96 protein-coding genes and 3 tRNA genes (1 of these 99 running past the window's edge) are annotated in these 115,343 nt (G+C 44.7%); 39 read left to right on the top strand and 60 right to left on the bottom strand.

All coding sequences use genetic code 11. From position 1 onward, the window contains the following. Positions 1-682: the start of a M14 family metallopeptidase gene (locus ACYVE4_RS25545; protein ID WP_461043115.1), read on the bottom strand. Its footprint begins 1,040 nt before the window's first position; only the first 682 of its 1,722 coding nucleotides appear in the window; the start codon lies at positions 680-682; its stop codon lies off the left edge, out of view. Between the two features lie 83 nt (positions 683-765). After that, positions 766-2,337 (bottom strand): amidase, encoded by a 1,572-nt coding sequence (locus ACYVE4_RS25540; RefSeq protein ID WP_461043114.1) that lies wholly within the window; start codon positions 2,335-2,337, stop codon positions 766-768. Between the two features lie 145 nt (positions 2,338-2,482). On the opposite strand from ACYVE4_RS25540, the gene ACYVE4_RS25535 reads away from it, so the two are divergent. After that, positions 2,483-4,075: a serine hydrolase domain-containing protein gene (locus ACYVE4_RS25535; protein ID WP_461043112.1), complete on the top strand. Its 1,593-nt coding sequence runs from the start codon at positions 2,483-2,485 to the stop codon at positions 4,073-4,075. A gap of 91 nt (positions 4,076-4,166) precedes the next feature. On the opposite strand, the gene ACYVE4_RS25530 is transcribed toward ACYVE4_RS25535, so the two are convergent. The 6 genes from ACYVE4_RS25530 to ACYVE4_RS25505 form a co-directional block, all read right to left on the bottom strand. Next, positions 4,167-6,410, bottom strand: coding sequence for a xanthine dehydrogenase family protein molybdopterin-binding subunit (locus tag ACYVE4_RS25530; protein WP_461043111.1), 2,244 nt, complete (start codon positions 6,408-6,410; stop codon positions 4,167-4,169). Next, the gene (locus ACYVE4_RS25525; RefSeq protein ID WP_461043110.1) at positions 6,407-7,432 is read right to left on the bottom strand and encodes an FAD binding domain-containing protein; all 1,026 of its coding nucleotides are present in this window, start codon (positions 7,430-7,432) and stop codon (positions 6,407-6,409) included. The genes ACYVE4_RS25530 and ACYVE4_RS25525 overlap by 4 nt, the downstream gene beginning before the upstream one ends. Then, complete coding sequence (locus ACYVE4_RS25520; protein ID WP_461043109.1) at positions 7,429-7,971, bottom strand: (2Fe-2S)-binding protein; 543 nt, start codon at positions 7,969-7,971, stop codon at positions 7,429-7,431. Before ACYVE4_RS25520 ends, ACYVE4_RS25525 begins: the two co-directional genes overlap by 4 nt. A 209-nt stretch (positions 7,972-8,180) precedes the next feature. Next, the gene (locus ACYVE4_RS25515) at positions 8,181-9,215 is read right to left on the bottom strand and encodes a sialidase family protein (RefSeq protein WP_461043334.1); all 1,035 of its coding nucleotides are present in this window, start codon (positions 9,213-9,215) and stop codon (positions 8,181-8,183) included. Positions 9,216-9,352: 137 nt separating this feature from the next. After that, positions 9,353-10,072, bottom strand: coding sequence for a LytR/AlgR family response regulator transcription factor (locus tag ACYVE4_RS25510; protein WP_461043108.1), 720 nt, complete (start codon positions 10,070-10,072; stop codon positions 9,353-9,355). Positions 10,073-10,380: 308 nt separating this feature from the next. After that, positions 10,381-11,448, bottom strand: a complete 1,068-nt coding sequence (locus tag ACYVE4_RS25505; RefSeq protein WP_461043107.1) for a sensor histidine kinase — start codon at positions 11,446-11,448, stop codon at positions 10,381-10,383. 214 nt (positions 11,449-11,662) lie between these two features. Here ACYVE4_RS25505 and ACYVE4_RS25500 point away from each other — a divergent pair, with 214 nt between their 5' ends. Both ACYVE4_RS25500 and ACYVE4_RS25495 read left to right on the top strand, forming a co-directional pair. Next, entirely contained in the window at positions 11,663-12,298 is a 636-nt protein-coding gene (locus ACYVE4_RS25500) for a dioxygenase family protein (RefSeq protein WP_461043106.1), read from the top strand. Positions 12,299-12,507: 209 nt separating this feature from the next. Beyond that, a complete protein-coding gene (locus ACYVE4_RS25495; protein ID WP_461043105.1) occupies positions 12,508-14,886 on the top strand; it encodes a TonB-dependent receptor domain-containing protein in 2,379 nt (792 codons plus the stop codon). A gap of 2 nt (positions 14,887-14,888) precedes the next feature. On the opposite strand, the gene ACYVE4_RS25490 is transcribed toward ACYVE4_RS25495, so the two are convergent. From ACYVE4_RS25490 to ACYVE4_RS25475, 4 genes are all read right to left on the bottom strand, one after another. Further along, a complete protein-coding gene (locus ACYVE4_RS25490) occupies positions 14,889-15,329 on the bottom strand; it encodes a hypothetical protein (RefSeq protein ID WP_461043104.1) in 441 nt (146 codons plus the stop codon). 165 nt (positions 15,330-15,494) lie between these two features. Continuing rightward, positions 15,495-16,832: a Gfo/Idh/MocA family protein gene (locus ACYVE4_RS25485; RefSeq protein ID WP_461043103.1), complete on the bottom strand. Its 1,338-nt coding sequence runs from the start codon at positions 16,830-16,832 to the stop codon at positions 15,495-15,497. A 96-nt stretch (positions 16,833-16,928) separates the two neighbouring features. Then, positions 16,929-17,792, bottom strand: coding sequence for a sugar phosphate isomerase/epimerase family protein (locus tag ACYVE4_RS25480; RefSeq protein WP_461043102.1), 864 nt, complete (start codon positions 17,790-17,792; stop codon positions 16,929-16,931). A 72-nt stretch (positions 17,793-17,864) separates the two neighbouring features. Continuing rightward, the gene (locus ACYVE4_RS25475) at positions 17,865-18,560 is read right to left on the bottom strand and encodes a phosphonatase-like hydrolase (RefSeq protein WP_461043101.1); all 696 of its coding nucleotides are present in this window, start codon (positions 18,558-18,560) and stop codon (positions 17,865-17,867) included. A 107-nt stretch (positions 18,561-18,667) separates the two neighbouring features. Between ACYVE4_RS25475 and ACYVE4_RS25470 the strand changes: the two genes are divergently transcribed. The 3 genes from ACYVE4_RS25470 to ACYVE4_RS25460 all read left to right on the top strand — a co-directional run bounded on the left by ACYVE4_RS25470 (position 18,668) and on the right by ACYVE4_RS25460 (position 22,940). Then, a complete protein-coding gene (locus ACYVE4_RS25470) occupies positions 18,668-19,672 on the top strand; it encodes a metallophosphoesterase family protein (RefSeq protein WP_461043100.1) in 1,005 nt (334 codons plus the stop codon). Between the two features lie 279 nt (positions 19,673-19,951). Continuing rightward, the gene (locus tag ACYVE4_RS25465) at positions 19,952-20,446 is read left to right on the top strand and encodes a hypothetical protein (protein WP_461043099.1); all 495 of its coding nucleotides are present in this window, start codon (positions 19,952-19,954) and stop codon (positions 20,444-20,446) included. Positions 20,447-20,609: 163 nt separating this feature from the next. After that, on the top strand, positions 20,610-22,940 hold the full coding sequence (locus ACYVE4_RS25460) for a T9SS type A sorting domain-containing protein (RefSeq protein WP_461043098.1): 2,331 nt from the start codon (positions 20,610-20,612) through the stop codon (positions 22,938-22,940). Between the two features lie 36 nt (positions 22,941-22,976). Here ACYVE4_RS25460 and ACYVE4_RS25455 read toward each other — a convergent pair whose 3' ends face one another. Beyond that, on the bottom strand, positions 22,977-23,573 hold the full coding sequence (locus tag ACYVE4_RS25455) for an NAD(P)H-dependent oxidoreductase (RefSeq protein ID WP_461043097.1): 597 nt from the start codon (positions 23,571-23,573) through the stop codon (positions 22,977-22,979). 140 nt (positions 23,574-23,713) lie between these two features. On the opposite strand from ACYVE4_RS25455, the gene ACYVE4_RS25450 reads away from it, so the two are divergent. Next, entirely contained in the window at positions 23,714-24,037 is a 324-nt protein-coding gene (locus ACYVE4_RS25450; RefSeq protein WP_461043096.1) for a hypothetical protein, read from the top strand. A gap of 1 nt (position 24,038) precedes the next feature. Here the strand turns inward: ACYVE4_RS25450 and ACYVE4_RS25445 are convergent, their stop codons facing one another. Further along, on the bottom strand, positions 24,039-25,157 hold the full coding sequence (locus ACYVE4_RS25445) for a trans-sulfuration enzyme family protein (RefSeq protein ID WP_461043094.1): 1,119 nt from the start codon (positions 25,155-25,157) through the stop codon (positions 24,039-24,041). Between the two features lie 144 nt (positions 25,158-25,301). Here ACYVE4_RS25445 and ACYVE4_RS25440 point away from each other — a divergent pair, with 144 nt between their 5' ends. Both ACYVE4_RS25440 and ACYVE4_RS25435 read left to right on the top strand, forming a co-directional pair. Then, positions 25,302-26,939, top strand: a complete 1,638-nt coding sequence (locus tag ACYVE4_RS25440) for a DUF1800 domain-containing protein (RefSeq protein WP_461043093.1) — start codon at positions 25,302-25,304, stop codon at positions 26,937-26,939. A 298-nt stretch (positions 26,940-27,237) separates the two neighbouring features. Further along, positions 27,238-28,743 (top strand): DUF1501 domain-containing protein, encoded by a 1,506-nt coding sequence (locus tag ACYVE4_RS25435; RefSeq protein WP_461043092.1) that lies wholly within the window; start codon positions 27,238-27,240, stop codon positions 28,741-28,743. Between the two features lie 145 nt (positions 28,744-28,888). On the opposite strand, the gene ACYVE4_RS25430 is transcribed toward ACYVE4_RS25435, so the two are convergent. After that, positions 28,889-30,205, bottom strand: a complete 1,317-nt coding sequence (locus tag ACYVE4_RS25430; protein ID WP_461043332.1) for a PQQ-dependent sugar dehydrogenase — start codon at positions 30,203-30,205, stop codon at positions 28,889-28,891. Positions 30,206-30,370: 165 nt separating this feature from the next. On the opposite strand from ACYVE4_RS25430, the gene ACYVE4_RS25425 reads away from it, so the two are divergent. Next, on the top strand, positions 30,371-32,998 hold the full coding sequence (locus ACYVE4_RS25425; RefSeq protein ID WP_461043091.1) for a PQQ-dependent sugar dehydrogenase: 2,628 nt from the start codon (positions 30,371-30,373) through the stop codon (positions 32,996-32,998). A 62-nt stretch (positions 32,999-33,060) separates the two neighbouring features. Then, positions 33,061-34,506, top strand: coding sequence for an RNA polymerase sigma factor (locus tag ACYVE4_RS25420; protein WP_461043090.1), 1,446 nt, complete (start codon positions 33,061-33,063; stop codon positions 34,504-34,506). A gap of 36 nt (positions 34,507-34,542) precedes the next feature. On the opposite strand, the gene ACYVE4_RS25415 is transcribed toward ACYVE4_RS25420, so the two are convergent. The 3 genes from ACYVE4_RS25415 to ACYVE4_RS25405 all read right to left on the bottom strand — a co-directional run bounded on the left by ACYVE4_RS25415 (position 34,543) and on the right by ACYVE4_RS25405 (position 37,785). After that, positions 34,543-35,403, bottom strand: coding sequence for a phosphotransferase family protein (locus ACYVE4_RS25415; RefSeq protein ID WP_461043089.1), 861 nt, complete (start codon positions 35,401-35,403; stop codon positions 34,543-34,545). Between the two features lie 67 nt (positions 35,404-35,470). Continuing rightward, positions 35,471-37,183, bottom strand: coding sequence for a GMC oxidoreductase (locus tag ACYVE4_RS25410; RefSeq protein WP_461043087.1), 1,713 nt, complete (start codon positions 37,181-37,183; stop codon positions 35,471-35,473). Between the two features lie 86 nt (positions 37,184-37,269). Then, on the bottom strand, positions 37,270-37,785 hold the full coding sequence (locus tag ACYVE4_RS25405) for a gluconate 2-dehydrogenase subunit 3 family protein (RefSeq protein WP_461043331.1): 516 nt from the start codon (positions 37,783-37,785) through the stop codon (positions 37,270-37,272). 520 nt (positions 37,786-38,305) lie between these two features. Between ACYVE4_RS25405 and ACYVE4_RS25400 the strand changes: the two genes are divergently transcribed. From ACYVE4_RS25400 to ACYVE4_RS25385, 4 genes are all read left to right on the top strand, one after another. Then, a complete protein-coding gene (locus ACYVE4_RS25400; RefSeq protein WP_461043086.1) occupies positions 38,306-39,760 on the top strand; it encodes a S41 family peptidase in 1,455 nt (484 codons plus the stop codon). Positions 39,761-40,066: 306 nt separating this feature from the next. Further along, positions 40,067-41,137: a Kelch repeat-containing protein gene (locus ACYVE4_RS25395; protein WP_461043085.1), complete on the top strand. Its 1,071-nt coding sequence runs from the start codon at positions 40,067-40,069 to the stop codon at positions 41,135-41,137. Further along, on the top strand, positions 41,137-41,499 hold the full coding sequence (locus tag ACYVE4_RS25390; RefSeq protein WP_461043084.1) for a DUF4907 domain-containing protein: 363 nt from the start codon (positions 41,137-41,139) through the stop codon (positions 41,497-41,499). The genes ACYVE4_RS25395 and ACYVE4_RS25390 overlap by 1 nt, the downstream gene beginning before the upstream one ends. Before the next feature lie 11 nt (positions 41,500-41,510). Beyond that, positions 41,511-42,818, top strand: coding sequence for a DUF4270 family protein (locus tag ACYVE4_RS25385; RefSeq protein WP_461043083.1), 1,308 nt, complete (start codon positions 41,511-41,513; stop codon positions 42,816-42,818). Positions 42,819-42,906: 88 nt separating this feature from the next. Here ACYVE4_RS25385 and ACYVE4_RS25380 read toward each other — a convergent pair whose 3' ends face one another. Next, on the bottom strand, positions 42,907-45,402 hold the full coding sequence (locus ACYVE4_RS25380; protein WP_461043082.1) for a glycoside hydrolase family 95 protein: 2,496 nt from the start codon (positions 45,400-45,402) through the stop codon (positions 42,907-42,909). Between the two features lie 282 nt (positions 45,403-45,684). On the opposite strand from ACYVE4_RS25380, the gene ACYVE4_RS25375 reads away from it, so the two are divergent. From ACYVE4_RS25375 to ACYVE4_RS25360, 4 genes are all read left to right on the top strand, one after another. Continuing rightward, positions 45,685-45,939 (top strand): hypothetical protein, encoded by a 255-nt coding sequence (locus ACYVE4_RS25375; RefSeq protein WP_461043081.1) that lies wholly within the window; start codon positions 45,685-45,687, stop codon positions 45,937-45,939. 30 nt (positions 45,940-45,969) lie between these two features. Beyond that, positions 45,970-46,380, top strand: coding sequence for a hypothetical protein (locus ACYVE4_RS25370; RefSeq protein WP_461043080.1), 411 nt, complete (start codon positions 45,970-45,972; stop codon positions 46,378-46,380). 158 nt (positions 46,381-46,538) lie between these two features. Beyond that, the gene (locus ACYVE4_RS25365) at positions 46,539-47,951 is read left to right on the top strand and encodes a CotH kinase family protein (RefSeq protein WP_461043079.1); all 1,413 of its coding nucleotides are present in this window, start codon (positions 46,539-46,541) and stop codon (positions 47,949-47,951) included. Between the two features lie 301 nt (positions 47,952-48,252). Continuing rightward, complete coding sequence (locus ACYVE4_RS25360; protein WP_461043078.1) at positions 48,253-50,622, top strand: gliding motility-associated C-terminal domain-containing protein; 2,370 nt, start codon at positions 48,253-48,255, stop codon at positions 50,620-50,622. Positions 50,623-50,674: 52 nt separating this feature from the next. Here ACYVE4_RS25360 and ACYVE4_RS25355 read toward each other — a convergent pair whose 3' ends face one another. The 4 genes from ACYVE4_RS25355 to ACYVE4_RS25340 all read right to left on the bottom strand — a co-directional run bounded on the left by ACYVE4_RS25355 (position 50,675) and on the right by ACYVE4_RS25340 (position 55,493). Next, positions 50,675-51,481, bottom strand: a complete 807-nt coding sequence (locus ACYVE4_RS25355; protein ID WP_461043077.1) for a carboxypeptidase-like regulatory domain-containing protein — start codon at positions 51,479-51,481, stop codon at positions 50,675-50,677. A gap of 203 nt (positions 51,482-51,684) precedes the next feature. Next, positions 51,685-52,233, bottom strand: coding sequence for a YceI family protein (locus tag ACYVE4_RS25350; protein WP_461043076.1), 549 nt, complete (start codon positions 52,231-52,233; stop codon positions 51,685-51,687). A 132-nt stretch (positions 52,234-52,365) separates the two neighbouring features. After that, positions 52,366-53,892 carry a M20/M25/M40 family metallo-hydrolase gene (locus ACYVE4_RS25345; protein ID WP_461043075.1) on the bottom strand — a complete coding sequence of 509 codons (1,527 nt, stop codon included), beginning with the start codon at positions 53,890-53,892 and terminating at the stop codon, positions 52,366-52,368. Positions 53,893-53,939: 47 nt separating this feature from the next. Continuing rightward, complete coding sequence (locus tag ACYVE4_RS25340; protein WP_461043074.1) at positions 53,940-55,493, bottom strand: serine hydrolase; 1,554 nt, start codon at positions 55,491-55,493, stop codon at positions 53,940-53,942. Positions 55,494-55,569: 76 nt separating this feature from the next. On the opposite strand from ACYVE4_RS25340, the gene ACYVE4_RS25335 reads away from it, so the two are divergent. Further along, the gene (locus tag ACYVE4_RS25335) at positions 55,570-57,072 is read left to right on the top strand and encodes a M28 family peptidase (RefSeq protein WP_461043073.1); all 1,503 of its coding nucleotides are present in this window, start codon (positions 55,570-55,572) and stop codon (positions 57,070-57,072) included. A gap of 83 nt (positions 57,073-57,155) precedes the next feature. Here the strand turns inward: ACYVE4_RS25335 and ACYVE4_RS25330 are convergent, their stop codons facing one another. The 3 genes from ACYVE4_RS25330 to ACYVE4_RS25320 all read right to left on the bottom strand — a co-directional run bounded on the left by ACYVE4_RS25330 (position 57,156) and on the right by ACYVE4_RS25320 (position 60,491). Beyond that, complete coding sequence (locus ACYVE4_RS25330; RefSeq protein ID WP_461043072.1) at positions 57,156-57,833, bottom strand: response regulator transcription factor; 678 nt, start codon at positions 57,831-57,833, stop codon at positions 57,156-57,158. Between the two features lie 227 nt (positions 57,834-58,060). Then, a complete protein-coding gene (locus tag ACYVE4_RS25325; RefSeq protein WP_461043071.1) occupies positions 58,061-59,440 on the bottom strand; it encodes a hypothetical protein in 1,380 nt (459 codons plus the stop codon). Positions 59,441-59,639: 199 nt separating this feature from the next. After that, positions 59,640-60,491 carry a CvfB family protein gene (locus ACYVE4_RS25320; RefSeq protein ID WP_461043070.1) on the bottom strand — a complete coding sequence of 284 codons (852 nt, stop codon included), beginning with the start codon at positions 60,489-60,491 and terminating at the stop codon, positions 59,640-59,642. Positions 60,492-60,655: 164 nt separating this feature from the next. On the opposite strand from ACYVE4_RS25320, the gene ACYVE4_RS25315 reads away from it, so the two are divergent. The 3 genes from ACYVE4_RS25315 (at position 60,656) to ACYVE4_RS25305 (ending at position 63,472) form a co-directional block, all read left to right on the top strand. Then, on the top strand, positions 60,656-61,468 hold the full coding sequence (locus ACYVE4_RS25315; protein WP_461043069.1) for an MlaE family ABC transporter permease: 813 nt from the start codon (positions 60,656-60,658) through the stop codon (positions 61,466-61,468). A gap of 96 nt (positions 61,469-61,564) precedes the next feature. Then, entirely contained in the window at positions 61,565-62,320 is a 756-nt protein-coding gene (locus ACYVE4_RS25310) for an ABC transporter ATP-binding protein (RefSeq protein ID WP_461043068.1), read from the top strand. Between the two features lie 120 nt (positions 62,321-62,440). Beyond that, positions 62,441-63,472: an MlaD family protein gene (locus ACYVE4_RS25305; protein ID WP_461043067.1), complete on the top strand. Its 1,032-nt coding sequence runs from the start codon at positions 62,441-62,443 to the stop codon at positions 63,470-63,472. A gap of 124 nt (positions 63,473-63,596) precedes the next feature. Here the strand turns inward: ACYVE4_RS25305 and ACYVE4_RS25300 are convergent, their stop codons facing one another. Continuing rightward, entirely contained in the window at positions 63,597-65,369 is a 1,773-nt protein-coding gene (locus tag ACYVE4_RS25300; protein ID WP_461043066.1) for an ABC transporter ATP-binding protein, read from the bottom strand. A gap of 183 nt (positions 65,370-65,552) precedes the next feature. On the opposite strand from ACYVE4_RS25300, the gene ACYVE4_RS25295 reads away from it, so the two are divergent. Further along, a complete protein-coding gene (locus tag ACYVE4_RS25295; protein ID WP_461043065.1) occupies positions 65,553-66,092 on the top strand; it encodes a hypothetical protein in 540 nt (179 codons plus the stop codon). A gap of 67 nt (positions 66,093-66,159) precedes the next feature. Here the strand turns inward: ACYVE4_RS25295 and acs are convergent, their stop codons facing one another. The 5 genes from acs to pdxH form a co-directional block, all read right to left on the bottom strand. Next, positions 66,160-68,055, bottom strand: a complete 1,896-nt coding sequence (gene acs, locus ACYVE4_RS25290) for an acetate--CoA ligase (protein WP_461043064.1) — start codon at positions 68,053-68,055, stop codon at positions 66,160-66,162. 112 nt (positions 68,056-68,167) lie between these two features. Next, on the bottom strand, positions 68,168-69,118 hold the full coding sequence (locus ACYVE4_RS25285) for an SGNH/GDSL hydrolase family protein (RefSeq protein ID WP_461043063.1): 951 nt from the start codon (positions 69,116-69,118) through the stop codon (positions 68,168-68,170). 7 nt (positions 69,119-69,125) lie between these two features. Next, positions 69,126-69,341 (bottom strand): DUF6814 family protein, encoded by a 216-nt coding sequence (locus ACYVE4_RS25280; RefSeq protein WP_461043062.1) that lies wholly within the window; start codon positions 69,339-69,341, stop codon positions 69,126-69,128. Between the two features lie 60 nt (positions 69,342-69,401). Next, entirely contained in the window at positions 69,402-70,976 is a 1,575-nt protein-coding gene (locus ACYVE4_RS25275; protein WP_461043061.1) for an MFS transporter, read from the bottom strand. Positions 70,977-71,123: 147 nt separating this feature from the next. Next, on the bottom strand, positions 71,124-71,765 hold the full coding sequence (gene pdxH, locus ACYVE4_RS25270; RefSeq protein ID WP_461043059.1) for a pyridoxamine 5'-phosphate oxidase: 642 nt from the start codon (positions 71,763-71,765) through the stop codon (positions 71,124-71,126). A gap of 94 nt (positions 71,766-71,859) precedes the next feature. Here pdxH and ACYVE4_RS25265 point away from each other — a divergent pair, with 94 nt between their 5' ends. The 4 genes from ACYVE4_RS25265 (at position 71,860) to ACYVE4_RS25250 (ending at position 76,126) form a co-directional block, all read left to right on the top strand. Beyond that, entirely contained in the window at positions 71,860-74,199 is a 2,340-nt protein-coding gene (locus ACYVE4_RS25265) for a DUF349 domain-containing protein (RefSeq protein ID WP_461043058.1), read from the top strand. A gap of 115 nt (positions 74,200-74,314) precedes the next feature. After that, positions 74,315-74,398, top strand: a tRNA-Thr gene (locus ACYVE4_RS25260). A gap of 650 nt (positions 74,399-75,048) precedes the next feature. Continuing rightward, positions 75,049-75,294, top strand: a complete 246-nt coding sequence (locus tag ACYVE4_RS25255; RefSeq protein ID WP_461043330.1) for an erythromycin esterase family protein — start codon at positions 75,049-75,051, stop codon at positions 75,292-75,294. Positions 75,295-75,541: 247 nt separating this feature from the next. Next, positions 75,542-76,126, top strand: a complete 585-nt coding sequence (locus ACYVE4_RS25250; protein ID WP_461043057.1) for an outer membrane beta-barrel protein — start codon at positions 75,542-75,544, stop codon at positions 76,124-76,126. Between the two features lie 422 nt (positions 76,127-76,548). On the opposite strand, the gene ACYVE4_RS25245 is transcribed toward ACYVE4_RS25250, so the two are convergent. Continuing rightward, the gene (locus tag ACYVE4_RS25245) at positions 76,549-76,926 is read right to left on the bottom strand and encodes a DUF4369 domain-containing protein (RefSeq protein WP_461043056.1); all 378 of its coding nucleotides are present in this window, start codon (positions 76,924-76,926) and stop codon (positions 76,549-76,551) included. A 575-nt stretch (positions 76,927-77,501) separates the two neighbouring features. Here ACYVE4_RS25245 and ACYVE4_RS25240 point away from each other — a divergent pair. Next, the gene (locus ACYVE4_RS25240; protein WP_461043055.1) at positions 77,502-77,789 is read left to right on the top strand and encodes a hypothetical protein; all 288 of its coding nucleotides are present in this window, start codon (positions 77,502-77,504) and stop codon (positions 77,787-77,789) included. A 414-nt stretch (positions 77,790-78,203) separates the two neighbouring features. Here the strand turns inward: ACYVE4_RS25240 and ACYVE4_RS25235 are convergent, their stop codons facing one another. Together ACYVE4_RS25235 and ACYVE4_RS25230 are read right to left on the bottom strand one after the other, a co-directional pair. After that, the gene (locus tag ACYVE4_RS25235) at positions 78,204-79,088 is read right to left on the bottom strand and encodes a DUF4249 domain-containing protein (protein ID WP_461043054.1); all 885 of its coding nucleotides are present in this window, start codon (positions 79,086-79,088) and stop codon (positions 78,204-78,206) included. 1,105 nt (positions 79,089-80,193) lie between these two features. Continuing rightward, the gene (locus tag ACYVE4_RS25230) at positions 80,194-80,406 is read right to left on the bottom strand and encodes a hypothetical protein (protein ID WP_461043052.1); all 213 of its coding nucleotides are present in this window, start codon (positions 80,404-80,406) and stop codon (positions 80,194-80,196) included. A gap of 302 nt (positions 80,407-80,708) precedes the next feature. Here ACYVE4_RS25230 and ACYVE4_RS25225 point away from each other — a divergent pair, with 302 nt between their 5' ends. The 3 genes from ACYVE4_RS25225 to ACYVE4_RS25215 all read left to right on the top strand — a co-directional run bounded on the left by ACYVE4_RS25225 (position 80,709) and on the right by ACYVE4_RS25215 (position 82,978). Then, a complete protein-coding gene (locus tag ACYVE4_RS25225; protein ID WP_461043051.1) occupies positions 80,709-80,870 on the top strand; it encodes a hypothetical protein in 162 nt (53 codons plus the stop codon). Between the two features lie 1,524 nt (positions 80,871-82,394). Next, a complete protein-coding gene (locus ACYVE4_RS25220; protein WP_461043050.1) occupies positions 82,395-82,577 on the top strand; it encodes a hypothetical protein in 183 nt (60 codons plus the stop codon). Between the two features lie 227 nt (positions 82,578-82,804). Then, on the top strand, positions 82,805-82,978 hold the full coding sequence (locus tag ACYVE4_RS25215; RefSeq protein ID WP_461043049.1) for a hypothetical protein: 174 nt from the start codon (positions 82,805-82,807) through the stop codon (positions 82,976-82,978). A 342-nt stretch (positions 82,979-83,320) separates the two neighbouring features. On the opposite strand, the gene ACYVE4_RS25210 is transcribed toward ACYVE4_RS25215, so the two are convergent. The 7 genes from ACYVE4_RS25210 to ACYVE4_RS25180 all read right to left on the bottom strand — a co-directional run bounded on the left by ACYVE4_RS25210 (position 83,321) and on the right by ACYVE4_RS25180 (position 92,944). After that, a complete protein-coding gene (locus ACYVE4_RS25210) occupies positions 83,321-83,992 on the bottom strand; it encodes a hypothetical protein (protein WP_461043047.1) in 672 nt (223 codons plus the stop codon). A gap of 244 nt (positions 83,993-84,236) precedes the next feature. Further along, positions 84,237-85,013 (bottom strand): LytR/AlgR family response regulator transcription factor, encoded by a 777-nt coding sequence (locus ACYVE4_RS25205; protein WP_461043046.1) that lies wholly within the window; start codon positions 85,011-85,013, stop codon positions 84,237-84,239. Next, entirely contained in the window at positions 85,010-86,161 is a 1,152-nt protein-coding gene (locus ACYVE4_RS25200) for a sensor histidine kinase (RefSeq protein ID WP_461043045.1), read from the bottom strand. Before ACYVE4_RS25200 ends, ACYVE4_RS25205 begins: the two co-directional genes overlap by 4 nt. A gap of 366 nt (positions 86,162-86,527) precedes the next feature. Beyond that, positions 86,528-89,638: an efflux RND transporter permease subunit gene (locus ACYVE4_RS25195; protein WP_461043044.1), complete on the bottom strand. Its 3,111-nt coding sequence runs from the start codon at positions 89,636-89,638 to the stop codon at positions 86,528-86,530. 64 nt (positions 89,639-89,702) lie between these two features. After that, on the bottom strand, positions 89,703-90,782 hold the full coding sequence (locus ACYVE4_RS25190; RefSeq protein WP_461043043.1) for an efflux RND transporter periplasmic adaptor subunit: 1,080 nt from the start codon (positions 90,780-90,782) through the stop codon (positions 89,703-89,705). Positions 90,783-90,859: 77 nt separating this feature from the next. After that, entirely contained in the window at positions 90,860-92,128 is a 1,269-nt protein-coding gene (locus ACYVE4_RS25185; RefSeq protein WP_461043042.1) for a TolC family protein, read from the bottom strand. 117 nt (positions 92,129-92,245) lie between these two features. Continuing rightward, entirely contained in the window at positions 92,246-92,944 is a 699-nt protein-coding gene (locus ACYVE4_RS25180; RefSeq protein WP_461043041.1) for a response regulator transcription factor, read from the bottom strand. Between the two features lie 770 nt (positions 92,945-93,714). On the opposite strand from ACYVE4_RS25180, the gene ACYVE4_RS25175 reads away from it, so the two are divergent. Both ACYVE4_RS25175 and ACYVE4_RS25170 read left to right on the top strand, forming a co-directional pair. Then, positions 93,715-94,608 (top strand): dienelactone hydrolase family protein, encoded by an 894-nt coding sequence (locus ACYVE4_RS25175; protein WP_461043040.1) that lies wholly within the window; start codon positions 93,715-93,717, stop codon positions 94,606-94,608. A 35-nt stretch (positions 94,609-94,643) separates the two neighbouring features. Then, positions 94,644-94,772: a hypothetical protein gene (locus ACYVE4_RS25170; protein WP_461043039.1), complete on the top strand. Its 129-nt coding sequence runs from the start codon at positions 94,644-94,646 to the stop codon at positions 94,770-94,772. Between the two features lie 720 nt (positions 94,773-95,492). Here ACYVE4_RS25170 and ACYVE4_RS25165 read toward each other — a convergent pair. Then, positions 95,493-97,118: an ArnT family glycosyltransferase gene (locus tag ACYVE4_RS25165; protein ID WP_461043038.1), complete on the bottom strand. Its 1,626-nt coding sequence runs from the start codon at positions 97,116-97,118 to the stop codon at positions 95,493-95,495. Between the two features lie 943 nt (positions 97,119-98,061). Here ACYVE4_RS25165 and ACYVE4_RS25160 point away from each other — a divergent pair. After that, positions 98,062-98,535: a hypothetical protein gene (locus tag ACYVE4_RS25160; protein WP_461043037.1), complete on the top strand. Its 474-nt coding sequence runs from the start codon at positions 98,062-98,064 to the stop codon at positions 98,533-98,535. 70 nt (positions 98,536-98,605) lie between these two features. Then, entirely contained in the window at positions 98,606-98,920 is a 315-nt protein-coding gene (locus ACYVE4_RS25155) for a hypothetical protein (protein WP_461043036.1), read from the top strand. A 41-nt stretch (positions 98,921-98,961) separates the two neighbouring features. On the opposite strand, the gene ACYVE4_RS25150 is transcribed toward ACYVE4_RS25155, so the two are convergent. Continuing rightward, the gene (locus tag ACYVE4_RS25150) at positions 98,962-99,996 is read right to left on the bottom strand and encodes a S1C family serine protease (RefSeq protein WP_461043035.1); all 1,035 of its coding nucleotides are present in this window, start codon (positions 99,994-99,996) and stop codon (positions 98,962-98,964) included. A 411-nt stretch (positions 99,997-100,407) separates the two neighbouring features. On the opposite strand from ACYVE4_RS25150, the gene ACYVE4_RS25145 reads away from it, so the two are divergent. Further along, complete coding sequence (locus ACYVE4_RS25145; RefSeq protein WP_461043034.1) at positions 100,408-100,815, top strand: DUF4332 domain-containing protein; 408 nt, start codon at positions 100,408-100,410, stop codon at positions 100,813-100,815. Positions 100,816-100,997: 182 nt separating this feature from the next. Here the strand turns inward: ACYVE4_RS25145 and cdaA are convergent, their stop codons facing one another. From cdaA to ACYVE4_RS25110, 7 genes are all read right to left on the bottom strand, one after another. After that, positions 100,998-101,807 carry a diadenylate cyclase CdaA gene (gene cdaA / locus ACYVE4_RS25140; protein WP_461043033.1) on the bottom strand — a complete coding sequence of 270 codons (810 nt, stop codon included), beginning with the start codon at positions 101,805-101,807 and terminating at the stop codon, positions 100,998-101,000. Positions 101,808-101,964: 157 nt separating this feature from the next. Beyond that, positions 101,965-102,918, bottom strand: a complete 954-nt coding sequence (locus ACYVE4_RS25135) for a ribonuclease Z (RefSeq protein WP_461043329.1) — start codon at positions 102,916-102,918, stop codon at positions 101,965-101,967. Between the two features lie 31 nt (positions 102,919-102,949). Continuing rightward, entirely contained in the window at positions 102,950-103,357 is a 408-nt protein-coding gene (locus ACYVE4_RS25130; protein ID WP_461043328.1) for an STAS domain-containing protein, read from the bottom strand. Between the two features lie 74 nt (positions 103,358-103,431). Next, the gene (locus ACYVE4_RS25125) at positions 103,432-104,376 is read right to left on the bottom strand and encodes a phosphoribosylaminoimidazolesuccinocarboxamide synthase (RefSeq protein WP_461043032.1); all 945 of its coding nucleotides are present in this window, start codon (positions 104,374-104,376) and stop codon (positions 103,432-103,434) included. 112 nt (positions 104,377-104,488) lie between these two features. Further along, positions 104,489-105,664: an acetyl-CoA C-acyltransferase gene (locus tag ACYVE4_RS25120; protein ID WP_461043031.1), complete on the bottom strand. Its 1,176-nt coding sequence runs from the start codon at positions 105,662-105,664 to the stop codon at positions 104,489-104,491. 62 nt (positions 105,665-105,726) lie between these two features. Next, positions 105,727-106,422, bottom strand: a complete 696-nt coding sequence (locus ACYVE4_RS25115; protein WP_461043030.1) for a tetratricopeptide repeat protein — start codon at positions 106,420-106,422, stop codon at positions 105,727-105,729. Positions 106,423-106,473: 51 nt separating this feature from the next. Further along, the gene (locus ACYVE4_RS25110) at positions 106,474-107,436 is read right to left on the bottom strand and encodes a vWA domain-containing protein (protein WP_461043029.1); all 963 of its coding nucleotides are present in this window, start codon (positions 107,434-107,436) and stop codon (positions 106,474-106,476) included. Positions 107,437-107,603: 167 nt separating this feature from the next. Between ACYVE4_RS25110 and ACYVE4_RS25105 the strand changes: the two genes are divergently transcribed. Next, positions 107,604-107,690 (top strand) — tRNA-Ser (locus ACYVE4_RS25105). 56 nt (positions 107,691-107,746) lie between these two features. Further along, positions 107,747-107,820, top strand: a tRNA-Pro gene (locus ACYVE4_RS25100). A gap of 368 nt (positions 107,821-108,188) precedes the next feature. Here ACYVE4_RS25100 and ACYVE4_RS25095 read toward each other — a convergent pair. The 9 genes from ACYVE4_RS25095 to ACYVE4_RS25055 all read right to left on the bottom strand — a co-directional run bounded on the left by ACYVE4_RS25095 (position 108,189) and on the right by ACYVE4_RS25055 (position 115,244). Next, positions 108,189-108,479 carry a hypothetical protein gene (locus ACYVE4_RS25095; protein WP_461043028.1) on the bottom strand — a complete coding sequence of 97 codons (291 nt, stop codon included), beginning with the start codon at positions 108,477-108,479 and terminating at the stop codon, positions 108,189-108,191. A gap of 244 nt (positions 108,480-108,723) precedes the next feature. Next, positions 108,724-111,744, bottom strand: coding sequence for a hypothetical protein (locus tag ACYVE4_RS25090; protein WP_461043027.1), 3,021 nt, complete (start codon positions 111,742-111,744; stop codon positions 108,724-108,726). Between the two features lie 168 nt (positions 111,745-111,912). Then, entirely contained in the window at positions 111,913-112,068 is a 156-nt protein-coding gene (locus tag ACYVE4_RS25085; RefSeq protein ID WP_461043026.1) for a hypothetical protein, read from the bottom strand. A 632-nt stretch (positions 112,069-112,700) separates the two neighbouring features. Beyond that, on the bottom strand, positions 112,701-112,988 hold the full coding sequence (locus ACYVE4_RS25080; protein WP_461043025.1) for a hypothetical protein: 288 nt from the start codon (positions 112,986-112,988) through the stop codon (positions 112,701-112,703). A 197-nt stretch (positions 112,989-113,185) separates the two neighbouring features. After that, positions 113,186-113,500, bottom strand: coding sequence for a hypothetical protein (locus tag ACYVE4_RS25075; protein ID WP_461043024.1), 315 nt, complete (start codon positions 113,498-113,500; stop codon positions 113,186-113,188). Between the two features lie 233 nt (positions 113,501-113,733). Further along, positions 113,734-114,006, bottom strand: a complete 273-nt coding sequence (locus ACYVE4_RS25070; protein WP_461043023.1) for a hypothetical protein — start codon at positions 114,004-114,006, stop codon at positions 113,734-113,736. Between the two features lie 2 nt (positions 114,007-114,008). Beyond that, positions 114,009-114,293 (bottom strand): hypothetical protein, encoded by a 285-nt coding sequence (locus tag ACYVE4_RS25065; RefSeq protein WP_461043022.1) that lies wholly within the window; start codon positions 114,291-114,293, stop codon positions 114,009-114,011. Then, positions 114,283-114,474 (bottom strand): hypothetical protein, encoded by a 192-nt coding sequence (locus ACYVE4_RS25060; RefSeq protein ID WP_461043021.1) that lies wholly within the window; start codon positions 114,472-114,474, stop codon positions 114,283-114,285. Before ACYVE4_RS25060 ends, ACYVE4_RS25065 begins: the two co-directional genes overlap by 11 nt. Before the next feature lie 461 nt (positions 114,475-114,935). Continuing rightward, complete coding sequence (locus ACYVE4_RS25055) at positions 114,936-115,244, bottom strand: hypothetical protein (RefSeq protein ID WP_461043020.1); 309 nt, start codon at positions 115,242-115,244, stop codon at positions 114,936-114,938. Positions 115,245-115,343 lie beyond the last annotated feature (99 nt).

The following is a 115,343-nucleotide window of genomic DNA, read 5'->3' as shown; positions in this document are numbered from 1 at the left end:
TTTGGGTCATATAACCCGACACCATTGGATGTAGCTTATCTTTCTGGGTGGCGAAATATGTCAACACATGCTGGTAATCAGCGCCATCACTAGTATGGTTATCAATAAATACCTGCGGTTTTAGCGACTGATACATCGTCAGAAACGCCTTTGTATTTTCGGCTTCGGCCTTAATGAAATCGCGGTTCAGGTTTAAGTTGCGCACATTTCCCCGAAATCCATACGACTCCGGTCCATTTTGATTGACTCGCGAAACACCCCGATTCAGGCAGCCATCTACATTAAATACCGGAACGATAGCAATCAAAACGTTTTTTGGTAATTTATTGGCTTTCAGCAAGTCGCGCGCCATCATCATGCAGGCATCAATTCCTTCGGGTTCACCGGGATGAATACCGTTATTAATTAATAGCGTAACCCGATTTGGCCGAGATGTAAACTGCTTATCGGCAGCCAACAGAAACAGATGCAAGGGCTTACCAATATCTGTCTTGCCAATTTCAATCAGTTTAGCCTGCTCATACTGTTTATCTAGTTGCTGATACCAGCTGATAATTTGCGCGTAAGTTGCTGTCTGATTCGTATCGCGCTCAAAAGGTGTCAGATTTGCAGGTTTCGTTTGGCCAAATACGGATAAACTTACTGTAAGCGAGAGAAGTAACGTCGTAAAAATCTTGTTCATAAAAGTTTAATTCTACACCAAAAATCGCACTTTTTATCCTTCCAACGAAGGAGGAATCTCAAACTCAAATCCTTCTTATGTTCTCATGATTTCCGTTTCTTTTTCGGCAAAACGGGCGTGCTTGCGGGTGGACGACGGTGGTGGGTTGCCTGCTCGTAGGCATAACATAATTTAATAAGCGTCGGCTCACTAAACGGTCGTCCGAAGAATTGCATTCCAGCCGGTAAGTCATTGTACGTGAAGCCCATCGGCACTGAAAATGCAGGAAAACCCGTTGGTGGAGACAGCGCATTATTGTTCGTTCCCGATGGCGTATTTAGATCACCAATGAGCCGAGGTGGATAACTGAACGTTGGATAGACCAGCACATCGACACCCGTTGAATCCATTGCCCGAAGCAATAATGTTCTTAATCGCTCACGCAAGGCCATGTTCTTGCCCCAACCTTTGTGTGCTTCGGGAGCCAGCGTATCCTTGTCCGAATCCAGCAGCGTTTTTTCGATACTTGGATGGAATTGTCTCGATTTTATAATGGATGTCAGTGATTTATGGGGAGCACCCGATCCTAAATTAGCTAGATATAGATTAAAATCCCGGCGTAACTGTGGAATCGTATCGAATGATTTGTTGATGGTGTCTAATTCCGGGACGCGTACCGAATCGATTACAGTAGCCCCAGCTGCCCGAAGTTCGTCCAGTGCCTTATTGAACAGAGCGTACACCTGTGGGTCTGAATTTTTCGTCGTGATAAGTTGACGGAAAACCCCAATTTTTGTTCCTTTCAGTCCGTCTTTATCCAGAAATTCACGGTAGGTTTTCGGGATTTTTCCTTCACTACGTCGGGTTACAGTATCGGCTTTGTCGTAGCCAGCAATCACATCGAGTACACGTACCGCATCTTCTACCGTTCGACAAATCGGCCCTCCCGTATCATTCGTCATCGCTAATGGCGCAATCCCGTCGCGACTAACTAGTCCCAATGTTGGTCGAAATCCAACTAAACTCTGGTGTGACGAAGGGCCACGAATCGAACTTCCGGTATCCGTTCCAAGGCCAATGGTTCCAAAATCGGCGGCTACGGCAGCAGCCGTTCCTCCACTCGATCCGGCCGTCGTTCGTCGGGTATCGTAGGGATTACGCGAATAGCCCGGCAAGATCGAACTCACAGAAACATTACCTGATGTCGCGAATTCAGCCAGATTTGACTTGGCAATAATAATCGCTCCGGCTTCGCGAATTCGCTTCACCACAAAGGCATCTTTCGGCGGAATCGACTTTTTCATGGCCAGTGTTCCATTCGTCGTGGGCATATCGAACGTATTGTAATTATCTTTCACAATCACCGGAATTCCATGTAGCGGCCCCACAAATTTTCCTGTTGATTTATACAGCGAATCGAGCCGACGCGCTTCGGCTAACGCTTTGGGATTCACCATAATGATTGTGTTAATAAACGGCCCCTGTTTATCATAAGCCTCTATCCGATCGAGGTAAAGCTGCACAAGTTGAACCGCTGAGAGCTTACCCTTCTGCATAGCCGTATGGAGTTGTTCGATCGTGGCTTCGCGGAGTTGTTTTGGCTTAAAGGATTGGGCGCTGGCGAATAGACTAAAAAATAGAAATAAGAAACCAAGAGAATGTAATCGTTTCAACATAGCTTTGATGAGTGTAGTTGGCAGTCTAAAAGGTAGGCAGAATAAATGAATAGGCAATAGTAAGTTTCACCCTGCTTTGGCCTTTTGAGACTACCCTATCGTTGACAACGTCTATCAATCAGTTTGTTACCCCTTACGCAAAACCATGAACCTTAATCGTAGAGATTTCCTCCAACAACTTGGATTCGGCGCAGCTGGCCTATTGATCTCCAGCAACTTACCAACAACAAGCTGGGCACTGCCTACAAAAACCGGAAAACTTCCCCGTAGTCTGCCGGAAGCACAGGGCGTAGCACCGGGTGGCTTGCTGGATTTTGTGAATACCATCGAAAAAGAAAAACTCAACGTTCACAGTGTAATGGTGCTCCGACACGGACAGGTCGTGGCTGAGGGTTGGTGGGCGCCGTATGCTCCTCAGTATAAGCATACGTTGTATTCGCTCAGCAAAAGCTTTACGTCGACCGCCGTTGGGATGGCCGTTGCGGAGAAGCGGCTAACCGTTGAGGATAAAGTCGTTAAGTTTTTCCCGGACGATTTACCCGAAACAGTCAGTCCAAATCTGGCGGCTATGCGTGTGAAAGATTTGCTGACGATGTCGACAGGCCATGATAAGGATACAACGGGATCGTTGCGAAACGGACCAAATCCAAACTGGGTAAAAGCCTTCCTGGCGCAACCCGTTGATCATGAGCCCGGAACATTTTTCGTGTACAACAGCGGAGCGACGTATATGCTCTCAGCGATTGTTCAGAAACTGACAGGCCAAACTGTACTGGAATATCTAAAACCACGTTTGTTTGGACCGCTTGGTATCGAAGGAGAAGATTGGGAAGTTTCGCCACAGGGCATCAATACAGGCGGTTGGGGATTGCGCGTGAAAACCGAAGACATAGCCAAATTCGGGCAACTGTACCTGCAAAAAGGTATGTGGAATGGCAAGCGACTGATTCAGGAATCCTGGATTGCGGATGCAACTAAGAAAGAAGTTCAATCGAAAGGCGGTAAAGGAGACGAGAGTGTCAATGACTGGATTCAGGGCTATGGTTACCAATTCTGGCGGTGTCGGAATGATGCGTATCGGGGCGACGGTGCCTTTGGTCAGTATTGTATTGTGCTGCCGAAAGAAGATGCGGTTATCGCCATAACGTCTGAAACAGGTAATATGCAGGGAGTCCTGGACGCTATCTGGAATCATATTCTGCCAGCCCTTCGCGGTACCAATCTGGCCTCGGCCAAAACGCAGCAGCCTGCTCTTACGAAAAAACTAGCTTCGATAACCTTACTGCCAGCGACTACAGAATCCGCGAATTCGGTTGCCAGTCAGATCAGTGGTAAAAATTATGCTATTGCCGATAATTCGCTGCACGTAAAAGATGTATCGTTGACCTTCGGCAAGGATGGTTGTATCTTCAAATTGCAGGATGATAAAGGAAGCCATCAGGTACTGTGCGGTGTGAACCGATGGGCCGAAAGCACGACTACGTTTGCCGTAGCCCCGTTGATGCTAACCCCAACACCCGTACCCGGCAGCGATGTTCGAAAAGTTGCTGGAAGTGGCAGCTGGCAAGATGCGAATACATTCGTGATGGTCTGGCGATTTATCGAAACGGCTCACTATGATACAGTTACCTGTAAGTTCGGTGCCGAAGGGGTACAGGTTGAGTTTCAGAGCAGTCTGAATATTCTGGCCAAAACCAAAGACAAACGACCTGTCCTGGAAGGGAAAGCAGTGGCTTAAATTGTGTGACTAAAACCCCTGAATCCCCTAAAGTGGACTTTGCTCCTAAATAGAGAAAGTCCACTTTAGGGGATTCAAGGGTTTTAGTCTATTACAGCAACTTATCCAGCGTAATTGGCAAGTCTCTCATGCGCCTTCCGGTTGCATGAAATATAGCGTTGGCAATGGCAGCAGGCATTCCCACAATACCAATTTCTCCTACCCCTTTTACGCCTAACGGATTCACAATACTGTCGTGTTCTTCTACGAAAATAACGTCGAGATCGTGAATGTCGGCGTTGACGGATACGTGGTATTCAGCCAGATTATGGTTCATAAATCGTCCGAAATTGTGATCCAGAACGCTTTCTTCATGGAGCGCTTTGCTGATGCCCCATACCATACCGCCCAAAATCTGGCTACGTGCCGTTTTAGGATTCAGGATACGCCCAGCCGCAACAGCGCTGACGGCTCGCGTTACTTTCACAGTGCCCAACTCTTCATCAACCATCACCTCCACAAATACAGCTGAATGTACGCTTCGGGTGTAATCTTTCTGTTTCAACAAATTAGCAAACGCGCCCGATGTTTCCCGAACCGCTTTGCCGCCATTCAGATTGACAAGCGTCAGTAGTGAAACGGCAACAGACGGATCTTTTTTCAGTCGCAAATGCTTATCAGCAAATTCAATATCTTCCCATTTGGCACTTTTAAATGGCGAACCCGGCAGTTTCTTCGCCAATTTCAATAACGACTTTCCAACTTCCTGACAAGCAGCCTGCACCGCTGAACCGACCGTAGCGGCCGTCCAGGAACCTCCTGAAATAGGGGCAATGGGAAAGTCCGTATCGCCGAGTTTGAACATCACATCTTCTACCGGTATACCGAGCGTATCGGCGGCAATTTGGGTCATTATCGTGTAAGTCCCAGTACCGATATCAGCCGTAGCGCTACTTACTCGCAATTTGCCATTCACCAATAAAGCGGCTTCTGCACGGGCACCCATCATATTCGAGTCCCAGATACCGGTAGCCATTCCCCAGCCAATCAGGTTGTGATCTTTTTTCATCGACCGAGGTTCAAAATTACGTTTCGACCAGCCGAAGCGTTCAGCACCCTGTCGGAAACACTCCCGCAGTTCCTTGCTGGAGTAAGGCCGATTCTCGTTATGGTCGATATCAGTGTAATTTTTAAGTCGTAATTCCAACGGGTCCATTCTGACTTCATACGCTAGTTCGTCCAGGGCAATTTCCAGGGCAGACATACCCGTTACGCCACCTGGCGCCCGCATATCTAGTGGACTATAAACATCTAATGGCACTAGTTTATAGTCCATTTTAACGTTTTCTGGCGGATATAGCATCCCACCCCAATTAACGACAACTTCCGTATAATCTTCAAATTGCGAGGTTTCCCCTACAGCATCATGGTACAGAGCATTCATCGTGCCATCGGGTAATGCACTCAATGCCACATTCTGAACCGTTGCAGGTCGATGACCAAACGTAAACATCTGCTGACGAGTGAGTGTTACGCGCACAGATCGCTTCAGTTCAAGAGCTGCCATCGTCGCCATAAACAGCTGATATTGTGGCCGTAACCCTGACCCAAAACCACCTCCCATATACGGTGATACGACCCGCAGATTTTTAAACGGAATATTGAATACCTGCGAAACGTACAGAATGCTATTCGTTACGCCCTGTGTTTTATCGTAAATCGTCAGTTTAGGTTTCTTTTTACTATCCGTTCCGTAGCAAACAGTGCTAGCAAACAACTCCATCGGATTATGGTGTTCAGCCGCGTGTACATAACGGCCGGCTATTTTTGCCGGGGTTTCCTGATAGGCTACCTCAAAGTTACCCCGTGGTTTTGGTGGCGGTGGCTTCAAGATGCTGGCAATACCGGATTTAGGCTCACGAGCTTCATGGAGATTTGCCTCCAGACTCGTTTCGTGCGTATCTTCTTTGTAATCAACCTGAATCAGCGATGCGGCATAGCGCGCTACTTCAAAAGTTTCGGCCACGACTAAAGCAATCGGCTGGCCGCTATACTTGATTTTGTTATCGTAAAAAGGTCGAAAAGGCGAACCAGGCGGGGCGTCCTGGTCTTTATAACTCATGTCGAACCAGGCTAGTTTCGGGCGATTTTCGTGGGTAAAAACCTGTAGTACACCATCCAGACTTAGTGCTTCACTGGCGTCGATACGGATAATTTTCCCCTTGGCAATCGTACTCGATACGACGTATCCGTAGGCTAGATCAGGTACGCTGAATTCGGCGGCATACTTGGCTTTTCCGGTTACTTTCTCTTTGCCGTCGACGCGATTGATGGGTTTTCCAATGGCTTGTGTCATGCGGTTGGTTCGAGTTTAGCGGCTTGTCCCAGTGCCCGTACAATGGCCCGTTTAGCCAGTTCTATTTTAAATGTGTTGTGTCCATACCCCTGAGCGCCAGCCAATAGGATCTCAGCAGCCGCCTGAAAATTCTCCCTGGTAGCCGGTTTACCAACCAACACAGCTTCGGCTTCAGGCTTTCGCCATGGTTTGTGAGCGACTCCGCCAAGCGCAATCCGAGCGTCTGTAATCGTTTCGTTTTCCATCTCTAGCCCAACCGCAACCGAAACCAGTGCAAACGCATACGACGCTCGATCACGGAGTTTTAGGTACATGTGATATGTAGGAAAACCCTTTTCAGGCAAATCGATAGCCGTAATCAGTTCGTCGGGTTCGAGGGTATTGTCAATATGAGGAGTGTTGCCGGGGAGTTTATGAAAATCAGCGAATGGAATCGTTCGATCTCCATTTTTACCTGTCACACGCACCACAGCTCCCAAAGCTGCCAGCGCCACGCACATATCGGATGGATGGGTGGCAATACACTGTGGTTCAGTTAACTCGCCAGATTGGTTTTGTTCTCTTGTTCCCAGAATTGCATGAATCCGGTTAAAGCCATTGATCGCCGAGCAGCCTGAACCAGGTTCACGTTTATTACAAGGCGTGGCCAGATCGTAGAAATAATAACAGCGCGTTCGCTGCATCAGATTTCCGCCATCAGTAGCCATGTTGCGGAGTTGTGGGGATGCGCCTGCCAAAATTGCCTGCGAGAGCAAGGGATAGCGTTTAATTACTCGCTCATCATAAGCCGTATCGGCATTGGTAACCAGAGCCCCCAAACGTAGCCCCCCATCCATAATATCGGAAATTGTGGTCATCGGCAATCGCGTAATGTCGATTAATCGCGTGGGCCGCTCCACGTTTTCCTTCATCAGATCAATCAGGTTAGTGCCGCCAGCAATGAATTTGGCCATCGGTTCAGCCGCTCGTTCGCGAACTGCGTTATCAACGGCATCTGCGCGGGTGTAGGTAAAGCTATTCATACCGTTTGCTGATTTATGACTGCCTCAATCGCGTCTACAATATTGGTGTATGCCCCACACCGGCAGATATTTCCGCTCATTAACTCCCGAATATCAGCCGTCGTTTTCGCGTGTCCTTCCTTCATCAGTCCAACTGCTGAACAAATTTGACCAGGTGTGCAGTAACCACACTGAAAGGCGTCGTGGTCAATAAATGCTTTTTGCAACGGGTGCAATTCTTCTTCATCCGAATCAGCATTCTGCTGGCCCAACCCTTCAATTGTTGTGATTTGTTTACCTTCCTGCATAATCGCTATTGTTAAACAGGAATTGATTCGCTTTCCGTCGACGAGCACAGTACAGGCTCCGCATTGGCCATGATCGCAGCCTTTTTTCGTGCCGGTCAGATCCATGTACTCGCGTAGGGCATCGAGTAAACTGGTCCAGGGAGCAAGTTGTAACTGGGTATCAGAGCCATTCACCGTAAGGGTCACGGAATGGACTGGAGGCAGTGAGGGAGGCCGCTTTTCGAGCGGTGGCGCTTCGATTGTAAGATTCATAACGTTCCAGCAGTAAAGTCTACTGCCAGAACTACTTAGAATCAGAGATGTTTTAAGAAAGTTAACTAGAGGTCTTATGCATAATGACTATCAGCCAGGCGACGAACTCCCCATGTCGGTGTCCGCACAGAAACCTGTACGTCAGCCAGCGATATCCTCCGTTTCCGAGGTCTGTGAGGACACAGACCTCGGAAACGGTCTTGCTCGTTTTACACCTTCTTCGGGTCGATAACCACGTGTCGGACACGCTGACGTTTCCAGGTGTAGGTAATATGAACTAGACCATCGGCCGATTGAATGACGGCCGGATACGAGTATTCGCCCGGTTCGTTTTCGAGAACGGCCAGGGTTTTCCAGGTTTTTCCATCTGCGGAAATAGCCACATCAAGCGGAGTACGTGGACCATTCTTGCCGTTTTGGGTCGATGTTGGGTTATAGACCAATACTTGCCGACCATCTTTTAAGGTTACCGCATCCGTTCCTGAATTAGGATTAGGAAGCGACGTTTTTTCTAGCGCCGACCAGGTTTTGCCGTTATCCTTCGACCAGCTTTCCAGAATAAATCCGACTTTTTGAGCTCGGCAAAGTATCTGCAACTGACCGTCTTTGTGAAACAAAATGCTTGGCTGAATAGCGCCATCATTGACACCATCGTTGATAGCCGCCGTTTTTTGCCAGGTTTTCCCCCAATCACTGGTTTGCTCGAAATGTACCCGCCAGTTATGGTCTTCCGAACTGGTTGGGCATAACAATACCCCATTCGACAAAAGAACGGGCTTATTTTTGATTGGCCCTAAAATTCCATCCGGCAGTCGCTCCGCTTCCGACCATGTTTTGCCATTATCCTTTGATCGCTTCAGCAAACCCCACCAGGTCGACGGGCTGGGACCGACTTTGTAAAATAAGATCAACTCACCATTCGGCACCTGAAACAAAACTGGATTCCAACAGGGCAATCGCTTACCATCTGGCTGCACACCCGTTGCCACTTCAACAGGCGTTGACCAGCCCGTTTTGGTCAATTGACTCACCCAAATCCCTACATCTGGATGGCGTTCCCGTGTACCTCCAAACCAGGAAGCAACGATTCCCTGTGGCGTTTCGGCTAAGGTCGATGCGTGGCATTCTGGAAACGGGGCCTTCTCATAAATCCATTCTTTTTTCAGAATTGCCGGATAATCCGACTGCGCGAAAAGAGCGTGACACGTTAGGAGAGCAATGAGAATAAACTGCGTGATTTTCATAAAAAACAGGTACGACAAGTAGAACGAGAACCAATACGAAGATGTCAGGATTGACAATGAATCCTGCAAATCAAAAGCTTTTTGCCAGTAAAGAGGCATTAATTCGCTGATTACTTGTATTACTTAATAAACCCCGTTTAAGACCGCCTATCGACTACTATTTTTTCTACTTCTTCTTTATAAATACGACCCAATGGAATCTGATTGTCACCCAGCAATACCCGATTTCGTTCAATTCGGGTAATCCGCGAAACGGCAACGATAAACGACTTATGGACACGCATGAATCGGCTCGCTGGAAAAATATCGTGCATGGATTTTATTGATCCTTTGATAACGATTTTTCCGGTGGCGGTATGAATAATTGCGTAATCTTTCAGCCCCTGAATATGCGTTACATCGTCGAAAGCCAGTTTGATCCGCTGTATGCCACTCTTCACAAAAACAGATTCGGGTGCAGTTTCGGCAAGACTATTTTCCAGCCTGGAATTTTGCTCTTTGAGGGCTAAAAAGTCACGAATTTTTTCGATAGCCTGCAAAAATCGCGGATAAGCAATTGGCTTCAACAGGAAGTCGATTACGCCCAGTTCAAACCCCTCGAATGCGTAGTTGCGGTAGGCCGTTGTGAAAACCGTTATAGGCGGGTGCGAAAGTGACTTCAAAAAATCAATGCCGTTCATACCGGGCATCTCAATGTCCAGAAATAGTACATCGGCTTCGTGGTTTTCCAGATAGTGTAAGGCTTCGCGGGCATTGCCAAACGGCTGAACCGATTGAATAAAATCCAGTCGGCTGAGATAACCCTGTATCACTTCGCGAGCCAGCGACTCGTCGTCAATGACTACACATTTCAACATGCTCAAAAACTCAGAAAATAATCTAGTTGCTTGTGACGGATGTGTCAGCAATATAAAGCGGTTATTTTAATTCACAATCCGGTTCAGCGTATAGCTCAAATAGTAGTCACCGACCCGCAAAACGGGAAGCTTGTCGATTCAGCGTTCCCAACAGCTGATACGTTCTAACTCTCCGTGTCTGTCTCCTCACAGGCACCTATGCGTCAGCCAACGATATCCTCCGGTAAGGGTTCTGTGAGGACACAGACCTTGGAAATGGACATAGACACGGTGACTTCGACGCTTAGTTAATTAGGGTGGGGTAACTCTTACTCAGCAAATTGAATCGACAACGCTGCTCGATACGTATCCGATCGATCTTCGGTCTGGAGTGTATAGCGTCCGGGGTACAGCAATTCCAGGCGTTTGCGAAGGTTTGCCAGACCAATGCCACCTTTCTGATTTTTACTTTGCGTGGCGGGTTTATTGTTTTCGACGGTCATTTCCACGGTGGTCGGATTTAGGGTTAGCGTACTGTGCAGCCAGGATTTATCGGCTTGTTTACTAATGCCATGCTTAAACGCATTTTCGACCAGAGGCAATAGCAATAAAGGAGCTATCTCCTGTCCATTTGGCTTTCCATTGATTTGCAAAGCAATCTCCGAATGATCTCCGCAGCGGAGCCTTTCCAGTTCGATGTAGTTCTGTAAATAGCTGATCTCCTTTTCGAGCGGCACCCGATCGTCGTCGCTATCGTAGAGCATATATTCCATCATTTCCGACAATTTCAAGACCATATCCGGAGCCAAATCCGATTTTTTGAGCGTCAGGGCGTACAGATTATTTAGAATATTGAACAGAAAATGCGGGTTTACCTGCGAGCGCAGGAAGTTCACTTCGGCCTGTAATTGTTCAACGGCAATCTTTTGCAACATGCGCTGCTGCTGATACCAGTCGATGCTCAGTTTCAGCGGAACCATCAGGCCCAGATACCACAACGTACTGAAGAAATTATACGACAGCGTTTCAATCCAGTTCTGGCTTCGAAAGGGGTTAATGACAAAACCATAAATGATATAATCGTAGAAAGCCTGTACAAGTAGATAGCCCAATATCGACAAAAGCACTAGGCCAAAGTATCGCCAATAGCGACCGGTCAGCAGGTATTTGGGAAGGAAATAATGTATGTTAAGATACGCGATAGCAATCAGTAACACCACTCTGACAATCACACAGGCGACAAAATACGGTAGTCCAGCTTTGTATATCAGGTAGCGTTTCTCATACAGGAAAAAGCCGGTAATCAGCACCCAGTAGGCCGTGTGTACGAGTGCGTACTTTACGGTCGTGGTCCGATTTGAAAGCGGAATTTTTATGGTTCGGTCCAGGAAATCCATGACAGAATTCAGTGTAATTCGATGTAAATGAACACAAAAGGGAAACGTGGTAAAAATTATATCGACCAACGACAAAAAAAGTAGAGGAAATGAAAAACGCTTTTAACTCGTCTATTTTTTGAACCGTTGGTCTACTATTTTTTGCGATGAAAATTAACCACCGTTGCTTTGTTCAGACATTCGCCAAACGGCACACCCACAAAACCAATTCATTATGAAAACGCACTGGTTCATTCTATTCATCGCTACTACAGTCTTTACATTGCCCGGATTGGGGCAAGACAAAAAAGTAGGTGGCCCCTGCGAAGGTTGCGAAGCCATTCAGGAAAGCCCTGTTTCGTTCGACAAACTGGAAACCGTTGTTAAACTACCCGATGCGACCTGGAACGGGAAAAAACCGTTAGGTGTCAACGGTATTGTTTATAAAGCGGATGGTAAAACACCTGCTCCCGGTGTTATCATTTACGTCTATCATACCGACGAAACAGGCCATTACACAGCGAAAGCTGGAGCTCAGGGCTGGGAGAAACGACACGGCTCTCTTCGCGGATGGATGCGCACCAATGAAAAAGGTGAATACAAATTCGTTACGTTACGCCCAGCTCCCTATCCTGGCCATAAAGATCCCGCACATATTCACGTAACCATAAAAGAGCCGGGCCTGAATGAATATTACATCGACGAATACGTGTTCGACGACGATCCACTCCTGACTGCCGATCAGCGCAAAAAGCTCGAAAACCGGGGTGGTAGCGGGATTTTAAAACTCATCGACGTCGGCAATATGTATAAAGCTGAACGGAACATTTACCTCGGTAAAAACATCCCGAACTACCCCACAAATCAGTAAAATCTGAGCTGTATTGGTGAGTCATTAACCCCCGTTGCTGAAACAGGGCCGATACATTATTGTCTAGGAAATTCCATGGTCTTTGTCCTCACAGACCACTCTCCCGGATGGCTAAAGTTGGCTGACGCGTAGGTGGCCTGTGAGGACACAGACCACGGTGCGAGGTTTTATGCGAATGCTATTCTGAAGATTCATTACGTCTACAACCTATGAAACGCTACGTACTCCTTTTCCTTCTGAGTTTTATCAACAACTCTTTAATAACAGCGCAAGGCGTTGATAATCTGGGATCTGTGCGAGGTATTCTTACGGATTCTCTAACCAAGAAACCTCTCCCCTTTGCGACGATTTCCCTATATCAGCAGGGGAAACTCATGGATGGAGCTATCAGTGATAGTTCAGGAAAATTCCAGTTGAATAAGCTGCCTTATGGTACATATTCCGCTACCGTCAGTGCCGTTGGTTATCGTACGACCCAAGTCCCAGAGTGGACAATAAATGCCCAGTATCCTGCAATAGATTTAGGTACGATCGCCGTAAGCCAGGATGTTCGAAATCTGAAAGCAGTGACAATACGCGGGCAGAAACCACTGATCGAAAATCGGGTCGATGGTATTACGTTCAATGTCGAAAGTTTGCCCTCAATTGCCGGGAGCAGTGCTTCAGATATATTGCGCAAAGTGCCGTTGCTGTCGGTCGATGCCAACGGGGGGTTGTCCATGCGCGGGAGTTCGCACATCCGGTTGTTTATCGATGGAAAGCCATCTGAGATTTACGGCTCATCAGTCGCCGACGTTTTAAAGACCATTCCTGGCGAAAGTATTGTAAAAGTTGAGGTGATTACTCATCCATCCGCCCGGTATGACGCTGAAGGCACCGATGGTGTTGTAAACGTCATTACCCGTAGGCTGCGGACCAATGCCACTAACGGAAACATCAGCGCAGTAGTTGGCAATCGAAATGACGTACTGATTGGAGAGGTTCAGAGCAAATACAACAAATGGCTGGTGAAGATGGACGGATTTTATCAGATGTATTGGAATCTGAACGGTTCTGTCCTGACTCGGGAATCGACCCAGTTTCAGGTTGTTCAGCGGAACGAAACACGCAATACGGGAACATTTGCCGTGGGTGGTGCAAGCGTACTGTATAGCATCGATTCTAGCAAAACGCTTAATCTGGGTTATCGGATACGTTACATGCCTAATCAAACCAGCTTGCTATCTGACAACTTTCAGACTGAAAACGGCAGGAGCCTACCAACTTTTCAGCGTCAGGTATACACACCATCCGACGTCACAGGAAATATTTTCACGTCGGGTTATACCAGTACGTCGAAAGACAAACAAAAGGAATTCTCGATGCTGGGCACCTACTTCCATTCGGGCAATACGAATCGCTACATCCTCACTCAAACCGATAACGATTTAATGCCTTATGGGGAGAATTTCGATAGTCATGCGTTAAACCGCGAACTGATCCTCCAAACGGATTATAGCCGGACGTTTACTAACAAATGGAAATGGGAAACCGGCGGAAAGTTTTACGGGAAATACATAGACAGCGACAGCCGGTTTGGCATTTATGACCGAAAAAATCAGACGTACCAAAACGACCCAGTTCGGTCGAATGTGTTTTCCTATCGCAGTGGAGTATATGCGATCTACACAAATCTAAATTTTCAGGTTAAACAATGGCAGTTCATGACGGGCCTACGGTATGAAATGACGGCCCTTAGTGGTACACTCAAAGACGTTCCGCTACATATCCCACCTATTCAGAACTTGATGCCTAACGTATTGATTAGCAAAAACCTGAATAAGAAATCTTCGATAAAACTTGGCTATTCAACCAAATTGATAAGGCCATATTTCCAATTTCTGAATCCAACAATTAATAACAGCGATTCACTAAATATTCAGTCGGGAAATCCCTATTTACAGCCCGAACTTACCCGAAAATATCAGCTTAGTTATTCCCGCAATAGCGCTCGATTGTTCACGGACCTGGCACTGTTTTTCAACAACAATCAGAATAGTATTGAATCCATACGTACACCACGGGCCGATGGTATTTTCTATACTACCTGGCAAAATGTCGGAAAAAATCAACGAATGGGAATGTCGGTAAACCTGACCTGGAAACCTAGCCCGAAAATTAGTCTGGGGACTACGGTAACCGTCCAATACGTCCGACTGGAAAGTTCAGTGATGCAGGTTCGAAATAGTGGGCTGATGCGTCAGTTAGTCCTGAACTACAGTCACAAATTACCTAAGAACTACAGCATTGACTTTTACGGCTTCTTTGATGGCAACAGTCTTATGTTGCAGGGGTATCGCACTGGCTGGAACTATTACAGCCTGACATTCAGCAAGAAACCAGCGAATGAGCGATTCAACGTAAGTCTACGAATGGATACGCCCCTGACAGCATACACGTTCATTGATGAGGAAATTCGCACCGAATCGTTTCGTCAATTAACGTCGAATCGCTACCAGAACCAGAATATTCGGATCACATTTTCGTACAAACTCGGCAAAAAAGAAATCAAGGGACCACGTATGCGACAGACCGAGAACCCGGACTAATTTCAGAAAAATGAATCAACGATGGCAAACGCTTCCTGAGGTTCGTTAGCGCACGTTGCACAGAATGTTCCCCGCCCATCAACGGGTCCTTCGTATCCGAGCGGAAATTTCTTTTTGTATTTACCGTCCTCACTCATCATCACCAGACTTTCCTTTTTCTTATCCCTCAAAATGAGGTAAATTTTATTCAGTGAAGGAATCTTAACGATCAGGGCTTTCTGGTTATTCACAAATTTGGTCCCGAGTGATTCGAGTTTATGACCCTGTTCATTTTTGCGATAGGAATAGGTAATCTCCCGGCCGTCGCGTGTAAAATCAAATGACAATTTTTCCCAATCTGGATAGGCGTAATTACCGATCATAAAAAACGCGTGTGTTTTCGCCTGAGCATACAATTGGCTTGTCAATAACACACAGAAAACCGTCCAGATTATTTTTTTCATTTTCGTTCTCCGAATGGCAAATTCACTCAAAGTTTATCTACCTAGTTCATTCGCTGAATAAATTCTGAACACGAAAAATTCCTGAATGTTTACGGTTAATAAACAAAAAACCGGAGTTGCCAACTCCGGTTTTCAATAGATTATTGATCGATTCAGCGTCAATAATTACATCGGTGGCTCCCACCCTTTCTCGTACTGCCGACTCCAGAATTTCATGGCTTCAGCGTCTTTGATATGGCCATTCTTTGAATCAATCGCCAATGATTTATTCGTACGATAAGCAATATTCGCCAGATGGCAGAGCAGCACGCTTTTTGCCCCTTCGGCAATGGGCGATGCCTGTTTCTCTTTGCCCCGAATAGCCTCGAAGAAATTGACAACGTGACGGGTCGTCATATCTCCACCACCGCCTAACGCTGTTCCCGCTTCGGTTCCTTTCGACTTGCTATCCTTGATAACCTTGCCATCACGCGAGTACAGTGTATAACCATCACGGTCTACATACACGGTGCCATTAGTACCATAAATGTACGTTCCCCGGTCGCTGCCGAACGTTTTTTGTCCGTTGCGGCTGTTACCATCCCATTTGATGATCTTATCGCCCGGAAATCGGAAAGTAGCATCCATCGTGTCGTACATCTCCCAACCATCTTCAACGAAATACCGTTTGGCAGCCTCAACCGATACGTGTTCGGGGTACTCAACCTGCAAGGCCCAACGTGCTACATCCAATTCGTGGGTTGCGTTGTTACCAGTTTCGGCAGTTCCGTACAACCAGCCATACCAATGCCAGTTGTAATCCCAGGTTTCAGACGTGTACTCCCGACGTGGAGCAGGCCCTTGAAACAATTCCCAATCGAGGCCGTCAGGAACGGGGGCTTTTTTCTGATGCGGAACTTCCCCACGAGCCGTAGCATAAAAGGCAACCGCTTTGAATGGCTTGCCAATCACACCGTTATGAATTTGTCCGATAATGTCAATCGACTCCAGCGATGAGCGTTGCTGGTTTCCCATCTGAATAACTTTACCCGATTTTTTCTGAAGTTCGGTCAGGATTTCGCCTTCGCGGGGGTTATGGCTACACGGTTTCTCCACGTAAACGTGCTTACCTGCCTGAACCGCCAACCACGTACCCGGCGCATGCCAGTGATCGGGTGTCGCGTTGAAGAGCACATCCACGTTTTTGTCAGCAATAACTTTGCGAATGTCGTTTTCCAGTTTCGGGGTATAGGATATGTGTTTGGAAAATTTCTGAACTGCCGATTCCCGCTGCTTCTTCATGACATCGCAGAGGTAAACGAGTTCTACATTGCTTTCTTTTTTACCGATTGGCTCATAATAAGCCCCTAATCGTCGGCCCAAACCCGCGATCGCCACATTCAGCCGTTCGTTAGCCCCAATGATTTTAGCGTAACTTTTGGCCGACATTCCTAGCCCTCCTATCGTAATACTGGCCGTGCCTAAGGCCGCTTTTTTCATAAACTTTCTCCGCGAGCTTTCCATGACTTTTTGTGAGTGATAAGTGATAAACGATGAAGGAAGTGATGAGTGGGCTTACGCGAAAGCAATAATTAGGCGCCAGCCAACTCATCACTTCCTTCATGCTTTTCGTTTGCCTGATTTTGTGGCGTCGCAAACGCCTTTGAAATAACCGACCGATTCAGCAATACCAGCCAACGGATCTTTCATATCTTTTTCGTACTCCAGACTGCAACTACCGTCGTATTTTATCTTCCGTAGCATTGCCACAAACGCGGGAATATCGATGACACCCCGGCTCAACTCACAGGTCTTTCCTTCTTTCGTGGCCGCACTTACGTTTTTTAAGTGAATGTCAAAAATACGTTTGGCGTATTTCTCCAGATCGGCAATCGGATCGTCGCCGAAACGGGCATCGTGTCCCATATCGAAGCAAAGGCCGATACGGGAATCTAGATTTTTCACCGCGTTAATTACAGACGAAGCGTTCGGCCAGAGTTTGATGTCCGGGCCATGAATATGGATGGCGTATCGCATATCATATTCCTTCACCTTTTTTTCGATCAAGGGTAACAGGTCTTCGTTCGGCACACCCACGATCAGCTTTACCCCAACGCGCTTCGCATATTCGAATCCGTTATTGATCTCCTGTTCAGATTTCATGTAGATCGGTCCTACAGCATAGCCCGTTACATTCGATTGCTTCAGCTTTTCATGGAAGGCTTTGATCTGCTCTTCATTACTATTGAGAGGAAGATGGAAGTCTTTGATACACAAATAGTGTACATCAACCTTCCGCATCATCTCCAATGCCTGATCGAGGTTAAAATGAACAAACGAGTAGCCCGCCATTCCCAATTTAAATAGATCGTCGCTTGCTGCGCTGTTCAGGTTAGGAGCCGCAGTTGTAGCCAGTGCGGGCGACATACTTGCCAGTGCTACGGAACCACCAGCTTTCTTAAGAAACGTTCGTCTTGTAGTCATGAACTTGAATTAAATAGCCTTGATAAAAGGCTGAAAACAATCGTTTTCTACTACCAACAGGAATTACTCAACCTAAAAACTAACTGGGTGGCTCGCATCCTGCTCAACAATTGATAATACCTCCATAAGATTATCGACAATGAATTCAGGATTGGCAGATCGCAATTGCTCGTAGGTGTGCGCACCCGTTGTGATACCAATATTGATTCGGCAGCCTGCATTCTTACCCTCGTCAACGTCGATGGCAGAATCGCCAACTTTTATCACGTCAGCCGCATCGGCAACGCCCAACTGCTTCATAGCGAACAGAATCATATCGGGGCTAGGGCGATTTTTCGGAACATCTGATGCGGTCACTAATAGGTCATAATCACTACCCTTTTTCCACCCAATTTTTTCGACCAGCGATTCGGCCGTTTGCCGATTGTAGCCGGTATTCAATACAACAAAAATCGCCTTTTTTCGTAAGGCATGAAATAAGGCCGTAGCGTTGGCCTGTTCGGTAATTTCCTGGGTTCTGTAAGCGTCATTGAGGAGCGAAAGGAACCGGGCAAATACCGCGTTCGCTACCGCATCATCCGAGATATTCCTTAACAGAAGTGTACTCTTGATCGCCTGAAGTTTTTCTTTCCCTGCCCCTTCGGCTAACACCTCATCCAGCGAAAAATCGTACCCTTTTTCGTTGATCGCCTTTTGCAACGTCTTGTAAACTACGTTGTTCTCATTAACCGTAGTTCCTGCCATATCGAAAACGACCATTCTAATCATGATTGTGCGAATTTATGCTGTATGATGGAATCGAACGAGACCATAAATCCCGAACATTTACTATTATCTTGCAAACATACCGAGTTAGGAACAATTCGAGCTTATCCATGAAAAACAAGCCAGTAAAATTAGCCAACGAGCTTAGCCGTAGAGATTTTATACGTATCGGTACCTCGATGAGCCTTTCGTTACCAATTCCTGCCTTGGCCCGAAGCCGTGTTACTAAACTAGCCCAGCCCATAAAACTCGGTTTGATTACAGATCTGCATCACGATATCATGCACGATGCACCAAGTCGGTTAGACGCATTTTTGAGTCACAGTAAAACCGCTAAAGTCGACGGGATTTTTCAACTAGGCGATTTTGCCTTCCCGAATAAAAAAAACAAGCCGATTATCGACCACTTCAATCGAGCGCACGAAACCCGCATTCACGTGATCGGCAATCATGACATGGATTCCGGGCATACAAAACAACAGTGTATCGACACATGGGGCATGCCCGGGCGGTATTACACCCGCAAAATCAAGGGTGTATGGTTTATTGTACTGGATGGAAATGATACCGGATCGCCAACTCATAAAGGCGGTTATCCTGCCTACATTAATCCCGAGCAAACGGCCTGGCTGAAAAGCAAACTTCAGGAACTGGACGGACCTATTATCATCCTCTCGCATCAACCCTTGATGGGTGCGTTATCAGTCGATAATGCAGCCGACATACAGGACCTACTCGCTAACGCAGCCGATAAGGTCGTCTTAGCGATCAACGGTCACAGCCATGTCGATAGTTTGCTTTACGAAAAAGGAATTCCCTACCTAACCATCAACTCAGCTTCTTACTTTTGGATTGGCGACAAGTTTGCCCATGAAAGCTATTCGGCAGCCATTCATCAGGCTCACCCATCAATGTCGAGGACATGTCCTTACAAAGACTCTTTATTTTCGATAATGACGATTGATCCGACTTCGTTGACGATTCAAATCAGTGGAAAACAAAGTAGTTGGGTAGGCAAATCACCAACCGAACTCGGGTTTACCGATGAATATAAGCCGCTGCGAGTCGATCAGGAAATTACGCCTGCTATCCGAGCCCGAACGATCAAACCTTAACTTCCGCCTACCAGACAATTAAGTCAGGATTTCCAGAAAAATCAGGCCAATCAGGCTTTTTATATGCTTCACAAAATACGATAGATCAGGTGACTAAGGCGTCGTGCTGACATCGACTCATTTGCCATAAAAACTTTGTAAATCAGCCGTATCTGCAAAATAAACCTTCTATTAATTTCCTGGCAACGTGCTATTTTTGACGATTAATGGTTTGTTTTTGGCAAACGATTGTGTTACTTTGGCAAACCGAAGGTATTCATTCCCTTTGCCCATCTTGCGATGAACTTTGACGATGAAGATGATGACGACAGCTTCTTAGACTGGGACGGTTTTGATGAAGATTACGACCCGGAAGAAGCTCGTGCCGAAATGGAGGCTGAAAATCGGCGCATCAAGAATTTGCCTATTCTACGGAAGGCGAATGAACTCATGGAGCTCACGCAGGCCATTGTCGAAACCATTAATAAAGAAGACGATGTACTGATGATGCACGAGCAAATGCTGGCAAATGCTATGATGCTGGCTCCCAAAATTGTGGGTGCTGAAGGGGGGGATTTGTATACCCTGCGCATGGAAAATGCGGTTATCATCAAAATGCATGCTCGTGAATTATTAGCACAGACCTCTTATTGTAAAGCCGAAAAACTGGTTACGACGGCTTACCTGAATGTTCTTCGTGATGAAATAGAGCAGTTCCGCATCTTGTTTGTTGCCTGGGTCAATAGCTTCGATAAAGATAATGATGCTCCCGACGACTGGGGATTGTTTTATTAAGCGTACTTAGGGAAGGACTCCTACCCGCAACTCAATCTACCTTCTTAGCAATAGGCTCCAATCAGTAAATAAAGCGGGCGAAGCTGTGCCGAAATACGTTTCTGTAGCCTCAGTTTCGCCAGTGAAGAATTTATCTTTGCCTGTCAGGCTTCCTCTTTTCCACATGATTCATTATTTACATGCTCTCTGCGGTTTTTTATGTCGTAATAGCAGCAGGCTTGTATTCGTACTGGCAGGGCTGATCGTCTCCTTATCGGCTGGCACAGTTGCTGCGTCGGCCCCTTCAGCCGCACCAACCGATTTGGTTGTATCGGTTAGTACTACCGCAACGGTGTGTGCCGGAACGAGCGTTAGTCTGACCGCTTCTGGCTGCCCCACTGGAGGAACCCTTCGTTGGTCTACCAACCAGACAGGGAGTTCAATTGTGGTCAATCCTGCCCAAACGACTACCTACACCGCTAGCTGTCAGGTAACGAGTACGACGGTTACCAGCTCAACGGGTACCAGTTCGACCGCAACCAGCACTACAGGCACCGTTACCACCACCACAACGGCTACTGGTACAATTCAGGTATTTAACCCAATTAAAGCTTCTATCACTATAAACCACCCATCCTGTTTTGGGAATTTCACAGGCTCTATCTCGATTGGTACAACTGGTGGTGTAGGAAACTTAGAGTATCAGTTGAATGAACAAGGCTATCGAGCAGAAAACTTTTTTACAAATCTGAGGGCCGCAACTTATTCATTATCAGTGCGCGACACAAAAGGCTGTGTGCTCAAAACAACTGCTGAAGTACAAGAACCCGCTTCTTTATCTGCCTCTATTTCGATTATTAATACGAAATGCGTTGGTGGTACAGATGGTGCTTTTATCGCCAAAGCTAGCGGGGGTGTAGGCGGATACAGATACGCAATACAAGGCTCTCCTTCTCAGGAAAGCGGAACATTCATCAACATTAAGGCCGATACAACCTATACGCTAATTGTATCAGACAACAATACCTGTGTGCTTTTTATACCAGTCCGCATTGGTCAGCCATCCCCCTTTTCGATTAATCTGACCCCAACCCCCACCCGATGTGCGGGGTCGGTCGATGGTAGTATTAATGTAGCTGTTACGGGCGGTGCCCCACCGTATCAATACCAGCTTGGAACCGGGGCCTTCCAGTCAGGAACCCAATTCACGGGTCTGGCACCAACTAGCTATACCGTTACCATCAAGGACGGTAATGGATGCCAGGGTAAACAATCTGTAACGATCAGTCAGCCAACTCAATTAAAGTTAACCGCTGTTTCTAAACCAGTCGTTTGTTCAGGTCCTAATACGGGTTCTATTATCGTAACTCCTTCGGGAGGAACAGGTGCTGTAACCTATCAGGCAACAGCCAACTCAACCCCACAAACCAGTAATATATTGAGTGGCATTGCATTGGGGAATTATACAGTTGTCGGAACGGATGCGAATGGCTGTACCAGCTTAATTTCCGTGACTGTTGGAAAAGTCGATCCACTGAAAGCCCAGGCGAGTCCAGTACCAGCAACCTGCTGTACGTGTCCAACGGGATCTGTAAAACTGGCCAGCACAGGAGGGACCGGAACCGGAATTCGATATCAAGTTGTGGGTCAGAATTTACAGACAAATAGCCAGATCACGACACTGACGCCCAACACGTATCGTTTACGCGTCGTAGATGATGGAGGCTGTAGTGATACCGTATCGGCCGTGATTACGGATGGCAACGCGCTCACGCTTTCGGCAGGTCAAGTGAAAGATGTTAGCTGTGCAGGTGGCCGCAATGGCGAAGCGACCATCGTAGTAGCAGGCGGCAAAAAACCATTTACCTATTACTGGATGACCGAGCGCCTGGATACACTTAAGCCGTTTGTAGCTACGCAGACGGGATTAACTGAAGGAACCTACACGGTGAGTGTCCGCGACAGTAATCGATGTACTACGAATACGATATTTGTCTCACTGAAATCGATAAACCCACTCCCGGTTAAGCCAATCGTAACTCAGGTGGCGAATAGTACGCTGGTCGTGAATCAGACGACGGGTATACAATGGTATATTCGTTCAGGGAGTAATCCCGATGCGCCCGTTCCGAATGCCACTGGCACTACATTAATTCCTTATGCCAGTGGTCAGTATTACGTAGTTGTGACGCAAAATGGCTGCGCTTCGCCCCCATCCGACCCGTTCAATTTCATTCTGACAGCCCTTTCTGAGCCAACTGAATCGTTGTCGATTCGGGTCGTCCCCAATCCAGTTTCAGACCGATTGCGTGTAGAACTTGACCAGCCCGAACGGTCGGGGGTTCAGGTCGATTTATTGGATGCTTCTGGTCGGGCAGTTCGTTCGTATCAGATACCCTCTTTCTCAGGGAAAAAACAGGTTGAATGGGCGCTGGAAAAGATCCCTTCCGGAACGTATTTACTCAAAGCAGCTGCAGAGTCGCGTCAGTCGGTTGTACGAGTACTAGTTGAGTAAGCTATTTTCACTAGATAAAGCTTACTCAACCACACATTATTTCTCTACCAAACTTGGACTTGTCCAGCGCTGGGCCACATTCAGCGTATAGTCCATAAACGCCCGCACCGTCCGCTCGTAGATCTCATGGCCAACAAATCGACTATGTTCATCAAGGTTATTCGCCGTTTCGTGCGATTCGTATAGCTTTGGTGACACAATGGAATAGCTATTGGTGAAGCTAATAATCTTGTTCACAACGGTAGTCATGTCGAGCGCCGGTTGCCGCCCTCCCCGGCCGTTGGAAATACCGACCATCGCAAATACCTTATTATCGAACAAATGCTTAAACGACGGACCTCCTAACTGGTGGATCGCATTCGTTGCCTGCGGGGGTGCAGTCCAGTTGTATTCAGGCATGGCAAAAATGACCAGCTCGGCGGCTTCCCAGGCACTAATCAGTCGTTCCTGAAAGGGCGTTAGCTCATCTTTTTTTACTGAACCCTGCCCCACGAGTGGGATATCATATTCCTCAAAATCTATAATCGAAACCTCATGCGGTCCTTCTTCTTCCAGAAGATGCCGCAAATACTTCACAAAGCGTAGCGAGTTGCTATTCTTGCGCGATGAGGTTGAAATAAGCGCAATTTTCATTGTAGTAGGCTGATTCAATTCGACTAGAAAACCGCGTCGCTTATTCTTTAGTTCGTAGGTCTATTCACAACACAAATGCAACGATTTTACAAACAGTTGGGTCTGTTAATCAGTAAGCTACCTTTTCAACCTATACAATCATGAAAATTGTCTGTTTATTTTTTCTGCTACTAACCGGCATTGCCTATGCGCAGGTACCTTCGTCCATAATTCGACGCGACTCCCTACCCAAGGTTTTTCCACCCGATATAATGCCCAACGCCCGACCCAATAACTCGTTTTATAGACACCCGAATGACCCTAAAAATGTGATGCGAGCTACGTTGGACAATATGCCAATAAAAGTCCCGGATTCTTCGACACAGTACATAATTCTCCGTTCATATCAGAAGTACCTGAAGCCAGATGAACCACAGATCTTTCTGAAGCCAATGCCGAAAATTGTCCCTAAACGATTTCGGTAAGTTAGTCCAGCGCCCGAGCCAGATCGGCCAGCAGATCGCCGGCGTGTTCAAGTCCCACCGAAATACGGAGTAAGTTTTTAGGTGTTGTAGAGTGAGGCCCTTCTGCAGTTGCTCGATGCTCGATCAGGGTTTCAACTCCGCCAAGGCTGGTAGCCCGAATAAATAGTTTTAGTTTACCAATAAATCGCAGTGCTTCTTCGGCCCCACCTTTTACCTGCACCGACAACATGGCCCCCGGCCCGTGCATTTGCCGCTGAATCAGGTCCTTATTTGGATGGTTTGCCAAACCTGGATAATGCACTTTTTCGATAGCAGGATGACTAGTTAAAAAATCGGCAAGCTGCTGCGCCGTTGCACTTTGGGCTCGCACCCGAACGCCCAGCGTTTTGATTCCCCGACTTACCAACCAACAATCGAAAGGCGATGGCACCGCTCCAGACAATCCTTGTAGTAGCCGTACTCGCTGTGTAAACTCATTGTCTTCTTTAAAAATCAAGGCGCCCCCCAATACATCACTATGACCGCTCAGGTATTTGGTCGTTGAGTGCATAACCACATCACATCCCAGTTCAAAAGGGCGTTGCAGCACGGGAGTTGCCCACGTATTGTCGCATACACAAATGGCCCCGGCATCGTGAGCAATCTGACTGATAGCTTGTAAATCAGCAATATCCATCATCGGATTCGACGGCGTTTCGCACCAGATTACGCGGGTATTTTCATGAACCGACGCCCGAACGGCATCCAAATTCCGCATATCGACACGAGTATACGTAAGCCCCCAGGGATGAAACACCTGTTCCAGCAAAGCGGGCGTACCATGATACGCATCGGTTGATAATAATACGTGATCACCGGGCGAAAGGGCCTGAAACAACGTCATTGTAGCCGCCTGACCCGATCCAAATGCCATTCCAATGAGTCCTCCTTCCAATGCGGCCAACGCCTTTTCCAATGCCTCGCGAGTGGGGTTATTGGGACGGGTATAGATATAATTGGCAGGTAACTCATTGGCTTCGTTTCGGGCATACGTTGTTGACAAATAAATCGGGGGAACCACCACTCCAGTCACTGGGTCAGGTTGTTGCGTAGCATGCAGAGCAAGGGTATCGAAGTGCATAAATGTGCAAGAACCGCAAAACGGCTCACTTTTTGTATAGAAAAGTTCATGGTTTCTATTGGAAAACTGGCAACAGATTGCATCCAATTAACCACTGTGGCAATATTCCTCTTTTTTCTTACCGGAACAACCTGATGCACTAAAATGCCTTCTCTGGCTACCTATACAACACCGCTGACGGCAACAACAGCCGCTCATTTGCTCAGGCGGGCAACGTTTGGCCCTACCCACGCCGAGATATCCAGTTTTACCGGTCTGACAGCTACACAGGCCGTACAGCTTCTCATTTCGAATGCGAATTATTCGCCATCGCCCCCTATCGACCTGAATGCCTTTCAACCGACAGCTGGGCAAACGTATCTGGATAAGCCGTTCATCCACAGCCGCAATTTTGAGCTTGGCCATTATATAAGTCTTTGGTGGTTGGGCATGATGGCCTCCCAAACGGCTCCAATTAGTTTGCTGGATAAACTAACCTTATTCTGGCAAAACCATTTCGTGTCAACCCGTGAAACGGTTGGCGATTACCGATTTCTGTATCAATATCTTCTGTTGCTACGAAATAATGCGCTGGGAAATTTCCGAAGTCTGGTAATCCAGATCACCAAAGATCCGGCTATGCTTCGCTACCTCAACGGGAATGAAAATATTGTCGGGCATCCGAACGAAAACTACGCACGTGAGCTTCAGGAACTCTTTACAGTTGGTGTTTTCGATTTTGAGGGCAATAAAACCTATACGGAAGATGATGTAAAAGCCGCAGCCAAAGTGCTAACAGGCTGGGAATATACGAATTACGAACTGGATGGATCAACGAGTTTTACCACCGTATTTTCACTGGCAAACCACGATAGTACCAATAAAACGTTTTCAGCCCATTACAACAATACGGTCATTACAGGTCGATCGACCAATCCATCGCCGACCGTTACAGCCGGAGACGCAGAACTGGACGATCTGATAACCATGCTGCTAAACCATCCAGCATCGGCCCGGTATATCTGCCGAAAACTCTATCGCTGGTTTGTCAATCCGAATGTTTCGCCAACTATAGAGACAGACATCATTATTCCACTGGCCCAATTTTTCGTTACCAGTAATTACGATATCCAGGGACTGATTGTCAAATTATTAACGAGTGAGGTATTTTTCGATACGGCGAACATGGGGGCATTGGTTAAATCGCCTGTCGAAGTGGCCGTGGGTTCCATGCGGTTATTTAATCAACCCGTTCCGGATGCTGTTACGCATTATACCGGGTTCTTAAATTATACCGATTTCATGTTTTACAAGATGCAGGATATGCTTATGCCCCTCCTGGATCAACCTTCAGTATTTGGTTACGAGCCTTATTATGAGACAGGTTATACAAGAATCTGGATCAATACAACGACTATAGGTTTTCGATACCAGTACACAGATGCCTATGTGCTACGTTACCTTCAAATCGAACCAAATTATTTGATGGGTATCGATGTATTGGCCTGGGCCACGTCGATTCAACCTAATTTTTCGGACGTAGCCGGAACCCCGGCAATCTCTACAGTGGATATTTTGGCCGCTTTTTCGAAGAATCTATTCGTTTTCGAGCTGGTTCAAGCCAAAAAAGATTTCCTGATCGATACCATCATGATGCAGGGTCTTCCGCGTACATCCTGGACGTTTCAATGGAATGCTTACCGAACCAATCCAAACGATGGCGGTGCCCGATATGAGGTTCTATCACGCTTGCAAAATCTCATGCAATATATGCTACGCATGGCCGAATATCATATTGCTTAAAGGCCACTTGAGTGTAAACCAGAGATTTATGGGCTGTTAAATACCTTAAAGTTTATTTAATCTTACTCTTCTTCAGTAAACATTAAATTTAAGATTTGCGATAATCAGCATAATCTCTCTCATACAATTATTCTTTCAGTATTTCCGTTTGACAACCTCTACCAATTACAAAATTTAATGAAATACATGCTATGCATGAATGAATATGACCTGTTTTGATAAAGTCGATGGTGGGTTTACAATTGCCAATCCGCTCCTTAATTAACGCATATCCCCACTATCGACTGACGACTATTTTATGAAACGTAGAGACTTTTTAGGAGCCGCTTCGGCAACGCTTCTGCCGGTGATGCTGGATGGCTTTGGGATGAAAGCCATGTCCTACCAGTCAGCACTGGTTCAATCTTTGTTAGGAACGGCGGCTCTGGCATCTGATCGAGTGTTGGTCATTATTTACCTTAATGGGGGTAACGATGGTCTAAATACGGTTATTCCGCGCGATCAGTATTCACTTTATACGGGCTTACGAAGCAATATTGCCATCCCCGAAAACGCCATATTGCCCCTTGATGGTAATCCAGCGACAGGCCTTCATCCAGCCATGTCGGGCATGCGCGATCTGTATAATAATGGGAAGCTCTCAATTATTCATTCGGTTTCCTATCCGAACCCTGATCAATCTCACTACCGATCCACTGACATTTGGATGACAGCTGTTGATTCGGATCAGCTTTCTAATTCAGGCTGGGCTGGTCGATATCTCCAAAACCGGTATCCAGGCTATCCGGTCGGGTATCCGAACACGCAAATGGAAGACCCACTGGCTATTCAGATAGGTTACCTTACCTCAACAGCTCTACTCGGCAGCCAGCAGTCGATGGGCATTGCCCTTAGTGATCCGAATAGTTTTTATCAATTAGTGGGCTCTGGTGGAACGCCTTCTCCTGGTGACTTGCCCTGCTGTGATGCTGGCGATTTGATTGCCTTTATTCGGCAGCAACAGGTGCTATCAGTAGGTTATGCAACAGAAATCAAGCGAGCCGCTGATGCCGGGCAGAATATGGTTACCTACCCCGATGTTACAGAAAAAAATACACTTGCCGACCAGTTAAAAATTGTTTCCCGTTTAATTCATGGCGGGCTAAAAACCAAAATTTATTTCGTCTCGCTAAGTGGCTTCGACACGCATTCAACACAGGTTGATACAGATGTCACGCTGGGAACGCACGCATTGCTGTTACAAAAAATGTCGATTGCGATCAGCAAGTTTCAACAGGATTTAAAGTTGCAAGGCATTGAAGATAAAGTGATTGGAATGACGTTTTCTGAATTTGGCCGTCGCGCCAATTCTAACAATTCCAAAGGCACCGATCATGGTGTTGCGGCTCCAATGTTTGTATTTGGCAGCAATGTAAAACACCGGACAATTGGTCAAAACCCAGATCTGGCAAATTTAACAGGCCAGTTTGGCAACAAAGAAATCCCGATGCAAATCGATTTCAGAAGGGTTTATTCTGACGTTCTGAATGATTGGTTTGGTACAAATCCAACGACAACCAATTCGTTACTTTTCCGTCAATTCCCCACCGTATCGCTATTTTCAGATACAGTAGAAACAGTCGCGTCGGGTAATTGGCAGGACAAAAATGTGTGGACAATTGGGCGGGTTCCTTTTGCCAATGAGTATGTAAAAGTCAATACGGGACATACGGTAACCGTTGATCATAATATCACAGTGAAAAAGATTCGACTGGATGGTAAATTGAAATTTACAGGCCCCTATTCCGTTCAGATGACAGGTTAGATAACAGACAAACTTGGTTTATTTGTCGGAACTAAATAGATTCTAATAACGATTTTGTCCTGCTGACGCAAAAAGCATCTTAGACTTTCCTTATCTATGAACAAAGAATCGTGGAGATGCTTTTTGCGTCAGCAGGACAAAATTGCTACTTCTTTTTCGATGCCATATTCGCTTTTTTACCCTGACTAGCTCCCGTATAACTGATCTTAAAAAGCGTACCGTTCAGATCGTCTGTTACATATAAAGAACCGTCGGGACCTTGCGCCAGTCCGCAGGGGCGATGCTGAACAGGGCCGGTTGGTTTTTCCAGATCAATCCCGGCAAAATTATCGGCGAAGATTTCCCAAGGCCCCGATGGTTTGCCATTTTTAAACGGCACGAAACCAACAAGATACCCTTTTTTAAGTGGTTGTGATTGACCATGAAACGCAATAAAAGCGCCATTCCGATACCGTTCAGGGAACGCTGTTCCTGTGTAAAACAATAGCGCATTCGGGCCCATGTGTGCAGGGAAAGCTGCTGCTGGATTTATTGCTTTTTCACCGCCCGTTTTCTTGCCGTCACCGCCATATTCAGGGGCTAAAATCTTCTTCTTCTGAATGGGATCATAATAGATATACGGCCAGCCAGCGTCATCACCCTGATGTAGTTCATACATCGTTTCGGCAGGCAACTCAGTACTCATTTGGGGGGTGTAATATTGCGGGTAAAAATCATCGAACTTGCCCCGACCGTGCTGCAACACGAACAACGTATTCGTTTTACCGTTCCAGTCGAGTCCCACGACGTTCTTCAGTCCCTTCGCGAAATGCACACCGTCGGTAGGTGCCTGGTTCGGGACGTCTGCCTTAAATTTCCAGATACCCGCTGTATCCACCAAGGGGCAGGGCATCATACCTTTACCCGTTCCGGGCTCACGGCAAGGATCATTATCCGACGCCACATTAACGTATATATTCCCTTGATTATCAAGCGCTATCGACTTCGATTTATCGCGATCTTTCTCTCGCAGGCCTGACACTAGTTTTTCAGGCTGCTCTGTATCTACTACTTCTTGTTTACTATTGAGTTTATAGCGGTAAACACTGCTATTAGACGATGTATACAAATAATCATTTTTAATAGCGATGCCCGTTCCCGGATAATCGCCAAAGCCAACCCGCTCGTCGATCAGGCCATCGTTGTTGGTATCGCGCAGACGATAGATGCCTTTTCCATCTTTTAACTTATTGAGCTTTACGTAGATATCGCCCGTCTTCGTGATGGCAATGTGCCGGGGAGCTCCTAAATCTTCAGCAACAATGGTCCCCGAAAAACCAGCTGGTAATTTTAACGCAAGTTGGGCGTCTTTTTTCACAGTATGCGAACGAGCCGGTAATTTGCCAGGATTCGTTTCGCCCAGGCACTTCAATGTTACGACAAGAGCAAGCAGGCCAGTCAGGCCGAAAGCAGGTTTATGCATCATTTGATAAAATAAAATAGACGTCGACTTACACAGGTTAGCAGTTGTTTCCCACAAAAGCGTCAAAGGGCCTTCAAATACTTACAAAGCCCGTTTTACGGCTCATCAGTAATTTTCACTACTTCATGCCTCTTGTGAGCAAACCTTGCTAAACCTTACCGAATCATGAAACGAGTCAAACGGCATCTGCTGCTCCTGCTCCTGCTGGCAGTCGTTGGGCCATTGTTATCCTTTCAACAGGATACTCCTCCTACCGACGCTCCTGATGAACATCGATTCCGTAAAGTCTTTTTGACTAGTAATATGCCCGATTTGATTGAAATGGACATTGCACCCAACGGCAACGTCTATTTTATTACCATGACCGGCGGAGTTTGGGTATATGACGTTCGACAAAAAGATACCCGGCTTCTGGCTAAAATCCCCGTTAGTATGGCCACCGAAGCGCGAATGCAAGGCATTGTTCTAGATCCGGATTTCAGCCAGAACAATCAGTTGTATTTATTTTATGCTCCTCTTAATCAGGGCAAAGCAAACCGCGTTTCCCGATTTACGATGCAGGGCGATTCGCTTAGATTATCGTCTGAAAAGGTCGTGATTGAAATACCCGACTCACAGCATTGTTGTCATGCTGGTGGTGGAATGGCCTTCGACAAACACGGTAATCTGTTCATTGCCACAGGTGACAATAGTAATCCATTTGGCACCAACTATTCCCCCAGCGACGAGCGTCCAGGCCGGGAAGAGTACGACGCCCAACGATCATCAGCCAACACGAACGACTTGAGGGGTAAAGTATTACGTATCCACCCCGAACCCGATGGTTCCTACACAATCCCAGCCGGAAATCTCTTCGCCAAAACAGATAAAACCCGCCCTGAAATTTATATCATGGGTTGTCGGAATCCTTATCGGGTTACGGTTGATCGGGATACGGATTTGTTATACTGGAGCGAAGTAGGGCCCGACGCGAGTGATAGCCAGCCAAGGGGCCCACGAGGGTACGATGAATTTAATCAGGCCGCAAAACCAGGGTTTCATGGCTGGCCGTTGGTTATTGGTGATAATGAGGCCTATGCAAAAGTCAATTTTGCCACCGATTCCATACTTGAAAAAATCGACCCTTTGCATCCTATCAATTCGTCGCCAAATAATACGGGCTTACGGGAACTGCCACCTTCTCAGAAACCGATGATCTGGTATCCTTACGATAACTCCGCCGAATTTCCTGAACTCGGGGCCGGAGGGCGAACCGCTATCATGGGGCCGATTTATTACTACGATTCAACTAACCCCTCAAAAACCAAATTCCCAGCCTATTTCGACCGAAAATTGTTCATTGCAGACTGGATGCGGAATTGGCTGAAAGTGGTATCGCTGACGGAACAAAAGAAATTGGAGCGTATCGAGCCGTTCATGCCATCGGCCACATTCCGCAAACCGATGAGCCTAAAATTTGGCCCCGATGGTGCCTTATATGTTATTGAACATGGCTCGCTCTGGGGCGGAAATAAAGACTCCCGCTTAGTGCGAATCGATTATATCGCAGGCAACCGCCCACCAATTGCTACAATCAGCGCGGCTGCGGATGCCGGTCCATCGCCGATGCGCGTTCAACTATCAGCTCAGAAATCAATGGACTACGATCAGAGCGATGTGCTGACTTATCGATGGTTTGCCGATGGGAAGGCGTTACCCTATACATCCGTCGACATCAATACCGTTCTGACGAAACCAGGCAAACATCGTATTAAGTTGGTTGTCACGGATAAAGCTGGGGCTACTTCGTCTGCTGAAACGGCTATTCTGGTCGGAAATACGCCCCCGGCTGTACAGGTTGAATTGGCAGACACTGGTTTGTTGCAAACGCCACAAATGACTTATCGGGTGTGGGTAATCGATCCGGAAGATCGGCGTATCGATCCGAAAGCGATCAATGTAAACCTTACTTATTTACCAACAAGCCGGGCGATCAATCAATCGCCAACAGGAGCCATTTTGTCTGAATTTCAACGAGGTACGACCTGGATTGAGGAAAGCGATTGTAAAGGTTGTCATGCGCTTACGTCGAAATCAATCGGCCCTAGTTTTCAGATGATTGCCGAACGCTATCAAAGGCAGAAAAAATCAGCTGAATTGGTAGCGACTCTCAGCCGAAAAATTATCAAAGGCGGACACGGCATTTGGGGCGAAGCAAACATGAGCGCCCATCCCCAACTCGCCCCCGACGTGACCGACGAGATGGTCCGCTATATACTATCGCTTACCAACGATAAACCTATTGTTAAACCCTTACCCGCCGAAGGCCAATTTGACGTTGATCTGACCCAACCGGGAACCTATATCTTGTCAGCCAGCTATACCGACCGGGGATATAAATCCGTTAAACCCCTCACTCGACAAACGACAAAAGTACTACGGTCACCTGTTTTTCAGGGTCAGGATTTCGATAAGGGGATGGAGTTGAACCGGGGTGAAATCCTAAATGGCATTAAGCAGTCTTCCTACGCAATGGCTAAACAGGTTGACATGACGGGTGTTCATAATTTACGTTTTCAATTCACCACCGAAACGCCGGGAACAACCATCCGAATCCGAATTGATAGCCCGACAGGTGAATCGATTGGCGATGTTGCCGTTCCCGTTGGCAAATTGAAATCCTGGCAGGAACGTTCAGTGCCTATTAAACCGACAACGGGTCGGCATGATATTTTTCTGTGCTTCGAGAATCGATCGAGTATTTTCAGCCTGGCAGAAGTAAAATCCGTTACGTTCCATCGAACTGGCGAATAGAGTTGTTTCTGGTAAAATCATCATAAACTGCCACCATTTGAAAAAAAAGCATCATTGCTATTATGAATGATGTACCAAAGAGTTTTTGGGAAGCTACTTACCGGCAGAATATCGCTAAAATGATTGGTGTATGCTACCGATATACGTCCAATAGGCAGATTGCAGAAGACCTGGCACATGATGCTTTTCTGGTAGCTATTAATAAATCTAAAAGTTTTGAAAGCAAAGGGCCTTTTGAAGCCTGGTTAAGGCGCATAGTCGTGAATGTAGCTTTACAATACCTCCGGGATCAGAAAAAACAGAAGCACCATGAAAACAGAATGGCCTATGACACGCCTACACTTGAAGCCCAAAACGAAAGTCAAAACAATGAAGAAAATAGTTTTTCCGAGGCTGAACTTTTAGAAGCTATTGGACGCTTGCCCGAACACCATAAATTGGTGTTTAATCTTTATGTATTTGACCATTTCACGCATGCTCAAATCGGGACCGAATTGGGTATAAGCGAAGGAACATCAAAATCACATTTCGCTAGAGCCCGAAAAACAATTCGAGAAATTCTAAAAAATAAACTAAAAGAGGACAAGAGAAAACCCCGTTTATTATTCTTGTTTTGGATCTCCGATAAATTTTGGAATATAAATCATTTTTTCAGAAAAGGATTAAAAAACTTTGAGATAAAACCACAAAAATCATCTTCAATCAATATTGTTGATTTCGCAGGCGTATCCATTCCGAAACCCAATTCATCAATAATTCTTTTTGTAAACTATATAAAGAGTGATATCACAACTGTAGCAACAGTTATGAACATCGCCATTGTTTCGTTTATACACGTTAATTCAAATGAGGAAACGAAACCATCAGTAGTAAAAAACTCTAGTGTACCATCGGTTCGTGTTTCGGATTTACCTAATGAAAAAGGTATTGAAAAAAAGTTTTCAAATTTTGATACAACAACTGCCACCTTTTCAACAAATGGCATCATATCAAGTGAAAACACTAAACAAATCGATACCATGAAAAAAGTAAACACATTAGGCGCATTGCTCCTTACTACTTCGGCGCTGTCTTTTGATTCTACAAGCTTATTGAACAAATTTCAATTACCCAGTCAGCTTAAAAATCAGGAAATTGTTGAAAACAATAGCTTGGAATTAACGATACCAATCGAACAAAGTAGATTAACTGATAAAGTTGATCCTTCCAAAATACACGGTACATTTTATGCCTCAAAATTATTTTGGTCTTCGAAGGATAATACATTATATCTGAAGGGAGAGAACGTGAAGGTCAATCTTAATACACAAAAATTTAACGGAAGCGGCACATTTTCATTTATCAATAGGATAAATTATTTAGTTGTGAATGGCACGCCCATGCAGATAAATGAAACAATTGAGCTTACTGACAAGAAATATAGCTTAGTGAAGTTGAGCGAAGAACAGGCAATAAAAAGATATGGCGATAAAGGAAAAGTGATCGTAGAAATTGCACTGGTAGATTAACTATTTATAGCATTCTTTTATTATTCCAGTACAACTTTATTCCTCGGCAGAAAGCCAGTTCAGCGCATTTGCCAATACGGCATCCGCATAATCAGGATCGTCGCTCATTTCGGCTAATTCCCCTAAAAACAGTACGCCTGTCAGTATTGAAACTCGTTCCCGATCAATTACACGCCCGGTAATTTTTTCATAGTTATTAATTACACGTGAAGTGAGTTCAGTCGAAATAAAGTTTGTGTAAATAAATTCCTGGTGTAGCTCGTCCAGACCAGAATCGCCGAAGTCATAAATGCCGGCTAGTTTTTGGGCTTCATGATCGAAAGCCATGTTCCAGCCATGCCCATCAAAGAAACCATACGTAATTCCATAAGGATCAGGTGGCAGTTGCGCCCAGGCTTCAAGCGTTTTTTGAGCTTTAGCTTGACGGGATATAGGTAAAATGGGGTGAATTCCTGCCCAAATTTGTTCATTTGTAAGCCCAGGTTCGCTTACCGATGCTCCAACAGCCTGCATGGAGGCAAGATCAATTGCATGAAGTTCAGCATAAAAGCGCGCTATATCGTTCGCCAATCTATGTTTTGCGGAATCATTCAACAATTCGTACTGTGCGGTAATCAGATGTTCCCCCTTAAGTTTGGTGTGCCTTGAAAACGGCCGCGGAGCGTCGAAAAACTCGAGATTGGGAACGGGAAGGGTAACCTTCGAGCGAACAATAGCCAGCATATTGGCTTCCTTTCGCAATGCTTCGATACCTTCTTCGTCGCGGGGAAATTTAAAGATTAACCGATCATCTACATCAACGGCGACTGAATCCCAACCGGCTGTCAGCAGAGAGAATGATGCGTTGATAAGCTCCGGAAAGCGAGTTATAATAACCGTTTTTAGTTGTTCCAACATGGTTCGTCTCTACAGAAAAGGCCATCCACTCATATGGATGGCCTCCTGTCAGGTAATTTATTCCTCGTTACACTAATCCTTTTTTCAACCCTTTCACGGCATAATCCGCGGCACGGGCGGTAAGAGCCATGTAGGTTAAGGATGGGTTTTGGGTACTGGTCGAGGTCATGCAGGCACCATCCGTCACAAATACGTTTTTGCATTGATGAACCTGATTCCATTTGTTCAGGATTGACGTTTTCGGATCTTTTCCCATTCGGGCACCGCCCATCTCGTGAATGTCTAATCCGGGATTCCGTTTATCATCACGAACGCGAATGTTTTTAAAACCAGCTTCAGTAAACATCTCCGTCATTTGCTCCTGATAATCTTTCACCATCTTGTCATCATTATCGTCGTACACGATGGAGATTTTCAGTTGCGGAATTCCGAATGGATCTTTTAGGGTCGGATCAAGGGCTACGTAATTGGTTTCTTTCGGAATTGTTTCGCCCATCATGTGCGAGCCAACAGACCAACCACCCAATTTCGGATTCAGCAGACTTTCTTTTAAATCCGACCCTACCCCACTCTGATCGGCCCGGGAAATTCGGTTAGCCGAGAAACCAGCTGCATAACCCCGCAGAAAATCGGTTTCCTGTTTCAATACGTTGCGGAAACGTGGAATGTAGGGGCTATTCGGGCGCCGACCGTCAGTTGTTGAGTCAAGAAACCCATCGAATTCGCCAGAAATACCTGCCCGATAATTGTGGAACGCCACGTATTTACCCAGCACCTCACTGTCATTCCCTAACCCATTTGGGAAGCGACTGGAAGTCGAATTCAGTAAGACCAGATTTGAGTTCAACGCGGCTGCATTCAGGAAAATTATTCGGGCGTAAAACTCCTGCATTTGTTTGGTTTGGGTATCAATTACTCGAACGCCCGTTGCCCGACCTTTTTTCTCGTCGTAAATAATGGAATGCACTACCGAATTTGGTCGAAGTGTCATTTTACCTGATTTGGCTGCCCACGGAATTGTCGACGAATTACTACTAAAATAACCACCAAAAGGACAACCACGTTCGCAAATGGTTCTATGCTGACACTGCGCACGACCTTGCTGAAAATGAACGGGTTGTGGCTGGGTAATATGTGCAGCACGACCCATAATAATCGGCCGATCTTTATATTTAGCAGCCATTTTCTGCTGGAAATGTTTTTCCACGCAGTTCCACTCATGCGGAGGCAAAAATTCGCCATCGGGCAAGGTCGCAATGCCATCTTTGTTCCCCGTAATACCGGCAAATTTCTCAACATACGAATACCAGGGTGCAATGTCAGCGTAGCGAATTGGCCAATCGACAGCGTATCCGTCGCGGGCGGGTCCTTCGTAATCGAAGTCACTCCAGCGTTGCGTTTGCCGCGCCCACATGAGCGATTTCCCTCCTACCTGATAGCCACGAATCCAGTCGAAGGGTTTTTCCTGCACGTAAGGATGTTCGGCATCTTTCACAAAAAACTGCTCAGTACCTTCGTAAAACGCGTAGCATTTACTGATAATCGGATTCGCATCGCGAACTTCCCGTCTGAGTTGATTTCTATGTTCGAACTCCCAGGGTTGCTTGTTCGTCGTTGGATAATCCGTTACGTGCCGTACATCGCGTCCACGTTCGAGCACCAGGGTACGAAGCCCCTTACCTGTTAATTCTTTAGCAGCCCAGCCTCCGCTGATTCCTGACCCAATCACAATGGCGTCGTAGGTGTTAAGCGCCTGAGCATCAATATTTAAATAGGACATAGGTTTGTAAAGTAGGTAATCGTCAGCTGAAAAGTGTGTTTTACTGGCGACTATTGGCTGACCGCTCCGGCGGCCGCCACTATAGTTTATTTTCCTTGCGAAATAACTTTTTTCTGAACGGGAACACAGCCACTGTAATGACCGGGAATAAACTGATAATGAGTCAGTTTTGTCATAACGTATTCAGAGGTCATGTAGCCACGTATGGTCAGGCCTTTCACTAGTGAATAGAAGTCTTTTTGTGCCGCATCCGTCGACTGCCCTAATTGCGTTAAGAGCGCCGTTCGCTGGCTCACATCACCTTCACTGAACGGTTTGTTATACGCTTTCTGAGCCCAGCTATCCAGCGATGCCAGACCAGCCTGAAACTTATCCTGAGCAGCTTTATCATAACAGTCAGCTACCATTTTCTGTACAAACTGGTGTACATTCAGCGATTTCGCACCGGGTGTATCAGTAGCGGGAATAATCGTTTCGACCATCTCAGCCAGCACTTCCGTTTGACCAATCGAGAGAATTTGCTGAGTCGACCGGACCGATTCTGCTGTCCAGCCATTGGCCCAGGCTGGCAGGCTAATCAATCCGCCAACAGTACCCGCTATCGCTTTTAAGGCATTACGTCTTTCCACAGGTTACTTACTTTAATTATGTTTATTCTGCCAAATATACTTTATAATACCCATACTTTCTTGTATTTCCTATCCATCTCTATCATCAAATTATACTGGTATATCCTAAAATCAATGACGGATTTCGACCATAATTCTGAATAGTACAAGTCCATCGATTATTAAGATTTTCACCTGCAGAAACACCTGGCCAAACGAACGATCAGGGCGGTTTGAGTGTTCTATTTTTATACCTTCACTAACGCTGAATACTTATATATACCTATTGGTTATCAAGACCTTATCGTTGGCTATAAGTTACCACTCTATCTACATTTTATTTTCTGCACGCCAGACTAATCTGACGCATCTGGCTTGTTAAATCCTTATTAAATCACAATTCGTCTGACAGGTTGATGCAACAAACCTTTTACCCATCACGTAAGTGTGTATAGTTTACAGGCTCAAGTACTCGATTAAACCTATGGAACAACCAGTTATGAATAATACTCTCATGAATACTAATTACCCTTTGTCGGTAAAATCAATTTTCGGTTTGTTGCTAGCCGGATTACTGTTGTCTCTTTCCTCCTGTCAGAAAGTAGTCGATGATGTTAAACCCCAAACTAATTCTGGTACGTCAACATCGGAGAATCAGACCATTAATGATTGGATTCTGGAGAATATGCAGCAGGTATATTACTGGAACGATAAAATCCCAGCCAATCCTGATAAAACGCTGACGCCCGATCTTTTTTTCGAATCTCTTCTGAATAAGTACGACGCCACAACCAACCCGACGGGAGACCGATTCTCCTGGATTGAAGAAAGTGCCGATGAATTAGAGGCAAGTCTGAGCGGGCAGAGCACGACTACCGGAATGGAATATAATCTGTATCTACGGACATCTGGCTCTACGGGTGTCATTGCTCAGGTGCTGTATGTTCTTCCAGGTTCTCCAGCCGAAAAAGCAGGGCTGAAACGAGGAGATATCATCTCGAAAGTAAACGGAACTTTGCTTAATACAACAAATTACTCTGACCTGCTATTCTCAGGATCGACCTACACGTTTGGTCTGGCAAGTGTCAGCGGGCAATCGCTGGTAGATACCGATAAAACGATTAGTGTAACCGCAACTACCTTTCAGGAAAATCCGGTTTTTCTGGATTCTGTCTACACAGTTGGCAGCAAAAAAGTAGGTTATCTGGTTTATAACCAGTTTGTTCCCGGCGCGAATGGAAGTTCAGCAAATGAGTACGACGCCCAAGTTGATGCTGTTTTCAGCAACTTTAAAGCAAAGGGCGTTAACGAATTAGTTCTGGATTTACGCTACAACCCAGGTGGCTATACATCCTCCTCAGCGAATCTGGCCAGTTTGATCGGTAAAGGTATCAGTTCCAGTAATTTATATTTTCGTGAAGAGTGGAACGCTAGTATTACTCCTCAATTACAAAAACAATACGGTTCGAGCTTTTTTGTGCAGAACTTCCTGAATAAAGCTCAGAATATTGGTAGCAATTTATCACGTGTATTTGTGCTTACTACCGACCACACAGCTTCAGCCAGCGAACTTATTATCAACGGCTTACGCCCGTACATGACCGTAACCACCATTGGTACAACCACGTATGGTAAAAATGTTGGCTCAATCACGATTACCGACGAATCTGGTGTAATTAAATGGGGTATGCAGCCCATCGTGTTCAAATCGTATAACAACGCAGGCTCATCCGACTATTCAACGGGTTTTACGCCAAATGTGGAAGTGGAAGAACCCTTAAATTTGTTACCCCTTGGTGACACGAAAGAAGCCTTGTTAAGTGCAGCACTGAGTCAGATTTCAGGTAGTGTTACCGGTGGGCGTCAGGCAGCAGCGAACAGCAATCCACTTTTGCAGGTTGGTTCGTCTATTCAGCGTAAAGCAGGTGGGCACTTGATGGTTCGTCAGCTCAAAACCTTACCATTCTAATGCTTAACATTTTTTAACAATCTCGTTTCCAACGGCTACAGCGTAGAGAAGGTCTTTATGCTGTAGCCGTTTAGCAGTATACAGATAGTACTCACAACTACCATTTATTAAGAATTTTTATGAAAGATTGCCATTGGTTCATAAGGTTCCTTTGCAGTAATTTTGCAGAATTATGTAATAGGCTTCCCTCTCTGAACTAAACCCAGTAGCTGTTTATTCAGGGCAATCAAAATAGCAAAATCGTCGTTCTTAAAGCAAATCAGTGTACCTTTACGTTTTCGTTCGTTTGTTCACGCTCGTTATTTCATGATTCATTTACCTTTTCGATTTCTTTCGGCTAAAAGCTCCCAGTCGAAATCTGTATCATCTGAGACATCTTTCTCTAACCGTAACAAGAAACATTCACGGGTCAACGGGATATTAGGCTTACTATGTGTAGGCTGGGCAGGCGTTCTAATCGGCTGCGGCACTTCAGACACTGTCTCCGTTCTGGGCGACTGGACCACAAAGTCTGAATTAGAAGGCGTAGGTCGGTTTGGAGCTTCCAGCTTCGTTGTCGCCAATATTGCCTACATGGGTACGGGGGTCGACGCCAGCAACAACCGGCTCAAAGACTTCTGGGCGTATGACCCTTCCCGAAATGCCTGGACACAAAAAGCGGACTTCGCTGGACCAGCGCGATATGTTGGTGTAGGTTTTTCCGTTGGTACAAAAGGCTACATCGGGACTGGTATTAACGTCAATAGTGATCGGCTAAAAGACTTTTGGGAGTACACTCCAGCCACTAATACCTGGAAACAGGTTGCTGATTTTGGTGGAACGGCTCGTCAGGAAGCAACTGCCTTTTCGATTGGCACCAAAGGCTATGTGGCTACTGGTTTCGATGGAAACTATCTGAAAGATATGTGGGCCTATGACCCCACAGCCAATGCCTGGACGAAAGTTGCCAGCTATGGTGGTTCAAAACGGAAAGCAGCCGTTGCGTTTGTCATTAACAACATGGCTTATTTGGGCACCGGCAACAACAACGCTGTGTCGCAAAAAGACTGGTATGTATATGATCCTGCTCAGGATTTATGGACTCAGAAATTAGATTTCATCACCGATCAGTCAACGATCGCGCGTAGTTATGCGGTTGGCTTTGCTATCAACGGAAAGGGATATATTACCTTAGGTGATGCCACAACCAGAGATGTTTGGGAATATGACCCAGCAACCGATATTTGGACGACCCGGGGTGTTTTTGAAGGAGCAGCCCGAACCTATGGCGTAGGTTTTGCCATTGGCAATAAAGGCTATGTAACAACAGGTCGCAATGGTACAGCCGCATTTGATGATCTGTGGGATTTCGATCCAACCATAGAACAAGTGCAATAATGACTACGGTCAACTCCCCTGGCCAACCAAAGCCGCAAGCGCGTCTAATTCGGTTGGGGTTGATGCTGACTCTGATTGGTTTAGCTTTTTTGACCGTTTATCAGTTCTATTATCAGCAACAACCTCATTACCAACTTCAGATTATTAAAACGGCAGGAGGCTGGGGATACGACATACTGAATAAGGATAAACTGGTTATTCATCAGCCTACGATTCCGGGACAGCCTGGAATCGTAGGATTTGCCAGCCAGGAGCAGGCCCGTCGGGTCGGTGAACGGGCGATAGAAAAATTGAAGCAGACGAAGGCATTGCCTACGCTGACAAATGAAGAATTACGCCAGTTAGGCGTAAAAATTCCCTGAATTCTTTGAATATGCGTACTTTCTGGTACGCCGGTTTGCTCTTGCTGACCGGTATGGTGCTATTTGCTTGTCAATCGGGCGATCTACTTGTAGGGCAGTCAGTGGTAAATCCGCAGGAACTGGTCGTGCAATCTGTTGACTCGGTATCGATTCGGACGTCGACGGTAATGCGCCCCGATTCGTTTATCACGTCCGGTGATACGGCACTGCTCGTTGGACGGTGGGCTGACGCTCAAACGGGCCTGATGACTGCCCGAAGCTTCGCGGCTCTTAATTACACGAGTAACTCACTCAATACGCAAACGAATCAGCAGTTAGACTCCTTAGTACTGGAGTTAAACTATGCGTATGTATATGGTGATACGACGTCTGCATTCGATATAAGCGTCCACAAACTAGCGAGGGAGCTTCCTTATGTAGCCTACTACAACACAAGTTCGTTCCCCTATGATAGCAGGCCGTTGTTCCGGAAAACAGTAATTCCACAGCCTAACACACGTACAAGAAAAATTTCGTTTCGCCTAACTAATGCTGAGGCTCAGGCGTTCTTCCAGCAGCTAAGTTCGAGTCAAATTACGGATGCATCCACATTATCCTCGTATATTCCAGGATACGCCATTAATTGTAATGCATCGGGCAATACGTTTGTTGGCATTTCAACTGCCAGAAGTGGTTTACGACTTTATTATCACTCGACAGACGTAGATCGGACAGCATCGACGTTATTGTTTCCGTTTACCTCAGCCTATTTTACTCAGTTGCTGAATGATCGTACCGGAACGCCATTGAGTGCTTTAAAAAATCGCTCGGACGCTGTTAGTAGTCGACTGACTAACAATACCAGTTTTATAGTTCCAGGTGCTCAACTGATGACTCGCTTAGAGTTTCCTTATTTAAATCAGTTCGATAGACCAGAACGCTTTGCCGATCTGAATAAGGCTTTACTGATTATTAGTCCGGTTCGACGTACGTTGAATGATAATGCGACTCCGCCAACAACTGTAGCCCTGTATTTTACTAATAATCAGAACGAACTTCTGAATAATACGGTGCCAGTAGGTATAGGAGGTACCTCACAACCTACAGCAACTTATACGTACGATCCGCTAACATTGATGCTTACAGATACGTATGCCTTTGATCTGACCTACTATGTAGGGCAAGTTATTAAGCGAAAGCAACTCACTCAACCGCTACTATTAGGTGCCTACACGGTCAACTACACACTTAGACAATGGGTAGGACGCGCAACGATCGGAAACCAACAACGGCTTGACGATCAGCTGCAATTGAAGTTGTTTATGACATCAGGTTTGTAGCTAGTTATACTGACCTGTCTAAGGACAAAAATAAATCGGCCCACTATTAAGCAGTGGGCCGATTTATTTTTGCCAGGTGATTAGTTATTTATAAACCTGACACGTCATACACTTTCCCCTTCTGTGTAGAAAAAGATGTTACATACCCAGATTCTGTTTTTTGCGATTTGATTTTTAGACCTTTAACCGTAATAGGCTGGGCCGTTCGTAGTTTGCATGGTTCGCCATTGAGCGATTTAACCGTAGCTGAAGCTAACTGGTGATTCTTCCAGCGGATAGCGAGTTCAAATCCCCCCCTTGCTTTCAACCCAGTAGCACTTCCCTCTTTCCAGGCGTCAGGCAAAGCAGCCAACAGATGGATATCATTAAGATGACTTTGGATTAACATTTCGGCCATACCGGCTGTGCCACCGAAATTTCCATCAATCTGAAAAGGCGGGTGTGCATCAAAGAAATTAGGATAGGTCCCCCCGCCCTCTTTGTTACCATATTTGGTTGCTGTTTGGCTGGTGTAGGTTAGCAATTGGCGCAGGAGCAGGTATGCGTGATTTCCATCCAGTAATCGCGCCCAGAAATTAATTTTCCAGGCCCGACTCCAGCCCGTTCCGGCATCACCCCGAATTTCCAATGTCTTCTTGGCAGCAGCGGCAAAAGCAGGAGTTGTTACCGGCGCAATCTGGCGGCCCGGATGAAGTCCGAATAGATGCGATACATGCCGGTGTTGTGGATCAACGTCCTCCCAATCCTTGTTCCACTCCTGAAGATTCCCTTTATGACCAATATGCAACGGATAAAATTTCTTCCGTTTATCGATCAGCAATTGGCGAAATTCTGGTTCGATATTCAGCGCAGTAGAGGCATCGATCAGATTGGTAAACAAATCCCACATGATCGACATATCCATCGTTGTGGCTACGGAAATTGGGGAAGGCTTGCCTTTGGCATCAATAAAATCATTTTCGGGTGAAACGGAGGGCGACACGATCAGGTAACCATCTTTATCTTCGATAAGCCAATCCAGATAAAATTGAGCCGCTCCTTTCATGATTGGATATGCGGTATCTTTCAAAAACGCTTTGTCGTTCGTAAAGCGATAATGTTCCCATAGGTGCTGGCATAACCAACCCGCTCCCTGATTCCAGTTTGCCCATTTAGGATCGCCCTGACCTTTGTCGCCAACGGGATTTGAAATGGCCCAGATGTCGGTATTATGGTGTGCAACCCAGCCATGCATATTGTAAAATTCTTTTGCTGTAACCGCGCCCGTTTTAGCAATTTCGCCGATAAAGCTCAGCAACGGCCTATGCAGCTCCGACAGGTTGGTAACCTCAACCGGCCAGTAGTTCATTTGTGTATTGATGTTAATGGTATAATTTGAACTCCATGGGGCTCTTAATTCTTTATTCCATATGCCCTGAAGATTCGCTGGTACGCCGGGTACACGCGAACTTGAAATCAACAAATAGCGACCGTATTGACAATAGAGCGTTTCTAGCCCCGGGTCATACACTCCACTACTGTACCCATGCAAACGTTCGTCAGAGGGCAATTGAGCATTCGCGTTCGTAGTGGTTGTATCAGTTAACTGAAATGAAAAACGATTAAAATAAGATTGATAATCAGTTGTATGCCGATTTAACAAAGCTGAATAGGCTTTACCTGAAGCGTTACGAATTATGTCGTCCGCTAGTTTGGCTTCATCTTTTCCATCCTTATCCGGGCATTTATCATAGCCATTAAAACTGGTTGTAGCGGCAACTAATAAAAGAACCTCTGAAGCATTACGAATATGAACGCCCGACGTATCGGTTTGCACCGTGCCTCCCTGCAAAATGGGTTTAATCCGTAACTGGAATCGCATTCCCTTACAACCCTCCGTATCCTCATAAACGACAGGTTTACGATCTTTGGGATTGTAATAATTAGGGTCAACTTGTGCAGGCGCTTTGCCTTTCATTGTCCACTCCCCTTTTCCATTGCTTACATTTTGAAATCGAAGCTGGCTTTTGGTCGAAACATCAAAACTAAGCTGGCCAGGTTTGCTGGCTGTTAGTCGAATCACCAGAACCTGATCGGGAGCGGAAGTGAATATTTCCCGGCTGTAAGTAATCCCATTCGCTGTAAAGCGTGTGGTGGCCACGGCTTTCTGAATATCGAGATCCCGATAGTAAGCCGAAGGTGTACCACCTTTTATTTCCTGTTTCAGCATCAAATCACCCAAAGGCATATAGGATTGCGTATACAGCCCCTGCATATGTTTCACCAGCGCAACCGCCTGTTTATAGTCTTCCTGCTCCAATGCCTGACGAACCTGGGGTAGATAAGAAGGCGATTCAGGATTGATATTGCCTCTGACAGGGCCACCTGACCAGAGTGTACTTTCGTTGAGCTGAATGAGTTCGGCCTCCGGTTTTCCAAAGATCATAGCCCCTATACGACCGTTCCCGACAGGCAACGCTTCGGTCCAGACCTCAGCAGGATGGTTATACCATAGTTTCAGATTGGATTGAGCGAGAAGAACGGTAACATTGAAAAGTGTAAGAATGAGTAAGCACGTAGCTCTGAGGGAGGTTCGATATAACATAATTCTAAAAGCAGGAAACTTCTATTTTATCATGAAAGCCACAAAAATGTCACATTTCACGTATAGGTAAATAGAGCCATACGAAGCCGATATACCCTATTTCAACTCTTTTTAGCCCTTTATTTCTGTGTATAGTTGCTGAAATGCGAAGAAACAAACTGTTAAAAAGTACTAAAAACGGGGCGTTATTAACCCAATCCCATAAAACCCAACATTCGATCGATTAACCTGTACGTTACCTTTTAAACCGTGAAACAGCGGATAACCTGAATTCCTCAACTCATGCAACGTACATCCCTCAACGCCCCGTCCAGTTTGTCCCAGGCAACAACAACTTCTGCTTTGCCTGCTTTATTATCCCAGTCTGAAGATGGGTTTTATGGTAGTCTCCAGCGAATTTGGAACCATGTCCTTCAATTGGAAGATCTCGGATTAATCCATCAGGAAAACGACAAATTTGTTTATGCGTATCGATTTGCCGAAGCAGAACTCGAACGAATTTATTGTGATACGGCAAACGTAAACAAACACGCCTAATTGAATTGGTCCCCTTCCCGACTCCCACTTATGAAAACCTACCAGAATGAACACGTACGCGTAGAAGTCGACTGTAGCGTGCATCTCCTACAACAGGTCTGGTTCGATGTACCAACCAGTGAAAATTTTCGCGACGGATCATTAGCAACTCTGGCTTTGGCCAAACGACATCAGGTCAAACGGTGGTTGATCGACTTGCGGAGATTACGATTATTCAATCCGATTGACTTACAGTGGTTTATACAACACTGGTTACCACAGTCCAACGCGGGAATAGGTTTATCCAATCGGGTTTGTATAGCTATTGTTCTAACCGATCTCAACCAATTTGGTAAGCTCGGTTCTGATTTGTTACTAAGAGCCGCAGGCAACCTCAACTCTTCCTTATCCAGTCGCTATTTCATTGATGGTGAAAACGCCAGACAATGGCTATTGGGGTAAGCTTGGTGTTTGATGTTTCAGGCTCAACGTTGTTCGAATCATTAAACTTGAAACTTGAAACCTGAAACATCAACTGCTAAACTTAGTGTAGCAGCTTGCAACGGAGAATGTGGAGTTTACGTACTGTCGATTAAGTACCCGGACCTGCATAGACCTACATGAAAATCAACCCTTTACTCGCCTTAATAGCTCTGCTTTGGGTTACGCTGGCTTGTCAGCCTAAAAATTTTGATCCTGACGGGAGTATTGACAGTACAGCTACCGCACCTATCAACAGTACTGTCAATTCAGACTGGACAACAGAGTCACATAGTGGCGATGCCTCCCCAAATTACGATGTAGCGTTTTCGCAAACGGAAGTAAAAACACTGGAAATCAGCCTTACTGCGGATAGCTGGAAATCGATTCAGGCCGATATGGTAGCCAAGTCATGGGGGGTGTTTGGTGGCGGCAGCACCAGTGGGGGCGGGAAACCAGGAGGTTCATTCGGTGAAGATCCCGACTATGTAGCAGCCCCAGTTCGAATTAATGGCAAACTCTGGACAAAAGTTGGTTTTCGCCTTAAGGGCAACTCCAGCCTTTCATCTGCCTGGCGTTCTGGCACTTACAAATTACCATTCCGGCTAAAAATGGACGAATTTGAAGATATCTACCCAGAAATAACCGATCAGCGCTACTATGGATTTAAAGAGTTGAGCATGTCGCCGGGATTTAGTGACAACTCCCTGATCCGGGAGAAAATAGTAGCCGACATTTTTCGGCAGGCTGGTGTTCCGGCGGCTCAAACTGCCTTCTATCGAGTGTACATTGACTTCGGTTCCGGAAAAAAATATTGCGGGGTCTACACCATGGTTGAAGTTATTGACGATACGATGGTAAAAAAACAGTTTGGTGAGAAAAAGGGAAACATTTATAAACCCGAATCGACCTTCCAGACCTTTGTGGAAAGCCAGTTCGAAAAGAAGAACAATGAATCGAAGGCCGATTTTTCTGACGTACAGGCTTTTATCTCAGCATTGAATGCCACAAATCGTACTACTGACGCAGCAACCTGGCGAGCCAATCTGGAAAAAACGTTTAACATGGATCATTTCCTCAAGTATCTGGCAGTAAATAATACCATTGTTAACTGGGATAGCTATGGGGCAATGGCGCACAATTATTATCTCTACAACTCCCCTACCAGCAAGATAACCTGGATTCCGTGGGATCATAATCAGGCCATGACCAGCACAGGCAGCGGTGCTGGATCGGGAAGGGCCGTGTCTCTGGAGATGACTGAAGTGACTACTAGCTGGCCTTTACTATATGTGGTGGCTCAGGATGCGCTTTATTACGAAAAATACAAAAAATACGTAAAAGCATTTACTCAAAACGTCTTCACATCGGCCAACATATCCGCATTGATTGATCAAAATTATAACCTGATTACGCCTTATGTAACTGGTGCGGAGAAGGAGCAGAAACCTTATTCCTATCTGAGTAGCACCACCGATTTTACCAATGGTATTGCTACCTTGAAGAGTCATGTTACCTCTCGGATACAAGCGGCTAACACATTCATAAAATAAGTGCCAAATTTCACTTCAAACTGCTTAACGATTTGGTTGTCTCCACCCTTATAGCGTTCACTTTAAAGTATATGCGTATATAAAAACCAAATCTTCCTTTATCCGAAAAATTGTAGTTCTCAAATAGCCAACATCATAATTAAACTGTAAATTGTTGGCCTTAATTAAGTAGCTAGAGTATGTAAGCCCAGAATTAATCAGATGAATGATAGTTTACTCCTTCATCTGATTCCGCAAGTAAAAAAGAGTACCAATACAGTCGTAGTGAGTTAATGATTAGGAGATTTAGAACGACTTGCTTATGCGCATTTCTACTGTCTGGTGTTTTTTCTGGTTTCTGGCATTAGGAGGCATCCCCCTAGCCTCATACGCTACGCATCAGGTTGGCGGACAGATATCCATGCTGGCCATTGGTGATGTTCCGGGACATTACCGGATTATTGTAACGAACTATCTGGAAGACGGTACGCAGGGAATAGCTCGCCAAGCCTCTTCAGGTACTGTCGGCATTTATAGAATTCGAGATAATGCCTTAATGACCACCTTCACAGTTCAGCAAACGGGCGTCAAAGCACCCGTTGTTTATGCCAATGCGTATTGTGCATCACAGCGTAATCTAAATTTTGTCGTCTGGACGTACGAGGCAGTCATCCAACTTACTCCCAGTAACTATGCTGACTCTCAAGGCTATTACATGTCATACCAGACTCGAAATCGAAATGCGGGTATCAACAACATAAGTAGCCCCGACCAAACCGGTTTTACATTTTATCTTGAATTTCCGGCTCTTCAGCAAAACGGGGTTTACGTCCAGAATTCGTCTCCTCAATTTGGCACCATAAATGGCGAATACGTTTGTCTCGGCGATCCTTTCAAGTTTGCCTTCGGTGGTACCGATCCTGACGGCGATGAGCTTCGGTATTCAATGATTACTCCGCTTAATCAGAAAGGAACGGCACAAAATACAGTTTCAGGGGGGCCTTACCCAGACATTAGCTGGCTTCCCGGTTTCGATGCAAATAATGCCATAACCGGTAGTCCAACTTTGCAGATTGATCCGCAAACGGGTATGCTATCTGTAACGGCCACCAAATTAGGCTTATACGTATTTGCGGTAAAGATTGAAGAATACCGGAATGGGGTAAAGATCGGAGAAGTTCGACGTGATTTTCAATTTTTAGTGATCGACTGCCCCCCACAAACGACCCCTGATCCGGCCGTTCAGTTTCGCAATTTTCCGACGTTACGCTCCTATACCATCTGCGTTGGTGACTCGACTATCCTTCAGGCCGCTGTCAACTCAAACTGGAATTATCAATGGCGGAAAGATGGTATAAACATTACTGGAGCCACTGGAAATACATTTACCGTTCGGGAGCCAGGTACCTATATGGTTGTTGTATCGCAAAAAACGACCTGTAGCAAAGTAGGCAATTCCGAGAATTTAGTCGTGACGGTAATTGGCACCAAAGCCAGACTCTTCGAAAGTGGGCATTTGTGCGCTACTACCGGAACCGTTGAATTAACAGCTGTTGGCGATAGCAATGTAACGTATCAGTGGTATCGCAATGGTCAGGCACTGGCTGGTCAGCAAGCGGATTCAATTGTCGTGGATCAGGCGGGAAACTATTGGACGGTTACAACCGATAAAAAGTATGGATGTAAAGTAACTAGTGAGGTAGCTTTCCTTCAGCGTTCAGCTGCCGTACAGGCTCGAATTGAGTCAGCCTCGGGGCAAAATCGAATTTGCCCGCAGGATTCGCTCGCCTTACAAGGTAGTGGCGGAGTCAGTTATAGCTGGCAAAAAGATGGGGTTAAAGTCGGGGGAAGTGGCGCTCAGCATGTTACCAGTATGCCTGGTACGTTTGTGCTCATTGCCACAGATTCGTATGGCTGTGAGGGAACGTCTCCACCCGTGATTATCATTCAACTGGCGCCAATCGATGTCAGGCTAGATACCATCCCAGAAGTTTGTGGTGATAACTCGCCGGTGTACACACTGGTGGGTAGTCCGCCTGGAGGAGAATATGCCGGAACGGGAGTTACAAATAATCAATTTAGTCCAGAACAGGCTGGTATTGGCAATCACAGCGTTACCTATACCGTCAAAGCTGCGCCTGAATGTAAAGGAACGGTGGCAGCACGATTAGCTGTCGTGGCACCTATACCGACCATTCAACTGAAAGATTCTTTAACGACATATACTGGGAACACCTTTACGATGAATCCCGTCTACACTGGAAATCCCAATCAATTCCAGTGGACATCATCCACATTTCTGGATGACCCGACTTCGCCCAATCCGACCGTAATGTCAATTGGAAATGATATTACCTACATGATTGATGTAAAAAACAAAACCGGTTGCGAAGCCAGGGATACCATTCATATTACTGTATACACCCGAGTTTGGGTACCCGACGCATTTTCACCTAACGGCGATGGGCTCAACGATGTATGGGATTTACCCGGAATCGAAGCATTTCCGGATGCCATCGTAACTGTTTTCAACCGATGGGGAGAGATCATCTTTTCCTCCGACAAAGGGTATACCAAACCCTTCGATGGCACACTCAACGGGCGATCTTTGCCCTCTGGCCTTTACGCCTATACCGTAAAAACAGTTCCCGAAAAACCTGTTTTACGCGGTAGTTTAATGATTGTTAGATGAGTGAATCCTCAATCGAGTCCAAGGTTGAGGATTCACTTAATTTATCTGCTAACTATCGACGATTGGTGTAGCCAACGCTCATGCTGTTATAGCGAACAGCTGATTCCGTTCCTAGAAAATCCATGATAACAGATGGATGATAGACAATATCATCTGTAAAATTCCAGGCATCGCGAACCAGCAGTTGTTCACCCGTAGGTTTGTATACCGCCGTAACTTTATAACGCCCCATTGGAATATCTTTCAGGAATGTGTCGTAGCGTTTTTTAGCCTTTAGTTTGAGCGCATTACCCGTTGATCCGTCAATCAATGGCCCTACAGGTGTCAGCGTAAATTCAACATTCTCGTTGTCATAAAGTTCATTGGCATTCAGATCGCGCGACATCTCCATTGTACCACCATAGTAAAGATCCAGACTCAAATCGGGGATGTGACCAGTTAATTTCCACTGAAAATTTCGGACAGGTTTCTCTCCGCTTGTGAACGAATCTTCATTTTCAGGATCGAGCGCGATTTTATAAACCCGGTCATTATACTGTTTCAGGATGTAGCCCTTTGCAATCCATTCGCCAGCTAGGTTGATCATTTGAATTTTATAGGTCCCATCAGTAGCTGTCTTTACTTCAGGGCCGTTGCCTGTAATAACTGTATGGTCAATATAAATGGTTGCTTTCGATAGTGGCTTACCCTGTGGATCAATAACTTTACCAATCAGATAGCCATCGGTTCCTGTGCCGGTTCCCGAACCCGGATCAGTCGTGGTGGGATCAATAGGTTTCTTATCGCAGGCAGTCATGGTTAAAAGACTGCCCATCAGAAGTAAAATAGTGCCGGAGAGGGCGCGAAATGAGTGTAGCATGTTCGTACGTTATTTGTTGTTTGACTGCCCAAAATTGGTTAATCTGCCCCCTCCTGTTCAATCAGGAAGCGCATGGATTGCAACAAGCAACGTATGAATTCGTAAAAAGTAAGATTGAGTTGATCGCACCAAAAACAAAATTCCGGCAATAACCCCTTAGGCAGTCATTACCGGAATTTACGATTACTATATAATCTGCTGGCTTAAGCCTGCTTTGTCAATTGAATGTTCAGCGCCAGTTTCACATCATCGCTCACCACAACGCCACCAGCTTCGGTAACGCCATCCCAGGTCAGTCCGAACTCTTTACGCTTAATAGTGCCGGTCAGTTCAAAACCCGCTTTGGTTTGTCCGTAGAAATCCTGCATCTGTCCACCATGTTCTACTTTCAGTGTAACAGGTTTCGTTGTTCCCCGAATGGTCAGATCGCCAGTTACTGAATACGTATCGTCGCCGGTTTTGGTAACGTTCGTTGATGTAAACGTCAGTTTTGGGAAATTTTCAGCATCGAAAAAATCGGCCGATTTCAGGTGGCCGTCGCGTTGTTCAACGCCGGTACTAATGCTAGCGATATCAGCCGAAAAATTGATGTTAGCGGTCGTAAAATCATCCCCTTCCATTTCTACTGAACCTTCGTATGTACCGAAAGAACCAGTTACAGTCGAAATAACAAGGTGTTTTACTTTAAACTGGACTTCAGAGTGCATTGGGTCAATGGTCCAGGTGGTGGTTGTGGCTGATTCAGTTGCCATAGTTGTATGTAGTTAAAAAATTAAATGTCTATGTATTTGATGTATATACATTTAATTCAATAAAAATGTTTCCATAGTTGAAAAACTTTTTTCAAATCGACTTTTACACCCAGCAAACGTTCAGGAAATAACCTATTTAATGAGCATGATGGCGGCCATAATTTCGATACCTTCCCAGAGATACTGCACCTTGACGTTTTCATTTTCGGCATGTTGGTTGTTGTCATAATTAACAACCGGCACCGAAACAACATTGGCTTTCAAGACTTCTTCGAACACATAAAGCGGCAAACTCCCGCCCGACGAAGGCGACAATACGATCGGGTCTGGACTGGTTGTCTGCACAGCGGCAATAACATCCTGCGCAATGGGTAAATCCATAGGCGTTCGCTGGGCATTGTAGCCATGGCCGCTGGTGATTTTAATCAGTTTTGGATACTGTTGCCGCTCGGCATCGGTAGGCTCATGGTCAATAATCTGATACCCCTGTGCCCGAATATGGTCCATTACTCGCCCAACCTGCCGTTTTACGTCATTACCCCGTACCAATCGTAAATCAAGAACGGCTTCTGCTTTTACCGGAATTACATTACCAGCCAGCGCACCTACATTGGCACTCTGCATACCATTAATATTCAGTGTCGGACGCATTAAGAGTTCCACGAAAGGAATTCCATTTCCGTCGGGTTGCGCAATACCTAACTCTTGTTTCAAAGCTGCTTCCATGTTCGGGATTTTCGCCAGTGCCTGTTTTTCACTGGCGGTCAAGGGAAGAACATCGTCGTAAAATCCCTTAATCAACACCTTGTCGTTATCATCTTTCATGCTGGCCAGCAATTTCACCATCCGCATGGCTGGATTGGGTGCCCAATTTCCATAGTTACCACTATGCAGTGGGCGTTTCGGCCCGTACACTGTCAGATGCATGTTGATATCGCCCCGAACGCCAAACTGGACTATACGTTTCCCCGAAACATGGCGCGGTCCATCCGCAATAATCCATATATCGCTGGCCAGTTTATCCCGATGTTTGGCAAAAATTTCACCCAAGTGCGTTGACCCGACCTCTTCTTCGCCTTCAAAGAAAAATTTCAGATTGGCCATTGGAGCAATCTTATTCTTAACTAGAGCATCGTAGGCATTTAGGATGGTCATAACGCCGGCCTTATCATCGGCACTTCCCCGTCCGGAGAGACGCCAGTTTGGATCAATTGGGTCACCGGATTTATAGGTTGTTATGATCTTTCCACCCTGCTCAATTGATCCCGTAAGAAACACAGGGTCAAATGGTTGTAATCCTTCTGCCCACTGTTTGGGGTTAACCGGCTGCCCGTCGTAGTGTGCATAGAAAACGATGGTCTTTTTAGCATTTGGAACCTTAATTTCTCCAAATACGGCAGGTGTAGTTCCAGGGGTTGGTCCATCGAGTAGCGTAGCCGGAATGCCGCGCTGCTTCATCATTTGTAGAATAAAAGCTGCGTTTTTGCGAATATTGACCGAATCGCGCGACACGTTTGGGATTGCCACAAACTGCCGGTATTCGTCCATTATTTCCTTTTCGTGATCTTTCCGAAATTGCTGAACTCGTTGCTGAGTCGATTGGGCGTTGGCCGCAAACGCAATAAGAGGGGCTAAAAGAAGTACAGATTTAATTCGCATAACAGGTTGTATATTGAGGAAGTTGTATTCTTGAGGATTACTGACAGCTAATGCTCCGAAGCGGATTTGGTATTTCCTTCCGTCACTTTGGTCAATTCCATACCCGCACCGACCAGTTTAATCACTTTCCCCTGGGAATCAAGAAGAAAGCTAATGGTGTCTTTCCCATTCCAGAATTGATCGTACGTAAGCCGGAACGTATCAAAATGCCAGTGGCTTAGATAACCTGTCAGTAGATTGTTGATCGATGCATAGAGTTTGCCATCTTTCAGGCTAATATCCACTTTACCGTAGAGCGGGTCAGTATATATGCCTGTATAGGCTGGCAGCGACAACGACGGTTTCGTGTTCATCACGCGCATACTGTCGATTTTGTGTTCGGCTAGTTTCGCACGTTGCTTAATACCGCCATATAATTGCTGAAATTCTTTACTCCAATCATGTTCAACGCCCAGCGCAAATTCATCGAAAGCTCTGTACATGAGCGCATGACGTAGTTCAACATGATCCAGATTCCCCTGCACATACACGGCTAGTTTTTGATCGGGTAATTGCCCATGAATGGCAACCATACCTGTCAGACTACCCGTGTGAAAGTTGACGCGATGCCCTCGATAATCGTGTTGAAACCAGCCCAAAGCGTACGTTTTCCAAACAGGTTTCGTTAGTTGTTGTGTGGGATAAAATTGGCTATCCGTCACTAACGTCTGCGGTTTGAACAGTTCAGCCCAGGTTGTTGGTTTCAGCAAAGCCTTAACGGATGAACCGTTGTGATATCGTCCGCTATCGAGCATACACTGCATCCAGGCAGTAATATCATCGGGACAAGTCCAAACTGAGCCAGCGGGGCCAACGGCATCAACAAGTCCCTCCTCTACCCGACTGTCCACCATCCGAATGGTATCTCTGATATCAACGTGAGGTTTGGCACGATTGACATCTGTTACCTCTTTAAACAGTGCTTTCGTTCTGCGCATACCCAGCGGTTCAAAAATGCGGGTACGAATAAACACATCCCAGGGTGTTCCGCTGACGCGCTCCAGTACTTTCCCGGCCGCCAAATACATGATATTCTGATAAATAAAACTCGACCGTAGTGAATACGCTGGTTTAATCAATCGTACCCGACGCAAAATTTCATCGGACGGAATCTGCATAGCGGCCCAGAGTACATCGGCATTTCCCACTCCTGTGTTGTGAATCAGCAGATCGCGTACCCGAACTTCACGCGTTACGGCTGGATCGTAGAATTGAAAATCGGGTAAGTAATTCGTCACTGGATCATCCCAGCGTAATTTCCCTTCATCGACCATCATTCCCAGACAAGCGGCTGTCATGGCTTTGGTTGTCGATGCCATCGCAAATAAGGTCTGTGTATCAACGGCTTCCGGCTTGTTCAGGTCACGAACGCCGTACCCCTTCTTCAGCAATACTTTACCGTCCTTTACGATCGTAATGGTCATACCGGGTACTTTCCAGTCTTTCACAGCCTGTTGTACATAAGCATCATAGCGAGAAACAGGATCAGAATTCGATCTCTTTAACTGAGCAGTACTTGCGACACTGATTAGGAGAAAAAATAGTAGCAGAATTCGTTTCATGGCAGGTTGTTTGATCCTCTAAGATAGCATTTTTCAGATACGTATATTTGTCATTCTCTAATTGCTCATAACATCCATGAATGATCTCAGCAAACTCAAGAATCAACCTATATTATCGCTGGCATTTACGCTATTGCTTTTCTTCAATCAAACGATTGGTTATACTCAATGGGCAGTTCTTCCACCGAACGCTATGTCCGCCATCAAAGAGAGCGATATCAAACGCGACCTCTTTGCTTTAGCGGGCGATCATTTTCGGGGCCGTGAAGGTGGCTCACTCGATGAACTAAAAGCATCCGTCTGGATTGCCGACCAGCTCCGGGCAATGGGCCTGCAACCTGCTGGCGATGATGGCACGTTTTTTCAGTTTTTTCATATTCAGCGTACCCGCATCACCGAAACCAGTCGGCTAAACATTGGTTCGCATTCCCTCGTCCACGGTCAGGATGCGTTTATTCTGGCTCCGGCTATTGCTTCGGTCGATGCGCCACTAGTTTTTGTGGGTCAGGGTACACCCGATGAATTAGCCAAAGTCGATATCAAAGGAAAAGCCGTTGCACTGGAATTTTCGGGAACACCCCCAGCCGAGTTAAGTTATCGTCGATTCCTGACCGGCACAATGAACCGGCGGGCGGCTGAATTGGTAAAAGCGGGAGCTCTGGCCGTCATCTGGGTATCAAACGCAGACGCCCAATTTTACTTCGATCGTTGGACAACGGGCCTGGAACGTGGTCGATATGACTTGCCCGGTGGCCCGAATACGCGTGTGTTTTCGCAAGCTCCTACCATTTGGCTACCTGCCACTGCAATGGGCTGGATTAAACAACCGGGGCAGCAGTTTACGAACGTTGTCAATGTGGAAAGTTTCAATTATCCATCCGTGAATATTGTCGCGAAAGTACCGGGGACTGATCCTAAGCTCAAAAATGAATACGTCCTGTTTAGCACTCATCAAGATCATGATGGGGTACGACGAGCTGTGGCTGGAGATTCGATCTGGAATGGAGCCGACGACAATGCCAGTGGATGCGTGGCCACGATGGCAATTGGGCGAGCTTTCGCGAAAAAGCCCGGTAAACGATCTGCATTATTTGTCTTTCACGGCGCAGAAGAGCGTGGCCTGCTGGGATCACGATATTATGTCGATAAACCAACTGTACCGCGAGAATCTATTGTAGCCGTACTGAATGCTGAGATGATTGGTCGAAATGCTCCCGATAGTGCCTGTATTTTGGGTCAACAGCCCCCCCACCGTAATTCGACTGATTTGGTAAACACTGCGCTTTCAGTCAACCAATCTGTCACGCATTTCAAACTTGATACCCTTTGGGACAAACCGACTCATCCTGAGGGCTGGTATTTCCGTTCCGACCACCTTCCCTATGCTCGAGCCAATGTGCCTGCAATTGCTTTTACTACCCTGCTTCACCCCGATTATCATACACCGAAAGACGAGCCTGATCGTATCAACACAGCCAAAGTAACCCGTATTGCTAACTGGATTTATCTGACCGGTTGGGATATAGCCAACCGACCGCAACGAGTGCGGTTAGATCAAGGATTTAAGCTGGAACGTTGATGATTCGTTTATTCCTAAATCCATTGGAGGGGACTTTCTTCAAGCAGAAGTTAAGTCCCCTTCAGGGGATTTAGGGGTAAAAACTACGGTGCACGTAGCACGTATCCTTCGCCAATGACAGTATGAATAAGTTGCGGGGAACCGGGTTGATCTATTTTTTTACGGAGAATGCCAACATATACCTCTATGGAGTTGCTGCTCATGGTATACTGCATATCCCATACGTTCTCAGCAATGGAGGCTCTAGACACAACCCTACCCTGATTTTGCATTAAATACACTAATAACTGAAACTCTTTGGCAGTCAGATTAATGGATCGGTTACCACGTTTTGCGGTACGCTCATCCAGGTTAAGCACGAGGTCACTTACCGATAGGATGGGCTCCGAATTGAGTTTTCCTGTGTGTCGCCGGGTTAAGGCTCGTACACGAGCAAGCAGAATGTCGAACTGAACTGGCTTCACCAGGTAATCATCAGCACCAACATCTAAACCTGTAACAATATCGTTAGTTGTCCCTAAGGCACTGAGCATCAGAATTGGCGTATCGACGCCCTGCTTTCGGAGGGCGGCCACCATATCCTGACCATTTTGCCGGGGAAGATTAATGTCGGCAATGATCAGATCGAATGGATAATCGAGCGCCCACTTCTGCCCCGCAAGCCCGTCAGCAGCTATCTGCGTATGAAACCCATTGGCCTCTAAACCTTTCCGAAGAAATCCGGCAATCGACGCTTCATCTTCTACGATGAGTATATACATAATGCTATTTGTTGGGGCGAAATTAAAAAAACTTCGGAACCAAACTCACCGAATCACAGAGTTCATACAATGAACAAGTTCTTGCAGTGGACTAACAAAGGGCACTAGTTAGTCCACTAGCTATCAAAATAATCCCCAGCCTGATCAGGCTGGGGATTATAACGTTTCAAATAAAATCAGCAACTAGTCAAATACTAGCCATTTTTTAAGTCTAACTGGCCAGCATTTTACCGGCGACCACCACCGCCGTGAAAACCACCACCATGAAACCCTCCACTAAATCCACCACCGCCGAAGGAACGCGAGGCTCCGCCCCATGCCTGAGAATGGTAGACGTTGGCGTTAGAACCTTGATATCGGCCAGGAGCGGCTACACGTGCTGAGTTGTTCCAGGTATTTGGACGAGCATATTGACCAGAGTTGGTTAACCAATTCGCGCGGCCCATAGTCAGGTTTGAGGTGGCTCCGAATGTACGGTGAGCAGCCGACATAAATCCAGCATTGCCTGGTGTCCAGATTCGATGCTCACCCATTGTATGGGTATAGTAGTTATTAAACCGATTGTATAAGTGAGGATAGGCATAGCGGCCTCTGGTAAAGAACCAGTTTGAAAATCCGAGCGATGGCATTCCAAACAGAACCATGTTTCCACCCAGGCCAAAATAGTATCCCGTTCCATACCACCAGGCTGATGGATACCAGAGCGGAGACGCATACCAGTACGGATAACCAAACCAGAATGAGTACGGGTTCTGATAATAATACGAAGTATTGATCCAGGCCGGATTCGGGTTAATGCCTGTGTTATACCCGTTTGCCTGTGCATACGCCTGACCGGCCTGCTGGAGTTCCTGTCTGGCCTGTGGATCATTAGTTAATTCATTCTGATACTCAGCTAATTCTTGCTGATTCTGAACAGTTAAACTATCATGCAGAGCTGTCAACTCTTTAGTCACCTGATCAGGGTTAGCTCGATACGCTTCCCCTAAACGAGTCGTTTTATCAAGCTGATCGGTAAGTTGCGACAACACATCAGGCATACCGATCAGTTGTCGAAATGCGTTTTGCGTCGGCACATCCAAAGAACCAATCAGGTTGTCAAACGCCTGATCTGCCTGCTGATTTATATTGTCGACCTGAACGAGATCGTCGTGGTGATGCCGGTATAATTTCCAGGCGGTTTCCTGCAAATCGGCCGACATATTTTTGGTCAGATTGTTCACGGCTGACTCACTGGTTCCGGCAGGTAACGTAGCCAATGCGTGCATCACATCCGGGAATCGAGCTATATCATAAAACCAAGCCTGTTTCTTCTGACCAAACGATTGAATCAGATTACCAAACGCTTGCTCACTGGAGGCTCGTTGCTGGGCCAACGCAGTTAAAACCTGGGGCTGCTGGCTAGCCAGTAAAATCGACCGACGAACATCGTCGCGGTAAGGGGCAATGGCCGAAACGATAGCCTTGTCGGTAGTAGGTGCCTGGTCAGGTTCGGTAGTTTGTGCGGTGCTGATTTTCCATCCTGCAGTTATCAGACCAATTGTTAGAAACAGGATTTTAGATGGGCGAAACTGAATGAACGTTTTCATGACTGCTAATGAAGGCATGAACTGTCTTCTGGTTGTATACGATCAATTGATTTTGAACGCAGCAAGTAAACCCGGTTTCAGAGAAAATCAGTTACTATCTTCCACCAGAACCAGGTTTCCTTACCGACGATACAAACAACGCCATGCAGCCTGAAGCGGGAGTAAAACAGGAGTTAATATGTGGTTAAAAACCGTAAACCGAATACTATAGATCACTTTACACTAGCCTGATTCCATTTTCTTCAATCACAATCTTTCGTTCTCGATAGAGTGTACCTATGGCTTTCTTAAACGTCTTTTTACTCATTTCCAAGGCTTTGTAAATAGCATCTGGCGGACTATTATCAGTCAGTGGTAGAAATCCATTTTCTGCTTTTAACGTAGCCAGAACCCGTTGGGCGTTTGGCTCTACATTCTCAAAGCCAGCCTTTTGCAAACTTACATCGACCCGATTATCATCGCGAATGGTTTTGATGTACCCAATCAGTGGATCGCCCGGACGGACCGTTCGGAAAATTTCATTTGCATACACAAGCCCTTTGTAGCGGTTATTAATAATCACATTGATCCCCAGATCCGTCCGTTCGTAAGCCAGCAATTGTACTTCTTCGCCTATGTATAAATCGCGTACGTCAGGATCCAGAAATCGATTGATCTTGCTCGATGCAACTAATCGATTCGTCCGCTCATCCAAATACATAAAAACAACATACCAGCGACCAACTTCCATTGGATAAGCCTGTTCACGATGTGGTACCAATAGATCTTTCTCCAATCCCCAATCCAGAAAAGCACCTGCACTGGTTACAGCCACGACCTGCAACGAAGCAAATTCATTTCGTTGAATCGCGGGCGTTAGCGTCGTGGCAATAGGTCGATCTTCGGAGTCGGTATAAATGAATACATCGATGTCGTCATCAACGGATAGCGTATCCGGGACGTATTTATTGGGTAACAAAACGTCGTTCGTATAGTCATCCGTTTGGCGATCCGACAGGTCACCGAGGAAGAAGCCTACGCTGGTTTCGCGCAGGGCCGTTAGTGTATTTATGCGTCCAATTTCAATCATGATGTCTAAAAACTAGCCGAAAATTAGAAACTTTCATTCAGTTGCTGCTGCAAGATACTGTATGGTTTAGACTACTTTTGCCAAATTAAAACCAGAGCCTCATAAATGAGTTATTAGGGTACAGCTGATCCGACTAATTGGACAGTACTTTTTTCAGCACGTGAATGCAATCCGACGCCAATAAATCGCAACAACCAACTGGTCGATCCGTCACAACCAGACAACTCGATCGTTTTTTTTTAAATCTGGCGGATGTAGCCGCTTTTATGGGGCGCTTCTTCCGGGAAGTTCTGGTTCCGCCGTATGAATTCAAAGAGATTATCCGGCAATGCTACGAAGTTGGTTATCGGTCGTTGCTGCTGATTTCCACTACTGGTTTCATTACGGGTATGGTTTTTACAAATCAGTCGCGGCCATCGCTTTCCGAATTTGGAGCTACGTCGTGGCTACCCTCACTGATTGCCATTGCCATTGTCAGAGCATTAGGCCCGCTCGTCACGGCGCTGATCGCGGCAGGGAAAGTAGGGTCGAGTATAGGCGCAGAAATCGGCTCGATGAATGTTACCGAGCAAATTGATGCGATGGAAGTATCCGGCACAAACCCATTTAAATTCCTGGTTGTTAGCCGCGTGCTGGCAACGTCGTTTACGATTCCATTGCTAACGATGTACACAATTTTTGTGGCATTAATCGGTGCTTTTCTCAACGTAAATGCCAACGAACAGACCAGTTTCACATCTTACATTCAGGAAGTTTTCGGAGCCATTACGTATCTGGACATCTTTTCATCCTTGATAAAATCCATTGTATTCGGCTTCACAATTGGTATGGTAGGTTGCTACAAAGGATATCATTCGTCGAAAGGCACGGAAGGCGTCGGAAAAGCGGCCAACTCGGCAGTTGTCACGGCCATGTTTTTAGTATTTATCGAAGAATTGCTCTCCCTGCAGATCGTACAGGCGCTCCGGGGAAATTAAAATAATTGCGAAAGAGCGAATGAATGAAAGAGCGAATAACTAACACTGTATTTATTTTTTCGCTCATTCACTCTTTCACCCTTTCACTCATTAGTTATGGCAGAAAAGAAAGAACCCGTCATTGAGATTAAAGGATTAAAAAAATCCTTCGGTAGTCTGCACGTACTTCGGGGGGTTGATTTAGACGTATATAAAGGTGAAAACGTAGTCGTTCTTGGGCGATCGGGTACGGGGAAATCCGTACTGATTAAGATCATGGTCGGTTTACTCAAGCCCGATGCAGGTAAGGTCATTATGCTGGGGCAGGATGTTGAAACACTACATGGAAAGGAGTTGGATGAATTTCGGCAGAAAGTCGGTTTTTCATTTCAGAGCAGTGCCCTTTACGACAGTATGAGCATTCGGGAAAATCTGGAGTTTCCGCTTGTTCGCAACGTCCGCAATCTCAGCCGATCCGACATTGACAAAGCCGTCAAAAAAGCGCTGGAGGATGTTGGATTATCGCAGACAATCGATCAAATGCCGGCTGAATTATCGGGTGGCCAGCGCAAACGCATAGGTATCGCCCGAACGCTGATCCTGAACCCCGACATTATGCTCTACGACGAACCGACAGCCGGTTTGGACCCCATTACCAGTGTCGAGATTAATAACCTAATTAACGACGTGCAGGAACGCCGGGGCGCTACATCGATCATTATTACTCACGACCTAACCTGCGCCAAAACGGTCGGAGATCGGATCGCCATGCTACTCGATGGGAAGTTTGAACGCGTCGGCACCTTCGATGAAGTATTTGCCGCTCCCGACGAGCGTATCAAACAGTTTTATGATTACAAGTTTGTCGATTAAACACAATAGGCTGTTTACGGTTTTCTGTATACGTAACACGAATCAGAATTAACACTCAACAATCTAATACCCATAGTAAACAACAGCAAATCGAATACTGATACCTGAATACCACCAACCATGAGTACCGAATCAACGAAACGCTCCGTAGTTGTAGGCATTTTTGTCCTGCTAGGAATTATCATATTTATTGCCGGTGTGTTTGTACTGGGCGGCCAGCAGAAACGGTTTACCAGCACCATCCGGGTCATTGCGCTTTTTAAAGACGTGGGAGGCCTGAAAAATGGTAATAACGTTTGGTTTTCCGGCGTAAAAATCGGAACGGTCAAACGGATCAGTTTTTATAGCAACTCTCAGGTCGAAGTTGACATGAACATCGAGGAGAGTTCCAAACAATACATCCGGAAAGACGCATCTGCCTCTATCGGCTCCGACGGACTCATCGGGAACAAAATTGTTGTGATTGCGGGTGGCACAACGAATCATCCTGAAGTAGAAGATGGCGACCGTCTTAAAACCTCGGAGGCATTAAGTTCTGATCAGATCATGGCTACGTTGCAGGAAAATAATAACAACCTTCTGCGCGTCACCAACGACTTTAAAGAACTTGTCGGCAACCTCCGGAAGGGAAAAGGCACAGTCGGGGCCGTATTGACCGACTCGGTCGTCGCTGATAATTTCAAACGGGCGATGCTCAATTTGGAGCGGGCATCTAATAATACGGTGAAAGTAACCGGCTCCATTGCGCAGTTTTCAGCCAAATTAAATACCAAAGGAACTCTGGCGAACGAATTAGTGACAGACACGACAGTCTTTCGTAAATTAAGCCGGGCCGCAACTCGTTTCGAGTCAACAATTGCATCGGCGGATCAGAGTGTTACTACTCTCCGGCAAACATCTGAAAACTTGAACAGGGCGTCGGATAAACTCAATAATACCAATAGTCCACTAGGCATATTGCTTACAGATAAGGAAACGGCGGGTAATCTACGTACAACGCTTAAAAATTTGAGCCAGAGTACGGTTCTGCTAAATGAAGATCTGAAAGCAGCCCAAAATAACTTCCTGCTACGAGGCTATTTCAAGAAGAAAGCAAAGGCCGAAGCCAAACAAAAAGCGGATAGTACCGCAGCCGCAACGCCAAAGCCTTAGCGATTTTAACTTCTTAAATTATATTCAACAGGTCCGTTAAGGTTTCTTTATAACTTTATCGGACCTGTTCCGATTGTATAAGCAAGCGCCATTTATATAGTTTGCAAACCTGGTTATGCCTCGCTTATGCCACAGCCAACTCTTTCCGTTCACCAATTTGTTGACGCCACATCGCATAATACAGCCCTTTTTGCGCCAGCAATTCCTCGTGTCGCCCTTGCTCAACAATCTGCCCCTGCTCCAGTACAAAAATCCGATCGGCATGGAGGATCGTGCTTAAACGGTGGGCAATCAGGATCGTGATGTGTTGACGTGAACCAGAAAGTTCTCGAACCGTACGGCCAATTTCTTCTTCGGTTAGTGAGTCCAAAGCCGAAGTTGCTTCATCAAAAACCAGTAAGGCTGGCTTGCGCAGTAGAGCACGAGCAATACTCAGACGTTGTTTTTCACCACCAGACACTTTTACTCCGCCTTCGCCAATGACCGTATCAAGTCCCTGAGGAGCGCGTCTTAGCAGTGAATCAGCGGCTGCCTGATGCAGCGCTTTGAGGCATTCCTCATCGGTAGCATTTGGAGCTACAAAGCGTAGGTTTTCGCGGATGGTTCCGGCAAAAAGCTGTGTATCCTGCGTCACGAAGCCGATTTGCTCCCGCAGTGCATCTAGATTCACTTCCGCCCCCGGAATATCGTTATATAGAATCTGTCCGCTGAGCGGTTTATATAAACCCACCAGTAATTTCACAAGCGTCGTTTTTCCAGAACCACTAGGCCCCACAAACGCAATAGTTTCGCCTACTTGCGCATCGAACGTTATGCCATCGAGCGCAGGCTTTTCAGCAGTAAGATGTTTAAAGTGAACATCATCGAATGCCAGGGTTTGCAGTTGCTTCACTGGCTGTGGAAGCGCTGGTTGCACATCGCGGGGGGTGTTCAGAATCTGCTGGAAATTTGCCAGTGATGCTTCCGTCTCCCGATATACGTTGATAATATTCCCCAATTCCTGCAACGGGCCAAAAATGGCGAACGAGTAGATAAACAGTGAGAAAAATTCGCCAACTGTAATCTGTTCTCTTACTACCAGAAAGAGCATAAACAGCATAATAGCGTTGCGAAGTAGATTCACAAACGTACCCTGAACGAACGACAGCGACCGGATATACCGCACTTTTTTGAGTTCGAGCTTCAGAATTTTATCAGTCGTAGCATTTAGCCGTTCGGTTTCCTGTTGGGCCAGACCCAGACTTTTGACCAGTTCGATATTTCGTAAACTTTCTGTGGTTGAACCAGCTAGTGCCGTGGTTTCAGCCACGATAGTTTTCTGAACTGTTTTGATTTTTTTGCTCAACAACGAACTCACAAAACCCAATAATGGAATCGTCAGAAAATAAGCTGGAGCGATGGGCCAGTAAACCGTAGCGGCATACCACATCACAAATACAATACCGACGACCGAGGTAAACAACACATTGACAAACGATTGAATCAGCTTTTCAACGTCCGCACGAACCTTTTGTAGCTTACCCAGCGTCTCACCAGATCGCTGATCTTCAAAGACTTGATAAGGTAATTCGAGCGAATGTCGTAACCCATCCGTATAAAGTCGGGCGCCAAGTCGCTGGGTTATTACGTTGACGTAATAATCCTGAAAATTCTTGGCAATGCGACTGACCATGGCAACACCCAATGCCTGTAAAATCAGCAAACCAGCGCCGTTTTGCAGAAAAGCCCAGAAACTCAGTGGCCGTAATGAACCATCCGGTTTGACCACATACTGGTCAATAATTTTACGAAAGATGTACGGGTCGAGCAGCGAGAAGATTTGGTTGATAGCTGCGAGTAACAACGCAAGCGCCAGGAGGCCCCAATAGCGCCGTAAATAACTGTAAAGAAGTTGCATAGGTATTTTGTTGGTAGTAAAGCAGATAATTCAGCCTAACAAAAACTGGATTATGTTTCTTTTGTAACATAAACAAGCTCTTTTTAGATCATCTGGCAGGCAGATTTTACCTACTCTTTTGTCAGCAACACATAGGACACCATCTTTGCAATACCTTTGCCGGATAAATACGAACTTTGCTCTATGAGAAACGCCTATATACCCGTTTTTATCGCCACCATTACCAGTCTGATAATGGCTTGTGGAGGTTCAGGCAAAACGCAGGAATCGGCCAGTCAATTCACTCCCAAAGACTCTATTGCTGCCACAACATCTAAACCTAAAAATTGCCAGTCGATTATAGCGGCTGATAAAGTAGGCAAGGCAGATGAATATCAGGAGTCGGGCAAATCAGTAAAAGTTGCGTTAACACTAGCTCAGGATACCAGTTCGTTGCAGACGGCAAATGGGTGTTATTTCAACCATACAATTACGGTGTTAACTACCAAAAAATCAGGCAGTCAGGTTTTTAAACGAACGCTTTCCAAAGACGATATACTGTACTTTGTCAAAAGTGACGACGTTGTTAACCGCTCGCTTCTACAGTCGGTAACCTATAAACCTACCTTTAATGGCCAGCGTTACATTACGCTGACGATGAATCTGTTAGATCCTGAGAGCAAGAAAAAAGCCGAGTATCTGATCTTTATGAATTACTTCGGGGAAATTGTGAAGGTGAAGTAAGATGGATAACAAAAAACGCCGGACGTTTCCACCCGGCGCAGATCGTAATTCGATCACTATTCTAAAATTATAACGCCCCCTCTTTTATCTCATCTACGACTGCGGGATCGAGCAGTGTAGTGGTATCGCCCAGGTTACTTGTATCTCCTTCTGCGATTTTGCGGAGAATACGGCGCATGATTTTACCGGAACGCGTTTTCGGAAGCCCCGTCACGAACTGAATTTTATCGGGTTTGGCAATGGGCCCAATAACGCGGCTGACCGTAGCGAGAATGTCGCGCTTAGTGAGCTCGGCGTCGTGATGATCGGTTGTACTTTCGGTGATCACATAGGCGTAGATACCTTGGCCTTTGATGTCGTGCGGATAGCCGACGACGGCACTTTCGACTACACCTGTGTGCATGTTGATCGCATTTTCGACCTCAGCGGTACCTATTCGGTGGCCCGAAACGTTCAGCACATCATCGACACGGCCTGTAATGCGATAATAACCATCCTGATCACGTAGACACCCATCCCCCGTAAAATACAAGCCCGGATAGGTAGCAAAATACGTCTGGCGGCAGCGTTCATGATCGCCGTAAGTTGTACGCAATATGCCTGGCCAGGGGAATTTCATACAGAGATTTCCGCTCACACCGTTCCCCTCGATCTCCTTCCCGTTTTCGTCAACCAGAACTGGCTGAACGCCTGGTAACGGCAATGTGGCATACGTCGGCTTGGTTTTCGTAATTCCTGCCAACGGTGAAATCAAAACTCCCCCCGTCTCAGTCTGCCACCACGTATCGACGATAGGGCAGCGATTTTTACCGATGTGATCATCGTACCAATGCCAGGCTTCTTCGTTAATCGGCTCACCTACAGACCCTAACACTTCCAGGCTACTTAGATCGTGGTTTTCAACTTTATCCAATCCAAAGCCCATCAGCGATCGGATGGCAGTGGGTGCGGTATACAGAATATTGACTTTGTATTTATCCGTAATATCCCAGAATCGACCACAATCAGGATAGGTGGGTACACCTTCAAAAATGATTGATGTAGCTCCACTGGCTAACGGCCCGTAAACGATATAGCTATGTCCTGTAATCCAACCGATGTCAGCGGTACAGAAGAAAATTTGCCCAGGCTCGTATTGAAAGACGTTCTGAAAGGTATAGGCCGCATAGACCATGTATCCCCCGCAGGTATGCACGACACCTTTTGGTTTGCCCGTTGAACCCGAGGTATACAAAATAAATAACATATCTTCAGCATCCATTTCTTCGGCTGGACACTCGGCAGTAACCTGCTTAAGTTCCTGCTCCCACCATACATCGCGCCCTTTCAGCATCGAAACTGGCGTGCGGGTACGTGTTAACACGATTACTTTCTGTACACTAGGGCAGCCAATCAATGCATCATCTACGGTACTTTTCAACGGAATTTCCTTACTTCCCCGATAAGCGCCATCGGCCGTAACAACCACCTTACATTGGGCATCGTTAATCCGATCAGCAATACTTTGCGCTGAAAATCCACCAAAAACGACCGAATGAACGGCGCCAATGCGAGCACAAGCCAGCACGGCAATCGCCAATTCAGGCACCATCGGCATATAAATACAAATGCGGTCGCCTTTCACAACACCATTGCGTTTCAGCACATTAGCAAAACGACAAACCTGATCGTGAAGCATCCGGTAGGTAAGCGTAACTCCCGCTTCATTCGGATCGTTGGGTTCCCAGATAATGGCGGGTTGGTCGCCACGCTCGGCAAGATGGCGGTCAAGACAATTTTCGGTAATGTTGAGTTTGCCACCCACAAACCATTTTACATTTGGCTCCGTGAAATTCCATTGTAGGGTTTTGGTCCATGGTTTACGCCACTGGAAATTCTGTGCAATTTCTGCCCAGAACGCTTCTGGGTCGTCAACACTTTTCTGATAAGCTGTCTGGTACTCGTCAAAGGTTCGGATACGCATAATTCGTAAAAGGATAAAACCGAATAAGAACGTAAAGGTAAAGTTTGTGGAATTACAGCGGTTAACAATTTGTCGCTTTCTACTTGAACAATCCGATCATTTTACCCCTCATCTACTTAAAAAGTGTTCTAATCTGGCTCTCGATTTCTGCCGCTTTTACGTTGGCCTCAGAGAGTGGTAAACCCTTATTCATACCCGGTCGTTTATGGCCCGTAGCCGTCAACCAGGCATCCTTCATGAGATTTTGCCGGTCAGCAATAAGCTTCATAAGCTGAGCACCATTCGGTACTGAAGCCATCACTGATTTGAGATCGGGGGCCTGAGCGACAGCCTTTTCACCTAAGCCAAGTAGAATATTTTTAGCCATAATCCAGTGGCCTACCTCGTTCGGATGTACACCATCTTCGGCCAGCGCAAAACCAGCAACGCCAAACGAAGCATCTACTTTTCGATGGGCTTCCAGAAAGTCCTTCATCGGATAATGAATATCAATAACGCGCCATTTCCGGGCCGTTTTCTGGGCTATTATCCAATCGGCATAGCGATCAAGCACGGCGGAATAACCGATTTTTCCACCCTTTAACTCGTCGTAAACAGGTGGTGTAAGGTGAATGATCGGGGCACCCGATTTTACCACCTCATCGTGCAGCCACTGAATCCCTTCCGTAAATTTCGCAAATCGTCCCTCATCGAACGGTAAATATATACCATCGTTCATCCCATAGCAGGCAAACACCAGATCGGGTTTTGTCTGAGCCAATACACGCGCTAATCGCTCATGCAAATCAGGCCTTGGAAATTGTCCGTCGGCGTGCCCTTCTTCCGAAAGCCCCGAAACGGTTTCGCTCGGCAAGCCGACATTGATAAATTCAATTGGTTGAGTTGGATAACGTGCCACATAATACGTTTCGATGGCCGTTACATATTTTCCAGCGTAGGTAATACTATTACCTAAAAATAAAACCCGCTTGACAGTAGCGGGAAAAAGTGATTGGCCAACTGTTACATTCGCAAGCCCAACAACAGAAAGTATCAGGAAAACGAACCGACGGATTGACTTCATCTTGGCCTCAGGAATCATATTCGCCATCCAGTGCGTACTTGCCAAACAGGATTAACCCACCAACTACAATCGGTGTTAAAACCAGCAAAACGACCCAGCCGAATACACGATCTTCTAGTTGGTCACTGCCAATTTTCGCAAGACTATCCGTAATTCGGTCATAGCCGACATAGAGACCAAGTCCTATCCAGAGAATACCGAGGTATTTTTTTAGAGAATTCATAGGGTTAGAGAGCGAATGAGTGATTATTTGGAATTCTGATTGGCATTTCTGCCCTTTCACTCAATCATCCGCCGTAGTATAACTCTTGTTATTCAGGTACAATACGCCAATTACCAAACAAACCGCAGCAACTAAAATCGGATACCAAAGTCCTTGTAAATACGGTTTATCGACCGAACCTGGAACCGCCTGATTCGCTTTTGTAGCCGTAGCGACTAAAGCCGTAGCCACAAACGGAGTAAGTCCACCAAACACGCCATTACCAATATGATACGGTAGCGACATCGACGTATATCGAATTCGGGTTGGGAATAGCTCCACTAAAAAGGCAGCAATAGGCCCATACACCATCGTTACGTAAATAACCTGAACAAATACCAACAATACCATCAGCCAGAAACTACCCGAAGCCAACGTAACCGCTTTACTTAGTTCGGGTTTTGCTGGTTTTGCAGATGAAGATAGGGGTGTAATTATTTTTTCAATATCCTTAGCCACTAACCCATCGGTAAAGAAATGCGTTGTCGTCGTCGTCGTCTGTGTGTCGCCGTTTGCCAGTTTTACCAGTTTACGATCAATTGTACGGGCTTCCGTTAATTCCTGATGCTGAGCCAAATCCGTTAGGCTATACAATTTATCATAAATCGGACGATAGGTCAGAATACCCAAAAACATACCTGCTAGCATTATACCCTTTCGGCCAATCCGATCCGATAGCCCACCGAATACAACAAAGAAAGGGGTAGCCGCAAGTAAGGCAACCGCCACAATCATGTTCGATTGAACAAACTCGACATTGCAGGCTTTTTGAATAAACGAGAGTGCATAAAATTGGCCGGTGTACCAAATTACCCCCTGTCCTGCCGTAGCGCCAAAAAGAGCCAGGAGTACCATTTTCAGGTTCTGCTTTTTGCCAAAACTTTCAGCCAACGGATTTTTCGAGACTTTTCCTTCCGACTTCAGTTTTGAGAACAAAGGCGACTCGGCCATACGCATCCGTATGACAATTGAAACCGCCACCAGCAGAATCGATAACAGAAAAGGAACTCGCCAGCCCCAATCGGAAAATTTATCAACGCCCAACGACTCGCGCGTAAGGAGGATCACACCCAGCGATACGAACAATCCCAATGTAGCTGTCGTCTGAATGAAACTTGTGTAATACCCACGTCGACCTTCGGGCGCATATTCAGCTACGTAGGTGGCTGCTCCCCCGTACTCACCACCAAGGGCCAAACCTTGTATTAGCCTGAGCAAGAGCACTAATAATGGAGCCCAGAAACCAATAGTAGCATAACCCGGAATCAAGCCAATCGCAAACGTACTCCCGCCCATCAACACCAGCGTGACCAGAAACGTATATTTCCGACCAACCAAATCTCCGAGTCGTCCAAATACCAGCGCACCAAATGGACGAACCACAAATCCAGCCGCAAAAGTCGCCAGCGTAGATAATAATGCGGCCGTTGGGTTATCTTTTGGAAAAAATTGAGAGGACAGAATGGCAGCCAGGCTACCGAATATGTAGAAATCGTACCACTCAATGAGCGTTCCGACCGAAGAGGCCGAAATCACACTAAAAAGCGTGCTCTTTGAAACGGTTTTAGGTTGCGTAGTGGCTTTGCGGCCGGTCATAGTACAAGAATGAAAGGGAGTATACCTTCAAAAGCAACCCAATTTCGAATTTTACCCTGTGAGAATGAGCGAAAGAGTGAATGAGTGAACGAGCGAAAAAATAAGTTTTGCGTTAGCCACTCGCTCATTCACTCTTTCGCTCATTGTCTATGGCGATAACCGCTCAATAATCCAGTTCCCCTCCTCCTTTCGATACCGAATCCGATCATGTAGGCGGCTTGGGCGGCCTTGCCAGAACTCAATCGTATCGGGCACGACCCGGAAACCACCCCAATATGGCGGACGTGGCACAGGTTGATTGGCAAACTGAACGTCGAGCTCATGCTGGCGATTTTCCAGCACATCTCGATCAGGAATCACCTCCGATTGTTGTGACACCCAGGCACCGATCTGGCTACCGCGCGGCCGACTATTAAAATATGCGTCCGATTCTTCAGGACTTACTTTTTCTGCGCGTCCTTCAATGCGAATCTGGCGTTCGAGATCTGGATAAAAAAATGTAAGACCAGCAAATGGATATCCTGTCAGTTCCTTTCCTTTCCGGCTCTCGTAATTGGTAAAAAACACGAACCCTGCATCCGAAACGCCTTTTAACAGCACAATCCGTCCATCGGGCCTACCGTCGGCTGTAACCGTACTTAGGTGCATTGCATTGGGTTCAGGGACTTTTGCCATGAGTGCGGCATCAAACCAGTTTTGGAATTGGGCAATGGGATCAGGGAGTACATCGGCGATGTCTAAACCACTCAACGTATATTCATTCCGCAAATCACTGATTGTTGAAGCCATTATATATAGACCTTTAGCGGCTTTTCAATCTCTGTACTAGAAGAAAATCCGTATATTATCGTATTTTTGCAAAAGTAATCGGTACGTTCTCAACATGGCAAACCAAGAACAGGAAATTAACCAACAGCCGGAAACCACTACTCAGGCAACCGAGGTGTTGGCAGTGCATAATCCCGAAGATACCCAAACCTTGCCCGATACACCAATCGAGGCCACGGAGACTACGTCTGAACTGGCCGAATCTTCGACAACAACAACTTCTGAAACACAGTCGAACGCCGTGGAAGGTACACTTGAATCGACTCCATCGGCACCTGTTGCTGCTTCCCAGACAACACCCGATCTCCCAGCCGACGCTGACGATGCATCTGCGATCTCCACTGAAGCTATCGCTGCTGAACCAGTTAGCGAGTCAACTGGCACTCCTGAAGCAGCAGAGGCAGAATCAGCGCCAGATGCTCCGGTTGCTGAAATAGCAGAAACGCCTGTTGCGGAATCGGAGCCAACGGAAGAAACAGCTCCAGTTGCCGAAACTGTGCCAGCCGAAACGTCTGATGCATCGGTTGACCACGAAGCCATATCGACCGAATATGCAGATGTTGCTGATGTGGAGGACGACACCAATACTCCACTGGCAGTGGATTATAGCCAATTTTCAAAGCAGGATTTTGTTAATCTGCTAGAAACACAATTGGCAACGATTAGTCTGGCTTCTGTATCGCCCAGCGATTTCAAAAAAGCCGATCAGGTGCTAAAAGAAGCAAAGCCTCTGTTCGACCAGATGAAACGGGCCGAGCGCGAAGCTGCTCTGCAGGCTTACGTCGCTGAGACGGGTGCTGACGAAGGCTTCGAGTACAAATACGACGATGCGGTCAATCGCTTCGACGAGTTGTATAAGCAGATCAAAAGTCTGAAAAATACATACTTCCAAAATTTAGATAAAGCGAAGGAAACCAATTTTGCATCGAAAACAGAGCTGCTAACTCGCTTGCGTGAACTGGTTGAAAACGACGAGAATAGCGCAGGTGATCCTAAAGTAAGCTGGAACGAATTCAAGAAAATTCAGGACGATTGGAAATCGGCCGGAAACATGAATTCACCCCACAATGCAACACTTTGGGCAACCTACCATGCGCTTGTTGATCGATATTATAGTAATCGCAATATCTACTTTGAGCTAAAAGAACTCGATCGGAAGCGAAATGCCACGCTGAAAACAGAAGTCATCGAAAAAGTTGAAGCAATGGCGAAGGCATCAGAGGAAACTCCGGTGACCCGTCAGACAATTGACGAAGCGAATGCGCTGTTTGAAGAGTATAAACACATTGGTCCAGCCCCCAAAGCGGAACAGGAAGTACTATGGGGACGTATGAAGGCCGCTTTAGATGTTTTATACGAAAAACGTCGTGGTCAAACCAATGAGCAGCGGAAAGAGTCGGCACAGCTTTATGAAGAGAAGTCGGCGATCTACGAAGAATTAGTACCCATAACCTCGTTTACATCCAATAGTATTAACGACTGGAATGACAAAACGAAGGCGGTTATGACCCTTCAGGACCGCTGGAATGCTATTAAAGGGCCGATGCCACGGGAAGAAGGAAAAGAATTAAGTAAGAAATTCTGGGCCGCTTTAAAAACATTCTTCCATAACAAAGGCGAATTTTTCCGGCAGTTGGAAAACAAGCGCGAAGAAAACCTTCGGGCTAAAATACAGCTTTGTGAACAAGTTGAAGGGATTTTGGCAAGTGGAGAGGAATCCCCTGAAACTACACAGACGGTAATTGAACTACAGCGTCAGTGGAAGAATATTGGCCAGGTACCTGAGAAACAAAAAAATACGATTTTTGACCGTTTCAAAGCAGCCTGTGACGCTTTCTTCAACAAGAAGCGCTCGAAAAATCAGGAAACTGAACGCGAATTCGAAGAAAATCTGACTCAGAAAATTGCTCTAATCGAACGAATTGAAGCGGCTGCTAATGCCAACGCAGACCTCTCGCAATTAAACGAGTTTAAGAAAGAGTGGAATGCGATTGGCTTCGTCCCTAAAAAAGACATGCAGTCGACACAAAAGCGGTATATTAATGCGGTAAATGCATTAGTTGGCGCAACGGGTAAAATACCAGCTAAAGATAAGGAGCGAATCATGCTCCAGAGCGAAGCTGAAGTGACTCGGCCAAGCGGCACCCGTAATGGAGGTCGGGATCGAGACTTTAACCGGGGCGATCGTGATGGTGGCGGCAACAAGCGTGAAAACGATATTCGTCGCAAAATAACGGCTATCGAAAACGACATCGCTACATATCGAAATAACATTGAATTCTTTGCCCGCTCTAAAAATGCGGACAAACTTCGGGCTGATATCGACAAGAAAATTGCAGAGGCTGAGAAACAACTTGATGATTTACGCCATCAACTCCGTGTAGCTCAGGCATAATCGTAAAAAAAGCGCAAAGTAACTGAGTTACTTTGCGCTTTTTTTACAAACTCTTTTGCAGAAGAAGCCGAAAAATACTACTTTTGCGTCACGATTCGGAAACGAGTCAGAAAGTGCCAGTGTCGGATAGCGGTCGATTCCGCCTGATTTGTAATCAGGATGCGCAAGCGCGTCGGGGGTTCGAATCCCTCCACTGGCTCACTGAAAATCAGACAGTTACAAATAAAGAACCGCCTTCATCAATGTTGGCGGTTTTTTATTTGCATACAGAACGCTTTGTTTCAACATCATTAGAGTTACAACGCAAATGGTAGTGACTTTTTTAAAGCTACCTTCCTAATAATCGCGTATAATACAAAATAGCATTAGGAATGGCTCCAATAAGTTCAACACCAATAGCTGCAATAGGGAGAAGTAAATACGCCCATACTGGAAATTTGCCCCGACTACTTTCCTGATTAAGTAGACTGTGTAAGGTAGGCAATGCCTGAGATCGAGCTTGGTAGATAAGCAGCCCCGTCAAGATTAAATAAAACGATAATTGGAACATAAATGCCGTCGTAAACCCCTCCATAAAGGTCATATCCCACATGAGAATGTTGAGCCAAATAGGAATAGATATCAACGCCCCTAGAAAATAGGTTCGATTAACGCCCAACAATAGCACAGTAACAATCTGAGAAACGCCAATAAACGCCTTAAAGGTCGGCTTCTCCCATTTTGGTATAATGTGCTCGCATCTTACTTCAGTACACAACCATGAGAAGTAGAGGTACTTTTACGGCTGTCAACATTGATCCCATCACCAAAAGCCCACAGGCAAGTCGAACCAACCAATTATAGGAGCCTATATCGGATTCCGTTGAACAGTATTTTGGTGCCTCGACCAGCCCCAACTTTTATCTTGATTTACGGACTGTACCAATCAATCAGGTCGAAGCGGCATGGTTACATCAGCAGAAATGGATGCGCAATATCGGCTCAACTGTTCCCGCAAAGCCCGAATATCAGTTTACACCAAACCATCTATTGAGCGAATTACATGATGTATTAATCCACTTAGATAAGACAGCATCTTCCCATCTGCCTTACTAATTGGGTGTTGAAAAAGGGGCAATAGCTGCCAACCGTCTCATTAATCAGACAATTTTGCGCCCTTGACTCCATGACGTTAGATTACAGGTCATTCGCTATGGCAGACGTTATAACTTCGAAACAGTCACTGCACGTATACACCATTTATCCATTCTGATGTAGTCGTTAAAAAAGCCTAAAAAGCCATGCACTTTTCCAACCCATTTGATTCTGACGATCTCATCGAATCAAACAAAACAGGATCATCATGAAACGTTGTGTAGTACTATTAAGTCTATTCTTCCCCCTATTGGGATCGGCTCAGACGGTGTTTGACGAGCATCAGCGGGATTTACTGGACAAAGGACATGTAGCCGTGGGTATCTCAGCTGGTCAGGGATACAGCGGGAGTCGCCAAACAACAACATCCTTCAGTCCTCGACTTCACTATTTCCTTGCTGATGGATGGTCAGTGGCGCTCGAAGGTCGTTATTTACAATCAACATCATCGGAGTTTCCTTACTCCTTCCCCTTTCGTTATGTGGGAGCTGGTCTATCGACTCGATACTATTTCCTACGGGGAAATCGGTTTGCGCTTTTTGCTCAAGTTAGTGCTGTATATGGCCAGAGCACTTATGACCGATATGAGCCAGCCGACCCCTATACGACAATGAAAGGTGGAGCACGCAATACCAATTGGCAAACGAACGCTGGTTTAGGAGCGCATTACCGATTAGCAAAACGTTGGTCGGTAGAGGCAACGGCTGAACGGAGTTGGTTACCCTCTTCTTATTTGACTCCCGATTTCAGCCGATGGCAAGCCAGTATTGGTCTGAATTATCAGTTGAAATAAGATTGAAAGTACGACAGCTGACTAAACTTTGTTCTTTAATCTTTCCATGCCTGAGTATCAAACTCGGGCTTGTTTTTTCGGAATTTTATCATCGGCAACGAACCTTATTATCAGGGACGAATTATGTAGGTAAGGTCAGTAACCGTCATTCTTAGTTGGTTTCCCAATCGACTCTGTTGGAATGATTGCGGCATGCCAGCCAGTAATTCCAGTGTTTTGCGTCTACCCAAGTCTTTATGATAAGCAACTAACAGGAATAAAATGGCCCAAGAGCTCGTATGGGTTTGGATGTACAAGGTAATTTGATGCCAGTGTTTTAACTCCAGAAAGAAGTAGTCTTGAGAAAGCCTTGAAACGTTCAGTTGATCCTTTTCCTGTGCTGCCAGGTGAATGCTCTGACGAATTTCAGTACAGCGGTTTTGCTAGACCACCTCAACCGTATCCGAAAAGGCTTTTAATGCCTCACTAACAGGCGATTCCTCGATTACTGATTGATTCAAATCATCCATCCTGAGGGAAACCACCACGTCTTTATCCCATACAAAGTGAAATTGCCCAATGGCATCATTCATCGATATAAAATAAGTACCCGGTTCATCAAGTGGTTTTCGGAATGTGAAAAATGGATTGGCCAGTTTGACAGAATCGATCAGACGGGGAGCTTGACCAAAAACACTAGCTGCATACAGGTAGATGGTACCTGAATTCTTATTCATGACCTGACCCCGAATAGCATAATCTGGTTGGGCGAAGCCGGAAAAGGAAACGGTAAGACTGAACAGAAGCACTGTCTTCAACATAATCTAAATAGGAAGATAAACCTGTACAACTCATCGCTATTGTTCAGGGCTGAATCGTAAAGGAGGCCGTCATGAAATACGTATTGAATTTACTTATTTCTATTTAGCTTGTTGGCAAGTTGCACTGACAATAAAATTGATTCTTCATTCACCTCCTACACGAATCCTGATACGAAGCTGACACGAACGGATCAATTTATTAGCAATGTACCGGCCACAGTAATCGCTATTACGTCCCCAACTAAACAAGTCAATTACCAGCTTATTCGAGAAGGCACGTCGGTTGCTTTGGGCAGTTGTAATCTCTCCCCTGCTTTTGCAAAAGATAGTCTAAAGGTTACAATCAGTGGCTACTTTCTGACTTTCCCCGGATTGGAGGTGATGAATTTGAACCCACTTTCTTTTGAAGTAACAGTAGTAAAATTACGAGAGTAGAGTTCTCTAGCTTAGAGAATCTTTAGTACCAAAATCTGCAAATTGAGCGTACTGCTAACCCGGACCATCTCAGTACACTCGCCGGATTGACGTTAAACGTAGCCTCATTTCAATTCCACTCAGGTACGATTAGAAGCGGTATGTTTACAGGGCACTATATCCCAACTCCAGATTTCAATTCCACTCAGGTACGATTAGTAGTGATGGCCGTCCCTCCGCCCCGTCCAATCGCATCATTTGAGGAAGTCGATATTCTGATTGATACCAACGCTGAGTTTCAGGTCAAGTTGTCGATCATCGTTAATAAAGAACTGGTCTACGAACTGGCTCGTCTGGGCGATTCGGTCAAGGTGCTTTCTCCGAAACCATTAATTGATTTGCTGACCCAGTTTCATCAGAAAGCCTGGCAGCAGTATCAAAAAGACTGAGCAAGGGTATTATTTAACTAGTTGTACACTGTTATTGGTAACAAGCAGCCTTTTTTCACAACTAACTAGTCTATGGGGGATATAAAAAAACAGTGTATTTATCGGTTACTTTAAGCAACTTCCCTCGAAAGCTAAAGCCTGAACACAAAGGCGGTCTTATAACCTAATTTGATCGGTGATGAGCTAGTTAATAGCTACCGATTGATGGATAGTTTGTCCTTCTATTGTATTTAATTACACATCTACCGTTCTTGAACGGCAAACGATATACGTAATATAACTAGTAACTACCCATGGAGGGGTATAGACTTTTGCAGCAAACCAAACACAAAAAAGCGGAAGTGCCCATTGTCATGACAACTTCCGCTTTTTTTATACGATTATATAAACTTAACACCAGGCGTAGTGCCTACCTTATCTGATCGTCACCGCTAAAGGTGAGAGATTGTAGCTGCCGAAGCAGCCCAGACCACCCTGAATGTTGCTGGGAATCGTCACCGACTCCGCAAACGGGTTTTCCGACGCCTGTAGCTGCTGATTCAGCGCCAGATGATAGTGATAATACGCTTCATCCACATGCAACAAAGACACACTGATCAGCGTCGATCGATTGTTCTTTTTGAAGCTGCCATCCCCCAACGTGGCTGCCATCGCCAGACTTTTATCCTGGCGGCCACAGGTCAGTAAACCCATCGAGTTCGTGGCGCTCATAAACGAAATGGGACTTGGTGTGCCATAGGATGCAGTAAGAGGAGCCGTTTGGCTGATGCCCTGTACCATCCCTTTCAGGCGGAAATAAGCGCCCGATTGATTGTCCCAGCAGCCGATGGCCCGGAACACCTTCTGGGCAGCGGTCGACTGTGAGGTGGAGTCAATCCGGATATTTTTGAGCGGAATTTGAGTTGGCACGGTGGTAGTAGCGGTAACCTGCTTGCCATCAGGTGTGCTAACGGTGAGTATATACGTACTGCCTGCTTGAATAGGCATTCTTTTGGCTTTGATGGTGTATTGCGATTGCGAAGCGTTGTAAATCAGATTGACTGTCGTGCTGCCATTGGAGAGGGTAACGCTGGCATTGGCAATATCGACGGCTTGGGCGGCATTGTTGTCCAGTACGGGCCTTGATCGGCTGACTTTGGCGGTGAGCAGGGTATCCTGTGGGGAGATGAAGCAAGCGACGGTCAATTTAGCGGTTTCGGTGCTTAGTTGATCGGGGGTGATTTCTTGCTGGTTGAAACTACAGGCAACTAAGGAGGTTGCTAAAAAAAGCAACAGCATTTTTTTAGTGAAGGAAATCATGAAATTGGGTGAGAAGAGTCTCTTTGTTAGCTTGTTATAATGACTGGAAACTGGTCGTGTAGCTTAAGACGGCTGATCACCTTTGCTCCTGAAGCGTTTCGCCAATAGACAGGAAGCCGGTGAGCTAATCGTCCAAATTGGCTTACAGCAATGTAATCGATAAAAGATTAATTGAACGTTTGCAGTAGTTGGGGTCGAGAGAGAAACATCCCCTACTGTTGATGGCGATACCAGTTCTATGATTACTGGTATGACTAATAACACCTAAAAAAGGAGCTTGGCTTCCTTGTTCATTAACGTATCCAGATGCGAATTGGTAGTTCGGTAATGCAAAGCAATATACCAAAGGAGAATACAGCAAAAAGCTGAAGAGGGTAATAGCACGTTTCATGTTTAAGTTCAAGTTTACAGTAGGGCGAAGGCATCAACTGATTGCATTCACTTACTAATAAGACTATGGTTTTTCGAATCGGTCACATGAACAAAAGTCCATTTCTAGTCAATTGACACCAATGCATGACTCCTCATTTTGTACTTTTTGTAGGTAATATGTATCTACACAAATAGTTTATACAAAAAATCTATAGTACTATTATACTATTTAGCTAGCAGACCACCTATCTGCCTGATATCCAGCTACTATTGTCGTCGTTTATTTATTAAATGAATTAACTTTTTGATATATAACAAATTAATCATTGATGTAAAACATTATATCGTAGTTAACATCAAACTAAATTGTCACCATTTGTTTACTAAGCGGTGGTAGTTGACTACGCTTAAGTCGTGAATTGTGACATTAGCTCAGGTTAGCCATTTTATTGGAGAAATGAACATTAAAAAAAAATTAAACCGTGTGAAAACCGGTTAAGATGGTTTCAGAATCAAGTATTTCGAAGCTATAGTACTTAACTATGGAGGGATATGATCACGATGATGAGTCGTTCAAAATAACTGTAGCTATAGACGCGCACAGTATACTATAGCTACGCACCCAATCAGAAAGTAGTAGATATATAATGTCAGGAGTAAATAAACAGCAAGTAACTCTGGTGGCGAGATAGTGGTTTTGTTTTAGAAAAACGTCACTATCTCGCCACGGGAGCTACTCATCTTTATACGACAACGACAGAAATGTAAAAACGGGAATAAGTCCTACACCTGGGATCATATCAAGTATGCCTAACAGAGCTTTTGGTCCGGCATGAAGCATATGTAAGACAATGACAATTATATCAGCTACATAAAAAAAATGCCCTACACCTGTAAAATCAAGCAAGTCAGCAATAATACTTGCACCAATTACGAATTGTCTCATAAGATGAACGTTTAGATTTTAAACTGACTATCGTAGGAGAGTAATCGTCTGAGATGGCTAAGAAATCAATATGGTGAACTTTTTTAACTTCACAAGATGATGAGGCCTAAAACGAAACCAGCAAACGTTGTAGCCAGCAAACAATATCGTTTTACGCCTAAAATAAAATGGTTAGCTATCCGTGATCAGATAGCCCTCTACCAGGAAACTACAGGTTGAACTACACCCTGTCAAAAATATATTAAATGGTCGATTGAGTGGCACTATTGTTGGATTGATTTGAGTATCAATCAACCACCAGTATGATCCTAGTCTACTTCAACGAAAAACCGATTTATCTCTACCCGGCTATCGCACACCGTTTTGGTCTAAAAGAAGGCCATCGTCTACCTGTCGAAACAGCGGAGCAAATTATTCATCAGAATGCTATTTACTTTGCGAACACGCAAAAAACCAAGGTATGAGGTAATAGTAAGCGTATTCCCTGGGTACTACATTATCTGATCTTGCTAATTAGGCACTCCTGGTTCTGCTATTATTAATGGCTTCAACTGGATTGTAGCCTGCTTATGGCATACGATTAAAATCTAATTAAAATTACAGAAATTACTCAAATATAACTATACGTAATTTTACTTATTTTTATCTTTGACTATACCGTAAAGTTAATTAGATCATGAAAGATCAAACCCTTCCTCAAACCTCTGCATCCTCTTCTTCCAAATCACCATTTTGGGCGCTAGTCCTGATTGCTATGTTTGCCTGCCTGCTGGGTGTTTCAGTAAGCCTTGCCATGTTACTGGATTGGCTAATGAATTGAATTCTTGTGTTACTATATCTATACTAACAGGTTTCAATCTGACTCAAAACGCAGATTAAAGATGATATAGTTGAAATGTTCGGATGATATAATAGACGTAGATTTAGCCTTATTTCATAAGGTCTATCTTTCATCGGTCACACTTATTGATTATTCGGTTCTTTCGACGTAGAAATATGGTCTACATTTGTGGAATATAGTTGCTTGTTGCTTAAGCAAACTCCGTTTTGACAACTGTAATAACTTGAACTTTACTTGAATTATGTACCAAAAGCTAACCTGTTATTTGTTCCCTATCTTATGCCTTAAAGCATTAGGTTTACTAATAGCCTTCGTTTGGTTAATTCAGATTCAGGAATACTATTTTGGTGGTATTGCCTTTTTCCTAATGCTATTTACAGATCTGCTCATTCTTGCTTTTAATCAGTTTATGTCGCAAGACGACTTAATGATGTCAGATGACTTACCGAATACCTGACCATTTCATTAGCTGAAGACCTTTAATTTGAAAATAGGATCTGTTCCATCAAGGATGGCTTTTCTTTGAGTAGTGCTCATTAACTTTTAAAGAAAATCGATCTGACAGTTTGAGAAATCAATATGGTTTTTGCCAGACTGCCGATAGCCGTGACTGATCCGAAAGATTGCAATTGTTTTTTTATCACTGGGTACAACAGATTAAGATTCAATTAAAAAATAAGCATATATACTTAGCAATTTGTTAGGTAATTCTGGTAGCTTTTTCTTTGTACCATTAACAAGCTAAGGATGAAATCACTGCTGTCTGTATTCACTGAGTCAATGACTGATTTTTTATATGCCCTTCCAGTATGGGTATTTCTGGCGGTATTGACTCCGCCTTTGCTATCCATCCGATTAGTTCGATTCCTACTAGTAAAGATTAGTCGATAATTTTTTGAACTACCCCCCGTAAGACTTGTAGTTAAGAACACAAAAAAGCGAAGCCCCTTCCATACTGGTTGGGGCTTTCTGTTTATAGGCTAATTGCTGGTTATTACTCCAGCTACTATAATTCGCTTCCCCATGTCTAGTTTATCGAAGAAAGTCTAACTAATTGATTTAGTGTATTTTTTACGATCACGCATCCCTTTCTAACAAACTAACGTATATGGCTATAGTGATTTCACCCTAACCTCCTAATCTGCTCATGAATCGTATTTTTCATTCATTCGAAGGTGAACTCCGACGCATGCTGCACACCATATTTACGCACGTTTTACTCGCTCTACCCGGCCCCTGGACACTGGTTTTTGCCATTGCCTTCTACCTATTCTGTCAGGCTCTCCAATTGGTAATTAAATGGTTTAACCAGGGGGTATTTTCCCTTTGACAGCCTCCTATTGATTCGAATCGTGTATGTCATTTGAGTTGATTTTGTCAGACCTATCCCTCTAATAATAATCTAAGGAAAATCTAATGTCCTTCTAAACCGGAAAAAATTCGGATGCAGGTATTTTTGTCAGTGAGTTGGTAACTCAGAGTAAAATAAAAACACCGGCAATTAAGCGACTGGTGTTTTTATTTTGCGCACTCCCGTAAGTCTATTTTCCTCAATTGATGAATCAGCCAAGCTATATCATTCTGGAAGCCCATTGCGTAAAACTCCTTCGGGATTCGATTACTAGCCTGATGGCCGATGGTTACGCAATTTTAGGCAATTCATCCCTCCCGCAAATCTGTCGATTAGGCGGCTGTACATTATACGTACAGGCCATGATGCGCATACAATAACTTACGCTTGTTCCCTAAAACAAAAGCCCATTCAGCCAAATAGAGCTTTTAGTCAGATTGGCTGGAAAGTCACGAATAATCTCCCTAATAACGGTACGCAGCTATACTCTAAATGGTATAAAAAAATGAGCAGGGAGAGTTACTTACTACCAAAGAAAAGCTTAAGCCAAATCAACGTATATTCCTGGACGTAATCAACCCGCTGAATCGATGAAACAGCACTGGCTAAAACAAAGCTGTATCAGCCTTACCTGATGCTTACAATACCAAAAAGCAGCCCAGCAAAGCCAGACTGCTTTCTCCTATCTATAAATCACTAAAATGGTTAGTCTTAGCGAGGCCTTACTGGAAACCGTCGTAGCTAGCAACAGCCTCGATCAGTTCCATTAATGTCAGTTTATCTTTTGTCTTCGCTAAAGCAGAATTCGACGTCGTATGGAATAGCTTCATCACTGTTTTTTTGGACAGAGTCACTTCCTGAAGAGGCTGAGCGACAAATTCAATAAAATAGCGTTCCTGCCGATTATAGGTACCGTCAAATTCATCATCGAATTGGTAAGGCTCTCTGTTGACCGCAGTCAATGTTGCTTTATAGTGAGCCAGCACTCTGGATTTGCCCGCATACAATACTTCATAATACAGACGTTTGCCACTGGATTCAGTTCTTGCAACAAAGCGTTTTCCATCTACCGTAAAGGCATCCGGTAGCACAGCCTGTTCCGTAGCATCTCCTGGCAATAAACAGCTAACCTCATTGGCAATCAGATTGAACGCAATTTTACAGGGTATAATCCCCTGAGGTGAACTCATTTCCAACGTACCTTCCCGATAAATGGGATACGTTAAATAAGGGTTTCCCAAATACACTGTTTGGTTACTCACCTGCCCCCGATCTGGGCGATTGATCAAGAAGCCATTTTTTGTGGGGGTATCTCCCTGGCAGATCGTAATGATGCGATTTGATTCATCCTGCGTCACTATACACTGACTATACGTAACCGTAGAAATCAACATAAGTAGCCACATCGATCCTGATAGTACTCGACAGACAGGGATTAATTCAGATGAAGCCCTATTTATTGAACGTTGAAAAAGGCGCATTTTGTTGATGACAGATCCGACGCTTATTCAGAACATTGTGCACAATAAATTTCAAGGCAGCCTATTCTCCAAGCCGACACGGTCAATTCCTGAATTTTAAGGGTCGAATGTCCAATTTCGACGGTCGAAAAAATAGCCGTGACAGGGATATCTTGTATTATTTCCCCAGCCACTTTTTAAAATCGTTCATGCGGTCTGGGCTGACGAACACATCATGCCGGGGAGTAGGATGCAGCTTCAGGTTTAATTTACTACCGGAGTAGGTGTGAATCGATTGGATAGCCGATAAACGGACCAGGTAAGCCCGGTTTACCCGAAAGAATTGGTGCGGATCAAGCAGGCTGGTTACTTTATCCAGGCTGTATTCAATGACAGACGTCTGCTCGTCCTGGGTGGTTAGATAGGTTGTCTTCTCTTCATAAAAAAAGTAAGCGATCTGATCGACACCAATGCTCTTAATCTTCGTGCCGACCGTCACCATAAATCGATCCTTGTAAGGTACTTTTTCGGGAGTATCCTGCCAGTTTAGTAGCAACTTCGAAGCAGTACCTATTATTGGACGTTGTTTCTGCTGAGTCCATTTGAACTTATCGATGGCAGCCGCCAGCTCGGCTTCATCAATTGGTTTGAGCAAATAGTCGATGCTGTTCGCTTTGAAGGCCTGAATGGCATAGGTTTCGTAAGCAGTCGTGAAAATGATCGGAATGGTCAGTTTAACTTTTTCTATAATGCCAAATGCGCTGCCGTCTTCCAGGTGAATATCCATGAACACCAAATCCGGCTGGCTGGCGGGTGTCTGACCTTCGAACCACTCAACCGCTTCGGCAACGGATGGCAGTAAAGCCATTACCTGTATCGATGAATCGTAATCCCTAATGAGCATTTGCAAACGCTGAGCGGAAAGGGATTCATCTTCTATAATGACGACATTCATGGTAAAAGGGGAATACTGACGATAAAATGATTCGCTTTCTGATGAACCAGCACTGGACGATCGGTGAGTAATCGGTAACGTTTTGTGATGTTGGCCAGCCCTATACCAGTGGAGTTTTCACTGTACGTTTCATCAGTTAAACGACACTGAATTGGATTGCTGATGAGCAAATAATATCCGTCGATGGTCAACGTAACGATCAAAGGTTGCTTACGTGACATTTGATTATGCTTAACGGCATTTTCCATCAGTAGTTGCAAAGTTAACGGAGCAATACTAAAGCGGGTAGATTCGTCTTTTGATATGGTATTGACAAGTCGAAGTCGATCGTCAAATCGAATTGTCAGTAAAAAGCAGTACGCATCCAGAAATTCCAATTCTGTTTTCAGATTGACCCGTTCGGAATTTCGTTGCTCCAAAATATAGCGATACGCCCTGGACAGGTGATTGATAAACCGAATCGACAATTTAGGATTGACATCCACCAGGGAGGATAGAATACTTAGGCTATTAAATAGAAAATGAGGGTTTACCTGATTTTTCAAGGCGTCGAATTGCGCTTGAGAAGCATCTCGTTTTAACTGCTCGGCATTCACCTGTAATTGAGCCACCACTTTATCTCTACGTCGGTTAGCAGCTAGATAATAGGCCATGAGTAAGGCCATAACGGTTAGCGCTGTTGTTGCTCTATGCCGACGTTGTCCATCGTTTTTGATAAGGACGGCCTTAACCTCCGAAGGAATTGGCTTGGTCTGACCAGGAAATAGTGAACTTTCTGTCGGATCGAATGCTTTTCGCACCTGATGTAAATACCCAAAAAACGCCCAGTCAAAACCAAACGAGAGCATGGCTGCAATAAGCAGGGTTACAACTTGAACAACGAACTTACCGTCTCGTTGGAAAAGCCGCCTGGATTGCCCATTTAGTATGTTTTCCAACCACTCCATCAGGCTCAGCCAGCAGGTAAACAGTGTAATGGTGATGGGGATTTCCGATAGCCAGATGGCCCACCAAAACGTGCTAATTTTTTCCCAATCGAAGGAATTTAAATTTATATAAAATCGGAGTGGCCAATAAATAGCGAATACGGTTGCTGCCAGTCGTACTTTCTGGGATATGGTCAGATTGATATTGTCGGATGCGTCCATACCAATTGGCTATCAGGAACAGAATTACCGGCTACTCAGCGAAGGTACCAAATCAGCCCAATAATTGAATGCAATAGTTTGTGCCCTATAAAGATAAGTATAGGATGCTATTGCATACGCTATGGAAAAATGAGGGGAGAGATGTTCAGCGTAAAACGGTTCGCGAAGTAATACCTACACCCACCGCCTATTACTCGACTGGAAGCCCCGGTGCACTAACCTTCCCATTTTACATGGGCTAAAGATTTTTACAACACAGCAGGGAACACCTTCTGTTACCAATTTTATTCTTTCTCAGCACCAATGTGCCCTGCATGTCGTTTACAACAACCCGTTAGTCGCAAAATTAATCTGATGAGCATCCGGTCAATCTAAATCGCTTAATGTGTGAACGTGATGTCGGTTAAACAGTCGATAAATTATTGGGAAAATAAGTAATGTTAACACAGTTGCCGTAATCAGCCCACCAATAACCACAATGGCTAGCGGTTTTTGTGTTTCTGAGCCAATTCCTGTCGAAACGGCAGCTGGCAGAAGTCCAATGGCGGCCATCAATGCAGTCATAACAACAGGTCGAATACGGGAACGGACCCCTTCACGAATAGCTTCGTCAAGCGGCATTCGCTCTTTGCGATTCTGATTGAAAACCGAAATCAGAATAACCCCGTTCTGAACGCAAATGCCAAACAGAGCAATGAAGCCGACACCAGCCGAAATACCAAAGTTCATACCCGTTACGTGAAGGGCCAAGATTCCGCCAATCAGGGCAAACGGTACATTCAGTAATACCAATCCGGCATCTTTGCCATTCCCAAACGTAATAAACAGGATAACGAAAATGGCGGCAATGCTGATCGGAACAACCTGCCCCAAACGTTCCGTAGCCCGAACCTGATTTTCAAATTCGCCGACCCATTCTACCGAATAGCCTTTGTCAGTCTGTAATTTTTGCTGCACTCGTCGTTGCGCTTCAGCAATTGTACTACCTAAATCCCGGCCGCGCACCGAAAATTTCACCCCAATAAATCGTTTGTTCAGATCCCGGTAAATGAAGGCCGGGCCAGTAATTTGTCGGATACTGGCAATCTCTTTGAGTGGGATTTTACTCCCCCCCATCGTTGGGACCATCAGGCGCATAATGTCGTCTTCACTCTTGCGGTATTCGGGCAGGAAACGCACACGAATATCAAACTTGCGCTCACCTTCATATAGAATCGACGCTGTTTTACCGCCAATCGCCATTTCGATAACAGCTTGTGCATCAGCAGTCGACACACCGTAAAGTGCCATTTTATGATCGTGAAACAAAACGCTTAACTCAGGCTGGCCTACGTTGCGAATGATACCTAAATCTTTCACGCCCTCTACATCCTTGATGGCTTCCATCGCCTGATTAGCATATTTTTCCAGTTCGTAAATATCCGATCCGAAAATCTTGATTCCATTACTGGCTTTGTAACCTGCTACGGCCTCCGCTACGTTGTCGATGATGGGCTGCGAATAATTGTACGTCACCCCGGCGTAGTTTTTCAGTTTGGCGTCCATCTCGTCCGTCAATTGCTCGGTCGTAATCTTGCGCTCCCACTCTTCTTTGGGTCTCAAATCGACCTGAAACTGGCAGAAATAAAATCCATTCGGATCAGTACCGTCGTTCGATCGGCCCACTTGCGAAAGCACCTGTTTTACTTCGGGAAACGTATTCAGGTCTTCCCGAATGGTTTTGGCCATATCGACACTCTCGGGTAGTGACATACTCATCGGTAATTCTGCGGTTACCCACAAAGCACCTTCATTCAGCTGCGGCAAAAATTCTGTTCCCAACATGGACGAAGAGAAAAACGTAGCAATCATGAAACTGATGGCCGCGAACAGACTTAGTCTACGATTTCGATAGCACCAGCCAAAACCGGCCATGACAATCCGGTTGAAAAAATTAACGATAGGGTTATTTTTCTCCCGTACGTTTTTCCGTAAGAGCATCGAACAGAGAACGGGCACCAGCGTAAGCGTGAACAGCAAGGCTCCCAGCAGTGCGAAACCAAGTGTCCAGGCCAGGGGCGAAAACATTTTCCCTTCTACTTTTTCGAAAGAGAAAATGGGCAGCAACGCCGTGATAATGATCAACTTGGAAAAGAAAACTGCTTTCCCGAGTTCCCCGCCCGTTTTTCGAATGAGCCCCAATTTGGCCATCTTATTGTATCGCTCCATCCCAACGCGGTGCGCCATGTGATCGAGCGATACAAATATTCCCTCGACCATCACCACGGCTCCATCGATGATAATTCCAAAGTCGACCGCTCCCATAGACAGCAGGTTGGCCGACATACCTCGCAACTTCAAGCACATGAACGCAAACAGAAGCGCCAACGGAATAATGATCGACACAATCAGCGTTGTGCGCCAGTCGGCCATAAACAGGAAGACGATTACTGTAACCAGTACGATTCCCTCAGTGAGGTTGTGCAGAACGGTTTTCGTACAGAAATCGATCAGGTTGTCACGGTCGTAGAAGGTCACCATCTTCACGTCGGATGGGAGAACCCGCGTGTTCAGTTCGTCAATTTTATCCTTTACCCGTGCCAGAATTTCACTCGGATTTTCGCCTTTCCGCATGACGATAATCCCTTCCACGACGTCATCATTTTTATCCAGCCCAACCTGCCCAACCCGAGGCAGATTCGATTCCACTACGTCCGCTACGTTTTTTACCAAGACTGGATTGCCGCCCGCTTCTTCGATAAGGATGTTTTCAATATCCTGAATGGACGTCAGCAACCCGATACCTCGCACTACGTATGCCTGCGAATTCCGCTCAATTACGTCGCCCCCTACGTTGATATTGCTACGGGTAACAGCCTGATATACTTCGAGTGGGGTAATATCATATTTGGTTAGTTGAGTCGGATTGACCCGCAATTCGTAAATCTTATCGCGTCCGCCGAACGCAACAATATCGGCCACGCCCGGTACGCTACGAAGTTGGCGATCAATGACCCAGTTTTGCAGAGTAAGCAGTTCCCGACTATCACGATTTTTACTTTCCAGCGTGTAGCGGTAAATCTCTCCAGTCGGCCCATACGGCGGTTGTATTTCTGGATCGACTCCTTCGGGCAGGGCTACGTTCCGCAGCAAATTGTTCACCTGCTGACGGGCAAAGAAATCCTCTACGCCATCGTCGAAAATGATTTTCATGACGGAAAGGCCAAACATGGTAGTCGAGCGGACGTTGCTTTTTCGCTGAACCGAGTTCATGGCTACCTCGATCGGCACCGTCACGAATCGCTCTACCTCTTCCGCCGATCGCCCTTTCCATTCCGTCACGACAATAATTTGCGTGTTCGTTACATCGGGAAAAGCTTCCAGAGGGGTATGTAAATAGCTGAAAATACCGGCAATCACCAACCCCGCCGTCATGAAGAAAATGAAGAAGCGGTTCTTGAGCGAAAAGCCAACCAGATTTCGAATGAATTTATTCATGGGCAAAGGGCAGAGGGCAGAGGGCAGAGGATGATTTTAATTACCCTATGCCCTACGCCCTCTGCTAGTTATTGAGAGCGTTGTAGACGAGTAGTTGATTTTTGGAGATGACCTTTTCGCCCGGTTTAATGCCCTGGCTGATGTACGCCCGATCACTCAGCGATTTGAGGACGGTCACTTCCCGAACTTCGATATCCGAACGGCTTTTGAAAACCAGTACGTATTGCTTGGAACGGTCGAAAATGATAGCACTGGACGGTACGGTGGCTAGTTTTCCGCCAGCGTCATAACGTAGCGTTACAGTAGCGTGCATCTCCGGACGAAGCTTCATCCCCTGGTTTGCCAGTCGAATTCGGACGGTCATGGCCTTTGTGTTTGGGTCCAGTACCGTGTAGATTTTATCGACTTGTCCTTTGAAAAGTTCATCTGGATAGCTGAGCGTCTGTACGGCCGCTTCCATGCCGGTTCGTACCTGTCGGATATCGCTTTCATTGACATTGGCCAGCACCCAGATTTGATTGATTTGTCCAATCGTGAACAGATTATCAGCGTTATCGGAACGTAGCTGCATGTCGCGATTGACGTTCTTTTCAATGACGTAGCCATCTATTGGCGCTTTTACGGTGTACATCGACGCTTTACCGATGCCGTAAATCCGCGACACTTCTTTTACCCGATTTGATTCGGCCTGTGCCTTTTCCACTTCCTTTTGGGCGGCAACTACTTCCCGCTGCGACGTCAGTTTGGTTTCAAACAGATCCTGTGCTACTCGCAGGTTCTTTTCAGCCACGAGCAAATCTGATTGCGCCTGAATACCCTGTCGTTCCAGATCAGCCACTTCGCCCGAACGTATCGACGCTAGAACCTGTCCTTTTCGTACGTAATCGCCAAGTTCAACTTTTACATCCTCTACGTTTCCGCCCACCAGCGGGAATACTTTAATGACCCGGTTTTCATCCGCCACCACCTTTCCGACCAGCGTTAGTTCACTACGTACCGGCTGCATAATGGCGCTATCGAGCTTGATACGGTGCATCATCGTATCGGATAGCATAAAGGCTTTATCGACGTCAGCCGCTGGCTTTGGGCCGCATGAACTGATTGCGTACAGGCAACTTACTGCCCAAAATAGGGTACGTTTCATACTTGTTTTGCTACGCCGATAGCGGAAATCGGCGATATGAGTTAACTGCATTTTCGTTGATTAACTAGAGACCGTTTTTACTTATACAGGTCTTCGCCAAGGAGGTAATTGAGTTCTTCGTAGGCACTCACCCGGTCGGCTTTCAGGCGGTTGAGCTGACTAACGCTATCATTATACGCTTCGATCAGATCAACAAATTCAAGTAGCGTAATATTGCCTTTCTGAAAACTGGTAATCACTCCGCGGTTCAGCTCTTCAAACTGGTTCGTAAACTGACCTTCTACCGATTGCACCCGTCGTTCGACTTCCCGTATTTTTTGTAGAGATGTAGCAACTTCGTTCGACACCTGATTGGCCTTCTGCCGTTGCAGCTGGCTTTGGTAGCCAATCTGACTACGAGCCGCCCGAATGGCTCCCTGATTCCGATTAAAAACCGGTATATCCGCCGATATAGATAAGCCGACGTAGTTTTGAATGTAGCTCCCGGCTTGATCGTAAGCCCCCCCTACCCGCAAATCGGGCGTTGCCAGGGCACGCTGGAGATTATAATTTAGCTCAGCCTGTTTCGTGAGCGATTCCGTTGCTTTTAGGTCCGGGCGATTGCGGATGGCCATTTGCTGAAGTGTATCTTCCGACTGCACTGGCACATAATACCGACCCAACAGGGCGTCACTAACCACCGGCTTAATTGGCTGATCTACTGACAATAACGTACGTAGCGCCCGTTGATCATCGGCCAGTTGAAACAGGATTGCCGTACGATCATTTGCGAGTTGAAAGAGTAACGCTTTCAGCCGCAGCAGTTCGCGAAGTGATACGTTGGCCCGGTTATACTGGACTTCATAGGCCGCAACGGTCGTTTGTAATGTAGTAAGCTGCTGATCGAAACGCGCCAGTGTTTGCTGCTGGAAATAAATAGAATAGAATCGGCTCCGTAGGTCGAAGCGCAGTCCCCGCAGTAAATCCAGCAATTCAAACTGAGTCAGTTTGGCGGATTCAGAAGCCAGGGCAATCCGTTTGTTTCGCTTACCCGCCGTATAAAGCAATTGCTGAATCGACATACTTTTCTGACCCTGTCGGCCTACATCCAGCACCCGACGGGTTTCGTTGTTGTAACTGCTGACCTCCAGACTTACCGTAGGATTATCGTATAAACTGGCCTGTAGAACCTGGGCCTGGCTGGCATCGACCCGAAATCGTTCAGCTAGTAACAACAGGTTATTCTTCACAAACAGGCTATCGGCCTGCGGAAGCGTTAACCGAAGGGAATCCTGGCCAGCAACGGATTGCGCCTGGAGAGAATGAATGGAAAGTCCGAGATAAACTAGAAAAACAAACAGCCGCATGCGAAATATATTGTACGGCTGCAAAGGTCTTCTGCCAATGTTACAGCAGACTTAATATAAACTTAGAATGTCTATAGAAAACAATTAGAAAGCGCTTAGAAGAGGATTGAGCAGCCCTTATTCATCATCATCCTTTAGTACGTAACCCATTCCCAACCGGGTATGAATGAGTTTTGGCTTAAAATCACGGTCTATTTTTTTACGGAGATAATTAATGTAAACCTCGACAATAGACGAGCCTGAATCGTGGTGTAAATTCCAGACATGCTCAGCAATATCCAGTTTAGACAGTACTCGGCCCCGATTTCGAATCATATACTCCAACAAGGCGTATTCGCGGGCCGTCAGCTCAATCAGTGTGTCTCCACGATAAACCTCTTTGGTTGCCCCATTCACCAGTAGGTTAGCCACCTGCCATTTTGTTTCGAATTCGGTTTTAGGCCAGGTAGTGAACGCTGTTCGACGCAGGCAGGTTTCGATGCGGGCAATCAACTCCCGAAAATCAAATGGTTTCACCATATAATCATCTGCACCAAGCCCAAGTCCTTCCACCTTATCATCAATCTCCCCTAATGCAGATAGGATAATTATTGGTAACTGGGGTTTAGCCGCTCGAACGCTCCGGCACACTTCAAACCCATTGATACCGGGGAGATTAACATCTAAAATGATCAAATCGACGCCCGGTTTTAGTGCTATCTCGCGGCCGTTCAAGCCTTCATATACAACTTCAGTGTCATAACCTTCGCCCTGAAGCCCCCGCTTAATGTTTTGCGCAATACGTCGATCGTCTTCAATAATTACGATTTTCTTCATATATCTACCAACATCTATCAAATAATAAAAACACCAGCACATAAAGTCTGGTGTTTTTATGCTTATCTCTAGAATTACCAACTCTACAACAAAAATAGGATCTTATTAAGGACCAGCCGATTAGAGGAGAATTAGATTTTACTTAGATTAACCTTAGAATGAAATTAAGGAACAATTGGTCTATCTACGTTTTGCGAAAACAGGATAATCAGTTCGATTTAACGCGCAGCTTGCCACTTTCGGGCAAAATGCGCTACCATTCGACCATAGAAATAGTCGATTTACGCGTTAAAAACAGGCATTCCATCATATTTTTTTCCGTACTTGATGGATAACCTAGAAATTACCTATTTAGAACAGACAAAATTTTTAACCTGAAAATCAATTAGTTATTCTAACTTTAACTACCTATTTAACCGTTTCATTTTCATGCAAAAACAGCCTATTTATCGGCACCACATTGACCCCTTTATGTTTCACTGGTGGTCTGCTTACTGACAGTATCAGTCGGGAAATCCCCAAAAAATCGCAACATATACAGTTGATCCGGCTCAAAGTGCAATCAACACCTAAGCTTACGGTCAATCGAATTGATTAGGATAGTCAGTATCGGGCCGCCATCATTAGTACTGCTACTGACAAAATCATCGATGATACGTTTTCACTAGATTTGAAGATTGTAGCCACGAAAACACCACTTTAACAAAGTATCGTAAACGTTATTTATTGTAAACAGGATCGAGGAATTACTAAAATTCAGATTCATACGTATGACGCCTAACAACATCCAAAAAGAAGACATCAAACAAGAGGTATTTGACCTCTATGATGATTATGCCCACAACCGCATCGACCGGCGCGATTTTATGCAAAAACTGTCAGTCTATGCCGTGGGAGGTCTTACCGTCACCTCATTGATGGGGTTTCTCATGCCCGACTATAAAGGCGCCATCCAGATCAAAGCCGATGATCCCCGCCTACAATCGGATTATGTCAATTATCCGTCTCCCAAAGGTGGGGGCACCATCAAAGCTCTGTTATCGAAGCCTAAGGACATCACCAAGAAGCTCGGCGGCATCATCGTCGTTCATGAAAACCGGGGACTAAATCCGCACATTGCCGATGTGGCCAGAAGAGCAGCTTTAGCCGGATTTGTTTCTATTGCTCCTGATGCGCTAAGCCCATTGGGTGGCTATCCGGGTTCGGATGATGAAGGCCGTGCGATGCAAAGCAAACGAGACAAAAATGAAATGCTGGAAGATTTTATTGCGGCCTTTGATTACCTGAAAAAAGACAAAGATTGCAATGGCAAAATTGGGGTTGTCGGTTTCTGTTTTGGTGGGTGGATTTCCAATATGATGGCCGTGCGCATTCCGGATTTAGCAGCAGCCGTACCGTTTTATGGAGGTCAGCCAGCAGCCGAAGATGTCCCTAAAATAAAAGCCCCCCTGCTCCTACATTACGGCGAATTGGACAAAGGTGTCAATGCCGGTTGGCCAGCTTATGAAGAAGCCTTAAAAAAGAATAACAAGGAGTATACGGCTTACATTTATCCGAACGCCAACCATGGTTTTCATAACGATACGACCCCACGTTTTGACAAAGCGGCTGCCGAACTTGCCTGGAAACGTACAACTGATTTTTTCAGAGAGAAGCTAACATAATGGCGGGACCATTTCATTATCAATCAAATTTGCCCATGAGAACTCATTGGTTTTCATGGGTAAATTTTCTATCGATCCTACTCAATAAATACAATATGGTCGGCAACCGATCGGTTAGCGTTGTGCGCGGCTCAAGCGCGCAGCCGGGTAAATCCGATCCGTAGTTTTACCCAGAGGGATATAGTAAAACTCATGCTCACAATGATTACATTGGTAAGCCCTTGAGTTAGAAATATTCTTCAGCCACCATGGCCTTGCTATGCGCCAGAGCGTTGGCTGATCGCAACAAGTACAACGACGTTTAAATGTGATTTTTCTTCGGAGATAATAGAGCGTGTAAGCAATTGGTAAGAGAGATCCAAGCAGAGCGGGATATTGATCCCAAATTTGACTTTCCATACAAGTTGAGAGGATTTACTCAAAGGAATGACTGATAAAATTACTTAGCAAATAAATTGTGTAAGCGTACCTAAAACGCCCTCAATTAATCCTTTTTTAACATCAACTTCGTATTATCGTCTTTCCTTCTAGTTAAAAAAAAGTTGACTAGGTCAATAATTGATCTGAAATTAGCCAATCCTTTTATTCTTAAAACATAGTATCAATTACTCAATTAGATCTCTTTTCTCTAGCTACTAACTTCCTAAGGCTAATGTACGATTCTGGTCAATTCAATAAACTTAAACGATGGGGACTCAGAGGTCCAATTCTGATAGGGCTAGTCTCGGTGGGATTAGTAGGCTTTCTACTCTACATCTTGTCTCGACAGGAGCGCAACCAGGAAGTTAAACAACAGACAGAGATTATAGCCGACTCGACCCGCCAGGCGGATTCCTTACTACAGACCGAGCCGGATGATACAGTTCTAATCCGTTGAGTTAAACTTATTCCCGGGTTAAAGCCACGCTATCAGATTCAATCTGAGTCGTGGGCAGGGTTGTAATCTTGTAAATTTTTACCGTATCAATTGGCCATTTAGAGTAGGCCCAGGCGGCTCCTCTTCCATAAAAACAATTGTAAAAGCTGGTTGACAAAAAAATCGACCAACTGTAAGGAGTGGTCAGATAATCAACCTGTTGCAGATGGACCCCATTCGGAATTCGCTGACTGTCGACACCTTGTGGTTTTACCAGATAATCGCCTGTCTGAAACTGCATCGAGTCGGCCTGTACTTCTTTAAATCCGTTTTGGCGGGCGTACCATTGCCACCCCCAGTGCCCCGCAGACCAGATACGCTGCTGGCCAGCTAATCGAGTAGCTGCCTCTTTGGCTTTCTCACGATAAAAATTCGCAATCTGCCAATCGCTAATTGCCAGAATAATGGTGATACTAGCTGAAGCAATAACTGCCTGCCAGGCATTTATCATCGATAGTTTATCAACCCATACGCCCCCTATTAATAATACGGCTGGAATAATTAAAAGAACATGTCGGCTTGCAACAAATGGAGCAAATAAAATAATAAACCCGCTCAGGGTTGCTATCCACATTAGTAAGATCACACTCGTAGAACTAATAGCTTTGCGAATTTTAAAACTATTGTTCCAAATAGCTACTATTACTAGCAGTATAATCAACAAACCATTGCCAAAAAAAACGTTCGATAAAATATCATTTGAGAGCAAAATAAACAACTGCCCATTAGCCGTAATAATGGTTAATCCTACAAATAATACAGCAACAAGCGGAGTCAGAAGATTGACAAATTTATTGCGAAAGAAATAACCCAGAATAAACGCCAAAGAAAAAGGAGAAATCGCACCCAGGCACGTAATGAAGTTGATTACATTATTAATAAATAGCTGGAATGTCATCGGGTTTCTCGGCCGATTCACAATATGAACGGCGCCGAATTCGACGTAATTCCATAAGGACCAAAGACCTAGCGCAGCAGCTGGAATCAATACTATATACAGATATCGGTATTGTTTTCGCCAGAGTATGGCAACCAGCAAAGCAACCAGGAGTGGAATAGAGGTGTATTTAATTAATACGCTAATGCTTAAAAAAAAGCCTACTTTCCAATAGCGACCCGATTCTGAAATGGCATCTTTTTGAAGCAAATAATAAAGAGCCAGCAAGTGAAAAAATAATAGTGGCACATCCACCATCAAATTCTGATTGATTAAAAAAGCAGGAGAAAATGCTAAAAATGCGGTTAGTAATAATCCATTTTTTAGCGACAGTAATTGTGTTATCTGATAAAAAATAAGTAAGCAAAAAAGGGTGAATATTGACTGAAAAAGGTGCAGCGCTATTTCTCCCGTTCCAAATAAAGCACTAATGAGCGCTATAAAATAAAAATACAAAGGAGGTTGATTTGCTTTATAAATTGGTTCTTTATTTTCGTCCCAGTTGATAAAGCCCGACATTGGTTTAAATGGATGTTGCTTGATCCAATCGGCTGCTTCCAGATGGAATGTATCGTCAATATGATACGCTTTATTCAGATTAATTGAGGTGGCTATGACATATAATAAACCAATAATTAACCACTTCTTTGGTAACATATTTTATAAGTTAAAAAGAGGATATATGCCGCGAATCTAAGACTATATTATGTAAATTTAAATTACGTTTTGCGGCAATCGAGTAAACAGACAGCTAATTGCGTATAAAGTCGCTGAAGGCTTGTATTCTTGATAAAAAAATAAAAAGCCCCATCTGCTTGGACGGGGCTTCTACTTATCTCCTAAAAAAGCTCTTATGAGTTAGCATGTATTCCCCTTTTGGACTCCATTACCTACCAAAAAGTAACAATAAACGCTGATTCCAGAAGAATCAGCGTTTATGTCTAACCCATAAGAGCTCACTGGTTGACCATTCTCAACCAGCAATCGGGCCCATTATAGCTTAAAAATACCAAAGTAAAGAACTTATTGAGTAAACGGACATCCTATTTTTATAGATTATATATTCAAAATATCTAATATTCAGTAACATAAGCGATTTTATCATACCGTAAAATCAATTTACAAAAAATAGGCCTGTTACTTTTTTAGAAATTCCTAGTCTAAAATCTAGTTCGCCTAAGTTATCGTATATAGCTCAGGTAACATATCGTAACTTAAGCTTAATCAATCATGTCCCGTATCATTCATTCACTTTCAGCAACCTTTCGTCGTACCTCTTTTGACCTTCGCCTTTTCCTTCCTGGTCCGTGGACGATCGTGTTTGCCATCTCATTTTTTCTATTTTGTCAGTTTATCAGGATGACGATTGAATTATTATTCTCCTGATTATACTGCTCTTTAGTCAATCATAAAAAATGCCCTGACCCATGGTCAGGGCATTTTTACTTCAATCCATATGCGATCGTATTGAGTGAGTAACCCGATAACCACCTAATTGATGACTTTTATTGAACGATCAGGCCGAAATCAGCAACGAAATAGGCCTCAGATTGGTACAGGTAATACTGAAAGTTATATTTGTCAGAAACCATTTTTTACCATGAAGATCGTCTTTTACACACTTATCTTCTTAATTCTTGCACTCACAGGCTATTCTCAAAAAGTAAGCATCCCTAAAAAAGCCAATCGAATTGAAGTTACGGCTGCCCTATCTGACACAGCTCTGCTTGATATGATTTCCTTACGGCTAGAAACGGCAGGTTTTTTCATTGACCAATTGGAGAAGCAGAAAATGTACCTGATCTCAGAATACAAAAAAATGGATGAGGCCATCTCGATTAAAGTAGTTGTTCAGATCAAAGGAGATATCGCTGTATTTAGTGGGCAGGGAGAGGGTGAAGTTTTAGGCTATAAATACACCAACGTACCCTTGATCTATAAAGGCTCAGGCAGTGGAGTTGAAAAGATCGGGTTTACCCATCTCGACCAACTCGTTAGAAAGATGGCAAAATCAATAGGCGGGGCTTCCACTATAAAATACCTGATGCCCGAATTAGAAGCTGAAACGCCTTAACGGTTAGGGTAAAACTCACCTGGCAGTTGCTTATCAATTCGTTCGATAATAACCACAAAATTTTAGGGCGATGTATGACCAGTTCACTAAAAACGTTGACGGCCAGCTCATTCGTTTTACCCTGGTTGATTGGGAACATGATAACCCCATCGTGTTCACGCAGCAACAAGCCCTGGAAATACTGGATTATCTGGCGAAGGAAATCCGGCAAAAAGGGTACCAGCTTCTACAGCAAACATTTGTCTATCATTCAGGCTCAGAATTCGTAACCTTCCGGGTATCATTCATGATAGTAGAGAATGATAGCTCAGTTACCTATGCATTAATGTATCGGCGAAACGATTCATCAGGACTGGATTGGATAGTCGAACCTGAGCCTGATTGATGAACGTTGAATTTGTTCCTTTCCTTTATGCGTTAACTTTATTATTTCATTTCACCCGGCGTTACCATCACTCCTTTCCTACGATTTTCACGCAACACAGTCAATTGAACGGATCGACCAATTGTATCATCGGTCAGGAAGCGATGCAAGTCATCGACGCTGGCAACCGATTGGCCATTGAATTCGACAATGATATCGCCTTCCCGCAAACCACTATTGCCCGCTACACCGTCAGGTTCTACGCTGACGACCATCACGCCCGATTTGGCGCTAAGTTGATTATATAGCTTGATGCGTTCCGTTAGATTGATCAGTTGTCCGGCAATCCCTAAGTATCCGCGACGTACACGCCCATGCATAATGAGTTTACCCGCTACCAACGCAGCCAGATTCGACGAAACGGCAAAACAAATTCCCTGAGCAGGTAAAATCACAGCGGTATTCACGCCAATGACATCCCCATTTGAATTAACCAATGGCCCACCCGAATTTCCCGGATTTAAGGCGGCATCGGTCTGAAGCACATCATCAATTAATCGCCCTGATTCTGAGCGTAATGTTCGCCCTAAGGCACTTACGACACCGGCTGTTAATGAATACTGAAAACCGTACGGATTTCCGACAGCAATGGCAATCTGCCCTACCTGTACTTGTTTCGAGTCGGCAAACCGAATGGCTTTCAACCCATCAGCGTAGATTTTGAGAACAGCAATATCGGTAGACGGATCTCGTCCAATTAGCGTAGCGTCGTACTCATTTGAGTCAGCAAGTGATACCCGAATGGTGGTTGCGCCAGCAACTACGTGATTATTGGTAATAATGTAGCCATCTGTAGATATGATAAAGCCTGATCCTGAACCACCATCAGCTTCACCCCGGCCCGGTCTGGGTGGCGTTTTCTGGTTGGTTTGAGCCGCAGCACGGCCGCTTACCTTTATCTGCACAACAGATGGACTTACTTTCTGCGCTACATTTACGACCGTGTTAGAATACGCATCCAGCAGCCTGGCATCCGACGAACCCGGTTCGCCGGCTTGCGATGCGGTATCTGAAAATGTTATGAATTGTGTGTTCATGGTAAAAGTTGATCAGTAAAAAAAGATAAGGTGCACGATCTATTCCAGTTTGACTTTCGAGGGAACGGCTTGTGTTTTGTAGGTCATTTTGTCATTTTTGCGTCCATAGATGGCTGTCGGAAATAGAGAATACAGCAGTTAACCCTAATCAATCCGGTTAAAATGTCAGTAAGAGTATGGTATTTGAAGACTATTTAGCTCAGAAAAAAATTAATAGTGAGCTGTTTCAGCAGACCGAACCAGCCCGATATATGGAGTGGCAAAGAGAATTCGCGCAGATGCATCCAGAAAGCTTTACCGCTCAGAAGAAATTTCTTTTGAATGATACTCGAAGGAAGTACCTTGTCCGTTAATATGTATTAATCAGTCCGAAGGCCGGGCTGTCCTCTATACTAACCTCAACTTTTCTTCATGAGCCTTACATTAGGAGAACTGCGTGGCATCACAGATGCCGTTCTGAATGCCCTAAAGGCGCAAGGCATTAGCGATGCGGAATCGCTGCTTGATGCGACCAAAACGCCCGGCGACCGTAAGTCGTTAGCGGAACTTAGTGGCGTAGATGGGAAAATAATTCTGGAACTGGCCAATCGCGCTGACCTGGCCCGCGTTAAAGGTATTGGGCGCGTTTACAGCGATCTAATGGAAGAAGCCGGGGTCGATACGGTTAAAGAATTAGCGCAACGATCAGCTGAAAATCTGCATGCTAAACTAATTCAGATTAACAGTGTCCGGCAATTTACTCAACGTCCGCCTTCTGTTGAGCAAATCGGTGATTTTGTAGAACAGGCGAAAAACCTGCCCAGAATGTTAGAGTACTAATTGCGTATCGTAAACTGGCTCAATCCATACCGCCAGCGTGTTCTAATAAAATACGACATCGATAATTTGACAATAACCTTACACTCCGTTCAATAACTCTTGAAAATTTCACTCAAAGACATCATGGCCTACATGATGTCTTTGGTTTCCTTTGAACCCATTTTTTGAGAAATACTTGCGAATTAGCTTCGTCCACCCGGCTCACGCAGATATTTCTCTAAACGGCTTTCCAAGTCAGGTTGACTCAGATTTGTATAAAGTTCGCCATTGAGCGCCAACGTTACCCGGCCACTCTCTTCCGAAACCGCAATCACGGCAGCATCAGTAGCTTCACTCATCCCCAAAGCCGCACGGTGACGAAATCCTAGCGAAGGAGGCAGTTCATCATCTTCTGATACGGGTAATATACAGCGCGCTGCCCGTATTCGACCTTCACTAATAATTACAGCCCCATCATGCAAGGGACTGTACTGACTGAAAATAGCCAACAGTAGCGGTTTCGATATATCGGCGTCGACAATTTCACCCGATTGAGCAAATTTCTCCAGATCGTCGTTCCGCTGGAGAACGAGTAAGCCACCCGAAAATTCGCCACTCAGCGCCTTACAGGTATCCAGTATCGGTTTTAGTGGAGTATGAGTTTCCGGTGTTTCTGTTTGACGAAGTAGCCACCGTTTGAATAGTCGACTATTCGTAACATTAGTTGATTTGCCAATAAGCAGCAAAAACCGCCTGATTTCGTGCTGGAAAATAATGATCAACGCCAGGGCGCCCACACTGATAAAATACTCCAGAATGGTAGTCATTAGATTCAGCCCCAGCGCTTTAACGAGTAAATAAGCTAGATAAACCAGTAAATACCCAACAAAAACCCGACTGGCAACGCTTCCCCGAACAAGGTTATAAATCTGATAAATTAACAGGGTTACCAGCCCAATGTCGACTAAATCGAGCCATCCAATGTCTAAAAAACCCAGGCGAAAAGCCAGCATGTACTAAATGGTCAAAGTTTCCGGGCTAAATATAAACAGAATTAAGTACTTAGGCAGGTTCGTATTATGTTTCAACTGTCATGTTTCAAACTAGTCGGCACAGCTAATTAACTTGCAACATGACAGTTGAAACACGAGGCAAACGATTGATATGTATCTATATATCAATCGTTTGGCCTTCAATAGCCAGGTAGGTTTCGGGGAAGACGGCGCGGGCTTCGTCTAAAAATGGCTCGTATTGTTTGTAGCGGGAGGAGAAATGGCCAATTATCAAACGGCCTACCTGCGCTTTGGCGGCAATCGTTGCCGCCTGCTCTGCAGTTGAGTGAAATACTTCAGCCGCCCGTTGTAAATTATCCTGTAGAAAGGTGGCCTCGTGATACAGTAAATTGACGCCCTGCAATTGCGAAACCAATTCCTCAACGTAGCGTGTATCGGAACAAAAGGCGTATGAACGAGGTTCAGGAGCGGGTTCCGTATAGTCAGCAGCGGCATACAGCATCCGACCATCCGCATCCAGAACATCCTGCCCATCTTTGAGCTGTTTCAGATAAGCAATCGGCACATCGGCAGGCAGTTTTTCGCGGAGCAAATGAGGTTTTGCTCGTTTTTCCTGAAACAGATAGCCCGTACAGTCGATCCGGTGCTGGAGCGGAATCGACTGTACACTCATTAAGGGGTGATCCAGTAAATAAACGGCCTGGGTTGGGTCAACAGCCTGAAAATGCAATCGATAGCCTAACCTTGAATCTGATACGCGAAAAATCGTGGTAAGTACTTCATCCAGCCCACGGGGCCCAAACAAAAACAAATCTTCGGTACGTCCCGCCATATTCAGCGATGACAGCAATGGAGCCAGTCCAAAATAATGATCACCGTGCAAATGGCTAATAAAAATGTACCGAAGTCGCCCCGGCCGAATCCGTTGTTCGAGCAGCCGAAATTGAGTTCCTTCACCACAGTCGATCAGAACATAATCACTACCAATGGTCAAAAGTTGGGCGGTTTGATGGAGTTTGAGCGAGGGCGTAGCCGACCCAGCCCCTAGAATCGTAAGGGAAAACGGCTGCTGATTCGACCGATGCTCCGAAGCATACCTAGCCTCAGCAATAGATTGTTGTTCAGGTTGTTGCACTATAAAATCAGGATTCGACACTCCCTCCTACATTATACTCATCATCTTCCTCACTTCGGAAGTCATTTTCCAGTTCATTCATAAAGACGGCATCGACTGCTTCTTCCACAGTGGGCAGAATAACCAGCTCGCTCAGATTGGCTTTATCCAAAAACTCAATCAAATCATCGTCTTTAGTAACAACAACCAATAAGCCCTCTTCATTGGTACATTGACGATTTATTTTTCGAAGAGTCATAACGCCAGCCTGATCGATCGACTGAACGGGAGCCATATCAATGATAATATTGCTATACCCTTCGCGAAACAGATTCCGGCTAAGCGTTTCAAAATCAGTCAGTATACCCTCTCCAAATGTGGGTTCAGCGAATCGAATCAGGGCGTATTGTTCGTTTTTTTCAATCGAATAGTTCATGGGTGCTTTATTTTGAATAATCGACTTACTGAATGAGTAACTCATTCGAAAAGCGGGTTATTCTGCTGGTTAAATCAGTCAAAATTAGCGATTGCCTTCAGGATATTAGTTTCGATTCGTACGAGTGGATCAGTTGTTTCATCTGGTTGAAAACGCTGCCCAGTAACGATTTCAAATAATTCGATGTATCGTTTGGTGATTTCCCCAACCCATTCATCCGACATAAGAGGGACAGTCTGTCCGGTTTTTCCCTGAAATCCGTTTGCAATGAGCCATTCTCTAACGAATTCTTTCGACAATTGTTTTTGTGGCTGCCCTGCCTGCTGATTTTGCTCGTAGACGTTGGCGTAGAAATACCGGGACGAATCGGGCGTGTGTACTTCATCAATCAGGTATACATTTCCATCCAGATTCCCGAACTCATATTTGGTATCAACCAGGATCAATCCCTGCTTGGCAGCCATTTCGGTACCGCGTGCAAATAAAGCGAGTGCATAGCGTTCCAGCTGAACATATTCTGACTCAGGCACAATCCCCCGCTCCAGAATTTCCTCTCGGCTAATATCCTCATCGTGACCTTCATGTGCTTTGGTCGATGGTGTAATAATAGGGGTTGGCAGTCGGTCATTTTCTCGAAGTCCATCAGGCAACGGGACCCCACAAAGCATTCGATGACCATCACGATACTGACGCCAAGCATGCCCTGCCAGATAGCCACGAACAACCATCTCAACCGCATAAGGTTCACACTTAAGACCTACACTAACATTAGGGTCGGGTACATCGAGAAGCCAGTTCGGAACAATGTCGGCGGTGGCTTTCAAAAAGTACGAAGCTGTTTGATTAAGTACCTGTCCTTTAAAAGGGATAGGCCGAGGTAATACAACATCGAATGCGGATATGCGATCCGATGCTATCATAACTAACTTGTCGGGAAAGGAATAAACATCCCGCACCTTACCCCGATAAAAGCCGGTTTGGCCGGGAAATTGAAAATTGGTCTCCTGAATGGTGCTCATTTAACGTAGTTTAAGTGTTCAAGTCTAAGGTTTCAAGTTCCAGGCTTGTTTACATAATTACTCCGATTGGAGCGTCATACCTGAACTATTACCCCAGAAACTTGACCCATTTTTATAGTTTTTCAATAACAATAGCAGAGGCCCCACCGCCCCCGTTGCAAATACCGACCGCACCGTATCGGCCGCTGTTTTGCTGCAATACGTTGGTCAAAGTTGTTACAATTCGAGCCCCTGATGCTCCCAATGGATGACCGATTGATACAGCTCCTCCGAATACATTCAGTTTTTCCTGCGGCACACGCAGTACTTTACTGAAAGCTAGTGGTACCACTGCGAAGGCTTCATTTACTTCAAAGAAATCAATGTCATTGACGGTCAATCCGGCTCGTTCGATGGCAAGCGGAACGGCTTTTGTGGGGGCTGTTGTAAACCATTGCGGTTCCTGTTCGGCATCAGCATACGCCAAAATCCGGGCGAGTGGTTTCAGCCCCAGCTCGTCGGCTTTCTTCCGACTCATCACCACTACAGCAGAAGCCCCATCACTAATCGGCGATGAACTGGCTGGCGTCACTGTTCCGTCGGTCGAAAAGGCTGGCTTTAAACCCGGAATTTTCTCATAAATAACATTCTTATATTCTTCGTCTTCAGAGACAATACTAGTCCCTTTCCGACCAGCCACTTCAACTGGAACGATTTCGGCGCTAAAACGACCTGTCTGTGTACTGGTTTCTGCCCGACGATACGAATTGATCGCATAGGCATCCTGTTCTTCGCGACTAATTTCATATTTTTTTGCAGTTAGGTCTGCAAAAACGCCCATTGCACATTGATCATAAACGTCAACCAGGCCATCACGAGCCAGGCCGTCTACCAATTCTGCATTTCCATATTTATAACCAAATCGAGCTTTCGGAATGTAATAAGGCACATTGGACATGCTTTCCATTCCTCCTGCCACAATGCATTCAGCCTGTCCAAGCTGAATTGCCTGAGCCGCCAACATAATAGCCTTCGTGCCAGAGGCACATACTTTGTTAATAGTTGTACAGGGAATAGTGGCCGGTAAGCCAGCTTTAAGAGCGGCTTGTTTAGCGGGTGCCTGCCCCACATTAGCCGACACCACATTTCCCATATATACTTCCTGCACCTGATCCGGTTTAACGCCAGCCCGACTTAAAGCTCCCTGTATAGCTACCGCTCCTAGTTCAGTAGCCGATAAGCTTGACAAAGCCCCTCCAAAGCTACCAATAGGGGTTCGCACAGCCGCAATAATAACAACCTCATTCATGGGTATTCTTTTATAATATATTGACTTACAGCATTCGGTATCCGTAAACTGTTATCACATAATCACCATCGATTCTCCTTTTCTGCTGGCTTCGTTCCCTTCTGTCGGGCTGCCCGAGTAAGTGCATAAGGCAAATCATCACCTCGCATAGCATCGAGTAGTTGTAAAGCTTGTTCTTCGCTCAAATTTAACCGTTGAAAACGTCGTAATATCTCATCCTGTCGATCAGACCGTTCAACCTCCTGTCCACCAGACGGTCGAGGTTTATCGACCTGCTTTTGTTTAGGATCTGTCGATTTACGACGCGGATTCTTAGTTGACGATTTTCCAGAATAGTATCGTTTAAGGAGTTCAAAGTTATAGCGAGCAGATTTGTTATCTGCATTTTCAAGCAACGCTTGCCGAAATAAGGTTAATGCTGTGGTGCTATCGCCTGCCAGGCACGCAATAACGCCCAGTTGAGTAGCAGCGGCTGTTCGTAAATCGGAGCGATCAGACTGCATCAGGGTTTCATACTGAAGTTTCGCTTTGGCATATTGCGCTAACTTAAAATAGGTATGCCCAAGGTTTAACCGAACAGCCGGATCAATCGTAGTAGTATTTTGACTCAGATAGGCATACAGAGAAAGGGCACGTCGGTACTGACCTGCCTCATAGGCCAGTTGCGCTTCCTGACGGGCCTGGTTGTTTCGTGAAACCTGATTACGCGAAATCAACTCATTCAACCATAGCCAGGCAGTGATGAGTAAATAAATCATAGTAACGCGATCTATGGGAGGCCAAAAATAAGACGAAACCCCGAAATCAACTCACAATCGAAACGTCCGGATTACGATAAGTATATCTAAAGACAACAAGGCGAGTGCTGCCAGCAGGAAATAATAATATTTATTGGTTGATACTGCAATCTGACGCTGATTGAAAAAGCCTCCTTTTAACGACCGCAATACCCCCGCTAACTCATTGACATACCGACCGTTCGCGTCGGCTTCAATGTATTGCCCCCGACTATCCCGAGCCAGCTCTTGTAAAAATTGCCGATTTAACCGACTCCGAACAATCTGGTGATCGTCATCACGCACAAAGTCTCGCCCTTTTCGAATCGACGATCCGGCCTCAGTACCAACTCCTACCGTAATTAAGGGGATACCCTGCATACGCAACCTCGTTAATTCGTTCCGTTCGCACAAGTCAAAACTTTCCCCATCACTAAACAAAATAATAGCTCTGACATTACGATGAGTAGACGAGTCGGCAATCAGTTTTTGATACGCGAGTGAAATAGCGCTACACAAATCGGTTCCTCCGTTTGGAGAAATACTCGTATGTACTTCACGTATAAATTGATTCAGCGCATCCTTGTCTGCCGTAAGTGGAGCTAGTACAAAGGATTCAGATGAAGCCATAATTAAGCCGAATCGATTAGCAGGCAACGTATCACAAAGTTGCTGAATGTCGTATTTAACCCGCTCCAAACGAGTCGGAACGATATCCATTGCATCCATTGACCGAGAGATGTCAACAATCAGAAATGTATCGTGGCCAGTAATTGCAAAATCGCCTTCAGCTTCCCCAAACGAAGGGCCAAGCAACGCAATAATAAGCAGGGTTAGATAACTACCGCGTAGAAAAAACTTAGGTACAACTCCCCAGGCTGATGTATTTAGCTGCTGTGCCAGCCGAAAAGTACGCCAGATATAAAGCGCATAAAGGCCTATAAACAGACAAATAAAAAAAAATTCACTACGCGAAAAAGAATATACCCAATTCATTTAAAGCAAGTATCAGGCTGACTCTGACTTAGTTTGGGGTAAAGCACTAACCCAAGCGATTGGCGAAATTAACAATTATAAAAAGATTTTCGCGGCTCCCTCTTGACCAAAACGCTTAATTACCCTATCTTTGTGTCCCAATCGTTCAAGAGAGCGAAAATGGCTACGGAGAGATGCCTGAGAGGCCGAAAGGAACAGTTTGCTAAACTGTCGTACTGGTAACGGTACCGAGGGTTCGAATCCCTCTCTCTCCGCGGAAATAATAAGTTATAGAGTGTGCCGTTTTAATCACCACTTTATAGCTCTCCTTCGGGGTGTAGCGTAGCCCGGTATCGCGCCTGCTTTGGGAGCAGGAGGTCGTAGGTTCGAATCCTGCCACCCCGACACTGAAAATCAGCCACTTAACATTTAGTTAAGTGGCTTTTTTCTTTTTAGGTACAACGTTAGGTACAACAAAAGTTGTGCTCCTCATTTATGACATAGAAGAAGGGCCAATTTCAGCCTTTGCTATTGGTGGTATTCGTTTTCCTCCTGAAAAGTCAACAATATGAATAATGATGTTTGGCAGTGCTTTAGCCAAATCGTCAGGCATAAGGAGGTATTGTATACCGTACTTGCCAATACCGTATTCCGTCCCGAGTACTTCGTTATTTACAATCCATCGGTCAAAGCTGTTAGCTTATTGCCGATTTGCCCGAAAGTGCCACATACTGTCGTTATTGCCTTCAGGAATCTTAGAAAGAAGTTGACGTTTACCGCTTATAGGGTTCCGGTATTTGCAAGCGGCCATTGTCCGGTATCATAAAAATAGTCAACGGATCGTATCGAGTAAACGCCTGAATGTCTTTGTAAGACATTGTTACTTGTCGGCCTTTGTGGAAAAAACTTACCTCATCATTTGGGCCGGGGTTTGATGCTCCAGGCAAGTAAGTAATGACAACAGCTCCGGGGCCGTTTAATTGGCGCAACTGCTGTTTAGTCCCCTTACTGCTTTTACCAGCTATGAGCGTTGAAAGTAGAGCAATCTTATCGGTTCGTTTCATTAATTTTTTTTGTCAGTATGCTAACGGGTAGCGAATATCTTTGCAGCATTTTACCCTACCTAGGCAATATTTTATTTTTATTTGCTTCAAAACAAGAAGTTAATGTAAGTCGATATTTTAATTCTTAACAATGTGGCGAAATATTAGCACTTATGCTCATACGATATAGGTCAGTCAGCTTTTTGATAAACTACAACTAACAAAAGTGTTTTTTCGACCTAACAAATTGTATTTTTAAATTCATTTAGTATCGTTTTGTCATGCTAAATTGTGTCTTCATGAATGATTCTATATCTACTTGAATAGAACTCCAAATCGTTGAACTTACTCTAAACCTTATATTTTGATCTTCTATACTAACAGATATACCGTCTTTGCCGGCATTAAGTATTGATTTTTTTAACTCTACATCGTTAAACTCCTTAATTACATTATTAATTTTATAGCCGATTGTGTGGATTACTTTAGCATTAACTCTTATATATTCAATATCAGGTTCATTACCGTCTAATGGCACAACAATTAGTGCATAATTGTCTTTATTCTCTGTCGCAATTTTTGCTTGCAGTGGCGTCATTGCCGCGTAATCTTTTCCTGTTGCTTTCAATTCTATAAGCCAGTTATTTATTTTAAAACCTTCTCTTTCATTGTTATCATTGACAAAATCGGAGGAATCTTCTGTGATAATGTAATCACTACCAATAGGTTCTCTTTTTATATAAAATGAAAATTCTTTATTACTTAATTGTTCTAAATATTCTTTAAATAAATCTTCAACTAATTTACCTATAGTTTGGTTACGTTTTATTAGTTTACGATGATTTAACCTCTTTTCATACTCTTTTTTTATGTATGGATCGTTGAAAATTTCGTGAACTAAGTCTGGATCGACATCACTCGTAATTAAATTGGTAATTGCTTTGTCCCAGCTTATCCGCAATTTGTCATTTGACAGTGTATTCCTAATCAGATCCGAAACGCCAATGCCTAATTTATTCAATAGAAGTTGTTGGTTTGAACCCCTAATTTTTTTTATTAACTGTTCGTCTCCTTTAAGTAATTCCGATAAATTTTTTGAAGAAGGTGTTTCACTAACAAATTTAACCTCGGAGTTATCGTTTTCTGATTTTACATTTATCCAGCTTAAGCGTTTGGCGCGGTAAACCCAAAGGCATCTTTTAAATGGTATAGGTTTTTCAATTCCTTCTATAACTATATCCTGTTTATCGATTTCAAATGAAGGGTCTTTTTCAACTGCTTCTACAAGTAGAAATTTAAACCTTTCTAAACTTGATTTTTGAGTGCTATTTCTGCTGTAGATATGCCCATCTGTAGCAGTTAAATAAGCGAAATCTGTATAAGTAATTTTGAATTTAAATTTAAGTTGCCCTTCATTATCTCGCAAAAGATTTAAATCATTTTCATTTATAATTAATAACTCTAGTAATTTCAAGTTGGCGTAATCATTTTTAATTACTAGAGGTAGATAATGGATAAAACCATTGTCGCTTAAAAATTTGTAATCAGCGCTATTTAAGTATATATTATAGACCTCATTAAGGCAATCTTTATCTCTAATTAAATTTGAATATATCGGAAATTGATTCTCAAAAAAAGGCTTTGGGCTAAGTAGTAAATGTTCAGATTTTGGAAAATGATCATAAATAAAAACCTCATCGCTTCTTTTATTTCCACCTGTCAATACCTTCAAATCCTTAATTGTATCATTCTGTTTTTGAGTAATAAGCCATTTAAGGAATTCTGCATTACCTTTGAGAAGCTCATTCCTACTAAAATCACTTTCAGTTAAATTATTAAAATTAGATTTTAACTCGCCAATAGCGTCCTGGAGTGTAAAATTGTCCACACCTGCAATATAAAAAGGGTTTATTTTTCTAGAAATAAGTCGTTTAGCATAGTTTAAGCCGATCAAGTTAGAAATAGAAATTAATGTATCATCATTAACCTTATCCCAACTCATTCCTTCAGCCTTCTGTAACTTATTATCCTGATTTAGAACAATTTTATGGTCTAATGGAAAAGTGTTTGAAATTTTTACTACTGTCGAATATAAATCATTTAGCCATGCATTAACATCAATATTTAATAACTCTTGAAGTTCAACTAATGATTCTTGCTCCTCCACAAAACTAATTACCATTTTAAGTCCCCATACAAATTTCAATTTATGGGGTTCAATAGTTTCAGTTGATAATTTGGAAATATTATCTGCTATTATTACCCAATTGTCAATTTCATCATCTGTTGGAAGCCGTATTTTTTTTGTTTTAGTTAACAGATCCCACAATAGTCTTGTATTCTCTTGGCTGGTGGAATAAGGTATTTTAAGATCCTCAAGGCAAGTATAAGTATTATCTGCTCCGTAAAACCTTATAACTGGTTTAGACGCAAGATTATTAATACTATTCCGCTTAACTTGATTGAACCAATCGTGATCAATCCATTTAAGATCTTTTGATAGTTTTAAGTTAAAAAGTTCAAAAACACCTTTGATATTTTTATCTGTAAAAAAATAAGCAAATGATTCTATATAGTTTGAAAGTGCATTGTTGACAATCTCTTTATTAATTGATTCATTTGCATTTTCCGAAAATTTTTTTAAGTAGACACCATCTCTTTCAACTCTTGGGTGAAAATAAATAGAGTTAATTATTATAGGGATTCCTATTTCTTCTGTGCCGATTAAAGGAAAAGTAAAGTAGAGTCGAGGGTATTTTTTTGTTAATGGAAAAACCATTTCAAAACCATTAACTATATGAGTTATTACACAGGCATCATATTTATCTCCCTTATAAATATAAGCTTTAAAGGTTGCTTCATTTTCTTTGTTTATCACTGTATTGATTTCCCATTCATTTATACACCTAATTTCATTTATATATGTATTAATATGAGATTTTGCAAATGTTTTTGTTTGAGTATCCTCTATAACCGTAACTGATTCTATCTGGTCATTAAATAATTGAGTAATTGGAATTAATTCATCAAGGCATTCTAACCCAACTTTAGCAGTTATCTTACCTTTTGAGTCGAGGTTATATGTAAATTTTGTTTGAAATTCAGATTCTCCGAGGTAACTATATTCGCTTATAGAGTTATCGAATTGCCGATTCGATTCTTGTTGAAGTTCGTAAAATTCTCCATTACTTGAAGCATTTCGATTAAGCAAAAAAGAGAAAGATCCTTGACTGTTGGCAAGATTTCCTGAAATGTGTACTTCTTTTGATAAGAGGTATGTCGTCATAAATCCAGTCCAAAACCTTCCTGTTTTGCCTTCTTTATCATTCTTAGATGAGCCTTGAATTATTAAACTTAAAATATCATCTAACTCAAATGGGTTTCCAGTGTGTGAAAATGAAATTTTATTTTCAGAAATCTCAATCTTTACTTTAACTATCTCATTTTCATTTATTTAATCTTTTGCGTTTTGAAGCAATTCCCAAAACCATCTTCTTTCATAATCATCTCTCTCGTTTTCTCTAGCAATAATATCTCTATAAACACTATCTGCATGCCTAATTTCAGCAATTTCTCGTCGTCTTTGTTTTATCTGATCTGTCTGAATCATTGGCTTTTAATTTTGTCAAATATTTATTTTTTTAATGGCTTAATTTCATTTCTACAATTCAACAAATGGCACGTTTTCAATACAAAGTAAGAATGCATACTTTATATTATTAGTGATAAATCTAATCTTTTACAATTTAAGGTTAATTTTCAGATTAAAGTATTAAGTAAAATGCTCATTCCGTGAAATGGAACTTAGTCTAATGTACATCACGAATAGCCTTTTTAAGTTTTTATTAGATCAACTAATATAAAAGTTGTATAGAGTTTGCTTTTTTTTCAAAAGCAAACTCTATATGATTAGGCTATAAAAAACTAAAAACTTATATAACCCCTTGCCTCATTTGAATGCAATATTTTGAACCTGTTTACTGGTTAGTTAATTCGGTACTCAATTCGCCCATCTGGGTAACGGTCGTAGCATTTGGTTTTACCGTCCATGTAAATTTCATTATGATACGTTGGCTCGCTAGAATTTTGCTCAACTGGATCTTCACTATCATCAAGAATCAATGTCAAGCATATAAGCTCCCAGCTTTTACACATGTATTAACGTCTTTGCTACTTAGCCTACCTTCGACAATTTTAGAAAGTAAGGCTAATTTATCGGCTCGGTTGGGTAGTATCCTTATACTAGCAGTTTGCGCGTTTGGCTGGTAAAATGAAGATTGTGCCAACGCTATAGCGGCAGGCGAATTGACAGGCTTCCCATAGTGTCATTTGATGCTTTTTGCCTTTGTAGTAAAAATGTACCGGGTCATCGTCGGCAATTGACTGGCCACTTTCAAAATCTAAGTCATCAATAATAATCAGTGACCGGAGGGTGTTCTCCCATACCTGTTGCAATCGTTGGCGATTTGTTTGGTTTATACCACCTTGTAAGACCTTTGTAAGTAGACTTACCTTTTCGGCTCGTTTCATGCTGTCTTGGCTTTCTTGAAGTACCATTCAAACCGGGAAAGTTCTGTTTCAAGGGAGAGAAGTAAAAAAGGATGCTCGTCAAAAGCCGATGCTGATTGCTTAAAATAATGGCGAAGGTCTGCAATTGTGCCACCTTGCAAATATGTGCTGGAGTAATTAGGATGTCGTATCTGTATATAATTTAAAGCTACAGAATCCTACTGGCTGCTATCAGCGTCTATAATACCAACGGCACTGTAAGAATAATACGATCCTTTAGGATCAACTCCATAAAATCGGCGTAAACAGTCTTTCAGAGTTATATAATCATTTCTTTTCCCATCAATGATGCTTTCAGTAGGCATAACCAGTAGGTCTAAAAGAAGAGGTGAACATTGGCTAATATCAACAAATCCGTGAACCTCCAGAAATGGCATCATTTTTTTGCGCTGTTGACGATGCAATTCCTGTAAAGCCTTCTTTCTACCATTTAAGACTTCCTGTATGGCTTTCAGCTTTTCAATTCGGTTCATAACTATCAACTGTGACACAAAAGCTACCGTAGGCAACAGGGCTCTTTAAAAAGTCAGCATAAGAAGTACACTTTTGGCCATGTACATTACCTATTCGCACATCGACTAGATCCGTTGGCTTTGGCGTTCCATTGCTGGAAACCACTATGAAGAAAGGCTCCAGTTGACGTTGATAATGTCGTAAGCCACTGGAATTACCATTGATTGCAGCTTGCAGCATTAACAGCTTTTCTTTACGATTGCTGAATTTCATTAGTTTGCCCCATTATAATAATCTCGTCTAACTGCTCATTGGTCATTGTACCATAATCAGGGCAAGACTGATTTTTTCCCAACTTAATGATAACTTCCAACTGCTCATCAGTCATAGCTTGTAATTGCTCCGTTGTGAACGCCTGCTTTCTTGGTGGAGGCCCTTTAAGCTGACGTAGTAAATCGGCTTCACCACATAAAAACTGATTTAAAATCTTGACCTTACGTGTCCGGTTGATACTGGCAGTTCTCATGCTCAATCCAGTTTAGCCATTGCCTTGTCTAACAAGTCGTCTATCTGTTCGTCAGTGAGTGTAGATAGATCTATTTTCTGTTCCCGCTGTTTGGGTAATACGTACTCCATAAATTTGAGGTAAGCTGCTACACGGTCTTTCGGCTCCAACGTTTGCAAGTCAGTCTGAATCGCGTCGAACTGATTATCTATTAGGGCGGCAATCTTGCTCTTTATATCTGTGCTGGCTTTATTGGTGCTACCGGGTTTGCGTCCGCCCGTCTTTTCGCGCCCCTTCTCAAATACCATTGTGCATTTCGTTTTCAGGATGGAGAGTAGATTCTTTTTTCGCTGCTACACCTAACCAGGGCGGTAAGCCTTTCTTTGGCTCATCCTCTTTTAGCTCAGCTTGGAGTTCAACGCTATTTAGTTTGGGCATGACGTAAGGCAGTAGGGCGATAAGCATTCGCGCCCGGTCAGTGGATTCCATTGCGGCCAATGTATCCGGCAACTCATTCAGGGCTGTTTGTACATTGCCTGTAATTGGTAACGTAGTTCCTTTGCCCCTTTATTCGGTGTTCCGGCTTCGCGTCCTCCTTTTTTATTGCGTCCTTTTTCAAACTGCATAAAATCCTCTATTTTCTCTCTAATTTAGAGAAAATAAGGCTAAGTATGAAAATAATTGAAGGTAAAATGTTTACAAATAAAAACGATAAATGTACTTAATTTTAAAGATAGTAAATGAACAGAGTTATACGTTCAGCGCATACTTTTTTATCCCTTTGTCTACCCGGCGTCGTTGCTGATTAAAGCAATAAAAGCTCATTGCCTATTCCGTTGTCAGAAGTTATTTTTCTATCTAACCGAGGCTGAATAATGAACAGAAGCAGAGCCTATATTCATCGCACCACCATAAGGCCAATGCAATTTTAAGCGCTATAAATGTTGTACTTAAATTGATACGTCCACTGGAATTATGCGAATTCTACCACCCTTTATCAATGGCTGTGGAGTAAATTTATAGCTGTCGGAATTACACAGAATTATTAATTGGTCAGGATTAGATTTGTTGGCTAATAATTTTTTTATAGATGAAGTTGATTTTCCATTAAAATAAGATGGCGCTACGTTAAAAGCCTCACCAGCAAGTACCTGACTATTGGATTTGCTTATAATATCATGAGCATTTGCCTTTTCATTACCCAACTCAACCGTAAATTCATCAAAACTGGAAAACTCAGGATATTTATTTGTTAACATTTATTATCGCTGGATCGGACCGCCGAAGCGGCAAAGAGTTTTTGGAAGCTGGTAAAAAGCGATTAGCCGGGGATACCACTCGCGAAGCTACTGCACCTG

The organism is Spirosoma harenae (assembly GCF_054776975.1).
This window is presented reverse-complemented; position numbering and strand designations above follow the sequence as displayed.

Excerpts from the sequence above, each read along its gene's own strand:
- ACYVE4_RS25470 (WP_461043100.1), top strand. The coding sequence starts at position 18,668 with ATGAAAAACAAGCCAGTAAAATTAGCCAACGAGCTTAGCCGTAGAGAT.
- ACYVE4_RS25130 (WP_461043328.1), bottom strand. The coding sequence starts at position 103,357 with ATGAACTATTCGATTGAAAAAAACGAACAATACGCCCTGATTCGATTC.
- ACYVE4_RS25145 (WP_461043034.1), top strand. The coding sequence starts at position 100,408 with ATGAGCCTTACATTAGGAGAACTGCGTGGCATCACAGATGCCGTTCTG.
- ACYVE4_RS25275 (WP_461043061.1), bottom strand. The coding sequence starts at position 70,976 with ATGACCGGCCGCAAAGCCACTACGCAACCTAAAACCGTTTCAAAGAGC.
- ACYVE4_RS25340 (WP_461043074.1), bottom strand. The coding sequence starts at position 55,493 with ATGAAACGAATTCTGCTACTATTTTTTCTCCTAATCAGTGTCGCAAGT.
- cdaA (WP_461043033.1), bottom strand. The coding sequence starts at position 101,807 with ATGCTGGCTTTTCGCCTGGGTTTTTTAGACATTGGATGGCTCGATTTA.
- ACYVE4_RS25315 (WP_461043069.1), top strand. The coding sequence starts at position 60,656 with ATGCAATCCGACGCCAATAAATCGCAACAACCAACTGGTCGATCCGTC.
- ACYVE4_RS25425 (WP_461043091.1), top strand. The coding sequence starts at position 30,371 with ATGAAACGAGTCAAACGGCATCTGCTGCTCCTGCTCCTGCTGGCAGTC.
- ACYVE4_RS25385 (WP_461043083.1), top strand. The coding sequence starts at position 41,511 with ATGCGTACTTTCTGGTACGCCGGTTTGCTCTTGCTGACCGGTATGGTG.
- ACYVE4_RS25440 (WP_461043093.1), top strand. The coding sequence starts at position 25,302 with ATGCCTTCTCTGGCTACCTATACAACACCGCTGACGGCAACAACAGCC.
- ACYVE4_RS25055 (WP_461043020.1), bottom strand. The coding sequence starts at position 115,244 with ATGTTAACAAATAAATATCCTGAGTTTTCCAGTTTTGATGAATTTACG.
- ACYVE4_RS25120 (WP_461043031.1), bottom strand. The coding sequence starts at position 105,664 with ATGAATGAGGTTGTTATTATTGCGGCTGTGCGAACCCCTATTGGTAGC.
- ACYVE4_RS25095 (WP_461043028.1), bottom strand. The coding sequence starts at position 108,479 with ATGAAACGAACCGATAAGATTGCTCTACTTTCAACGCTCATAGCTGGT.
- ACYVE4_RS25225 (WP_461043051.1), top strand. The coding sequence starts at position 80,709 with ATGATCCTAGTCTACTTCAACGAAAAACCGATTTATCTCTACCCGGCT.
- ACYVE4_RS25410 (WP_461043087.1), bottom strand. The coding sequence starts at position 37,183 with ATGTCCTATTTAAATATTGATGCTCAGGCGCTTAACACCTACGACGCC.
- ACYVE4_RS25115 (WP_461043030.1), bottom strand. The coding sequence starts at position 106,422 with ATGATTTATTTACTCATCACTGCCTGGCTATGGTTGAATGAGTTGATT.
- ACYVE4_RS25465 (WP_461043099.1), top strand. The coding sequence starts at position 19,952 with ATGAACTTTGACGATGAAGATGATGACGACAGCTTCTTAGACTGGGAC.
- ACYVE4_RS25395 (WP_461043085.1), top strand. The coding sequence starts at position 40,067 with ATGATTCATTTACCTTTTCGATTTCTTTCGGCTAAAAGCTCCCAGTCG.
- ACYVE4_RS25365 (WP_461043079.1), top strand. The coding sequence starts at position 46,539 with ATGAAAATCAACCCTTTACTCGCCTTAATAGCTCTGCTTTGGGTTACG.
- ACYVE4_RS25070 (WP_461043023.1), bottom strand. The coding sequence starts at position 114,006 with ATGAGAACTGCCAGTATCAACCGGACACGTAAGGTCAAGATTTTAAAT.
- ACYVE4_RS25535 (WP_461043112.1), top strand. The coding sequence starts at position 2,483 with ATGAACCTTAATCGTAGAGATTTCCTCCAACAACTTGGATTCGGCGCA.
- ACYVE4_RS25240 (WP_461043055.1), top strand. The coding sequence starts at position 77,502 with ATGTTTACAGGGCACTATATCCCAACTCCAGATTTCAATTCCACTCAG.
- ACYVE4_RS25390 (WP_461043084.1), top strand. The coding sequence starts at position 41,137 with ATGACTACGGTCAACTCCCCTGGCCAACCAAAGCCGCAAGCGCGTCTA.
- ACYVE4_RS25125 (WP_461043032.1), bottom strand. The coding sequence starts at position 104,376 with ATGAGCACCATTCAGGAGACCAATTTTCAATTTCCCGGCCAAACCGGC.
- ACYVE4_RS25215 (WP_461043049.1), top strand. The coding sequence starts at position 82,805 with ATGAATCAGCCAAGCTATATCATTCTGGAAGCCCATTGCGTAAAACTC.
- ACYVE4_RS25420 (WP_461043090.1), top strand. The coding sequence starts at position 33,061 with ATGAATGATGTACCAAAGAGTTTTTGGGAAGCTACTTACCGGCAGAAT.
- ACYVE4_RS25265 (WP_461043058.1), top strand. The coding sequence starts at position 71,860 with ATGGCAAACCAAGAACAGGAAATTAACCAACAGCCGGAAACCACTACT.
- ACYVE4_RS25530 (WP_461043111.1), bottom strand. The coding sequence starts at position 6,410 with ATGACACAAGCCATTGGAAAACCCATCAATCGCGTCGACGGCAAAGAG.
- ACYVE4_RS25415 (WP_461043089.1), bottom strand. The coding sequence starts at position 35,403 with ATGTTGGAACAACTAAAAACGGTTATTATAACTCGCTTTCCGGAGCTT.
- acs (WP_461043064.1), bottom strand. The coding sequence starts at position 68,055 with ATGCGTATCCGAACCTTTGACGAGTACCAGACAGCTTATCAGAAAAGT.
- ACYVE4_RS25090 (WP_461043027.1), bottom strand. The coding sequence starts at position 111,744 with ATGACGACATACCTCTTATCAAAAGAAGTACACATTTCAGGAAATCTT.
- ACYVE4_RS25180 (WP_461043041.1), bottom strand. The coding sequence starts at position 92,944 with ATGAAGAAAATCGTAATTATTGAAGACGATCGACGTATTGCGCAAAAC.
- ACYVE4_RS25195 (WP_461043044.1), bottom strand. The coding sequence starts at position 89,638 with ATGAATAAATTCATTCGAAATCTGGTTGGCTTTTCGCTCAAGAACCGC.
- ACYVE4_RS25510 (WP_461043108.1), bottom strand. The coding sequence starts at position 10,072 with ATGTTGAAATGTGTAGTCATTGACGACGAGTCGCTGGCTCGCGAAGTG.
- ACYVE4_RS25380 (WP_461043082.1), bottom strand. The coding sequence starts at position 45,402 with ATGTTATATCGAACCTCCCTCAGAGCTACGTGCTTACTCATTCTTACA.
- ACYVE4_RS25185 (WP_461043042.1), bottom strand. The coding sequence starts at position 92,128 with ATGCGGCTGTTTGTTTTTCTAGTTTATCTCGGACTTTCCATTCATTCT.
- ACYVE4_RS25300 (WP_461043066.1), bottom strand. The coding sequence starts at position 65,369 with ATGCAACTTCTTTACAGTTATTTACGGCGCTATTGGGGCCTCCTGGCG.
- ACYVE4_RS25515 (WP_461043334.1), bottom strand. The coding sequence starts at position 9,215 with ATGAAAATCACGCAGTTTATTCTCATTGCTCTCCTAACGTGTCACGCT.
- ACYVE4_RS25485 (WP_461043103.1), bottom strand. The coding sequence starts at position 16,832 with ATGGAAAGCTCGCGGAGAAAGTTTATGAAAAAAGCGGCCTTAGGCACG.
- ACYVE4_RS25505 (WP_461043107.1), bottom strand. The coding sequence starts at position 11,448 with ATGGATTTCCTGGACCGAACCATAAAAATTCCGCTTTCAAATCGGACC.
- ACYVE4_RS25355 (WP_461043077.1), bottom strand. The coding sequence starts at position 51,481 with ATGCTACACTCATTTCGCGCCCTCTCCGGCACTATTTTACTTCTGATG.
- ACYVE4_RS25525 (WP_461043110.1), bottom strand. The coding sequence starts at position 7,432 with ATGAATAGCTTTACCTACACCCGCGCAGATGCCGTTGATAACGCAGTT.
- ACYVE4_RS25430 (WP_461043332.1), bottom strand. The coding sequence starts at position 30,205 with ATGCATAAACCTGCTTTCGGCCTGACTGGCCTGCTTGCTCTTGTCGTA.
- ACYVE4_RS25330 (WP_461043072.1), bottom strand. The coding sequence starts at position 57,833 with ATGTATATACTCATCGTAGAAGATGAAGCGTCGATTGCCGGATTTCTT.
- ACYVE4_RS25455 (WP_461043097.1), bottom strand. The coding sequence starts at position 23,573 with ATGAAAATTGCGCTTATTTCAACCTCATCGCGCAAGAATAGCAACTCG.
- ACYVE4_RS25110 (WP_461043029.1), bottom strand. The coding sequence starts at position 107,436 with ATGAATTGGGTATATTCTTTTTCGCGTAGTGAATTTTTTTTTATTTGT.
- ACYVE4_RS25245 (WP_461043056.1), bottom strand. The coding sequence starts at position 76,926 with ATGTTGAAGACAGTGCTTCTGTTCAGTCTTACCGTTTCCTTTTCCGGC.
- ACYVE4_RS25540 (WP_461043114.1), bottom strand. The coding sequence starts at position 2,337 with ATGTTGAAACGATTACATTCTCTTGGTTTCTTATTTCTATTTTTTAGT.
- ACYVE4_RS25155 (WP_461043036.1), top strand. The coding sequence starts at position 98,606 with ATGTATGACCAGTTCACTAAAAACGTTGACGGCCAGCTCATTCGTTTT.
- ACYVE4_RS25445 (WP_461043094.1), bottom strand. The coding sequence starts at position 25,157 with ATGCACTTCGATACCCTTGCTCTGCATGCTACGCAACAACCTGACCCA.
- ACYVE4_RS25230 (WP_461043052.1), bottom strand. The coding sequence starts at position 80,406 with ATGAGACAATTCGTAATTGGTGCAAGTATTATTGCTGACTTGCTTGAT.
- ACYVE4_RS25080 (WP_461043025.1), bottom strand. The coding sequence starts at position 112,988 with ATGAAACGAGCCGAAAAGGTAAGTCTACTTACAAAGGTCTTACAAGGT.
- ACYVE4_RS25400 (WP_461043086.1), top strand. The coding sequence starts at position 38,306 with ATGAATACTAATTACCCTTTGTCGGTAAAATCAATTTTCGGTTTGTTG.
- ACYVE4_RS25350 (WP_461043076.1), bottom strand. The coding sequence starts at position 52,233 with ATGGCAACTGAATCAGCCACAACCACCACCTGGACCATTGACCCAATG.
- ACYVE4_RS25325 (WP_461043071.1), bottom strand. The coding sequence starts at position 59,440 with ATGCCTTCATTAGCAGTCATGAAAACGTTCATTCAGTTTCGCCCATCT.
- ACYVE4_RS25495 (WP_461043105.1), top strand. The coding sequence starts at position 12,508 with ATGAAACGCTACGTACTCCTTTTCCTTCTGAGTTTTATCAACAACTCT.
- ACYVE4_RS25220 (WP_461043050.1), top strand. The coding sequence starts at position 82,395 with ATGAATCGTATTTTTCATTCATTCGAAGGTGAACTCCGACGCATGCTG.
- ACYVE4_RS25520 (WP_461043109.1), bottom strand. The coding sequence starts at position 7,971 with ATGAATCTTACAATCGAAGCGCCACCGCTCGAAAAGCGGCCTCCCTCA.
- ACYVE4_RS25360 (WP_461043078.1), top strand. The coding sequence starts at position 48,253 with ATGCGCATTTCTACTGTCTGGTGTTTTTTCTGGTTTCTGGCATTAGGA.
- ACYVE4_RS25480 (WP_461043102.1), bottom strand. The coding sequence starts at position 17,792 with ATGACTACAAGACGAACGTTTCTTAAGAAAGCTGGTGGTTCCGTAGCA.
- ACYVE4_RS25060 (WP_461043021.1), bottom strand. The coding sequence starts at position 114,474 with ATGGAATCCACTGACCGGGCGCGAATGCTTATCGCCCTACTGCCTTAC.
- ACYVE4_RS25170 (WP_461043039.1), top strand. The coding sequence starts at position 94,644 with ATGAGAACTCATTGGTTTTCATGGGTAAATTTTCTATCGATCCTACTC.
- ACYVE4_RS25450 (WP_461043096.1), top strand. The coding sequence starts at position 23,714 with ATGAAAATTGTCTGTTTATTTTTTCTGCTACTAACCGGCATTGCCTAT.
- ACYVE4_RS25150 (WP_461043035.1), bottom strand. The coding sequence starts at position 99,996 with ATGAACACACAATTCATAACATTTTCAGATACCGCATCGCAAGCCGGC.
- ACYVE4_RS25160 (WP_461043037.1), top strand. The coding sequence starts at position 98,062 with ATGAAGATCGTCTTTTACACACTTATCTTCTTAATTCTTGCACTCACA.
- ACYVE4_RS25210 (WP_461043047.1), bottom strand. The coding sequence starts at position 83,992 with ATGTTGATTTCTACGGTTACGTATAGTCAGTGTATAGTGACGCAGGAT.
- ACYVE4_RS25475 (WP_461043101.1), bottom strand. The coding sequence starts at position 18,560 with ATGATTAGAATGGTCGTTTTCGATATGGCAGGAACTACGGTTAATGAG.
- ACYVE4_RS25305 (WP_461043067.1), top strand. The coding sequence starts at position 62,441 with ATGAGTACCGAATCAACGAAACGCTCCGTAGTTGTAGGCATTTTTGTC.
- ACYVE4_RS25375 (WP_461043081.1), top strand. The coding sequence starts at position 45,685 with ATGCAACGTACATCCCTCAACGCCCCGTCCAGTTTGTCCCAGGCAACA.
- ACYVE4_RS25295 (WP_461043065.1), top strand. The coding sequence starts at position 65,553 with ATGAGAAACGCCTATATACCCGTTTTTATCGCCACCATTACCAGTCTG.
- pdxH (WP_461043059.1), bottom strand. The coding sequence starts at position 71,765 with ATGGCTTCAACAATCAGTGATTTGCGGAATGAATATACGTTGAGTGGT.
- ACYVE4_RS25205 (WP_461043046.1), bottom strand. The coding sequence starts at position 85,013 with ATGAATGTCGTCATTATAGAAGATGAATCCCTTTCCGCTCAGCGTTTG.
- ACYVE4_RS25460 (WP_461043098.1), top strand. The coding sequence starts at position 20,610 with ATGATTCATTATTTACATGCTCTCTGCGGTTTTTTATGTCGTAATAGC.
- ACYVE4_RS25500 (WP_461043106.1), top strand. The coding sequence starts at position 11,663 with ATGAAAACGCACTGGTTCATTCTATTCATCGCTACTACAGTCTTTACA.
- ACYVE4_RS25435 (WP_461043092.1), top strand. The coding sequence starts at position 27,238 with ATGAAACGTAGAGACTTTTTAGGAGCCGCTTCGGCAACGCTTCTGCCG.
- ACYVE4_RS25175 (WP_461043040.1), top strand. The coding sequence starts at position 93,715 with ATGACGCCTAACAACATCCAAAAAGAAGACATCAAACAAGAGGTATTT.
- ACYVE4_RS25165 (WP_461043038.1), bottom strand. The coding sequence starts at position 97,118 with ATGTTACCAAAGAAGTGGTTAATTATTGGTTTATTATATGTCATAGCC.
- ACYVE4_RS25310 (WP_461043068.1), top strand. The coding sequence starts at position 61,565 with ATGGCAGAAAAGAAAGAACCCGTCATTGAGATTAAAGGATTAAAAAAA.
- ACYVE4_RS25250 (WP_461043057.1), top strand. The coding sequence starts at position 75,542 with ATGAAACGTTGTGTAGTACTATTAAGTCTATTCTTCCCCCTATTGGGA.
- ACYVE4_RS25490 (WP_461043104.1), bottom strand. The coding sequence starts at position 15,329 with ATGAAAAAAATAATCTGGACGGTTTTCTGTGTGTTATTGACAAGCCAA.
- ACYVE4_RS25285 (WP_461043063.1), bottom strand. The coding sequence starts at position 69,118 with ATGAAGTCAATCCGTCGGTTCGTTTTCCTGATACTTTCTGTTGTTGGG.
- ACYVE4_RS25235 (WP_461043054.1), bottom strand. The coding sequence starts at position 79,088 with ATGATTTCCTTCACTAAAAAAATGCTGTTGCTTTTTTTAGCAACCTCC.
- ACYVE4_RS25200 (WP_461043045.1), bottom strand. The coding sequence starts at position 86,161 with ATGGACGCATCCGACAATATCAATCTGACCATATCCCAGAAAGTACGA.
- ACYVE4_RS25370 (WP_461043080.1), top strand. The coding sequence starts at position 45,970 with ATGAAAACCTACCAGAATGAACACGTACGCGTAGAAGTCGACTGTAGC.
- ACYVE4_RS25335 (WP_461043073.1), top strand. The coding sequence starts at position 55,570 with ATGAATGATCTCAGCAAACTCAAGAATCAACCTATATTATCGCTGGCA.
- ACYVE4_RS25190 (WP_461043043.1), bottom strand. The coding sequence starts at position 90,782 with ATGAAACGTACCCTATTTTGGGCAGTAAGTTGCCTGTACGCAATCAGT.
- ACYVE4_RS25085 (WP_461043026.1), bottom strand. The coding sequence starts at position 112,068 with ATGATTCAGACAGATCAGATAAAACAAAGACGACGAGAAATTGCTGAA.
- ACYVE4_RS25075 (WP_461043024.1), bottom strand. The coding sequence starts at position 113,500 with ATGAACCGAATTGAAAAGCTGAAAGCCATACAGGAAGTCTTAAATGGT.
- ACYVE4_RS25065 (WP_461043022.1), bottom strand. The coding sequence starts at position 114,293 with ATGGTATTTGAGAAGGGGCGCGAAAAGACGGGCGGACGCAAACCCGGT.
- ACYVE4_RS25280 (WP_461043062.1), bottom strand. The coding sequence starts at position 69,341 with ATGAATTCTCTAAAAAAATACCTCGGTATTCTCTGGATAGGACTTGGT.
- ACYVE4_RS25345 (WP_461043075.1), bottom strand. The coding sequence starts at position 53,892 with ATGCGAATTAAATCTGTACTTCTTTTAGCCCCTCTTATTGCGTTTGCG.
- ACYVE4_RS25320 (WP_461043070.1), bottom strand. The coding sequence starts at position 60,491 with ATGATTGAAATTGGACGCATAAATACACTAACGGCCCTGCGCGAAACC.